This is a genomic window from Zhongshania marina (assembly GCF_002915595.1).
GTDB lineage: Bacteria > Pseudomonadota > Gammaproteobacteria > Pseudomonadales > Spongiibacteraceae > Spongiibacter > Spongiibacter marinus_B.
In genome coordinates this window covers 170,818-286,160 of the sequence record NZ_PQGG01000031.1, presented here as the reverse complement: position 1 = coordinate 286,160, position 115,343 = coordinate 170,818, and the positions used below count along the sequence as shown (strand labels likewise).

At 50.0% G+C, this 115,343-nt stretch carries 111 protein-coding genes (2 of these 111 only partly in view); 49 read left to right on the top strand and 62 right to left on the bottom strand.

Annotated elements, in window-relative coordinates; genetic code table 11:
• Positions 1-85 carry the end of a DUF484 family protein gene (locus tag C0068_RS14420; RefSeq protein ID WP_103685176.1) on the top strand. Its footprint begins 620 nt before the window's first position, so 85 of the gene's 705 nt are visible here — the last part of the coding sequence; the start codon falls outside the window, past its left edge; its stop codon occupies positions 83-85.
• Positions 86-187: 102 nt separating this feature from the next.
• On the opposite strand, the gene C0068_RS14415 is transcribed toward C0068_RS14420, so the two are convergent.
• The gene (locus tag C0068_RS14415; RefSeq protein ID WP_103685175.1) at positions 188-1,369 is read right to left on the bottom strand and encodes an alpha/beta hydrolase family protein; all 1,182 of its coding nucleotides are present in this window, start codon (positions 1,367-1,369) and stop codon (positions 188-190) included.
• Positions 1,370-1,575: 206 nt separating this feature from the next.
• Here C0068_RS14415 and C0068_RS14410 point away from each other — a divergent pair, with 206 nt between their 5' ends.
• Entirely contained in the window at positions 1,576-2,280 is a 705-nt protein-coding gene (locus C0068_RS14410; protein ID WP_103685174.1) for an HAD family hydrolase, read from the top strand.
• A gap of 25 nt (positions 2,281-2,305) precedes the next feature.
• Here C0068_RS14410 and C0068_RS14405 read toward each other — a convergent pair whose 3' ends face one another.
• The 20 genes from C0068_RS14405 to C0068_RS14310 all read right to left on the bottom strand — a co-directional run bounded on the left by C0068_RS14405 (position 2,306) and on the right by C0068_RS14310 (position 21,726).
• A complete protein-coding gene (locus C0068_RS14405; RefSeq protein WP_103685173.1) occupies positions 2,306-2,509 on the bottom strand; it encodes a hypothetical protein in 204 nt (67 codons plus the stop codon).
• 198 nt (positions 2,510-2,707) lie between these two features.
• Entirely contained in the window at positions 2,708-3,046 is a 339-nt protein-coding gene (gene glnK / locus C0068_RS14400) for a P-II family nitrogen regulator (protein WP_103685172.1), read from the bottom strand.
• 280 nt (positions 3,047-3,326) lie between these two features.
• On the bottom strand, positions 3,327-4,571 hold the full coding sequence (locus C0068_RS14395; RefSeq protein WP_103685171.1) for an ammonium transporter: 1,245 nt from the start codon (positions 4,569-4,571) through the stop codon (positions 3,327-3,329).
• Positions 4,572-4,641: 70 nt separating this feature from the next.
• Positions 4,642-4,980 carry a P-II family nitrogen regulator gene (glnK, locus tag C0068_RS14390; RefSeq protein WP_103685170.1) on the bottom strand — a complete coding sequence of 113 codons (339 nt, stop codon included), beginning with the start codon at positions 4,978-4,980 and terminating at the stop codon, positions 4,642-4,644.
• An 88-nt stretch (positions 4,981-5,068) separates the two neighbouring features.
• Complete coding sequence (locus C0068_RS14385) at positions 5,069-5,731, bottom strand: TorF family putative porin (RefSeq protein WP_103685169.1); 663 nt, start codon at positions 5,729-5,731, stop codon at positions 5,069-5,071.
• A 543-nt stretch (positions 5,732-6,274) separates the two neighbouring features.
• Positions 6,275-8,677: a CaiB/BaiF CoA transferase family protein gene (locus C0068_RS14380; RefSeq protein WP_103685168.1), complete on the bottom strand. Its 2,403-nt coding sequence runs from the start codon at positions 8,675-8,677 to the stop codon at positions 6,275-6,277.
• 372 nt (positions 8,678-9,049) lie between these two features.
• Positions 9,050-9,949 carry a hypothetical protein gene (locus tag C0068_RS14375; protein ID WP_103685167.1) on the bottom strand — a complete coding sequence of 300 codons (900 nt, stop codon included), beginning with the start codon at positions 9,947-9,949 and terminating at the stop codon, positions 9,050-9,052.
• 64 nt (positions 9,950-10,013) lie between these two features.
• Complete coding sequence (gene urtE / locus C0068_RS14370) at positions 10,014-10,709, bottom strand: urea ABC transporter ATP-binding subunit UrtE (RefSeq protein WP_103685166.1); 696 nt, start codon at positions 10,707-10,709, stop codon at positions 10,014-10,016.
• A 1-nt stretch (position 10,710) separates the two neighbouring features.
• Entirely contained in the window at positions 10,711-11,490 is a 780-nt protein-coding gene (gene urtD / locus C0068_RS14365; protein WP_199176185.1) for an urea ABC transporter ATP-binding protein UrtD, read from the bottom strand.
• Complete coding sequence (gene urtC, locus C0068_RS14360) at positions 11,487-12,647, bottom strand: urea ABC transporter permease subunit UrtC (protein WP_103685165.1); 1,161 nt, start codon at positions 12,645-12,647, stop codon at positions 11,487-11,489. The genes urtD and urtC overlap by 4 nt, the downstream gene beginning before the upstream one ends.
• Before the next feature lie 6 nt (positions 12,648-12,653).
• A complete protein-coding gene (gene urtB / locus C0068_RS14355) occupies positions 12,654-14,306 on the bottom strand; it encodes an urea ABC transporter permease subunit UrtB (protein WP_103685212.1) in 1,653 nt (550 codons plus the stop codon).
• A gap of 91 nt (positions 14,307-14,397) precedes the next feature.
• Positions 14,398-15,714 carry an urea ABC transporter substrate-binding protein gene (urtA, locus tag C0068_RS14350; RefSeq protein ID WP_199176184.1) on the bottom strand — a complete coding sequence of 439 codons (1,317 nt, stop codon included), beginning with the start codon at positions 15,712-15,714 and terminating at the stop codon, positions 14,398-14,400.
• 251 nt (positions 15,715-15,965) lie between these two features.
• On the bottom strand, positions 15,966-16,586 hold the full coding sequence (locus C0068_RS14345) for a HoxN/HupN/NixA family nickel/cobalt transporter (RefSeq protein WP_103685164.1): 621 nt from the start codon (positions 16,584-16,586) through the stop codon (positions 15,966-15,968).
• A 26-nt stretch (positions 16,587-16,612) separates the two neighbouring features.
• A complete protein-coding gene (gene ureG / locus C0068_RS14340) occupies positions 16,613-17,224 on the bottom strand; it encodes an urease accessory protein UreG (protein WP_103685163.1) in 612 nt (203 codons plus the stop codon).
• A 49-nt stretch (positions 17,225-17,273) separates the two neighbouring features.
• Complete coding sequence (locus tag C0068_RS14335; RefSeq protein ID WP_103685162.1) at positions 17,274-17,942, bottom strand: urease accessory protein UreF; 669 nt, start codon at positions 17,940-17,942, stop codon at positions 17,274-17,276.
• Positions 17,935-18,408, bottom strand: a complete 474-nt coding sequence (gene ureE / locus C0068_RS14330) for an urease accessory protein UreE (RefSeq protein ID WP_103685161.1) — start codon at positions 18,406-18,408, stop codon at positions 17,935-17,937. The genes C0068_RS14335 and ureE overlap by 8 nt, the downstream gene beginning before the upstream one ends.
• Positions 18,409-18,434: 26 nt before the next feature.
• Entirely contained in the window at positions 18,435-20,138 is a 1,704-nt protein-coding gene (gene ureC, locus C0068_RS14325; RefSeq protein ID WP_103685160.1) for an urease subunit alpha, read from the bottom strand.
• Positions 20,135-20,467 (bottom strand): urease subunit beta, encoded by a 333-nt coding sequence (locus tag C0068_RS14320; protein WP_103685159.1) that lies wholly within the window; start codon positions 20,465-20,467, stop codon positions 20,135-20,137. The genes ureC and C0068_RS14320 overlap by 4 nt, the downstream gene beginning before the upstream one ends.
• Positions 20,468-20,505: 38 nt before the next feature.
• A complete protein-coding gene (gene ureA / locus C0068_RS14315) occupies positions 20,506-20,808 on the bottom strand; it encodes an urease subunit gamma (protein WP_103685158.1) in 303 nt (100 codons plus the stop codon).
• Between the two features lie 48 nt (positions 20,809-20,856).
• A complete protein-coding gene (locus tag C0068_RS14310; RefSeq protein WP_233208827.1) occupies positions 20,857-21,726 on the bottom strand; it encodes an urease accessory protein UreD in 870 nt (289 codons plus the stop codon).
• 389 nt (positions 21,727-22,115) lie between these two features.
• Between C0068_RS14310 and C0068_RS14305 the strand changes: the two genes are divergently transcribed.
• From C0068_RS14305 to rep, 3 genes are all read left to right on the top strand, one after another.
• Entirely contained in the window at positions 22,116-22,379 is a 264-nt protein-coding gene (locus C0068_RS14305; RefSeq protein WP_103685157.1) for an accessory factor UbiK family protein, read from the top strand.
• A gap of 42 nt (positions 22,380-22,421) precedes the next feature.
• Positions 22,422-23,903: a YifB family Mg chelatase-like AAA ATPase gene (locus C0068_RS14300; RefSeq protein WP_103685156.1), complete on the top strand. Its 1,482-nt coding sequence runs from the start codon at positions 22,422-22,424 to the stop codon at positions 23,901-23,903.
• Positions 23,904-23,997: 94 nt separating this feature from the next.
• Positions 23,998-26,004, top strand: coding sequence for a DNA helicase Rep (rep, locus tag C0068_RS14295; protein ID WP_103685155.1), 2,007 nt, complete (start codon positions 23,998-24,000; stop codon positions 26,002-26,004).
• Positions 26,005-26,016: 12 nt separating this feature from the next.
• Here rep and C0068_RS14290 read toward each other — a convergent pair whose 3' ends face one another.
• The 8 genes from C0068_RS14290 to C0068_RS14255 form a co-directional block, all read right to left on the bottom strand.
• Positions 26,017-26,952 carry a trypsin-like peptidase domain-containing protein gene (locus C0068_RS14290; RefSeq protein WP_146047905.1) on the bottom strand — a complete coding sequence of 312 codons (936 nt, stop codon included), beginning with the start codon at positions 26,950-26,952 and terminating at the stop codon, positions 26,017-26,019.
• Positions 26,953-27,133: 181 nt separating this feature from the next.
• Positions 27,134-27,568, bottom strand: a complete 435-nt coding sequence (locus C0068_RS14285) for a c-type cytochrome (protein WP_233208826.1) — start codon at positions 27,566-27,568, stop codon at positions 27,134-27,136.
• Between the two features lie 186 nt (positions 27,569-27,754).
• Positions 27,755-28,393: an NAD(P)-dependent oxidoreductase gene (locus C0068_RS14280; protein WP_103685153.1), complete on the bottom strand. Its 639-nt coding sequence runs from the start codon at positions 28,391-28,393 to the stop codon at positions 27,755-27,757.
• A gap of 137 nt (positions 28,394-28,530) precedes the next feature.
• Complete coding sequence (locus C0068_RS14275; RefSeq protein ID WP_103685152.1) at positions 28,531-28,911, bottom strand: VOC family protein; 381 nt, start codon at positions 28,909-28,911, stop codon at positions 28,531-28,533.
• A 134-nt stretch (positions 28,912-29,045) separates the two neighbouring features.
• On the bottom strand, positions 29,046-30,935 hold the full coding sequence (gene parE / locus C0068_RS14270) for a DNA topoisomerase IV subunit B (protein WP_103685151.1): 1,890 nt from the start codon (positions 30,933-30,935) through the stop codon (positions 29,046-29,048).
• A 99-nt stretch (positions 30,936-31,034) separates the two neighbouring features.
• Positions 31,035-31,628 carry a YqiA/YcfP family alpha/beta fold hydrolase gene (locus tag C0068_RS14265; RefSeq protein ID WP_103685150.1) on the bottom strand — a complete coding sequence of 198 codons (594 nt, stop codon included), beginning with the start codon at positions 31,626-31,628 and terminating at the stop codon, positions 31,035-31,037.
• Positions 31,625-32,431 carry a metallophosphoesterase gene (locus tag C0068_RS14260; RefSeq protein ID WP_103685149.1) on the bottom strand — a complete coding sequence of 269 codons (807 nt, stop codon included), beginning with the start codon at positions 32,429-32,431 and terminating at the stop codon, positions 31,625-31,627. Before C0068_RS14260 ends, C0068_RS14265 begins: the two co-directional genes overlap by 4 nt.
• A gap of 76 nt (positions 32,432-32,507) precedes the next feature.
• Positions 32,508-32,951 carry a DUF1249 domain-containing protein gene (locus tag C0068_RS14255; RefSeq protein WP_233208825.1) on the bottom strand — a complete coding sequence of 148 codons (444 nt, stop codon included), beginning with the start codon at positions 32,949-32,951 and terminating at the stop codon, positions 32,508-32,510.
• Positions 32,952-33,071: 120 nt separating this feature from the next.
• Between C0068_RS14255 and C0068_RS14250 the strand changes: the two genes are divergently transcribed.
• On the top strand, positions 33,072-34,487 hold the full coding sequence (locus C0068_RS14250; protein ID WP_103685147.1) for a TolC family outer membrane protein: 1,416 nt from the start codon (positions 33,072-33,074) through the stop codon (positions 34,485-34,487).
• Between the two features lie 5 nt (positions 34,488-34,492).
• On the opposite strand, the gene waaA is transcribed toward C0068_RS14250, so the two are convergent.
• The 3 genes from waaA to C0068_RS14235 all read right to left on the bottom strand — a co-directional run bounded on the left by waaA (position 34,493) and on the right by C0068_RS14235 (position 37,481).
• Positions 34,493-35,770, bottom strand: coding sequence for a lipid IV(A) 3-deoxy-D-manno-octulosonic acid transferase (gene waaA, locus C0068_RS14245; RefSeq protein WP_103685146.1), 1,278 nt, complete (start codon positions 35,768-35,770; stop codon positions 34,493-34,495).
• Positions 35,771-35,865: 95 nt separating this feature from the next.
• Complete coding sequence (elbB, locus tag C0068_RS14240; protein ID WP_103685145.1) at positions 35,866-36,519, bottom strand: isoprenoid biosynthesis glyoxalase ElbB; 654 nt, start codon at positions 36,517-36,519, stop codon at positions 35,866-35,868.
• Complete coding sequence (locus C0068_RS14235) at positions 36,516-37,481, bottom strand: Ppx/GppA phosphatase family protein (RefSeq protein WP_103685144.1); 966 nt, start codon at positions 37,479-37,481, stop codon at positions 36,516-36,518. The genes elbB and C0068_RS14235 overlap by 4 nt, the downstream gene beginning before the upstream one ends.
• Before the next feature lie 84 nt (positions 37,482-37,565).
• Between C0068_RS14235 and trxA the strand changes: the two genes are divergently transcribed.
• The 7 genes from trxA (at position 37,566) to hemW (ending at position 47,303) form a co-directional block, all read left to right on the top strand.
• A complete protein-coding gene (gene trxA / locus C0068_RS14230; RefSeq protein ID WP_103685143.1) occupies positions 37,566-37,892 on the top strand; it encodes a thioredoxin TrxA in 327 nt (108 codons plus the stop codon).
• A 224-nt stretch (positions 37,893-38,116) separates the two neighbouring features.
• A complete protein-coding gene (gene rho / locus C0068_RS14225; protein ID WP_103685142.1) occupies positions 38,117-39,385 on the top strand; it encodes a transcription termination factor Rho in 1,269 nt (422 codons plus the stop codon).
• Positions 39,386-39,516: 131 nt separating this feature from the next.
• Entirely contained in the window at positions 39,517-40,980 is a 1,464-nt protein-coding gene (gene ubiD, locus C0068_RS14220) for a 4-hydroxy-3-polyprenylbenzoate decarboxylase (protein WP_103685141.1), read from the top strand.
• A 1,161-nt stretch (positions 40,981-42,141) separates the two neighbouring features.
• Complete coding sequence (locus C0068_RS14215; protein ID WP_103685140.1) at positions 42,142-44,241, top strand: TonB-dependent receptor; 2,100 nt, start codon at positions 42,142-42,144, stop codon at positions 44,239-44,241.
• 18 nt (positions 44,242-44,259) lie between these two features.
• Positions 44,260-45,393, top strand: a complete 1,134-nt coding sequence (locus tag C0068_RS14210) for a PepSY-associated TM helix domain-containing protein (RefSeq protein WP_103685139.1) — start codon at positions 44,260-44,262, stop codon at positions 45,391-45,393.
• Between the two features lie 173 nt (positions 45,394-45,566).
• Entirely contained in the window at positions 45,567-46,028 is a 462-nt protein-coding gene (locus C0068_RS19675) for a septal ring lytic transglycosylase RlpA family protein (protein ID WP_233208824.1), read from the top strand.
• A 126-nt stretch (positions 46,029-46,154) separates the two neighbouring features.
• Entirely contained in the window at positions 46,155-47,303 is a 1,149-nt protein-coding gene (gene hemW, locus C0068_RS14200; RefSeq protein ID WP_103685138.1) for a radical SAM family heme chaperone HemW, read from the top strand.
• A gap of 9 nt (positions 47,304-47,312) precedes the next feature.
• Here the strand turns inward: hemW and C0068_RS14195 are convergent, their stop codons facing one another.
• Positions 47,313-48,101 carry an SDR family NAD(P)-dependent oxidoreductase gene (locus C0068_RS14195; RefSeq protein WP_103685137.1) on the bottom strand — a complete coding sequence of 263 codons (789 nt, stop codon included), beginning with the start codon at positions 48,099-48,101 and terminating at the stop codon, positions 47,313-47,315.
• Positions 48,102-48,236: 135 nt separating this feature from the next.
• Here C0068_RS14195 and C0068_RS14190 point away from each other — a divergent pair, with 135 nt between their 5' ends.
• On the top strand, positions 48,237-48,716 hold the full coding sequence (locus C0068_RS14190; protein ID WP_103685136.1) for an NUDIX domain-containing protein: 480 nt from the start codon (positions 48,237-48,239) through the stop codon (positions 48,714-48,716).
• 59 nt (positions 48,717-48,775) lie between these two features.
• On the opposite strand, the gene C0068_RS14185 is transcribed toward C0068_RS14190, so the two are convergent.
• Complete coding sequence (locus tag C0068_RS14185) at positions 48,776-49,891, bottom strand: mechanosensitive ion channel domain-containing protein (protein ID WP_103685135.1); 1,116 nt, start codon at positions 49,889-49,891, stop codon at positions 48,776-48,778.
• 227 nt (positions 49,892-50,118) lie between these two features.
• Between C0068_RS14185 and ilvD the strand changes: the two genes are divergently transcribed.
• Entirely contained in the window at positions 50,119-51,960 is a 1,842-nt protein-coding gene (gene ilvD, locus C0068_RS14180; protein WP_103685134.1) for a dihydroxy-acid dehydratase, read from the top strand.
• Positions 51,961-52,163: 203 nt separating this feature from the next.
• Here ilvD and C0068_RS14175 read toward each other — a convergent pair whose 3' ends face one another.
• Together C0068_RS14175 and C0068_RS14170 are read right to left on the bottom strand one after the other, a co-directional pair.
• Positions 52,164-52,463, bottom strand: coding sequence for a putative signal transducing protein (locus C0068_RS14175; RefSeq protein ID WP_103685133.1), 300 nt, complete (start codon positions 52,461-52,463; stop codon positions 52,164-52,166).
• A gap of 15 nt (positions 52,464-52,478) precedes the next feature.
• Complete coding sequence (locus tag C0068_RS14170) at positions 52,479-54,920, bottom strand: acyl-CoA dehydrogenase (protein ID WP_103685132.1); 2,442 nt, start codon at positions 54,918-54,920, stop codon at positions 52,479-52,481.
• Between the two features lie 531 nt (positions 54,921-55,451).
• Between C0068_RS14170 and C0068_RS14160 the strand changes: the two genes are divergently transcribed.
• Positions 55,452-56,576 carry a beta-ketoacyl-ACP synthase III gene (locus tag C0068_RS14160; RefSeq protein ID WP_103685130.1) on the top strand — a complete coding sequence of 375 codons (1,125 nt, stop codon included), beginning with the start codon at positions 55,452-55,454 and terminating at the stop codon, positions 56,574-56,576.
• A gap of 57 nt (positions 56,577-56,633) precedes the next feature.
• Here the strand turns inward: C0068_RS14160 and C0068_RS14155 are convergent, their stop codons facing one another.
• Positions 56,634-57,182 carry a chalcone isomerase family protein gene (locus tag C0068_RS14155; protein WP_103685129.1) on the bottom strand — a complete coding sequence of 183 codons (549 nt, stop codon included), beginning with the start codon at positions 57,180-57,182 and terminating at the stop codon, positions 56,634-56,636.
• Entirely contained in the window at positions 57,175-58,410 is a 1,236-nt protein-coding gene (locus C0068_RS14150) for an MFS transporter (protein WP_103685128.1), read from the bottom strand. The genes C0068_RS14155 and C0068_RS14150 overlap by 8 nt, the downstream gene beginning before the upstream one ends.
• A 104-nt stretch (positions 58,411-58,514) precedes the next feature.
• On the opposite strand from C0068_RS14150, the gene C0068_RS14145 reads away from it, so the two are divergent.
• From C0068_RS14145 to C0068_RS14135, 3 genes are read left to right on the top strand one after another with little or no spacing between them, the layout of a single operon-like run.
• The gene (locus tag C0068_RS14145; protein WP_103685127.1) at positions 58,515-59,864 is read left to right on the top strand and encodes an NAD(P)/FAD-dependent oxidoreductase; all 1,350 of its coding nucleotides are present in this window, start codon (positions 58,515-58,517) and stop codon (positions 59,862-59,864) included.
• Complete coding sequence (locus C0068_RS14140; RefSeq protein ID WP_103685126.1) at positions 59,861-60,649, top strand: DUF1365 domain-containing protein; 789 nt, start codon at positions 59,861-59,863, stop codon at positions 60,647-60,649. The genes C0068_RS14145 and C0068_RS14140 overlap by 4 nt, the downstream gene beginning before the upstream one ends.
• A gap of 28 nt (positions 60,650-60,677) precedes the next feature.
• Positions 60,678-61,922, top strand: coding sequence for an SAM-dependent methyltransferase (locus tag C0068_RS14135; RefSeq protein ID WP_103685125.1), 1,245 nt, complete (start codon positions 60,678-60,680; stop codon positions 61,920-61,922).
• 60 nt (positions 61,923-61,982) lie between these two features.
• Here the strand turns inward: C0068_RS14135 and C0068_RS14130 are convergent, their stop codons facing one another.
• The gene (locus tag C0068_RS14130; protein ID WP_199176182.1) at positions 61,983-63,134 is read right to left on the bottom strand and encodes a ketoacyl-ACP synthase III; all 1,152 of its coding nucleotides are present in this window, start codon (positions 63,132-63,134) and stop codon (positions 61,983-61,985) included.
• A 140-nt stretch (positions 63,135-63,274) separates the two neighbouring features.
• On the opposite strand from C0068_RS14130, the gene C0068_RS14125 reads away from it, so the two are divergent.
• The 9 genes from C0068_RS14125 to C0068_RS14085 all read left to right on the top strand — a co-directional run bounded on the left by C0068_RS14125 (position 63,275) and on the right by C0068_RS14085 (position 71,796).
• The gene (locus C0068_RS14125; protein ID WP_103685124.1) at positions 63,275-63,853 is read left to right on the top strand and encodes a TetR/AcrR family transcriptional regulator; all 579 of its coding nucleotides are present in this window, start codon (positions 63,275-63,277) and stop codon (positions 63,851-63,853) included.
• 140 nt (positions 63,854-63,993) lie between these two features.
• The gene (locus C0068_RS14120) at positions 63,994-65,088 is read left to right on the top strand and encodes an acyl-CoA dehydrogenase family protein (protein WP_103685123.1); all 1,095 of its coding nucleotides are present in this window, start codon (positions 63,994-63,996) and stop codon (positions 65,086-65,088) included.
• 29 nt (positions 65,089-65,117) lie between these two features.
• Complete coding sequence (locus tag C0068_RS14115) at positions 65,118-66,344, top strand: acyl-CoA dehydrogenase family protein (RefSeq protein WP_103685122.1); 1,227 nt, start codon at positions 65,118-65,120, stop codon at positions 66,342-66,344.
• A 205-nt stretch (positions 66,345-66,549) separates the two neighbouring features.
• A complete protein-coding gene (locus C0068_RS14110; protein ID WP_103685121.1) occupies positions 66,550-66,729 on the top strand; it encodes a hypothetical protein in 180 nt (59 codons plus the stop codon).
• A gap of 26 nt (positions 66,730-66,755) precedes the next feature.
• Positions 66,756-67,424, top strand: coding sequence for a GMP/IMP nucleotidase (gene yrfG / locus C0068_RS14105; protein WP_103685120.1), 669 nt, complete (start codon positions 66,756-66,758; stop codon positions 67,422-67,424).
• A 14-nt stretch (positions 67,425-67,438) separates the two neighbouring features.
• Positions 67,439-67,846 carry an RNA-binding S4 domain-containing protein gene (locus C0068_RS14100; RefSeq protein WP_103685119.1) on the top strand — a complete coding sequence of 136 codons (408 nt, stop codon included), beginning with the start codon at positions 67,439-67,441 and terminating at the stop codon, positions 67,844-67,846.
• A gap of 56 nt (positions 67,847-67,902) precedes the next feature.
• Complete coding sequence (hslO, locus tag C0068_RS14095; RefSeq protein ID WP_103685118.1) at positions 67,903-68,754, top strand: Hsp33 family molecular chaperone HslO; 852 nt, start codon at positions 67,903-67,905, stop codon at positions 68,752-68,754.
• 69 nt (positions 68,755-68,823) lie between these two features.
• Complete coding sequence (locus C0068_RS14090; RefSeq protein WP_269844902.1) at positions 68,824-70,476, top strand: phosphoenolpyruvate carboxykinase; 1,653 nt, start codon at positions 68,824-68,826, stop codon at positions 70,474-70,476.
• Between the two features lie 117 nt (positions 70,477-70,593).
• A complete protein-coding gene (locus tag C0068_RS14085) occupies positions 70,594-71,796 on the top strand; it encodes a class I SAM-dependent methyltransferase (RefSeq protein WP_103685116.1) in 1,203 nt (400 codons plus the stop codon).
• A gap of 17 nt (positions 71,797-71,813) precedes the next feature.
• Here the strand turns inward: C0068_RS14085 and C0068_RS14080 are convergent, their stop codons facing one another.
• Positions 71,814-72,620 (bottom strand): PGAP1-like alpha/beta domain-containing protein, encoded by an 807-nt coding sequence (locus C0068_RS14080; protein WP_103685115.1) that lies wholly within the window; start codon positions 72,618-72,620, stop codon positions 71,814-71,816.
• A 309-nt stretch (positions 72,621-72,929) separates the two neighbouring features.
• Here C0068_RS14080 and C0068_RS14075 point away from each other — a divergent pair, with 309 nt between their 5' ends.
• From C0068_RS14075 to C0068_RS14060, 4 genes are all read left to right on the top strand, one after another.
• A complete protein-coding gene (locus C0068_RS14075) occupies positions 72,930-73,397 on the top strand; it encodes a hypothetical protein (protein WP_103685114.1) in 468 nt (155 codons plus the stop codon).
• Positions 73,398-73,577: 180 nt separating this feature from the next.
• A complete protein-coding gene (locus C0068_RS14070) occupies positions 73,578-74,060 on the top strand; it encodes a phasin family protein (RefSeq protein ID WP_103685113.1) in 483 nt (160 codons plus the stop codon).
• Between the two features lie 142 nt (positions 74,061-74,202).
• Positions 74,203-74,883, top strand: coding sequence for a TetR/AcrR family transcriptional regulator (locus C0068_RS14065; RefSeq protein ID WP_103685112.1), 681 nt, complete (start codon positions 74,203-74,205; stop codon positions 74,881-74,883).
• Positions 74,884-74,967: 84 nt separating this feature from the next.
• Complete coding sequence (locus tag C0068_RS14060; protein ID WP_103685111.1) at positions 74,968-77,283, top strand: Tex family protein; 2,316 nt, start codon at positions 74,968-74,970, stop codon at positions 77,281-77,283.
• Positions 77,284-77,375: 92 nt separating this feature from the next.
• Here the strand turns inward: C0068_RS14060 and C0068_RS14055 are convergent, their stop codons facing one another.
• The 4 genes from C0068_RS14055 to C0068_RS14040 form a co-directional block, all read right to left on the bottom strand.
• Positions 77,376-78,248: a PA2778 family cysteine peptidase gene (locus C0068_RS14055; protein ID WP_158250000.1), complete on the bottom strand. Its 873-nt coding sequence runs from the start codon at positions 78,246-78,248 to the stop codon at positions 77,376-77,378.
• Between the two features lie 67 nt (positions 78,249-78,315).
• Positions 78,316-78,717 carry a PA2779 family protein gene (locus C0068_RS14050; RefSeq protein ID WP_103685109.1) on the bottom strand — a complete coding sequence of 134 codons (402 nt, stop codon included), beginning with the start codon at positions 78,715-78,717 and terminating at the stop codon, positions 78,316-78,318.
• Positions 78,718-78,797: 80 nt separating this feature from the next.
• Positions 78,798-79,352: a glycine zipper 2TM domain-containing protein gene (locus C0068_RS14045; protein WP_103685108.1), complete on the bottom strand. Its 555-nt coding sequence runs from the start codon at positions 79,350-79,352 to the stop codon at positions 78,798-78,800.
• Positions 79,353-79,479: 127 nt separating this feature from the next.
• Positions 79,480-80,244 carry an adenosylcobinamide-GDP ribazoletransferase gene (locus tag C0068_RS14040; protein WP_199176181.1) on the bottom strand — a complete coding sequence of 255 codons (765 nt, stop codon included), beginning with the start codon at positions 80,242-80,244 and terminating at the stop codon, positions 79,480-79,482.
• A gap of 173 nt (positions 80,245-80,417) precedes the next feature.
• Between C0068_RS14040 and C0068_RS14035 the strand changes: the two genes are divergently transcribed.
• Positions 80,418-80,897: a peroxiredoxin gene (locus C0068_RS14035; protein ID WP_103685107.1), complete on the top strand. Its 480-nt coding sequence runs from the start codon at positions 80,418-80,420 to the stop codon at positions 80,895-80,897.
• A gap of 23 nt (positions 80,898-80,920) precedes the next feature.
• Positions 80,921-81,706, top strand: a complete 786-nt coding sequence (murI, locus tag C0068_RS14030; protein ID WP_158249999.1) for a glutamate racemase — start codon at positions 80,921-80,923, stop codon at positions 81,704-81,706.
• Here the strand turns inward: murI and C0068_RS14025 are convergent.
• From C0068_RS14025 to C0068_RS14015, 3 genes are all read right to left on the bottom strand, one after another.
• The gene (locus tag C0068_RS14025) at positions 81,693-82,031 is read right to left on the bottom strand and encodes a hypothetical protein (RefSeq protein ID WP_103685105.1); all 339 of its coding nucleotides are present in this window, start codon (positions 82,029-82,031) and stop codon (positions 81,693-81,695) included. The two genes, murI and C0068_RS14025, sit on opposite strands and share 14 nt — an antisense overlap.
• A gap of 116 nt (positions 82,032-82,147) precedes the next feature.
• On the bottom strand, positions 82,148-83,155 hold the full coding sequence (locus C0068_RS14020; protein ID WP_103685104.1) for an aromatic ring-hydroxylating oxygenase subunit alpha: 1,008 nt from the start codon (positions 83,153-83,155) through the stop codon (positions 82,148-82,150).
• Positions 83,156-83,384: 229 nt separating this feature from the next.
• On the bottom strand, positions 83,385-84,035 hold the full coding sequence (locus C0068_RS14015; protein WP_103685103.1) for a hypothetical protein: 651 nt from the start codon (positions 84,033-84,035) through the stop codon (positions 83,385-83,387).
• A gap of 122 nt (positions 84,036-84,157) precedes the next feature.
• On the opposite strand from C0068_RS14015, the gene moaA reads away from it, so the two are divergent.
• The 6 genes from moaA (at position 84,158) to C0068_RS13985 (ending at position 90,215) form a co-directional block, all read left to right on the top strand.
• A complete protein-coding gene (moaA, locus tag C0068_RS14010) occupies positions 84,158-85,159 on the top strand; it encodes a GTP 3',8-cyclase MoaA (RefSeq protein ID WP_434061423.1) in 1,002 nt (333 codons plus the stop codon).
• 11 nt (positions 85,160-85,170) lie between these two features.
• Entirely contained in the window at positions 85,171-85,659 is a 489-nt protein-coding gene (locus tag C0068_RS14005; RefSeq protein ID WP_103685101.1) for a cupin domain-containing protein, read from the top strand.
• A gap of 16 nt (positions 85,660-85,675) precedes the next feature.
• Positions 85,676-86,608 (top strand): AAA family ATPase, encoded by a 933-nt coding sequence (locus tag C0068_RS14000; protein ID WP_103685100.1) that lies wholly within the window; start codon positions 85,676-85,678, stop codon positions 86,606-86,608.
• 5 nt (positions 86,609-86,613) lie between these two features.
• Positions 86,614-87,990 (top strand): VWA domain-containing protein, encoded by a 1,377-nt coding sequence (locus C0068_RS13995; protein WP_103685099.1) that lies wholly within the window; start codon positions 86,614-86,616, stop codon positions 87,988-87,990.
• 91 nt (positions 87,991-88,081) lie between these two features.
• Complete coding sequence (locus C0068_RS13990) at positions 88,082-88,705, top strand: DUF502 domain-containing protein (RefSeq protein ID WP_103685098.1); 624 nt, start codon at positions 88,082-88,084, stop codon at positions 88,703-88,705.
• 49 nt (positions 88,706-88,754) lie between these two features.
• Positions 88,755-90,215, top strand: a complete 1,461-nt coding sequence (locus C0068_RS13985) for a TrkH family potassium uptake protein (RefSeq protein WP_103685097.1) — start codon at positions 88,755-88,757, stop codon at positions 90,213-90,215.
• Between the two features lie 19 nt (positions 90,216-90,234).
• Here C0068_RS13985 and C0068_RS13980 read toward each other — a convergent pair whose 3' ends face one another.
• From C0068_RS13980 to C0068_RS13965, 4 genes are read right to left on the bottom strand one after another with little or no spacing between them, the layout of a single operon-like run.
• A complete protein-coding gene (locus tag C0068_RS13980; RefSeq protein WP_146047904.1) occupies positions 90,235-91,101 on the bottom strand; it encodes a dienelactone hydrolase family protein in 867 nt (288 codons plus the stop codon).
• Between the two features lie 29 nt (positions 91,102-91,130).
• Positions 91,131-91,790: an alpha/beta hydrolase gene (locus C0068_RS13975; protein ID WP_103685095.1), complete on the bottom strand. Its 660-nt coding sequence runs from the start codon at positions 91,788-91,790 to the stop codon at positions 91,131-91,133.
• Between the two features lie 51 nt (positions 91,791-91,841).
• Positions 91,842-92,186, bottom strand: a complete 345-nt coding sequence (locus C0068_RS13970; protein WP_103685094.1) for a DUF4112 domain-containing protein — start codon at positions 92,184-92,186, stop codon at positions 91,842-91,844.
• Positions 92,183-92,341 carry a YqaE/Pmp3 family membrane protein gene (locus C0068_RS13965; RefSeq protein ID WP_103685093.1) on the bottom strand — a complete coding sequence of 53 codons (159 nt, stop codon included), beginning with the start codon at positions 92,339-92,341 and terminating at the stop codon, positions 92,183-92,185. Before C0068_RS13965 ends, C0068_RS13970 begins: the two co-directional genes overlap by 4 nt.
• Before the next feature lie 172 nt (positions 92,342-92,513).
• Between C0068_RS13965 and C0068_RS13960 the strand changes: the two genes are divergently transcribed.
• Complete coding sequence (locus C0068_RS13960; RefSeq protein WP_103685092.1) at positions 92,514-93,377, top strand: acyl-CoA thioesterase; 864 nt, start codon at positions 92,514-92,516, stop codon at positions 93,375-93,377.
• Between the two features lie 15 nt (positions 93,378-93,392).
• Here C0068_RS13960 and C0068_RS13955 read toward each other — a convergent pair whose 3' ends face one another.
• The 4 genes from C0068_RS13955 to C0068_RS13940 form a co-directional block, all read right to left on the bottom strand.
• A complete protein-coding gene (locus tag C0068_RS13955; RefSeq protein ID WP_103685091.1) occupies positions 93,393-93,668 on the bottom strand; it encodes a YidH family protein in 276 nt (91 codons plus the stop codon).
• 180 nt (positions 93,669-93,848) lie between these two features.
• A complete protein-coding gene (locus C0068_RS13950) occupies positions 93,849-94,055 on the bottom strand; it encodes a hypothetical protein (protein ID WP_103685090.1) in 207 nt (68 codons plus the stop codon).
• Positions 94,056-94,210: 155 nt separating this feature from the next.
• Positions 94,211-96,322, bottom strand: a complete 2,112-nt coding sequence (locus C0068_RS13945) for a PQQ-dependent dehydrogenase, methanol/ethanol family (protein ID WP_103685089.1) — start codon at positions 96,320-96,322, stop codon at positions 94,211-94,213.
• Positions 96,323-96,524: 202 nt separating this feature from the next.
• Positions 96,525-97,421 (bottom strand): Dyp-type peroxidase, encoded by an 897-nt coding sequence (locus C0068_RS13940; protein WP_103685088.1) that lies wholly within the window; start codon positions 97,419-97,421, stop codon positions 96,525-96,527.
• A 136-nt stretch (positions 97,422-97,557) separates the two neighbouring features.
• Between C0068_RS13940 and gshA the strand changes: the two genes are divergently transcribed.
• From gshA to C0068_RS13915, 5 genes are all read left to right on the top strand, one after another.
• Complete coding sequence (gshA, locus tag C0068_RS13935) at positions 97,558-99,126, top strand: glutamate--cysteine ligase (protein WP_103685087.1); 1,569 nt, start codon at positions 97,558-97,560, stop codon at positions 99,124-99,126.
• On the top strand, positions 99,123-99,740 hold the full coding sequence (locus tag C0068_RS13930; RefSeq protein ID WP_103685086.1) for an acyl carrier protein phosphodiesterase: 618 nt from the start codon (positions 99,123-99,125) through the stop codon (positions 99,738-99,740). Before gshA ends, C0068_RS13930 begins: the two co-directional genes overlap by 4 nt.
• 99 nt (positions 99,741-99,839) lie before the next feature.
• Positions 99,840-100,334, top strand: coding sequence for a disulfide bond formation protein B (locus tag C0068_RS13925; RefSeq protein WP_103685085.1), 495 nt, complete (start codon positions 99,840-99,842; stop codon positions 100,332-100,334).
• Entirely contained in the window at positions 100,334-100,681 is a 348-nt protein-coding gene (locus C0068_RS13920; RefSeq protein ID WP_103685084.1) for a CidA/LrgA family protein, read from the top strand. The genes C0068_RS13925 and C0068_RS13920 overlap by 1 nt, the downstream gene beginning before the upstream one ends.
• Positions 100,678-101,373: an LrgB family protein gene (locus C0068_RS13915; RefSeq protein ID WP_103685083.1), complete on the top strand. Its 696-nt coding sequence runs from the start codon at positions 100,678-100,680 to the stop codon at positions 101,371-101,373. Before C0068_RS13920 ends, C0068_RS13915 begins: the two co-directional genes overlap by 4 nt.
• Positions 101,374-101,436: 63 nt before the next feature.
• Here C0068_RS13915 and C0068_RS13910 read toward each other — a convergent pair whose 3' ends face one another.
• On the bottom strand, positions 101,437-102,894 hold the full coding sequence (locus C0068_RS13910; protein ID WP_103685082.1) for an NAD-dependent succinate-semialdehyde dehydrogenase: 1,458 nt from the start codon (positions 102,892-102,894) through the stop codon (positions 101,437-101,439).
• An 85-nt stretch (positions 102,895-102,979) separates the two neighbouring features.
• Positions 102,980-103,849: a CPBP family intramembrane glutamic endopeptidase gene (locus tag C0068_RS13905; RefSeq protein ID WP_103685081.1), complete on the bottom strand. Its 870-nt coding sequence runs from the start codon at positions 103,847-103,849 to the stop codon at positions 102,980-102,982.
• Between the two features lie 166 nt (positions 103,850-104,015).
• Here C0068_RS13905 and C0068_RS13900 point away from each other — a divergent pair, with 166 nt between their 5' ends.
• Positions 104,016-104,759, top strand: a complete 744-nt coding sequence (locus C0068_RS13900; protein ID WP_103685080.1) for a lipoprotein intramolecular transacylase Lit — start codon at positions 104,016-104,018, stop codon at positions 104,757-104,759.
• On the opposite strand, the gene C0068_RS13895 is transcribed toward C0068_RS13900, so the two are convergent.
• The 4 genes from C0068_RS13895 to C0068_RS13880 all read right to left on the bottom strand — a co-directional run bounded on the left by C0068_RS13895 (position 104,756) and on the right by C0068_RS13880 (position 110,461).
• Complete coding sequence (locus C0068_RS13895; RefSeq protein ID WP_146047903.1) at positions 104,756-105,379, bottom strand: TetR/AcrR family transcriptional regulator; 624 nt, start codon at positions 105,377-105,379, stop codon at positions 104,756-104,758. The two genes, C0068_RS13900 and C0068_RS13895, sit on opposite strands and share 4 nt — an antisense overlap.
• Before the next feature lie 130 nt (positions 105,380-105,509).
• On the bottom strand, positions 105,510-106,502 hold the full coding sequence (locus tag C0068_RS13890) for a DUF7064 domain-containing protein (protein ID WP_103685078.1): 993 nt from the start codon (positions 106,500-106,502) through the stop codon (positions 105,510-105,512).
• 33 nt (positions 106,503-106,535) lie between these two features.
• A complete protein-coding gene (locus C0068_RS13885) occupies positions 106,536-107,996 on the bottom strand; it encodes a phosphotransferase family protein (RefSeq protein ID WP_103685077.1) in 1,461 nt (486 codons plus the stop codon).
• Positions 107,997-108,025: 29 nt separating this feature from the next.
• Entirely contained in the window at positions 108,026-110,461 is a 2,436-nt protein-coding gene (locus tag C0068_RS13880) for a TonB-dependent receptor (RefSeq protein WP_103685076.1), read from the bottom strand.
• A 440-nt stretch (positions 110,462-110,901) separates the two neighbouring features.
• Between C0068_RS13880 and C0068_RS13875 the strand changes: the two genes are divergently transcribed.
• Complete coding sequence (locus tag C0068_RS13875; protein WP_103685075.1) at positions 110,902-112,395, top strand: flavin-containing monooxygenase; 1,494 nt, start codon at positions 110,902-110,904, stop codon at positions 112,393-112,395.
• A 129-nt stretch (positions 112,396-112,524) separates the two neighbouring features.
• Here C0068_RS13875 and C0068_RS13870 read toward each other — a convergent pair whose 3' ends face one another.
• Positions 112,525-113,550: an AraC family transcriptional regulator gene (locus tag C0068_RS13870; RefSeq protein ID WP_103685074.1), complete on the bottom strand. Its 1,026-nt coding sequence runs from the start codon at positions 113,548-113,550 to the stop codon at positions 112,525-112,527.
• A gap of 300 nt (positions 113,551-113,850) precedes the next feature.
• Between C0068_RS13870 and C0068_RS13865 the strand changes: the two genes are divergently transcribed.
• Positions 113,851-115,343 carry the 5' portion of a TonB-dependent receptor gene (locus C0068_RS13865; RefSeq protein WP_103685073.1) on the top strand. The gene runs 952 nt beyond the window's last position, so 1,493 of the gene's 2,445 nt are visible here — the first part of the coding sequence; its start codon is at positions 113,851-113,853; its stop codon lies off the right edge, out of view.

Sequence of the window (115,343 nt, the reverse complement as noted above, 5' to 3'; positions counted from 1 at the left end):
GAGCATGGGGACGATATTTTTGGAATATATCGCCGATGTTGTGAATAGAACCTTACCGCGCTTGATGAAAGGGCCATTTCTATAACGAGTCGGACGTCTGAGGTCGGACGCGGGTTATGCCCGACGTCCAACCTGTTTTTAGCTTTTGACTTGTCGTCCGACATCAGACTTCCGACTTCCGACCTGTTTAAACCCCCTGACAATGACTATCCATAAACCGCCGCATTAACTTCAAATACTCACGCTGGCCGATATGAACAAGGTGGTTGCCGGGAAACCAGTGCAGATGTGATTCTGGCCAATGGGCGTGTAGCAGGCGAACGAAGCGTGGTGGCGTGAAGCGATCGCCGGCACCACCGATAATCATGACTCGATCAGGGTCTAGTTTTGGCTGGTAACTGAGGGGGCTGTGTATGGCTAGCCCCCGCCGTAAGTCTAGCGGGCTTAGTCCAGTGCGCTTGCAGACCAAATCCATCATGCTGCCCGTTGGTGCCCATCCACGCATGGTGTCTACCGGTGCGACGAGCGGCGAGTTGGGTATACAAAACGCCAAGCGCGGTTCTACTACCGCCATCACCGAGCTTATATAGCCGCCCAGACTCAAACCGCTAATCCCCACATGGGGGGCGCCGCGCTGTATTAGGTGATTTACGATAACCCGTATGTCTGAAACGGCCTGCAACATGCCTTCATTGAGCTGCGAGAACCCGCCAGAAAATAAGCCGTAGCCGCTAAATGGATGGCAACGCTCTGCTCTGTCGCCATGAAATGGCTGGGTCATGAGCACGATGTCGTAGCCATTGTCATAAAACCATCTGAGCGAGAAAAATAGGCTATTAAATCCGTACCAGCTCTCGACAACTCCGTGGACAAAAATCAGGGTGGGACGCGGGCCATCTGGGTGAGCCCAATATTGCGCTCTGGCGGTACGGTTGCGGCTGTAGCTTAAGTAGCTGTCGGTAAGCTCTGGATTCAGTGGCGTGAATGGACTTTCGAATTGCAGCTCGACGGCTGGTATATCTTTCGGCTTATAGCCAAACGCGCCTATTTTATGTTCGGTAATGTCGACTGCGGGCGGGGCTATGAACACCTGTTCAACGTCACGCTGTTCTGCCAGATTGGCATAAAAATCCATCCATTTGCGCTCGCGGGCCAAACCATTGCCCTTTAGCAGTTGTGGCAATAAAGTTCCAGAAATCATCAGCGACAAACCTGTGCGCATGATTCTGTCCATCACTGCGGTGCCGTAAACCTGCAGTGGGTACTCACTGTCTAGCTCGGTGCCATCAGACTGGCAGTAAAAGTCATCCGGCAGGGTTCGCCACCAAGGTGGCGATTTTTTTACCGGCTGCAGTGCGGTTTGTGCCATAACTTAAGTCTCTAGCGTATATATGAATATTGTTATTAGTGAACACATACTGTTTTACCACATTTCATAATCTAACATCATTAAACAGCGGTTAATTTATCGGCCTCTTTTGCCTTGCCCTCGAATAAAAACCTATACTGCGTCGACCAAACGATGCCCACAACATCAATGCCTGCACCGAGCCGCAGCCCTTACGAAGCCTATTCATGAAGAAAATTAAACTGTTGTGTTTTGATTTAGACGACACCCTGTGGCTTAGCAAGCCGGTAATCCAGCGCGCTGAGCAGGTTTTTTACACCTATTTAACAAGCGCTGCACCGGCACTGGTGGAACGCTTTAGCCCAGAAGCTCTGCGTGCTCACCGCTTAGACTTCCTTAAACGTCACCCCACATTTGCACATCAAATTTCACAGTGGCGCATTGCCAGTCTCAGCGACGCTTTAACACTTTGCGGGTATAAAACGCAAAGCACTGTCATCGCCCAAGAGGCCTTTGCGCAATTCATTGCCGCGCGCCAACAGGTCACGCTGTTTCCACACTGTGAGGAGGTGATCCGCCAACTCAGTAAAACCTATACGCTCATTAGCCTGACTAATGGCAATGCGGATCTTAGCCAACAGCCTGTTGGCCAATATTTCCACGCGAATTATCAAGCGGAGCATGTAAATGCCGCCAAACCTGAGCCAGCGCTGTTTTTAAAAGCGCTAGAAATTGCGGGGTGCAAACCCGAGGAAGCAATTCATATTGGGGATCATGCCATTGACGACATTCGCGGCGCTAACGCTGTTGGGCTTTTAACTATTCAAGCGTGTCTAAAAGCTGATTCACCGGAGCCTGACGCACTCGCCGATGAGCGGTTTAATGATTGGAGGGAGCTACCAATAAAGATAGAGCAGCTAGTGCAAGGCTAGCTGCTCAGGAATATCGCAACGCTGATCAGTAGCTATCTGATTCGGTGTCGATATCGCTTAGATTACTGCGCATATGTGGATCTAGATGCTTAATCTCACCGCCATGGGCAAGAAAAGCCTCTACATCTTTTGCGAGTTGCTCGCGCATACGATCATGCACTGTCTGTGCTGATGCGTAGCGCTGAGGGCTTGAAGTTTGAGTTTCTTCACTACGATTACGCGATCCCATAAAACGTCCTCCCGGAAAAAAGAATCCCGCGTTTACGAGGCGATTTATACTTGTATACAAGGCTTTCTGACAAGTGCTGGATTAGGCTATTTAGTTATTAGGCCCAAATATCTTCATCACTTTTCGAGCTAATGACAAAAACTCGCGCAAATAAAAAGGGCGGCAAAAGCCGCCCTCATTTACATCCTTTTTCCGCTGCTAAATAGCATCTTCGCCGGTTTCACCGGTACGGATTCGAATAACCTGCTCAAGCGAGGTAACAAAGATTTTGCCATCGCCGATTTTGCCGGTATTCGCCGCTTTAGTAACGGTATCGATCACTTTTTCTAGCAAGCTGTCTGCAACAGCGATCTCTAATTTTACCTTCGGTAAAAAGTCTACGACGTATTCCGCGCCTCGGTATAACTCGGTATGCCCCTTCTGACGACCAAAGCCTTTGACTTCGGTTACCGTCACACCCTGCACTCCAATCTCTGACAATGCGGCACGGACATCATCTAATTTAAACGGTTTGATCACCGCACTGACTAATTTCATCGCCGACGTTTCCTCTTACTTTTATGATAAGGATTGCTTCCTGCCGTTAAGTTAGCTCAGGCAATGAGGACTTTGCAAGGTGATCGCAGCATTTTTCGGTTTTACGCTGGACGGGAGACGCCTTTTCGGCATTACGCTGGACGGGAGACGGGAAACGCTAATATAAAAGCGCGCTTGACGTCGAAGGTCAGACGTCGGAAGTTAAAGCCGACTTCCGTCAAGCATCCTGCAAAAAAAAAGGGCGCTCAATGAGCGCCCTAAAATCACCAAACGGGGGAGATTACTTGTTGGTGAATTCTGGATAAGCTTCCATACCACATTCTGAGAGGTCGACACCTTCGTACTCTTCCTCGTCAGATACGCGTATACCCATGACTGCTTTCAAGATCGCCCAAACCACAAGGCTTGCTACGAAGGTCCAAGCAAAGATCACGAATGCACCGTAGATCTGATTACCGAAAGTTGCGTCGCTGTTGTTGAATGGCACAGCCATTACACCCCAAAGACCAACTACACCGTGGACAGAGATCGCACCGACTGGATCGTCAATTTTCAGCTTGTCTAGGCCAAGGATGGCGAATACAACTAGCACACCACCAACAGCACCGATCAGGGTAGAAATAACTGGATCTGGAGACAGTGGGTCTGCAGTGATCGCTACCAAACCAGCCAAGGCGCCGTTAAGTACCATTGTTAAGTCAGCTTTGCCGAACAACAAGCGGGCAACGATCAGCGCGGCAATCAAACCACCACTTGCTGCAGCATTGGTGTTAACAAATACTTGCGCAGTTGCATTCGCTTCTTCGATGTTAGACACCATCAGCTCTGAACCGCCGTTGAAGCCGAACCAACCCATCCACAGAATGAACGTACCCAATGTTGCCAATGGGAGGTTTGCACCGGGAATCGCATTCACTTGACCGCTATCGCCGTATTTGCCTTTACGAGCGCCCAACATCAATACACCTGCCAGTGCCGCAGAAGCACCACACATATGCACAATACCTGAGCCAGCAAAGTCAGAGAAACCGGCTTCTGACAAGAAACCACCGCCCCAGCTCCAAGAACCTTGTAGCGGGTAGATAACGCCTGTCATCACAATAGCGAAGGCCAAGAAAGCCCATAGCTTCATACGCTCTGCAACCGCACCCGATACGATAGACATAGCGGTTGCTACGAATACCACTTGGAAGAAGAAGTCAGATGAACCTGAGTAGTAGGTGTCGCCGTTTGACGCTAGCACTTCTTCAACTGATGCGTCAGCAATTGAGTTGCCGAACCATGCATCTGGCAGAATGCCACCTTCTGAACCACCGTACATGATTGTGTAGCCACACAATAAGTACATGGTACAAGCCACCGCAAACAAGGCGATGTTTTTAGTTAAAATTTCTGTGGTGTTTTTTGCACGAACCAAACCGGCTTCGAGCATGGCAAAACCTGCTGCCATCCACATTACGAACGCGCCCATAACCAGGAAGTAAAATGTGTCCAGGGCGTACTTGACCTGTATGATGTCTTCCATCACATGCCCTCCAAAGGGAAAGAGATAAGTCTTTTAATTTAATTAGTTAAAATAAACCGCTGCAGTATGACTAGATGGCTTCTTCGCCGGTCTCACCAGTACGGATTCGAATAACTTGTTCAAGAGCAGTAACAAAAATTTTGCCATCACCAATTTTGCCGGTGTTTGCAGATTTGCTAATTGCCTCAATGGTCGGCTCAACCGAGTCATCTGCGACAGCGACTTCAATCTTCACCTTAGGCAAAAAGTCGACAACATACTCGGCACCACGATACAGCTCGGTGTGACCTTTCTGACGACCAAAACCTTTTACTTCGGTGACAGTTATGCCCTGTACGCCGATGTCTGACAGCGCTTCGCGCACATCATCAAGTTTGAATGGCTTAATAACAGCCGTAATCAATTTCATCGGATATCTCCTGTCAATGTACGCTTAGCGCACATGAGGACTAAGTTAAAAAAATAGCCGATGGCAACGCTGCCACCGGCCGAGGGTTTTACATTGAAATTGGCAAGCTATAAGAAACGATAAACTTAGGATCAGTATCGACACCTAATACCTCATCGCCATCTTGCTGGCTGACGATAAACGACAAGTTGTCGTTATAAGCGTATGCCAAGTCAACGTGATAGGTGTTGTCGCCATTAATATCCTCTGAACCCCACGTCATAGAAAACGCGCCAAGCGAACCACTTACAGTGTAGTAGTTGTACTCGGTGTAACCAGAAGGACCAGCAACTGGCTCATAATATGAAACGCTGATTGGGCCATAACCCACAGTCAACACAACATCTGTGTGCTCAAAGAAATCGGTTTCTTCAGTACCTAGGTAACCAGCACCTGATGGGTAGTTGTAGTTGTAAGCGGTAATGTCAAAGCTGAAGTCGCCTGCAGACACACCGTAACCAACATATAAGTCATACTCGGTGCCGGCAGAGGTATCACCAGACGAGCCCCAAATACCAGCGGTAAAACCACCGGCACTGTAGTTAATGTCACCAGATACTGCTGGAGTACCACTACCTAAATCGTAGCCGCGCCACAGATAAGTGCTCGCAATTCCGACGCTTGCAGATACATCTGCTGAAGCTGGAGCAGCAATCATGGTCATTGAAGCAGCTGCAACGCTTGCAGCTAATAAAGTTTTCATTGTTTTCATGTCTTTAGTCTCCACTAAGGTATAAGAAAGTGATCAAGCACTGTCCTGCCCTAGCTTTAGCATTTTCGGTGCCAACTTCATTTTTATTCTTTTAAAACAAAAACTTAGAGACAAAAACTCAGCACAAAGCAATTGTGATGGTTAAGACTAGGTTACAAGCCCTTCGCGTGGAGATTAGATATGCGCAAAAATAGCGCGTTTTTAATTGTGTTCTAATTTAAATGCTTCAATAACATGCACAACTAGGGTGCCAAATGAATCAAGCCCATCAAATATCTTCTGCTAAAAATTCGCTAAATAATTAAAAAATATAGAGTTTTATTAATATTAACGTCACAAAAAAATACAGCGTGCATTACCCCAGCACGCAACGCACCATTTCGGTGCCAGCGCACTATATTCCAGCGAACGCGTGCTTTAAGGCGCCAAAAAATGAAAAGGGATGCTCCTTGGCATCCCTTAAAATAAAATATTTGTTCAGTAATTTCCGCAGGCCTGCACTACCAAGCCGCTAACAAAAGATCAGCGATTATCCGCCACATACTATGAGGCCATCACCTCAAGGTCGCCCGATTCAATTAGCGACTCTATCGTCGCCTCATCTAGCTGAAGAATATCCCGCATCAGCTCTCGGGTGTGTTCGGCGACAAATGGCGCAGGACGGATCTCCGGCTCCGGTAAGTAGCTTTTCCCAGCGGGGCCATTCTCGGTTAGTAAAGGCGCATCTAAACCCGGCTGCATATTAATTCTGAAGAAATCCCGCGCTTTTAAATGCGGATTATCGGGCAGCTCATTAATTCGCGCCATCGCTGCAGCGGCTATACCAGCAGCCTGTAATGTTTCCACTATTTGCTGGGGCGTGAGCCCTAGCGTCCACTTAGACAGCTCTTGCTCCACGTAATCACGCATCGCAAGCCTGCCGCTGGCAGCGTTAAGATGCTGATCCTCTGCAAGGTCTTGACGCCCCATTGCGCTGCAAAGCCGCAGCCACTGTTCGTCACCCTCAATATCAATCACGCACCACTCATCATCACCTGCACAGCTAAACAGGTTTGAGGGCGTGTCAAATCGACCGCGATTCCCGCAGGGTGCCAACCAGCCCCCCTGCAGAGATTCACTCAGCAATTCAGTGGACAGGGTCATTAATATGGTTTCTGCCTGAGACAGGCTGACGGTGCCGCCTACGCCGGTTTTTTCACGCTCTATTAGCAGCGCAAGAATCGCCACCGCAGACACTCTAGCCGCTAAATGGTCCGGGAATATAGTTAGAGCATCGCCAAAGCCAGACTCGTCATCTGGGTAGCGCCACAAGCCGGTAAGGCCACTGCTCGCGCGTACCAGCGGGCCGTAACCCATGCTATTACTCATTGGCCCACTGCCACCGAGGGCACTGCTTTCAGAGACGATAATGCGCGGGTTGATGGCTTTGAGTTCGCCGTAGCCAAAACCCAGCGAGTCCATCGTTCCTGGTTTGAAGTTAGACAAAACCACATCAGACTTTGCCACCAGCTCTTTAAATACCTGCTTGCCCTTTTCACTGCGCAAATTAAGTCCCAAAGATTTTTTACCCCGCGATCCCTGAGCAAAGGATTCAGTGATGGGCTGATTTTGCAGTGACTGGCGCAATCCATCTGGAAAGGCTTTGTTTTCTACCTTAATCACCTCCGCGCCTTGATCTGCAAACAGTCTTCCCAATTCTGCGCCGGCTACAATCACGCCGAGATCGAGTACACGAATGCCCTCAAGCGGGCGGCGAGTTGACTGGGCTGGACTAGCGCTACGTAGCGCTAATCGATCAGTACTAAAACTCGGCTGATGTTCGTTTAATGCAGGCGCTGGGGTGCGAATACCCGCCCGCTGCCCATTAATTTTCAGATAGCCCGCGGGTGCCTTGCCCTGCAGTCCGGCGGCGAGATCGATGTCTGTAAACGCCCCCCTTGCCAGGAAGTGATCATCTTTTAATACCTGTTGAGGTGTCGCAACTGCAGCAATGGGGACGCCACGACGCTGCCCCTCTGCAACAAGATCCGCACTTTTTTCCTTTGCGAATAGTGCTTCGATTAATAGATTAATCTCGCGCATATACTTGAAACGCTTGGCCATATTTGCGTATGCAGGGTCGGTATAGGGATGATCATCGCCAAGCCAAGCGCTCATAGCCTGCCACTGGCGCGGGTTTAAAACACAGATCCGTACAAAGCCGTCTGCACAGGGGAAAAAGGGATACATTTTCCCCTCTGGCGGCCGGCCTCTCGGAGCCAATTTGGTCGCACTCTGGCCGCCGGCGGCACTGCCGGTCACTCCCAATGCGGGGTCTAATATCTGGCAACTCGCCTCAAATACCGAAAAATCAATACTGCCGCTCCGATGGGTATGGGCACTTTGCCAATAGGCGACTAGCACCACCCACGCCGCCTGTATTGCCGCAGCCTCATAGCATAATTGACCCGGCGGGAGCAGCGGCTCCCGATCTTTAAGGCCAGAACGCGCCGTGATGCCTGCCATCGCCATATGCACCGCATTACTGCCGGCGTAGTCCGCATAGGGACCACTGTCACCGAAGTCTGATATGGCAAGGCAAATCAAATGACTTTCGTCCGACTCCACCAGCGCTGTGATTTCATTGAGCCACTGCAGCGCGCTCTCTGAGCGTGAGTGGATCAAAATATCTGCCTGCTGCGCTAAGGCATAAAATGCTGTCCGATCATCTTCTTGCGTAACATCGAGCACCACGCTCTTTTTATTTGCTGCATGGGTCGCAAAATACAAGCTATGCCCCTCTACCACAGGGGCCGCACGCCGAGCGGGGCTGCCCTGGCGTGGCTCAATCAACATCACCTCAGCACCTAAATCAGCTAAATAGCGACCGCAACTATCACCCTTGCCCTCGCAAAGGTCGAGAATACGTAGGCCCCTTAAGGGTTGATTGCTTTTATTGCTCTTCATCGAATTACTGCCTCATAGAGAACACGCCCATAACATGGCCGTGCCAGTGATCGCGGATAGACATCAGCACGCGACCTATTATCGCTGTTGATCATTATTGCGGGTGTATGCGTGAATTAGACTCAGTCCTGAAAACGCTGTAAAGCAGGCTCACGACCAATTATTGTTTGCACGCGACATAAACACACCCACTAAATCTAATCACAATAGTTTAATGGTCGTCAATTTTCTAGCAAAAACCGCTGCCCAGAAAGAATAGATATTTAGGAGGGAGGGTCGGCCAATTCAAATGGGCAATAGCCAAAAACAAGAAACCCCAGAAAACTGGGGCTCTTGTACCAAATAGATGCTAATTACACAGCGACACTAAAACTACTCTGCGTCCTTTTCATCTAATTTTTCCACTCGCGCACGAAGATGCTCAATTTGGCGCTGTAGCTCTGAAATCATTGCTGCGGAAGACTTGGCTTCAACCGGTTGCTCTGAGGACAAAATTAACTGATCAAGCAATTTACGCCCAGGGTTTCCTGCAGAACCAGCCAAACCAGGACTGCCAGCTAAACCACCGTCACTGCCAGCTACCCAAGCGCGATTACCCGTCAAACTTCTCTTATGTACAAAACGGCCACTCGTTCCTGCGCCGCCAGAACCAGCGTCACCGCCGTTGCCACCAGCGCCACCCTCATTACTAATAAGAATGCGCTGAATCAGATCATCACCAGAAACACCTTTGGCGAGCACTTGATACAAAACAGTAACGTCACCGCCTCGGCCACCTTCACCGCCTTCGCCACCGTCACCGCCGTTACCAGTAAAGTCTCCCTCACACGCTGCGCCGGCGTCTGCGCCGTCGCCACCGGCACCGCCATCTCCGCCGTTACCACCATTAGCCAAAATCTGCATATCGCCCAGTGATTCAATACCGAGCTGCAGGCGAATCTCTACACCATCGCTGCCGCCACCACCGTGCTCACCCGCCATACCGTCAGAACATGTAGAGGCATTTTCACCCGCTTCACCCGCCGCTCCTGCACTGCCACTACCCTCGATGACAACGCCCTTGCCAATATAGGCATGCCTAGCCTGAACGCGCCAACCGGCTACAGCAGAAGAGAAGGTAATGCGGGCGCCATCGCCAATACGTAGGTTTTCGAGCACAAGCTCTTGTTGGTCGATACCAACAACATAGGTTTTACCGGCGGGTATGCTTAGACTGGCTGCCAGCCCCGCTAGCGGGGTCAACGCTAGCGCTAATATGGCAAGGTACTTCATGAACATTTTTTCCTTATACTAGTGCGTAAGAAAGACAAAACTCGCACTAGTATAAACCCTGAGCTTACACCGTCATATGGCGACGCACGTCTTCTTCGATCATTTCGTCACCGCGACCCGATAAGATAACTTCACCGCGATCCATAACCGCATAGTTATCGGCAAGCGCCCGCGCAAAATCAAAATACTGCTCAACCAGCACAATCGCCATTTCGCCCTGCTGGCGCAGAATAGTGATGACGTTTTGTATGTCTTTAATAATCGACGGCTGAATACCCTCCGTGGGCTCGTCCAGCACTAATAAGCGCGGCCGCGTGATTAAGGCCCGTGCGATTGCCAATTGCTGCTGCTGGCCGCCGGACAAGTCGCCACCACGTCGGCGCAACATGCTTTTTAGCACTGGAAACAAATCGAAAATTTCTGGGCTAATACTGCGCTGACTGCGTTTTAGCGGCGCGTAACCGGTATACAAATTCTCTTGCACAGTGAGCTGGGAAAATACTTCGCGGCCCTGTGGCACATAGGCAATTCCCGCCCGCGCGCGATCCGCCGGCCCCATTGTGCTGATATTTTTGTCTTCCCACATAATATTGCCGCCGCGTATCGGGTGACGTCCGGCAATGGCCCGCGCCAAACTCGATTTACCCACCCCATTGCGACCTAATATGCAGGTGACCTTGCCCTTCTCTGCCACAATATCGACTTTTCTCAAGGCCTGACTAGCACCGTAGTAGAGATCAATTTCATTCACGACCAACATATCAACGCCCCAAATACACTTCGATAACACGCGGATTAGCAGACACCACTTCAAGCCGACCTTCTGCCAGCACGCTGCCTTCGTGAAGTACCGTCACTTTGCTGTCCAGTGCCTTAATAAAATCCATATCGTGCTCTACCACTACCACGGTATGATCTTTATTTATTTCTTTTAGCAAGGCAGCGGTTTCCATTGTTTCGTGGTCAGTCATACCCGCCGCTGGTTCATCTACCAACAGTAATTCTGGGCCCTGCACAATCAACATACCAATCTCTAACCACTGCTTTTGGCCGTGGGAAAGGCTGCCAGCTAAATCATTTGTTTTGACTTTTAAACCAACTAACTTGATCACCTCGTCAATTTTGTCCGCTTGCTCGCTACTCAATTTGTGCAGCAGTGCCCGCAGCACACTGCGCGTACCCGCCAAGGCAAGCTCAACGTTTTCCCACACCGTTAGCGTTTCAATTACCGTCGGCTTTTGAAACTTGCGACCAATGCCAAGATTGGCGATGTCCGCCTCGTCGTACTGGGTGAGATCGATGCTATCTCGGAATTTTACTTCGCCAGAATCTGGCCGCGTTTTACCGGTAATAATATCCATCATGGTACTTTTGCCAGCGCCATTGGGGCCGATAATTGCCCGCAGTTCGCCGGGCGAAATGTCTAGCGATAAATTATTTATTGCCTTAAATCCGTCGAAGCTTTTCGTTACACCATTGAGGTACAACATGCTTTGCATTTCCGCACTGTGAAAGCCCGGACTCTTTACGACTGCACTCATGACTGTGCTCCTTGCTCTGGTGTCGAGGTCGCGTCTCGCTCTGCACGGCGCTCACGCATTTGATTAACCACGCCAACAATTCCTTTCGGTAAATACAAGGTGCTGATCACAAACAAGGCGCCGAGCATGAACAACCACACCTCAGGGAAAGCACCAGTAAAATAGGTTTTTGCATAATTCACCGCTATCGCACCAATCACCGCACCAAACAAAGTGCCGCGACCACCGATAGCAACCCAAATAACAATTTCTATAGAATTAATTGGGCCAAATTCACCGGGGTTAATAATGCCAACCTGTGGCACATATAAAGCGCCTGCAATACCCGCAAGAATCGCCGACACCACAAACACAAATAATTTAAAATGCTCGACACGATAACCCATAAAACGCGTTCGACTTTCCGCGTCGCGAATTGCCACCAGCACTCGACCGTATTTGCTGCTAACAATCGCGCGACACAAAATATAAGCTAAGGCGACACTCAAGGCTGACAGGGCAAACAACACACAACGGGTGACATCTGACTGCAAACTAAAACCGAGAATGTCTTTAAAATCTGTAAGACCATTATTGCCACCAAAGCCCATATCGTTACGGAAAAAGGCGAGCAACAACGCGTAGGTCATGGCTTGCGTAATGATCGACAAATACACACCCGTTACCCGCGAGCGGAAGGCTAGCCAACCAAACACAAATGCTAAGGCCGCCGGCACCAAGGCAACCATAAACATGGCAAAGAAAAAATTATCAAAGCCATACCAATACCAAGGCAATTCAGTCCAATTTAAAAACACCATAAAATCGGGAAGTTCGGCATTGCCATACACACCGCGCTCACCAATCTGCCGCATCAGGTGCATGCCCATAGCGTAGCCGCCTAAGGCAAAAAATGCGCCGTGGCCCAAACTCAAAATACCGCAGTAGCCCCACACCAAATCTAAAGCCAGTGCCAAGAGGGCGTAACATAAATACTTACCCAGCAGCACCACAATATAGGTAGGAATATGCAAAAAACTTCCGGCAGGCATAAGTAAATTACACAGCGGCACCACTACCATTACCGCGAGTAAACCCGTAATCAAATACCGGCCGGCCTTGTCAGCCAACAATAATCTGCCAACTGCACTGCGCTCAAATATTGCTTTATTTATCATCGCTGATTAATCCTCTACCGAACGGCCCTTGAGAGCGAACAAGCCCCTAGGTCGCCACTGAATAAATAGAATGATGAAAACCAGCACAAATATTTTTGCCAGTACTGCACCCGCAAAAGGTTCCAAAAATTTATTGGCAACACCAAGACTCATCGCCGCAAAGAAGGTACCAAATAAATTACCCACCCCGCCAAACACCACCACCATAAACGAGTCGATGATGTAAGACTGACCAAGGTTGGGGCCAACATTGGTTAACTGACTAAGTGCTACGCCGGCAATACCGGCAATGCCTGAACCAAGGCCAAAGGTGAGTGCATCTACCCAACCCGTGCGAATACCCATCGAGTTCGCCATTGCGCGGTTTTGCGTTACAGCTCGCATCTGCAAACCGACAAAGGTTTTCTTTAATAGGAACACCAATAGCAACAAAACAATCAGGCTAAAAATAATGATGTATAGGCGATTGTAAGTAAGGGATAAAGCGCCATTGATTTCCCAAGAACCACTCAGCCAACTCGGCGAACTTACTGATTTATTTAAGGGCGAGAAAATACTGCGCACCGCCTGCTGCAGAATCAAACTCACACCGAAGGTGGCTAGTAAGGTTTCTAAGGGACGACCATATAAATGGCGAATAATGCCACGCTCAATAACAATACCCACTAAGCCAGACACAATGAATGCTGCAGGAATCGCGACGATAATTGAGTAATCGATATAATTCGGCATGATTAATTGAATAACGTAGGTGGTGTATGCGCCCAGCATCATCATTTCGCCGTGGGCCATATTGATAACCCCCATTACCCCAAAGGTAATGGCCAAACCTACTGCGGTAAGCAATAAGACTGAGCCTAGACTCAAGCCAAAAAATGCATTTTCTAATAATTTATAAATCTTCGCCTTGCCGCGCATTTCACTCAATACCGCCGCGGAGGACTCTCTTACCAATTCATCTTTTTCTAAATAATTGCCATCGCTGTCTTTTAATTGCATGGCCGCGAGTATCGACATCGCATCGCTGTCCAAGGTGCCGCGAAAGGCCTCAATGGCCTCAAGGCGAAACACCTGCTGATCTGACTTTAAATTGATCATCGCCATAGCGATGTTCAAGGATTCTAAAACCTTGTCATTGTTCTCTATTGCTTTAGCCCGCTCGATGGCCGCAAGAAATTCCGGTGCGGGACTGCGAATTAAATCCTTGGCCGCCGCTAGGCGTTCTGCCGCATCTTCGCTGCGCAATGCTAACTCTGCCAACACCCCGCGTAAAACGGTGCGCAGTTCATTATTAATACTAATTTTTCTTACTTTTCGGCTCCCTACCACACCCAAATCTTCACCACTGACAACGGCGCGAATTTCGTAGCCATCGGGATGAGTCTTGGCATATACCAACTGTTCATCTGCCTTGGTGTAATACAAATCACCGTCTTGCATGGCCGTTAATACCCGCGTTCGCTGGGGTAAATTTGAGCCGGCAATAAGGCTGATGAGGTCTTTCTTATCTGATGTTGATTTTACCGACACCAATTGATTCAACAGCAGTGCGCTGTCAGCTTCGCTTTCTAAAGGCGTAATTTGCTCGGCTTGTACGATCTGCAATTGAAACAAAACCAGAAAGGAAAAAAACACCGAAAAAATATGATTGAGCTTCATTGAAACATCCATTTACGATCATTACTCCGTCACCTTGCGATGACGGAGTAGCGTTGATAAAAGCATTTCGGCTGAAACGCTTTTTATTGGACTAGTAGTTTTGACCTGAACACTTTTTAGTTTCAGTGTTGTAGTTACCACACATAATTTTCGGGTCTTGCCAGTCTGCTGTTAGCTTGGCGCTTTCTGGTAAGAAGTCTGTCCAGGCATCACCAGGAACAGCGGTTTCTGTTTGCCACACAATATCAAACTGGCCATTCTCTTGGATCTCACCAATAAGCACGGGCTTGGTCAGGTGATGGTTAGGTAGCATCGTTGCAACACCACCCGTTAAGTTCGGCACGCTAATACCAATCAAAGCGGAAGAGACTTTATCAACATCGGTGGTTTTCGCTTTTTCTACCGCTTTCACCCACATATTAAAGCCAATGTAAGTTGCTTCCATTGGGTCATTGGTAACGCGCTTTTCATCACCAATGTAGGCAATCCACTTGTCGATAAACTCGTCGTTAACTTCAGCATCAGCGCTCATGAAGTAGTTCCATGCGGCAAGATGTCCGACCAGTGGGCCAGTATCAAAGCCACTTAGCTCTTCTTCACCTACCGAGAAAGCCACAACTGGAATATCTTCAGCAGACATGCCTTGGTTGGCTAACTCTTTGTAGAAGGGGACGTTAGCGTCGCCATTGATGGTCGATACCACAGCGGTTTTCTTACCCTGTGAACCGAATTTTTTAATGTCAGACACGATGGTTTGCCAATCGGAATGGCCGAAGGGCGTGTAGTTAATCATGATGTCTTTTTCAGGAACGCCTTTGCTTTTCAAATAGGCTTCTAGAATTTTGTTGGTAGTACGGGGGTAAACATAATCTGTTCCCGCCAATACCCAGCGTTTTACAGAACCACCCGCTTCACTCATTAGGTAATCAACTGCGGGAATAGCTTGCTGATTCGGCGCGGCGCCGGTATAGAAAACATTTTTAGAAGACTCTTCACCCTCGTACTGAACGGGGTAAAACATTAAACCGTTGAGTTCTTCAATTACCGGTAGAACAGATTTACGAGAAACTGAGGTCCAGCAACCGAAGATGACATCAACCTTGTCTTTGTCTAATAACTCTTTGGCTTTCTCGGCAAACAATGGCCAGTTAGAGGCAGGATCAACGACAACAGCTTCTAGCTTCTTACCTAAAATACCGCCTTTTTTGTTTTGATCTTCAATCAACATCAACACGGTGTCTTTTAATGTGGTTTCACTGATCGCCATAGTGCCCGACAGCGAATGCAGTACACCGACTTTAATTGTGTCTGCGGCTTGTGCGATTGAGGCGCTTAATGACAGCGTCGCAGCCGCCAGCACAATGCTGCCCTGCTTGGCCAAAGCCTTAATAGATTTACGACTTTTCATGCTTAGCTCCATACTCTTTTTTTAATTATCGCTAATCAACATCGCTGCGATTAACGAACCTTGGTAAATCTCCAAGCGGTATTAGCAGAATTGGTGCCAATCAATGTTTTGCATGCCAGAAAGCAGGCGCTAGATGACGATCAGAAGGATATTGAGCCAAGAAGGGGAAATTAATGCCGGTTCTATACTTATAAAAGTGCAGTGCGGCGCACAATTATTGTGCGCCTGCACCAAAATAAATTATCGGCCAATTAATGAGCAGATAATAAAAAAACACCAAGACCAGTGGCGAAGGCTGCTAAAGCGGATTGCAATGACAGTTGCAGCGCCCGATGATAACGACCAGCAGCATACAAACCGCGACGCAACAGGGCGCCAACCCCCGCCATCGCCATAATCAAGCCGGCATTAAATAACAGGACATGCAGCATGCCCAGCGCCGGACTCGCCATACCCGCTGCGGGAATGACGGCCAGTAAAGGCGCTGATCCTGCACTACCGTGGACCAAGCCAACCAGTGTTGCGTTATAGCTGTGTGGTCTACTTCTGTGCACATTGTGCTGGTGCTGGCGCCACAAATGTAAAAAGGTCATCACCCCAATCGCAATTAACATCCACGCGACTGCCGCCTCAGCATAAGCGCTAAAACCTGTTGGAATCGCGGTGCCAGCCACTAACACCATCGTTGCCACGGCGATGACCGCCAAGCCGTGCCCAAACCCCCAGTGCAAGGCAAAGCGAAAACTATGACGCCCGCCATCTTGACCACCAATACCGCTGACAGCGGCAATATGATCGGCGTCGAAGGCGTGTATTACACCGGCAGAAAAACCCAGTACTAAAAAACTTAATAGCGGCAGCATATCTGTCATCAATCTCTACTCCTCAGTGGATCGCCTCAGCGACCCAGCATTCCCTGCTCAACAATAAAGTTCACAATGTCAGCTACGCCACTACCGTCTTTTAAATTGCTAAAAATAAAAGGTTTGTCGCCGCGCATTTTTTTAGCGTCTCTGTCCATGACCCCAAGGTCAGCACCCACCAACGGCGCTAAGTCGGTCTTATTGATAATCAATAAATCTGATCGCGTAATACCAGGGCCGCCTTTACGGGGAATTTTATCCCCCGCCGACACGTCGATAACGTAGATAGTGAGGTCTGATAACTCAGGACTAAAGGTAGCCGCTAAATTGTCGCCACCGCTTTCTATCATAATTAATTCGAGGTCAGGGAATCGGCCACTTAACTCCGCAACCGCAGACAGGTTCATCGAGGCATCTTCCCTAATTGCAGTGTGGGGACAGCCGCCGGTTTCTACACCTAATATGCGATCCTGCGACAGCACCTCATGGCGCAGTAAAAACTCCGCATCTTCGCGGGTATAAATATCATTGGTGATAACCGCAATATCAAAACGCTCACGCAGCTCCGCACATAGGGTTTTAACTAAGGCTGTTTTACCAGAACCAACAGGGCCACCAATACCGAGCCGCAAGGCAGGCTTTTTCATAATTCAAACTCCAATTCTTTTTAAACATTTATTTTTACTCTCGCGCTTATTAAGAGCGGAATAATCTCGAATACTGGGTTTCGTGCTGCATAGATGCCATTGCTAAACCTGGCAAGCCCGTACCAATCTCATCGTCGCTACGTAAATACGCATTCGCCACCGCCTGCTCTACACTAGGCATTAGGCTCATTAGCAAACGCTGGCCGTCGGTCTGCCCAAGCGGAACTAATTTAATTGCCGCCGCCGCTTGGTTCTCTAACCAACTCCATGCAAGCCCGTTTAATGCATCGTCGTCACTTATGTCAAAATGCTGTGCAGCCATTGCAAACGCGGTGACAAAACTTACCTCTTCACCCTGTGGCCACTGCAGCGCGTGTGGAAGTTCGAGTGATACCAATAATCGCAGCAAAGCCTGCCCCATTTGCACGTCTTCTAGTAATAGCTCCCGCGACTCTCTTGCTGCCTGCAGAGTTTGATTCCAGCGTTTAACCGCGCACCAATCGCTCTGCTGCCAAGACTTTAATAGACGCAGCAATACCGGCAAATCTAAACCACCTACGCTGTGATTCAACACCTCGCCAATCCAATCCTCCGCGCTCGCCATATCATTCACCCAGCGCTTTTCAACTGCGTATTCCAAGCCCTGGGAGTAAGCGTAAGCACCCACCGGCAGCGCCGGACTCACCAGCTGCATTAAATGCAGTAAGGGCCTAGCCATGATGATGGTCGTGCTCGGTATGGCTGTGGGAATGGCCGTGATGGCCGCCGCTATTATGATAAGCGCCATTTTCTGGATGAAAACTTTTGTCGGTTACCAACACCGTAAGGCCAAGCCCGCGCAGCATATCGTCTAGAACATGGTCGTGTTGATAGCGCAATTCACCGGCGTCGATTTGCAGTGGCACATGACGATTACCTAAATGATAAGCCGCCTTTGCCAACAATAAAGGATCGTCGCTGCGCACTTCGGATACGGTTTCTTCCGCCGCAATAATGGCTATTTTTTCGCCACTTTTTGCGACTAAAATTTCACCGTCGGCCAAGACTTTGCCGCGTTCGACAAACCACGCAACATCTAAACCGCAAAGGGTTTTTGCGCGGTAGCGGCTGCGTTGGCGCTCCTGATAATTTAATACTAGGCGGATATCACTCCTGCCCTCGCCCAGCTCGTAACATTCCAACATATTGAATCCTTATTCTCTCTGCACCGCTAAAACAAGCAATACAATTGTGCCAAGGGCAATTCGCTAGCGGGTTCGCAAATCAGCAATTGACCATCTGCCCGCACTTCATAGGTATCGGGATCAACTTCCATCACCGGCTGATAATTGTTTAACACCATGTCGGCCTTGGTGACGCTGCGGCAATTTTTTACTGCGACCAGCGGCCGCTCCAACCCGAGGCCCGTTGCGATATCGGCGTTTATCGCCGCCTGACTGACAAAGCTAACCGAGGTCTGCACACAGGCTTTACCAAAGGCGCCAAACATCATGCGGTAATGTACTGGCTGCGGCGTGGGGATTGATGCATTTGGGTCGCCCATTGGCGCCGCGGCAATCGCGCCACCCTTAATAATCATGGACGGCTTAATCCCAAAAAACGCCGGTTTCCAAAGCACTAAGTCCGCCAGCTTACCTACTTCGATTGACCCCACCTCATGGGAAATGCCGTGGGCAATTGCGGGGTTGATAGTGTATTTAGAAATATAACGACGGGCGCGGAAGTTATCGCTACCGCTGCTGTCTTCGGCAAGCGGGCCGCGCTGCACTTTCATTTTGTGGGCGGTCTGCCAGGTTCTGCACACCACTTCACCAACCCGCCCCATCGCCTGTGAGTCTGACGAGATCATCGAAAACGCGCCGAGATCGTGAAGAATATCTTCCGCTGCAATGGTCTCTTTGCGAATCCGCGAATCCGCAAAGGCCACGTCTTCTGGAATATTTGGGTCAAGATGATGACAAACCATCAACATATCTAAATGCTCGTCCACCGTGTTCACGGTGTAGGGCCGTGTTGGATTGGTCGACGACGGCAATACATTGGCAGAGCCACAGGCCTTTATAATGTCCGGCGCGTGACCACCGCCCGCACCTTCGGTGTGGTAGGTGTGAATGGTTCTGCCCTTAAACGCATCGAGGGTGTCTTCCACAAAACCCGACTCATTGAGGGTGTCGGTATGGATTGCCACCTGCACATCGTATTTTTCAGCCACGCTCAAACAGCAATCGATTGAGGCAGGTGTGGTGCCCCAGTCTTCATGAAGTTTTAAACCCATGGCACCGGCTTGTATTTGCTCCTCCAAGGCCCCCGGCAAACTCGCGTTGCCCTTGCCGAGAAAGCCCAAATTCATCGGAAAACTTTCTGCCGCTTGTAGCATTTTGCCGATATGCCAAGCTCCCGGTGTGCAAGTAGTGGCATTGGTGCCGGTTGCGGGGCCGGTGCCGCCACCGATCATGGTCGTCACGCCGCTCATCAGCGCTTCTTCAATTTGCTGGGGGCAAATAAAGTGGATGTGGGCGTCGATAGCCCCCGCCGTTAAGATCTGACCTTCGCCAGCAATCACTTCGGTGCATGGGCCGATAATAATGTCGACGTCTGGCTGGATGTCTGGGTTACCCGCCTTGCCAATGGCCACAATGCGACCGGCTTTAATGGCGACATCGGCTTTCACCACACCCCAGTGATCCAAAATTAGCGCATTGGTGATCACGGTATCTGGAGTAAATTCGCGCCCTAATTGGCTCTGGCCCATACCGTCGCGGATTACTTTACCGCCGCCAAACTTCACTTCTTCACCGTAGGTGGTGAAGTCCTTTTCTACTTCTATCCACAACTCTGTATCGGCCAATCGAACCCGATCACCCACCGTGGGGCCGTACATATCCGCATAGGCGCGGCGGTCAATTGTGCTCATGACTTTGCTCCTGTCGCCAGCGCATCTAGGGCGCCCATCACATCACCACGAAAGCCATACACTTCACGCTTGCCCGCCATCGCCACCAATTCAACTTCGCGACTTTGCCCCGGCTCAAAACGCACTGCTGTGCCCGCCGCAATATTTAAACGAAATCCTCGGCTCGCTTCGCGATCAAATATTAGGGCCAGATTCGTCTCAAAAAAATGATAGTGGGAGCCGACTTGAATTGGTCTGTCGCCACTATTCGCAACGTCGATGGTGCATGTTTCTCGCCCTGCATTCAGAACGATATCACCCTGTGCAATTTGCATTTCACCCGGAATCATAGAGCCTCCATTCTTGCAGCCAATCACTGCTAATCGCCTTAAACAATAGGATTGTGTACCGTCACGAGTTTGGTACCGTCGGGAAAGGTAGCCTCTACCTGCACCTCGTGAATCATCTCGGCGACGCCATCCATCACATCGCCGCGGCCGAGTACTTCGCGGCCCGCACTCATCATCTCAGCCACGGTGCGCCCCTCACGCGCGCCCTCCATGACTTCAGCAGAAATGAGCGCAATCGCCTCTGGATAATTCAGTTTTAAACCCTTGGCCTTGCGACGCTCGGCGAGCAATGCTGCGGTAAAAATTAATAATTTATCTTTGTCTCTCGGACTCAGTTCCATCGCCTTCACTTCCCATCTTTATCTATTTTGTGATCATTTATTGGCACTTTAGGTATTCCAAATTCGCGGCGGGCAGGCAGCTCGCCCGTTTAATAAGGGCCGCAATTGCGACCACAGCCAAATAAACCCTTTGCGACACTGCTCAGGTGAATTACCTAAATATCGTGCTAGAAAAATATCGCGCTTTTGTGACAGCCCCCACTCGGCGGGTAACCAGCCTCGGCTGGCAATCAGTTCAGCCAGTCCCTCTCGCAAACTATCCATCCTGTCTTGGTCGCATTGCAGCGTAGCAAATAGGGTGCCGCTTACCGACATGCCGTTCATGCCCCAAGGGGCATCCAACATCGCGCTGCCACCCAGCCACTCCGTGCGCTCATGTAGTAGCGGAATACCATCGCGACTGATTTCAATTTTCTGCAGACAGCGGCCCTTGCTAAACCCTTCGCCACTGGCGCGACGCCCCAAGACCACAATATCCCAGGCACACAGCGACGCATCGCCTTGTAAATCAAATCGATTGCTTAATTCAGCCTCGGCGCCCTCATACACAATGGTTTCCTGCGGCAGCCATTCCAAGCAGGTGCCTGTCAGCAGTTCTGCGGATATACCCTGTGATTGAGCCGTCTTCGCTAAATCGCTGCGATACACCCTGCCCGCCGATGGCGTGGTTAACAGCGCCTGCGCGCCATGACTTAAGCCCAGGGCCACTCGTAAATCATCCCCCGGCACCATGCCACCCGGCGGATGTAATAAATAGAGGTGACAGCAATCCCCCTCAGGATAAAACGCCCGCTGCACCCGCAACGGCCCTTTATGCCGAGAGCGCACCAAATCTGTGCGTCCAGCCCGTGCTTCAAACATCAACTCAATCGACGCCCGCCACGACTTGCTAGGCACCCCGTCAGGCGCCGGTATCACTGTTATATCCTTACTTGAGAGCTGAGCCGTCAACGGCAAATCCTTATCTTTATGACATATTAAACACGCACTGGACCGAGCATAGGCCCAAATTAGACAGATACAAAAGCAATATCTGGGCCATCGTTGTGCACAGAAAAAGCACACTGCGCCAAATCGGTACTCGAATCAGCGAGTGTCGCACCATTTGAAAGCAGAACGCTAGACGGGAGACGGGAGACGGGAGACGGGAGACGGGAGACGGGAGACGGGAGACGGGAGACGGGAGACGGGAGACGGGAGACGGTTTTAGCGTCCGGCGTCAGACCTCCGACGTCAAGCTAATCCCTTACACCTCCCACGCGAGCTCAATAAACGCTACACTTAGCGCAATAGCGAGGTAACAACACATGGCAAAACCCGATTTTATTTCTCAGCTGGCACAGCAGGCCGGCAAGCTAATCAATAGCGGCCCAGAAATTCAGAGCGATATTGAAGAAAAAGTACAGGTCTTATTACAGGGCGGCTTTAGCCGTTTAAATATGGTTTCTCGGGATGAGTTTGATGCCCAAGTGGCGGTGCTAAACCGTACTCGCAGCAAACTTGAGGCGCTAGAAAAGCAACTTGCTGAACTCACCGCACAAATAGAAAGCCAAAGCGCCGACAAAATCTAAGCTGAAACTTCAGACATTTACGCAGCCTTCAAGGATGAAGACATGCCACTTGCTACTGTTTATAGCCGCGCCAAGCTCGGCGTGAATGCCCCACTGGTCACGGTTGAAGTACATTTATCTGGCGGCTTGCCCGCGTTTAACATCGTTGGTTTACCGGAAGCGACGGTACGTGAAAGTCGCGACCGAGTGCGCTCTGCCCTGATTAACTCCCGCTTTGAATTTCCCGTCAGTCGCATAACCGTCAACTTGGCACCTGCCGATTTACCCAAGGAAGGCGGCCGGTTCGATCTACCCATCGCCATCGGGATTCTATTAGCATCAGGCCAAGTGCCCGCCGCACCGCTAGAACATATAGAGCTCATAGGCGAGCTCGGTTTAAGCGGCGAACTCCGCGCGGTAGACGCAGCCCTGCCCGCCGCCATTCAAGCCAGCGCGGCCGGCCATATATTAATTCTACCCAGCGCCAACACCGGCCTCGCCTCGATTGTTGACGACACTGGCGTGCGCGAAGCGGAGTCCTTGCTCGCGGTCGCCGCCCATCTGCACGGCCAACAAGCCCTGCCCTTTGCAGGTGCCAGTGTTGAACCCATTGATGAAAATAACTACCCAGACCTCAGCGATGTTAAAGGCCAAGCCGGTGCCAAGCGCGCCCTAGAAATAGCCGCAGCTGGGGGCCATAGCCTGCTATTAAGCGGGCCACCCGGTACGGGCAAGACCCTACTCGCAAATCGTTTACCTGGGATTTTGCCACCCCTAACTGAAGCAGAGCGATTAGATATTGCGACCGTGCAATCTGTCGCCGGCCAACCATTACGACTACACCGACCGTTTCGCTCGCCACATCACACCGCTTCAGCAGCAGCCTTAGTCGGAGGCGGCAGCTATCCTCGGCCTGGCGAAATTTCATTAGCCCACAATGGAATTTTATTTTTAGATGAGCTACCCGAATATCCACGCAAAGTATTGGAAGTACTGCGCGAGCCGATGGAATCTGGCGAGGTAATTATCTCCCGCGCCGCCCAGCAATTGACCTTCCCGGCAAAATTTCAATTGGTAGCGGCAATGAACCCATGCCCCTGCGGCTACGACGGCGACGAAAATAAAGACTGCCGCTGCACGCCTGACCAAATTCAACGCTATCGCAGCAAATTATCTGGCCCGCTATTAGATCGCATCGATTTGCGCATCACCGTGCCTAGACTACCGCCCGGTGTATTACAGGAGTCGGCAAAGGCCGAATCCAGCGCCGTCGTCCGCGAGCGAGTATGCGCAGCGCGAGATCGCCAAGAGCGCCGCAGCCCAAACATCAACGCCAGACTCAGCGCCGATGAAGTCGCAACCTTCTGCGGGCTCGATACGGCAAGCAAACAATTCATGCTCCGCGCTGAACAAAAATTAGGACTGAGCGCCCGCGCACACCACCGCCTAGTCAAAATTGCACGAACGATTGCAGACTTAGCGGGCGACAAAGACATCAGCCTTGGGCATTTACAGGAGGCGATGATTTATCGGGGAGAGCTTTAAAACCAATCCACATATCCAAGAACGGTTCTTGTCCGGCGCCACCACTGCTACAATGCCCAGCCTTTTTTAACCGCCAGCAGGACACCACATCCGCGTGAGCAAACTCAACGACAGACAGCGCGAAGCGGTGCTTTATATCGACGGGCCAATTTTGGTTTTGGCTGGCGCCGGCAGTGGTAAGACCAGCGTTATAACCCGCAAGATGGCGTATTTAATTGAGAAGTGCGGCATGCCCGCTCGCCACATTGCGGCGGTGACCTTTACCAATAAAGCCGCCCGCGAAATGAAGGAGCGGGTGTCGCAGCTTGTTAAAGGCAAAGAATCGCGCGGCTTAACGGTGTCGACCTTCCATAACTTGGGTATGAATATATTACGCAGCGAGTACAAGGCACTGCAGTATAAATCTGGCTTTTCGATATTTGACAGCCAAGACGCCCAAACCCTCATCCGCGATTTACTGATGCAGGATCATGGCGCAGAAAGCGATAACGCGGATCGCATTCAGCACCGTATCTCGCAGTGGAAAAACGAATTCATTACCCCAGAACAAGCCATTGCCAGTGCCGAAGGCCCTGCCGATATTCTTTGTTCGCAGGCCTATTTGCGCTACCAAAACGCGTTAAAAGCCTACAACGCCTTAGATTTTGACGATCTGATTATGCTGCCTGCGCTGCTATTTGATCAGCAGCCAGCCATTCTAGAAAAGTGGCAGCAAAAAATTCGCTATATGCTGGTGGACGAATATCAAGACACCAACGGCTCCCAATACCACCTTGTAAAACAATTGGTAGGTGATCGTGGCGGGCTGACGGTGGTGGGCGATGACGACCAGTCGATCTACGCGTGGCGAGGTGCCAAACCCGAAAACTTAAGCCTGCTCGGTAAAGATTACCCGCATTTGAAGGTGGTCAAGTTGGAGCAAAATTACCGCTCCACCGCGCGCATTCTCAAAGCGGCAAACACAGTTATCGCCAACAACCCCCATGAACTCAATAAGGCCCTGTGGTCGGAATTGGGCCACGGCGAGCATATTCGGATTATTCGCTGCCGCAATGACGACGCCGAGTGTGAGCGGGTCGTGACCGAGATTCTCGATCACAAACTGCGCACCCAAGGCCGCTTTGGTAATTACGCGGTGTTGTATCGGGGCAATCACCAGTCACGCCTATTGGAATTAAAGCTGCAGGTTCATCAAATTCCCTACAAACTCAGCGGCGGCACCTCGTTTTTTGCCCGCAATGAAATAAAAGACATCATGGCCTACCTGCGCCTGATCATTAACCCAGGGGACGACAACGCCTTTTTGCGAATTGTAAATGTGCCCCGCCGCAAGATTGGCACCTCGACCTTAGAAAACCTCGGGCGCTATGCCACCGAGCGCGAAATTAGCATGTACGATGCCTGTGACGAGATGGGCTTAAGCCAGCACCTGCCAGAAGCGGCGGTAAAGCGACTGCGGGAATTTACCGGCTGGCTAAATAATTTGCGCCGCAAATGTTATGAAGATGAACCCGTCGCCAGTGTGCGCCAGCTAGTGAGTGACATCGATTATCTCGATTGGTTAATTCAAAACAGCTCGTCGGTCGCTATCGCCGAACGGCGCATGGCCAACGTTCATACCCTGATTAACTCCCTTGAAAAATCGATAAAAGATGATGAAAGCGACAATGCCATTGAGGGTGCGATAAGCCGTTTGGTGCTGAGAGATTTGATGGAGCGCCAGGAAGACGAAAAGGAAAGTGACGACCAAGTTCAGCTCATGACACTTCACGCCGCCAAGGGCTTGGAATTTCCCCATGTGTTTATGATCGGCTTAGAAGAAGGCATTTTACCCCATCAAAACAGTATCGATGACGGCATGATCGAAGAAGAACGCCGCCTTTGCTATGTGGGCATCACCCGCGCCCAGCGCACCCTCACCATGAGTTACTGCGCCAAGCGCAAAAGCTTTGGGGAATTTACCAGCTGTGAACCCAGCCGATTTTTAGCAGAATTGCCGCAAGAGGATTTGGAATGGGAGGGTCGCGGTGACAGCGACCCCGCCCAAAACCAAAAGCGTGGCGGCGAAACCTTAGCCAGCTTAAGAGATATTCTCGGCTAGCCCATTGCCTGATTAAAAATTACCGCTGGAATAAAAATCAGGCCACGCTATTAGCTTGGTACTGGCATTTATAAAACCGCCGTCAATTGCATATTGCAGAGCGCGGTCCAAATTGGTCACGCCGTTACTGACTGGCGCTGCGCCAAGGCCGAGACTCAGGGTCAAAACACTAGTCACCGCTAAGGCTTGGCCATTCGGTCCAAAAATAGGCCCGCCGCTATCGCCGGGGATGCTAGCCTTGTCTGTGACAATTTGGTATGCCCAGCCATTCCCTAAAACAGCCGTAATATCGCCGGATTTCGCCTCTAATAAACGCAAGCCAAAATGATAGGGTGAGCGCCCGTAGGCGTATACCGCATCACCTACCGATGCTAATCCAGTGAATAACGAAACTGGCCCACCAAAGGCAAAACTCGCAGGATGAATATTAGCCACGTCGTCGGAATGAATTTTAACTAGAGCAAAGTCGTTATAAGTGCAGGCATTCGAGCCCGGTGCTTCGCCGGATTCTTGCATCGCGCGCCAGCTAGAGTAGACAATTTCTCCTGGCTGGGTCGCGTTTTCAATCACCACCTGATTAAAGCCAATGGGCAAATTATTGCTTTCGCAGGGGTCAATGTCATCATTGCTATCGAGACTGAAGCAGTGTGCCGCCACCCCGATATAAACCGTCTGGGAATTGGGTGAAAACAAGAAATTACCCGTGCAGCCGCTGCCATTGGCGCTTATTTCAACGCCAGGACGAATTTGGGTGGCCGTAGGTACACCATAGGAAACTGGCGTTTCCGGCGGTGAATTATCTTCACCATCAGTTACCGGCGGCGTAGTGATCTCTCCGCCGTCTGAGCCTCCGTCATTATTAGCCCCCCCATTTGAGGAACCTGAATTAGACGAACCGCCACAGGCTGACAATAAACCTACCAACGCAATCACTAGCCATCGATTCATTACAACACGACCCACTGGACAATTATTAGTTATAGAGTAGCGCAAAATGCAGCTAATGTTCCGCGTTTTTATCTATCACTCTGGAATAGTACCTGACTCTATTACGCTAAAAACGAGTCAATAGATTTACAGCAGGCAAAAAAAAGCCGCGCATTGCGCGGCTTTCAGAGCTATTAGGCAATTACTTGCTGTTTTCTAGTATGTAATCAACAGCAGCCATGACTTCTTCGTCAGAACAGCTCATGCACAAACCTTTAGCAGGCATCATGCCGATGTCAGTGAAACCTTCAATAGCATGTTTATGCAGCGTGTCTACACCTTTCTCGGCACGTTTCGCCCAGTCAGCCGCATCGCCAAGCTTTGGCGCGCCGCCCGCACCCGATGCATGGCAACCCTGACAGCTGCCCTTATAAACCTCTTCGCCAGACTTGGGCGCGCCACCTACAGAGGCTACCGCTGCACCGCAGCTATTATCGCCTTGCAAACACACTTTACCGGCTGGCTGAATGCGGCTTTCAACTTCCGCTATTTGCTTGTCCGTCAACGCCCAAGCAGAGACACATACCATCACCAAACCAAAGGCAGCGGCCAATTTCTTCAATATTGCACTATTCACCGTTAACGTCCTCTTTGCGTACAAGGCACAGCAGCCCCGCATTATAATCTGGCGCGCATTATAACGGCATGGTCGCGATTACTCCAATAGCGCGACCAGCTAATGACCCAAGGGAGTAAATTCACTGCAACCAAAGTAGTAAACTTCGCTGCTCATCAACCAACAAAATAGCCCCTTAAGTTCAGGCTAATACTGAACAATCGGCGCTTTATGCAGCCAAGTGTCATCTTGCAATAAGCCCAACATCGCATGGGCGCAATCGGCGAAACTAATCGCCGAAAAACCATTAAAGTGGTCGAAACCCATGCGATATTGCCCCCGCAACTCCCCTTTTCGCATTTGCAATGGCCGTACCCCTAGCCACTGCACGTCTGGATACTGCATTAATAGCTGATACTGATGCTCTTTATCTTCATGTCGCAGACTCATAAAGAGCGCCGCAAACTTCCGAACAAATCTCGCCCCTAGGCTAATGCGGTCCTCTGGCACAAAGGTGCTGCCACCCCCGCACCAAATGAAACGAATTCTGGGCTCGCCCCGCAAAGCATCCAAAATATGACGACTAATCTCGGTGCATAAATCTGGCAGTGAGTGTTTATCAACACCTATCGCAAACATGACGGCATCGGTTTCTTCACCTATAACACGCCACACGTCGTCGACGTTCAGCGCATCACCCTCCACCACCGAAATTCGGTCCCGCAGGTCCGCTGGTAATTTTGCCGCTGATCTCACCAAAACGGTGACATCATGCCCCGCCAGCACAGCTTGGCGCAGACACTCACTGCCTAGCGATCCGGTGGCGCCAAACAAGGTAATTTTCATCGTGAAGATCCTAATTTTTATTATCGATTTAATATAGAACACTACACACAGCGGCAAAGTTACTACGCCAAATCAAAAAAGGCGAGACAGGAATACTATTTAATATTCATGTCTCGCCTTGGGTCTTCTAACGGCTATCAGCCCATACGGTGCAGAGCACAAATTTTATTGCCCGAGGGATCACGCAAATAAGCGAGATACAGCTTCCCTAAACCACTTTCGCGAACACCCGGTGCGTCTTCACAGCTCGTGCCGCCATTTGCCAAACCTGCTGCATGCCAAGCGTCTGCTTGAGCGGGGTCTTTTGCAGCAAAACCAATTGTGCTCCCATTCCCATGGGTCGCCGGATTACCATCAATTGGCGTGGTAAGGGCAAAAATGCCACTTTCAGTAAAGTAAAAGCAGCGGCCTTTTTCATCAAAAACGCCAGGCTCGTGACCCATCGCGCCTAACACCGCATCATAAAATACTTTTGATGCCTGAATGTCGTTTGCGCCAACCATGATATGACTGTACATTTTTTATTCTCCTTGAGGATTAATAATTTAAAAACGTCTTACGCTAAAAGGAATAAATCTGTTTTTCAAAAAATAAAAAGGCCCTATGAAGAGCCTTGCTATTGCGGATATTTACACGACATTATTCAAAATAATCACAGCAAAACCTCAGCCTCATCGCCGCTGGCCTCTAGCCAAGTTTTACGATCTGGTGCGCGTTTTTTAGACAGTAACATATCCATCAAACTATCCGTTTCGTCGCCGTCGTCAATCGCTAAGCGCACTAAACGGCGGGTATTGGGGTCCATAACGGTTTCGCGCAGTTGCAGCGGGTTCATTTCGCCCAGACCTTTAAAACGCGTAACTGAAATTTTTCCGCGCTTATTTTCTGCTTCTAAGCGATCCATAATGCCCTGCTTTTCGCCATTATCTAAGGCGTAGTACACCTCTTTGCCAATGTCGATGCGATACAGCGGCGGCATGGCAATATAAACATGACCCTGCTCAACCAATGGACGGAAGTGCCGTAAAAATAAGGCACATAACAAGGTCGCGATATGCAGACCGTCGGAGTCCGCATCCGCCAACACACATATTTTGCCGTAGCGCAGCCCACTTAGATCATCTGAATCGGGGTCGATACCCATTGCCACCGAAATATCGTGAACTTCTTGCGAGGCTAAAATTTGCTGGGCGTCTACTTCCCAGGTGTTCAAGATTTTACCGCGCAGGGGCAGTATGGCCTGAAACTGACGGTCGCGCGCCTGCTTGGCGGAACCACCCGCAGAATCACCCTCTACTAAAAATAGCTCGGAACGCTCGGAGTCTGCACCGGAGCAATCTGCCAATTTACCCGGGAGTGCCGGCCCCGCAGATACTTTTTTGCGCACCACTTTTTTCGCTTTACGAAGCCGTGTTTGCGCATTGTTAATACATAACTCAGCGAGCTTTTCTGCATCTTCGGTGTGCTGATTTAGCCATAGGCTAAAGGCATCTTTAGCAACACCTGCAACAAAGGCTGAGGCTTCGCGGGAACTGAGGCGCTCTTTGGTCTGACCAGAAAATTGCGGGTCAGCCAATTTAGACGACAGCACGTAGCTGCATCGCTCCCAAATATCATCCGGCGCTAATTTTACGCCGCGGGGGATCAGGCTGCGGAATTCACAGAATTCGCGCATGGCGTCGAGCAGACCGCTGCGTAAGCCGTTGACGTGGGTACCGCCCTGCGCGGTAGGGATGAGGTTTACATAAGACTCAGCTAATGGCTCGCCGCCCTCCGGCAGCCATTGCACTGCCCAATCGACGGCCTCGCTGCGGCCGCTAAAATGGCCAATAAAGGGTTCGGCGGGCAGAGTTTCATATTCGCGAGTATGGCCCGCGAGGTAATCGCGCAGACCGTCTTCGTAATACCACTCTTCACTTTCTGTGCCGGTTTCATCAACAAAGCTGACCCTCAGACCAGGGCACAAAACCGCCTTGGCTCGCAGCACGTGCTTTAAACGCCGCACCGAGAATTTTGCAGAATCAAAATACTTAGGATTGGGCGTAAAGCGGATATAGGTTCCGGTATTGCGCTTGCCGCAACTGTCGATAACCGCTAGTTCAGTGGCCTTGTCGCCATCGGCAAAAAACATTTGATGCACTTGGCCATCGCGTTTTATGACGATCTCTAGCGAGCTAGACAGGGCGTTCACCACCGACACACCCACACCGTGTAAACCACCCGAGAACTGATAATTGTCGTTAGAAAATTTACCGCCCGCGTGCAAGGTGCAAAGAATCACCTCAACCCCTGGCAAGCCCTGCTCGGGATGGATGTCTACCGGCATACCCCGACCATCATCGGAACAGGCCAGCGAGCCATCAGCAAATAAGGTGACAACAATTTCGCTAGCGTGCCCAGCGAGGGCTTCGTCGACGCTATTGTCGATTACTTCCTGCGCCAAATGGTTGGGACGGGTGGTGTCGGTATACATGCCGGGGCGCTTGCGCACCGGCTCTAAACCGGTAAGAACTTCTATGGATTGCGAGGTATATTGTGACATCTAAAACCATTGTTAGCGGCCGCGCCGCATTGACTAATTTAGCTAAAAATCTAGCCCCGTAGGTGGCCAGAATCCGTATTATTTTTTAGGGACGCGTGGCTATTCCGCCGGTGTCGATAATTGCAGAAATTCAACAATCGCCGCTAAATGGCGGTCAAAATTCTGAAAGCTGTGATCGCCCCCCGCTTCCACCGTCATCTGCACGCCGTTGTAAAATTCGACCGCATCGCGATAGTCCAAGGTTTCGTCCTGCTCTTGAACCATGACCCAGTAACGTCCGGTGTTCGGTTTTACCACCAAAGACTGCAGCACATCAATATCGGCCTGCGCCAAGCTAAAGTCCACACCCGTGTAGGGGTTGTGGTGGGCGCCGATAAAATGCTCGCCAAACGTATGGGGTTGCACCGCAGGGTTTACCAACACCGCAGCTAGCCGGTAGCGCTCAGCTAGAGCGGTGGCAAAAAAGCCCCCCATCGAGCTGCCCACCAAGCCCAAGGGCCCCGTGTTATTTTGCAAGTAATCTTGTACTAATTGATCTAACTCTCGAAACGCCTCCGCCGGCGTATTTGACAAAGACGGCACCATATAATGGATATCTGAATGGTGCTCTGCAACATAATGCCCCAATAGCTGTGCTTTTAAAGATTGGGGAGAAGAGATAAATCCGTGAATATAAATAAGCCCTGCTGTCATTCGTAACCACTTGCCAGATTGTCGACGGCGAATGTTACACCTTTTACCCGCGACACTCTTGTTTGAAATTGGCCATTTGGCGCCAAGTAAAACACCCGATAGCCGGGGTTGCAGTCATCCAAAGCAAAATTGTCGCTGCCTGGGGCAAACTGGATACAGGTCGATGGCGTCGTCAATAACCCCATGTTCTGATACAACATTTCAGATTGCTGGTGAACATGGCCAGATACAAACGCCTTAATATTCGATGAATCTTTGACGATGGCAAATGCCTCATCGGCATTTTTTACCCGCTGCTCGTCCAACCACGCGCAACCCAAGGCGCGTAAATGGTGATGCAAAAACACCAAACTGGGACGCTCAGACTCAGCAATACCAGCGAGCACAGCAAGCTGGTCAGCTGCCAACGACCCGCCCACTTCACCGCAAACCGCAGAATTCATAAAACCCAGACGCCAAGTTCCCACATCCAACGTGGCGGGCATAACTTGATCACCCACTATACTGCACATCAAGTTAGCGTCATCGTGATTCCCGGGTAGCCACACCATTTGCGCGGCAACGCCATCAAGTCGGGCATACAAGCGACGATAAGACTCCGCATCGCCGTGGGCTGCCAAATCGCCAGACACCACCAGCAAATCAATATGCGGGCACTCGTCTGCAATCGTTGTCAACACGGCTTCTAGGCTATTGTCGGTGTCCATGCCCAATAGGCTATCACCCAGCTCAGCGCCGAGATGACAATCGCTAATTTGCACCACCGTTAGTGGCGCTGTATTTGTTTGAGCAGCCAAATTCACCGAACAACCCCATTATTGCTTGCTTGTTTTATACGGGATGCCCCAGGCTTCCGCCAGTAAAATTACGCGAACAATGTCATATTTCGAGAATATTCAGGGGATTTTCTAAGGATCGGCCATGACTAAGACACAGACTCAGCCATTCGCCAAGATAACGATTTTGCTGAGCTTTTTCGTCGCGCTGATACATGGCGGTATTGGGATACTGATAACGCGGCTTAACAGGGCGCAAACCTCGCGCCCCCATCACCTCCGCCAAACTGGCGTCGTGATAAATTCGAACCTGCAATGCCGGCACCGGCAACTCTGCAAACAGAGGTTTTGCTAGGCGCAGCTCTAACATCGTGGTGTAGGGCGCGCGCTCTTTAATATGCAGCTCTACCGCATTCGCGGCCACACCAAAACGCAGGCAATCGCCAGCCTCCACTTCCGACGGCAACAGCTTTTGCAAACGGCGAAAATTCATTTCGCAATCCGCAAGATGACCATTGAGGTCTATTCGGTACTGATGGTTATTCACATCACTCCCAATGAAATGCCCGTACATTCCATAACTTTAGTTAATATTCATATCCAATGGGTATTTGTTTGGTACACTTTGGGGCTTTCCTCCCGCCCTCTTTGGAGACAGGTTACCTCTATGATTGCCAAACGTCATCTACTCAGTATCTCCATTGCTGCACTGTTAAGCAGCCAACTCGTCAATGCTGACACCTTACTAGATGTTTACGAACTTGCTGTTAAAAATGATCCCCAGCTAAAAGCTGCTGAAGCCAGCTACCGCGCCAACATCGAAACTGAGAATTTAAGCCGCGCCGGACTGCTTCCACAAATTACCGCACAAGCCTACTACCAAGACGCAGAGAGCGACTCGCAAAGAGAAGGAATTAGCAGCAGTTCGTCAACAGCACTGCAGAACGTCAACACGAACACCGAATCCGAATTCTATTCTGTATCACTGAGTCAGCCACTTTTTGATCTACCTGCGTGGTTCAGCTTTCAAGCCGGCAAAAAGGTTTCTGAACAAGCCGAAGCGCAACTGGCATACGAACAGCAGCAATTGATCGTACGCACTGCAGAAGCCTACTTCAATGTATTACGCGGCAGTGAAAACCTAGACGCATCTAAAGCAGAGGAGCGTGCAGCCAAGCGCCAACTGGAGCAAACTCAACAGCGGTTTGACGTCGGCTTAATTGCCATTACCGACGTACACGAAGCCCGCGCGGTTTTCGACAGCACCGTCGCCCAGCGCTACGGTTTTGAAGGCACACTAGCAATCGCCAGAGAAAATCTCAGCAATTTGACTGGCCAAGAACACAATAATCTGTGGTCACTAAAAACCGACTTTCCCATCACCATGCCCGAACCTGCCAGCCGTGCAGAGTGGGTAGACTTTGCACTGGCAAATAACAAATTGCTGCAGGTGTCTAACGCTGGTGCTAGCTCGGCCTATGAAACAGCCCAGTCGAAAAAAATGGAGCACTTGCCTAAAATTGTCGGCAGTTTTACCAAAAGCAAAGACGATGTAGACGGCACCTCCCGCTACAGACCAACAAATAGCTTTGCAACGCAGCCAGACTCATACACCGAAAGCGATGCACTGCGCGTAACATTGACCATGCCCCTATTTGCAGGTGGCGCTGTTAGTGCCGGTAGACGTCAAGCCTATGAGCAATACAATGCCGCAAACTACAATGCACAAACCACTCAGCGCCAGGTAATTTCTGGCACCCGCGCCCAGCACATTGCGGTTTACACCGACGTACAAACCGTAAATGCACGTCATCAAAATATTATTTCTACCCGCAGCGCCTTAGACGCAACCGAGGCAGGTTATGAGGTGGGAACAAGAAATATTGTTGACGTATTAGACGCCCAACGCCGCCTCTACGGCGCAATGCGCGACTACACCAATGCCCGTTACGACTACGTTATTGATGTGCTAAAACTGAAATTGAATGCCGGCACACTAAGCCCGGCAGACATTATTGCGCTTAATAAATGGTTACAACTACCTGAGCCGGTGTCGTTAAAAGAAAGCGACGCGAGAAAATAATATAGCTAGCTCTGCTGCAGTGCTTGCTCAATACAGGAGAGCAAGCGCTGCAAAGCCCCCCGATTATTATCAACCACCTGCTTTGCAGCCGCACCCTGCTGCTGGGCCCGCTTAGGGTCTGCCATTAAATTGTGTAGCGCTGACGCCAATTCTTCTGCGTTTGAAAGCTGTAGCAATGCCCCCTCGTCATGCAAAAGAGCGCTAATCTCCGAAAAATTGTAGTCGCTAGGCCCCGTCAAAACCGGCAGCCCCCACGCCGCTGGTTCCAGCGTATTATGGCCGCCGCGTTCCACTAAGCTACCGCCAACAAAGGCAATATCCGCGCAACCTAGCAGCAGCAATAATTCGCCCATTGTATCGCCCAAAATAACCTGGACATCGGCGGCGCTAAGCCCTTGCTGAAATTCGCTGCGGCGTTGAAAGCTAAAGCCCTCTGCCACAATTAATTCCGCTACCTTAGCAAAGCGCTCAGGATGTCTCGGCACCAATAACAGCAAGGCATCTGGCTGCTGTTGACGTAATATTTTATGGGCGGCTAATAGTATCTCGTCTTCACCGGCATGGGTGCTCGCCGCGATCCACACCGGCCGCGCCCCAAACCACTGCTCACGCAATGTACGTGCCTGCTCACGGAGAGCGGGCGGGACGGCAACATCAAATTTAATGCTGCCGGAAATAACTAACTTTTCCTCCGGCACTCCTAGCGCCAAAAACCGCGCGCCATCTTCGGTAGATTGCGCAATCACTTTTGAAAATGTTGAAAACACCGTCTGGGGTAATTTTGCCACTCGCCCATATTCGTGGGCGGAATGCGCTGATAATCGTGCATTCGCCAAAAGCACGGGAATACCTCTGGCGGCGGTTTGGCAAACCATATTTGGCCAAACCTCGGTTTCCATAATGACGGCGACCCGCGGCTGCACACGATCCAAAAACCGGCTCACCGCATCCGGCAAATCATAGGGCGCATAAACATGGAAAACTCGCTTGCCAAACATCGCACGCACACGTTCAGATCCGGTTGGCGTCATGGTGGTAACGAGCACAGGTAATTCTGGGTGATGATCTAAAAAATGCTCAATGATCGGAGCCGCCGCGATACTTTCACCAACAGAAACCGCGTGAATCCACAAACCATGCGTCTGTGCGGGTGCATTGAAGAAGCCAAAGCGTTCGGCAATACGGTGCCGATACGCCGGCGCTCGCCAAGCACGCCAAAGCAAATGCAATAGAACCAGCGGCAAAAGCAGATAAGAAAATACACTATATAAAAATCGGGGCATGTCGCGAATGCGTTCCCATACTCAAGCAAGTGCGGCAAGCATAACGGCCAACACAGATTCAGGCCAGCCGTATGCTCAAAACCCCACAAATGCCCTTAGGCCATATTTAATACTTCTCGCACACAGCGATTAATACCCTTGGCGGCCTCGGCAATACTACCTGCCAACATATAGGCTGGGGTAGTCACCAATTTCATAGCCTCATCTATACACACTTCATCAACCAAACAGGTTTGATGAAGCGCTCCCATATTATTAATAGCTGTAGCGACATCGGCGTCATTACCCACGGTGCATTTTACGCCATCACCAAAAATTCGGGCCGCCATCGTCGGTGCTATACAAATTAAGCCGGTGGGCTTACCCGCCTTGTGCATGGCTTGAACAAATTGCAGCACGTCTTTTTGCACACTCATCTGCGCACCGTTTACTGCGAAGTCAGACAAATTCTTAGCTGCGCCAAAACCACCGGGCACAATCACCGCGTCAAAATCCGCTGCCTGCGCTTGGGCCAAATCCTTCACCTCACCACGGGCTAAGCGCGCCGATTCAACCAACACATTGCGGCTTTCACCCTCTGCCACTTCGCCGGCCAAATGGTTAATAACATGGAGTTGCTCAATATTGGGGGCAAAACACTGGTAGCTCGCGCCATGATTTTCTAATGACAACATGGTCAGTACCGATTCATATATTTCGGAACCGTCATAAACACCACAACCGGATAATATCAGTGCGACTTTTTTCATTGTTGCTGTCCTCCTTGCTGGAATGCCAGCTCGCCATGCGCGAGCCGATTTTCGATAATACCTTCACGTAGTCCGCGCGGCGAAAGCTGCATAGTATCAATATTCAATACGTCAAACAGCGCCAAAGCGATCGCGACGCCCGATGCGAAAATTGACCGCCTATCTTCTGCCAAGCCCTGATAGCGCACTTCACCCACGGAGCTAAATAAGGCGAGATTCTCAGCCAAGCTCCGCAGCTCATTCAATTTAATTCCGCCATCTGTCCGCCCAGATTTTGCCAACAGCACTTGCTCTACTGCCAACAAAGTACCCGAGCACCCAATAACAGACGGGGGTGATTCCCAAAAAGACTGGGGAAATCCATCCAGCGCCTGCGTAAACATCGCCTTTGCCGCCCCTACCGCTGCCTTAAAATATTCTTGGCGCAACTCACCCTCTGGAAAGTAACGTAAATAGCGTAGGCACCCGACCTCGGTACTCACACCCACCTTCATATGAGCATCGCAACCCCAGGCAAGTTCAGTGCTACCGCCGCCAATATCAACCACCAAGCAAGATCGCCCAGCATTCTCGTCCGGCAATCCGGCACAAACGCCGAGATATACCAACTCCGCTTCACACTCACCGCTGATAATCTCAGGCCGCACACCGAGTAAATCTTCCACCGCAGATAAAAAAGGAGCGGCATTCTTAACACCCCGCAGCGACGCCGTGGCCACGACGTGTAGTTCAGTAATGTGGTACTTCGCTAACTCCTTCTTAAAATCCGCCAAACACGCTAGGGCACGCTGCTGCGCATCGCTCTGCAAAACGCCAGCTTCGCTACCTGCCGCCAACTGCACCTTGCGCTCATCGGTATAAATGGCCCGCCAAGCCTGGGAGTGCACCTGGGCAATAAGCAAATGAAAGCTGTTAGACCCCATATCGATAGCCGCTAAATATGCACCAACGGTTAAATTCACACTGTTACCTCTTTTCACATCGTCATAATTCCTGTGCTATCATCGCACATCCTTAATTTTGTGATGTTTATTCGGAGAACTAACATGAGCGACAACATCGTTCACGTCACCGACAGCAGCTTTGAAGAAGACGTGCTGAAGTCTGACTTGCCTGTGCTGGTTGATTTCTGGGCTGAGTGGTGTGGCCCATGTAAAATGATTGCCCCTATTCTTGACGAAATTTCTAGCGAATTTGCCGGCAAAGTGAAGATCTGCAAAATCGACGTTGATGCCAACAGCGACACGCCTGCAAAATTTAGCGTTCGCGGCATTCCAACGCTGATGATTTTCAAAGGCGGTAATGCAGAGGCCACTAAAGTTGGCGCATTGTCTAAAACTCAGCTGCTAGATTTCGTAAATTCAGCACTGTAAGCCTTAGTAGCCCGTTCAGAATTTTACTGCACGGGCTCGCTCGAAAAGCTAGACGCCCTAGCCTTTCGATGATAGAGTGCGCAAGATCCTTCAAAGAACACCCAATAATTAACCTTATATTCGCTTCAGCTTAACTCGTCGAGTTCGTTCCGGCTTCCCTATTTCTGCCGATCCCACGTCTCGCTTATATCCTGTCTAATTGATACCACTAAACCCATATACCTATGAATCTTACCGATCTAAAAACAAAATCAGCTCAAGAATTACTCGACATTGCCAAAGAAGGCGGCCTAGACAACATCGCCCGCTCTCGTAAACAAGACATAATCTTCTCCATACTTAAGCGCCACGCCAAAAGCGGTGAAGACATTCACGGCGACGGCGTATTAGAAATACTGCAAGACGGCTTTGGCTTCTTGCGCTCGGCTGATTGTTCATACCTCGCCGGCCCCGACGACATCTACGTATCTCCAAGCCAGATCAGACGCTTTAACCTGCGCACTGGTGACAGCATTGCCGGTAAGATTCGACCGCCCAAAGAGGGCGAACGCTATTTTGCCCTGCTAAAAGTCGATGAAGTTAACTTTACCCGCCCCGAACAATCCAAGAACAAAGTTCTGTTCGAAAACCTTACCCCCCTGTTTCCTAATGAGCGCCTGACGCTTGAAATGGGAACCGGCTCCACCGAAGATTTAACCGGTCGTATCATCGACTTGGCGGCGCCAATCGGTAAAGGCCAGCGCGGCTTGATCGTCGCACCGCCGAAAGCGGGTAAAACCTTAATGTTGCAGAATATTGCCTCGAGCATCATTCGCAACAACCCAGAATGTTACGTCATCGTATTATTGATCGACGAGCGCCCAGAAGAAGTAACCGAAATGCAGCGCTCGGTAGGTGTACGCGGCGCAGAAGTTGTGGCCTCGACCTTCGACGAGCCACCGGCGCGTCACGTCCAAGTGGCAGAAATGGTTATCGAAAAAGCCAAACGCCTAGTTGAGCATAAGCGCGACGTCGTTATCCTACTCGACTCTATTACCCGTCTAGCCCGCGCTTACAACACCATCATCCCTAGCTCCGGCAAAGTATTAACTGGTGGTGTAGACGCCCACGCCCTAGAGCGACCAAAGCGCTTCTTTGGCGCGGCGCGTAATATAGAAGAAGGCGGCAGCTTATCCATTATCGCAACGGCATTGATTGATACCGGCTCGAAAATGGACGAAGTTATCTACGAAGAATTCAAAGGTACTGGCAACAACGAACTACACCTCGACCGCAAAATTGCCGAGAAACGTGTTTACCCCGCCATCAATATTCGTCGCTCCGGCACCCGCCGCGAAGAGCTGCTGACCGGTGAAGAAGAACTGGCCAGAATGTGGATACTGCGTAAATTACTTCACGGCATGGAAGACACCGCAGCTATCGAATTCTTAATCGACAAACTCAAAGACACCAAAACCAATGCGGACTTCTTTGACTCAATGAAAAGGAAGTGAGTCTGACGTCGGAGGCCTGACGTCAGACATAAAAGCCCTGAAGCTAAACCGCAATTTAAGTTTGATAGTATGAATCTGAGGCCGCACCTTGTAGCCTCAGACTTCCGACTCCCGACGTCAGACCCTCTTTTATGTATAAAGACCTCAGAGAATTCATCCGGCACTTAGAAAAACTAGGCGAGCTAAAACGTATTAGCCACCCAGTTGATCCCAATCTGGAAATGACCGAGATCTGCGACCGTGTTTTGCGCGCGGGCGGCCCCGCCCTGTTATTTGAAAACCCTATTGGCTACGACATTCCGGTTTTGGCGAATTTATTCGGTACCGAAAAGCGTGTCGCTATGGGTATGGGCAAAGACGACATAAAAGCGCTGCACGATGTCGGTGAACTGCTCGCATTTCTACGCCAACCCGATCCACCTAAAGGCCTGCGCGACGCGTGGAGCAAATTGCCAGTATTCAAACAAGTCTTGAATATGGGGCCTAAAATGGTGAACAACGCGCCCTGCCAGGAGTGCGTTATTCAAGGCGACGCGGTAGATTTAAACACATTGCCCATTCAAACCTGCTGGCCCGACGACGCCGCGCCGCTCATCACCTGGCCGCTGGTTATTACTCGCGGACCCAATAAAGAACGGCAAAACCTCGGCATTTACCGCATGCAATTAATCGGCAAAAACAAGCTGATTATGCGCTGGCTGTCCCATCGTGGTGGTGCACTAGACTTCCAAGAATTTAAAGCCAACAATCCCGGCGAGAAATTTCCCGTATCCGTTGCGCTTGGCGCAGACCCTGCTACTACCCTCGGCGCGGTAACGCCAGTTCCTGATTCTCTAAGCGAATACGCCTTCGCCGGTCTATTGCGAGGCAGCAAAACCGAACTCACCACCAGCCTTAGCAATGATCTACAAGTACCCGCCAGTGCCGAATTTATTTTAGAAGGCTATATCGACCCAGAAGAAATGGCTGACGAAGGCCCCTACGGCGATCACACCGGTTACTACAATGAAGTAGATAGCTTTCCGGTTTTCACCGTCACCCACATCAGCCATCGCAAAAAGCCCATTTATCACAGCACCTATACCGGCCGGCCGCCGGATGAACCCGCTGTATTAGGCGTAGCGCTGAACGAAGTTTTGGTGCCATTACTGCAAAGACAATTTCCGGAAATTGTAGATTTTTATCTACCACCGGAAGGTTGTTCCTACCGCATGGCGGTCGTCACCATTAAGAAGCAATATCCCGGTCACGCCAAGCGTGTCATGTTTGGCGTGTGGTCGTTTCTGCGTCAGTTTATGTACACCAAGTTTGTTATTGTGTGCGACGACGACGTCAACGCCCGCGACTGGAACGACGTCATCTGGGCCATCACCACCCGCATGGACCCAGCCCGCGACACCGTTCTAGTTGAAAACACCCCCATCGACTACCTAGACTTCGCCTCACCGGTTTCAGGCCTCGGCTCCAAAATGGGAATGGACGCCACTAATAAAATGGGCGGTGAAACCACCCGTGAATGGGGTAGACCCATAGTGAAGGATCCTGCTGTTATTCAGAAAATAGATGATATCTGGAACGAGTTGGGGCTGGGCTAAGCTCGGCGTTTAGCCTTCGCCTCATAGCCCCGCATTCATTTTCCGTGGAATGGCTTGTGAAGTTATTTCTAGCGAATTACGACTTAGACAAGTCCGCGTGGCCGCCGCATTGCTCGGCTATTTGAGCCGACATGAGTTTATGCGCTAGATCAACTAGCGTGAATCCATAAATGATGGGGTTATGCAGAAAATAGTTACGAAGTTAATTCTTTGATTTTAAAAGTAGAATAATAAATTCATACTTGAAAACCTTCCCGTATAGCGGTGTCACAGCTATCTGTGAGTTATTATTTCGCCCTCGCCGAGCGACTTACTTCTTTTTATGAAAAAAGAAGTAAGCAAGAAATTCGCCCGCTATCACTCACCCTACGGGTACCCTGCGCTTACAAAAATCCAATGGGATCGCTGCGGAACTCGCCTTCGGCTCAGACAGTCCTCGCTAAAAGCATCCCATTGAATTTCTGCAATGCTCGGTGAGTTCAAAAGCGGGGTTAAATACCATGTCGGATGTCTAACGACTGACGCTTAAAAGCATTCACTACCGCTCACCTGAAGCCCCAATCCGAGTAGAGCATGACAAATAAAAATTTTCATCTTACGGATGAGATAGTTTTTAGCAAAGGCTACCAGCGACCACCAGCCCTTCAGCACCGCTGAGCACTGCAGCAAGTAACGGGTTAAGCGGGAAACTGTTTGAGCCGAAGGCGAGTTTTTCCCGCGCCGTTACTTGCGAAGCGCGGAAGGGATCGATGGCGCTTTTCGCCATCGACGGTGATGCAGGGTGCCTTTTTTCTTTGCTTACTTTCTTTTTGGGCATGCAAAAAGAAAGTAAGTCGTCCAGAAGGACGAAAAAATTGCTATCAGTTAAACACCAAAATTGAGTAATGCCTTTGGCATTAGAAGTTAAAAAAATACCAAGCTTGAAAATTATTATCGCGGCGTGCTGCGAATCCTTGTTTCACCCTCGCTGGGCGACTTAGTTATTCGGCACTACGTGCCTCAACCCAGCGCTCACATATCCCTGCTTCGTGAATATGACGAAATCCACAAGAAGCGCCGTAGTGCTCATAAGCCCCCAATATTGATAATGATTCTCATAAGCCATACAATTCACGACTTTCAAAATACCCACAACGCGGCAACGCCGTGCATGAGGCTTCTATGAGCAATTTCAAGCAATCATTATCTTTGACGACACTGGCGCTAATCGCCGCTAGCGGCAGCGCTACCGCCAAAGAGTTCACCGAGGAAATGGTTGTTACTGCCAGCCGCTCAGAGCGCCCACTCAGCACTATTGCCAATACCGTCACGGTTATTAACGAACAAGAGCTAATCAAGCAAATGGGCGTTACCAGTGACATGTCTACCATCCTTGGTAATCTGATTCCCAGCTTTGCACCAAGCCGCCAAAAAATGACCAATTCCGGCGAAAGTCTGCGCGGCCGTAAGCCTTTATATCTAGTCGACGGCGTACCACAATCCAATCCTTTGCGGGACGGCGGTCGCGATGCTCACACCATCGACCCGCTAATGCTTGAACGAGTTGAAGTTATACACGGCGCCAATGCGATTCACGGCTTGGGGGCGTCGGGCGGGATTATCAATCTGATCACCAAGCGCCCCAGCGACACCACAGAGCAAAGCATTCGCATAGAGTCCTTCTTCCAAGAAGAAGATTTCGGTGAAAGCTTGGGCTACGGTGTAAATTACAGCGCATCAGGTAGCTGGGATAATTTTGATGGTTTGGCAAGTATTGGTTACCGTGAGAGCGGCATAGGCTATGACGCCAATGGCGACATCATCGGTTTTGATAATGCGCAGGGCGACACGCTAGACTCTGAGATGGCCAATGTCTTTTTAAAGCTGGGTTACAACTGGGCCGAGCAGCGTCTTGAGATGACTGTGAATCACTACGATATTTCAGGAAACAATGATTGGGTTGGGGTCGACGGCGACATCGATGCCGGCGTGCCTACCACCGCAGAAAAAGGCAATGTGCAGGGCGACCCAGTTAGCAATGAAGTCACGCTATTTAGCTTTAGCTATAGCAACGAAGAATTTTTTGGCCACAAGCTCCGCGCCCACGCCTTCACCCAAGAGTTTGCCGCAACCTATGGCGGCAGCACTGCAGCTACTTTTCAGGACCCTGCGCTTGGCGCGTCGGTATTTGATCAATCGCAAAATAACTCCGAAAAACAAGGCATTAAAATTACCTTGATCAAAGATGAGGTCGCTGGCCTGCCCGTGAACTTAGTTTATGGTATAGATATTTTCACTGACACTACTTATCAAAAATTAATTACCACTGGCCGCTACTGGGTGCCAAAAACCGAATACGAAAATTACGCGCCCTACTTACAAGTAGAATATGTCGGCGTCCAAGACCTCACACTCACCGCCGGTGTTCGCCAAGAAAACTCAGAATTAGCAGTCGGCGATTTCACCACCCTAGCGTCGTATAACGGCGGCCAATTTGTAAAGGGCGGCAAACCTGAATTTGACGACACCCTATTCAATGTCGGCGCCACCTACAAAATCACCGATAATTGGCGTTTATTTGGTAATGCCTCCGAGGGCTTTTCAATGGCCGATGTCGGCCGAGTGCTGCGGGGAATAAACACAGCAAATCAAAGTGTCGAAACATTCCTAGACCTAGAACCTATCATTACTGACAACACAGAAATTGGCGCGGAATACACCAATCGCAACTTTCAAGTGCAACTAAGCTATTACCAGTCAGATTCAGATTTTGGGCAGCGCTTAGAAGCCAACGCCGATGGAATTTATACTGTTAAGCGTGAAAAAACAGAAATCAGCGGCATTGAATTCCGAAGCACTTGGTTTGCCAGTGAGGTAGACACCTTAAACCTTCGCGTTGCTCGACAAGAGGGTGAATACGATTCAGACGCCGACGGTAAAGTAGACACCGATATGGCGGGCGCCAATATCGGCCCCAACAGAATCAATCTGAGCTGGGATCGTGAATGGACCGACAAACTCAACTCTCGCCTGCAACTTAGCCATGTTCAAGACCGCAATTTTAAAAATAGCAGCGGCCAGACGACAACTAAATTCAAAGGCTATACCACCATAGACACCAATATCGATTACGCCGCCAGCTTTGGCACAATCAGCCTAGGCGTGCAAAACCTTAGCAACGAAGACTATTTCACTTACTATTCGCAAACCACAGGTTCAGATGCTCGCAACTTTAAAGGTATAGGACGCAATGTTAGCGTGTCCTTTGCAAAACAATTTTAATTGTCGCCAGCGTCGCTAATGCGCAGAGTCCTGCTAAAGCTGCATAAGTACGCAGGCCTAACATTTGGCCTGCTGCTCAGCCTTATTGGTATTAGCGGCAGCTTGCTCGTTTTCGATCACGCTATTGATGAAACACTAACACCTGCTCTACGCAGTGATCCAAACGCAAAACTTGCCAGCTTCGATGCGGTCATTGCTGCAGCGAAGGCCGCCGCCCCCAGCGATGCCACCATCAACCGACTTTATATATCCCGCGCACCGGGCAGTCCTCACACGGCAAGATTTCCCAACGCAGCGGGCGATGGCAAAACCGTAGAGGTTAGCATCTCGCCAGATACTGCGGAGGCAGTCGCGGTGCGTGTTTGGGGCGAGTACCCCATGACTTGGCTCTACAGTTTTCACCACGATCTTACCGCTGGCCAAACGGGTAAATACATTGTGGGAGCCATGGGTATTGCACTACTTTTCTTTAGCCTTAGCGGGATTGTTATTTGGTGGCCCCGCCGCGGGCAATGGCGCAATGCCTTGCGTGTAAACCGTCATCAAGGACCAATCCGACTAAACTACGACCTTCACAAATTCATTGGCATCGTATTCTCAATATTACTTGGCATGTCTGCATTTACCGGTATCAGTCTAATTTTTCACGGCCCAATGAAAGCGGCAGTGAATTTTATTAGCCCCGTAATCGAATTGCCGTCGCCCGAATCTACTTTCAAAAATACCGCCGAATCACCAGTAATTAGTGCGGATACCGCTGTCAAAAACGCGAAGTCTGTTTTCCCCGATGCGGTATTAAAAAGAATATATCTACCCACCAGTGCCACCGCCAGCTACCAATTGCTCTTTGCCCAAGCTGGCGAGGCTTGGACAAATTATGGCGCCAGCAAAGTTTGGGTCGATCAATATAGTGGCGAAATACTAGCAAGCTGGAACCCATTAACCGCACCCAGCGGCAATAGCTTTCTGATTTGGCAATTCCCCCTCCACAGCGGCGACGCTTTAGGTCTTGGCGGACGCTGGCTGTTAGTATTCTCAGGTCTTAGCCCCGCTATCCTATTTGGCAGCGGCTTCTATCTTTGGTGGAAAAAGCGCCAACGCCGAATCAATAATCAACGCCGCAATGCGGAAAAAAATTTGGGGTCAGTGTAATAACTCAGTATTATTACAGCGCAACATCCGCACACCGTCTACACTACAAGGCTGAGCACCCCAGATTCCTAGTTTTTACACTGACCCCAAATATACCTACATCGGAACTATTTCTCATTGCCGAGATCGATTAGAGCGCGTGTATTCACACTAAATGCCTTTTGGGGGTGTTCTTGTCAAAAATATTAACTTTCCGCTTTCGCCGGCGCGCCGCGAATAGCTGCATCGCTTTAATTACCATCGCCATACTGTTCTCGCTGACAGGCTGTTCGTCTGTGCAACAGATAAATGAAAACACGATTGAAGAAGCGCCGGCCCCAGTCACCGCAGAGGCCCCCGTTGAAATCATGGAGTCTGGACTAGCCTCCTTCTACGATGATAAATACCACAATCGAAAGACCGCCAGCGGTGAGCGCTATCGACACGATCTATACACAGCCGCCCACAGAACCCTAGCCTTTGGCAGTCGTGTTAAAGTAAGGAATAAGAAAACCGGTGCTAGTGTGGTGGTTACAATCAATGACCGTGGACCATTTATTCGGGGCCGTGTAATCGACCTATCTAAGGCGGCCTTTGCTGCAATTGGCGATATCTCTTCCGGTTTGATCAAGGTTGATATCGAACTCATTGAATAGGTAGATATTTAGGGTCAGTGTAAAAACTCTTCACCTAGGCGCAGCGAAAACGTCAACTTATAGAATACCTTGAGCTCCTATGCGTCCTATAATCCATAGTTTTTACACTGACCCCAAATTTTGCTTATGACTGACTCCACCCAGCTGCCCTTATCGCTTTACGTCCATATTCCTTGGTGCGTGCGAAAATGCCCTTACTGCGACTTTAATTCCCATGAGCAGAAGAGCGAATTACCTGAGCAAGCTTATATCGCGGCGATGCTAGAGGATCTCGATCAGGATGTGGGGTTTATTCAAAACCGAGAATTACAAAGTATTTTTATCGGCGGCGGCACACCAAGTTTATTTTCTCCGAGCGCCTACCAAACATTGTTTGCCGAATTGCGTAAGCGACTTAAATTCGCTGACGATATAGAGATTACCTTAGAAGCCAACCCCGGCACTGTTGAGCAAGCTCGCTTTAACGCATATCGGCAGGTGGGTATAAACCGGCTTTCTATTGGTGTGCAGAGTTTTGATCCCGCGCAGCTTAAAAAGCTCGGTAGAATACACAATAGTGACGACGCCTTGCGCGCCATCGCCTGTGCGCAAAATGCAGGCTTCGATAATTTTAATGTTGATCTAATGCATGGGCTAAACGATCAAAGCAAAGAAGATGCATTACGTGATTTAGAGATTGCCATAGATGCAGGCGCGCCTCATATAAGCTGGTATCAACTCACCATAGAACCCAATACCGAATTTTTTAAACGCCCGCCAACTCTGCCCATAGAAACCGAAATGCACCGTATTCAAAGTGCGGGCTTTGAAACCCTCAGCGCCGCCAATTTTTCGCGCTATGAGGTATCCGCTTTTGCCAAGCCCAATCATCAATCGCGGCATAATCTTAATTACTGGCAATTCGGCGACTACCTCGCTATTGGCGCAGGTGCTCACGGCAAAATTACCCAAGCCGACGGCGGGATTATTCGCTACCAAAAAACCCGCAAGCCAGAGGATTATTTAAGCCGTGCACCATCGCGTACGAGTAAATCTGAAGACATTACCCTTAGCGATTTACCCTTAGAATTTTTAATGAATGCACTGCGCCTACGGCAGGGATTTTCCAGCGCACTATTTGAAGCCCGCACGGGGCTGGCATGGTCAAGTATTGCGCCGCGCATAGAAGATTTAATCAGCGATGGGCTGCTACAAAAACAGCAAGCAGCCTACTCACCCACCGAGCGCGGCTACGACATGCTAGACAGCGTGTTGGCAGAGTTTTTACCCGACTAAATCTTCACCTTAGACATAGCAAACAGCACCGCCGTCGATGCGAATATTTTGACCATTTATAAATCCAGCTAGGTCACTGCATATAAACGCGACCAAATCTGCCACTTCCTGCCGCTCGGCTATACGCCCGCTAGGATTGGGGTATTCCGTTTCGACGATTTTTTTCACTATCTCATTCCAGTCATCGCCCCACCCTTTTTTCTCAGCGCGACGACGAAAACTCGCCTCTAGCTCTGCGGTTCGAATATATCCAGGCGAGATAGTATTCACAGTAATGCCGGAGTGAGAAAGCTCCTTCGCTAAACTCACACTCATGGTCGCCAAGGCCCCTTTAGAGGCGTAGTAATGGGGCATAATATTATTGGGTTGATGACTGCCAATAGTGCCAAGTTGCACAATACGCCCCCAAGCCCGTGCCTTCATGGCCGGTGCCACACCTTGAATTAAACGCGCCGCAGACAACACATTTTTCTGATACATATCCAGCCAGTCATCGCTAGCGCTCGTGCCCCACTTACCTGCCGTTGCGGTGCCATAATTGTTTACCAAAATATCGACATCGCCCACCGCATTTTTAGTTTGTGCAAGAACCTGTTCACAACCTGCGTCAGTCGCAATATCACCCCACACCGCGTGTGCGGACTCTGTGCTGGCAGCTAGCTCCACCGCTGCGCCCTCTTCATTGCTATGAAAAACGACAATAGCGCCCTCCCTCGCCAGAGTCTTGGCGATAAGTTCACCGGTACCGCGATGACTTCCCGTCACCAAGGCCGTCTTATTTTGCAGTTTCAAATCCATAGCAAGACACTCGTTCTACTTGTTATATAAATTAGCTTCGTTGTAAACATGGTCGCACACCGGCTATCTGTGGCAAAATCCCAAGATTAGCTATTTTACGCAACCATCACGCAATAATAACCACGAGGCCCAACCATGAATTTTTGTCCGCAATGCGCCAGCCCAATCGCCGAAATATTAATAGATGGCGAAATTCGCAAAGGCTGCCCAGACACTGCCTGCGGATTTGTACTTTGGAATAACCCTGTGCCAGTGGTTGCCATGATTGTTGAGGTCGAGGACGGCGTAGTAATGGCCCACAACGTAAGCTGGCCAAAAAGCTTCTATTCCATTATTACTGGCTTTTTAGAAGCCGGCGAAGACCCTGAAGAATGTGCACGCCGAGAAACAATGGAAGAACTCAATCTCCACGCACTTGAAACCACTTTGGTTGGCGTTTACCCCTTTGCCCAACAAAATCAAGTCATCATTGCCTACCATGTAAAAGCGGCGGGCGAAGTAAAACTCAATCACGAATTAGACGACTATAAAATTGTTCCCCCCGAAGAAATTAAACCTTGGCCAATGGGCACTGGGCTGGCACTAACAGATTGGATTAAAACAAAATTAGGCTAATCAAATGGCTTCGCCAAGTGGCCGCCATATAGCCACTTGGCAAAATATATGGGCGGAATTTATTTTTCTTGATCCGTCTCTTCTGCCTCATCATCCTTGCCATGACGATCTCTAGCCGCCTCTTCTTTGGCATTTTCTCTGGCTTGTTCAAGCTCTTCCGTTAAGGCACTTAACTCTTCTTTTATAGCATCGCGGTCTATATCCTCAGCGCCCTCTTCAGGCTCAAGTTTTAATTTTTCTTTTAATTTCTTAATCTTGCCTTCGAGATTCTCTACCGCACTGGCGACTTCAGCCTTGCTGAACAAAATCTCTTCGGCATGTCCGTTTTTATCCTCTTCCGCCCGCATTATTTTTTTACGTTCGGGGATAAACTTCTGCTCCGGCGGCAAAGGTCGCTGATTCATAAACGACGGCGACACAATCTCAATTCCGGCATCATGCAGTGCATCTAACATCTTGCCCCGTAAACGCGAGCGCGCACTCACTAATAGCCCCGCCTCCTTTAACCAACCGCTGGCGCGGTAATTAACCGAGAAATCACCCAAATTGCGAATTTGCACAAAGCCGTCACCCAACTCCGCCCCCTCAATCGCTTTAAGTAGCGCGGTTTCAATATCGCGGCGATCGACGTCATAGCCCAAGGACACCTCCGCCGACACCACCGTGCCGGATGACCGCACCACGTTATAAGGCTCTTGCACTAACAGTAAATTGGGAACCGTCACCAGCTCGCTAGTTTCATTTTGAAACTCGACATGTAATAAGCCACGCTGCGACACGCGGCCCAACTCATTGCGAAACTCAATATAGTCACCGGCACGAAAACTATTTACCGTGCGCAGCATAAAGCCCGCCATTAAATTACCCATTACCGAAGTAGACGACAGTGCAATCGCCGCACTGAGTAATAAGCCAACCAAGCTCAATAATTGGCCGCGCAGCTCGCTGTCCATCGGGAAAGTGGTGATACCCAGCAATAATCCGCTGAGTCGAAATGCCAGTTTAGTGCCCTGTTCCCGGTAGCGAATATCGGTGCCGTGGTCTTTTTGGACGGCGAAAATTTTTCGGGTGAACATCCAAACACCGAATAAAATCACCATGAGTACCGCAAACGGCCCCCATTCACCTAACCAGTCCGGTGCGACGCTATTCACCGCGCCCAAGGCTTCATCCATTATTAAACTCCACAGCTAATCTGGCTTTATGTAATGCCTGCGATCACTCGCAGAATTGACCCCTGTTCAAACAAGGTAGATCATTTACTTACTATACGCAGATTAGCGCATTAGCGACGTAAATTCCCCGCGTTTTACATCATGCGGGCCTACCGCACGCTGTGTTAAACTGGCGCACTTTACACCATAGCAAGACTAGGCTTGGCGACTGCCTACGAGGATTATTTATGCCTGTTTATCGTTCTAAAACCACCACTGCTGGCCGTAATATGGCGGGCGCCCGCGCTCTGTGGCGCGCCACAGGCATGAAAGACGGTGACTTTGAAAAGCCGATTGTGGCGGTGGTTAACTCCTTTACCCAATTCGTTCCCGGCCACGTCCACCTTAAAGACATGGGCCAATTAGTCGCCCGCGAAATCGAAGAAGCCGGCGGCGTCGCCAAAGAATTCAATACCATTGCGGTCGACGACGGTATCGCCATGGGCCACGACGGTATGCTTTACAGCCTGCCGAGCCGCGACATCATCGCCGACTCTGTGGAATACATGGTCAACGCCCACTGCGCCGACGCGATGGTGTGTATCTCTAACTGCGACAAAATCACCCCAGGTATGTTGATGGCGGCGCTCCGCCTTAATATCCCCGTGGTATTTGTATCTGGCGGGCCAATGGAGGCCGGTAAAACCAAGCTGTCTGAGCACAAGCTCGACTTAGTAGATGCGATGGTAATCGCCGTAGACGACGCCGCATCAGACGAAAAAGTCGCAGAATACGAGCGCTCTGCCTGCCCAACCTGTGGTTCTTGTTCAGGCATGTTCACCGCCAACTCCATGAACTGCCTAACCGAAGCCCTCGGCCTGTCACTGCCAGGCAACGGCTCGATGTTAGCGACCCACGCTGACCGCAAAAAGCTGTTCTTAGAAGCGGGTCGCCGCATAGTTGAGCTCGCCAAACGCTACTACGAAGAAGACGACGCCAGCGTGCTGCCACGGAATATCGCCTCGTATAGCGCCTTTAAAAACGCAATGGCTCTGGATATCGCGATGGGCGGGTCAACCAATACCATTTTGCATTTATTGGCCGCCGCCCAAGAAGCGGAGCTAAATTTTACCCTGAAAGATATCGACAAGCTGTCTCGTGAAATACCCCAGCTGTGCAAAGTAGCCCCGAACACGCCGCTCTACCATATGGAAGACGTGCATCGCGCCGGTGGTGTTTTTGCCATTCTCGGCGAACTCGATCGCGCCGGCTTGCTTGAAACCGACATCCCTACAGTACATGCCAGCACGATGGGCGCAGCAGTTGCCCAGTGGGACATCATGAACACCGATAACGACGCGGTGAAGAATTTCTTCAAAGCTGGCCCCGCCGGTATTCCAACCCAAACGGCCTTTAGCCAAGACACCCGTTGGGGCTCACTCGACGCCGATCGCGAAAATGGCTGTATCCGCAATATAGAGCACGCCTTTTCTTTGGAAGGTGGCCTTGCGGTTCTCTACGGCAATATCGCGGAAGACGGCTGCGTGGTAAAAACCTCCGGCGTAGACGAGAGCATTCTGGTGTTTGAAGGCCCAGCGTATATTTGCGAGAGTCAAGAAGGCGCAGTAGACGATATTCTCAACGACCGCGTTAAGGCTGGCGACGTCGTTATTGTACGTTACGAAGGCCCCAAAGGTGGCCCGGGCATGCAAGAGATGCTTTACCCAACCAGCTATATCAAATCCAAAGGCTTGGGCAAAGCCTGTGCGCTGCTCACTGATGGCCGCTTCTCTGGCGGCACATCAGGTTTATCTATTGGCCACGCCTCGCCAGAAGCTGCTGCCGGTGGCGCAATTGGTTTGGTAGAGCAGGGCGACATTATCCGCATCGATATCCCCAACCGCAGTATTAATGTACTGGTTGACGAGGGCGAACTGAATAAACGCCGTAAAGTGATGGATGCCAAGGGCGCCGACGGCTGGAAGCCGGAGAAAGAACGTCCGCGGAAAGTATCTGCGGCTCTAAAAGCCTATGCCAAAATGGTTACCAGTGCCGACACCGGCGCGGTGCGAGATATAAGCCAGCTCTAATCGACTGGTTTAGACACAAAAAAGGGGCCGCAAGGCCCCTTCAACTTTGGCATAGTCTTCACGCAACAGAAGACGGTACCTGTCCCAACAATCTTTTTGCGCTCTAAACAAAAAGATCTGTAGTAACAATATAGTCCAATCTCAGCTTTGCGTAGATAGGCAATTACCCTTAATGTTTATAATGGTATTTGGGTCTCAAAAACTCAAGGTGACGGCTCGCCACACTGCCAGCAAAAATCGAAACTGCTGGGGTTTTCCTCCACACAGCTTGCACAAATCCAAGCTTGCTCAGGCTGCTGACTCAGCGCTGACAATACGGCGCTTGCCCGCGCCACATCCCGCTTTGCAATCCATAACTCTGGCCATACTTCAGTGAACGCCAAGCTGCCAGAGGCGCCACTTGCGTAGGTATTGCGAAGTTCGCCAAGTATGCCTTCAGCCGCAAGCAGATTTTGTACATTCACAACCAACATTAAATTCTGATCGGTAAATATTTTTTCCACCCACCACTCCGTTCGCTATGGCCGGACTGGACGTACATCGACGTCGTGTAAATTGGCGTCAAAGGCATCTGTGAGTAAGCAGTCATAACGGCGCTCATCGTATTCCGCAATACGCGCAGCAAAGGCTTCGCTCACCAAGCCTTTGCTGACCGCGGAGTTTAGTTTTTCTGCAAAGTCTTCACCGTCCAAACGACCGCGCTGATCATTTTCTAGAAACACATCGTATTCGCTTTCGATCTCTGTCAATAAATCGAAGGCGCGGTGAATACGCCCCTGCGCGTCTTGATCATCGTCGCTGATGTGCACCGCCGCCGCTAATTGCGCCCGCACTGGATTGGGGGTCATGATCATGTCGCCCAAGCTTCGAATTTCATTGTCCGACACATCGAAGTTCGGTACGCCCCAGGGAAAGAAAACCACTTTTAATACACAGCCCATCCAGCGCTGGGGCATATTTTGGTAAAAACCCAGCAAGGCCTTATTTATCGCCGCAAAGCTGCGTTTTAATGCAAATTCGGCGTGGGCGGTGTTGGCCTCGCTCGCGGTTTGCGAGTCGTGATATTTGAGGATGGCGCAGGCGATCACGAGCTGGCTATGAACATCGCCCAAGCGCGCCGACAGCAATTCACGGCGCTTTAGATCACCGCCCAGTAATAGCAAGGCAAAGTCTGCTGTTGCTGCAAATACCGCACTGTATCTATCAATACGAGGATACCAGCGCTCGGCAAGCGCACTGTTTCCGCAGTCTGGTTTGGATAATTTACCGGCGCTTAATCCCGCGATGAATCCGCGACTAAACACCCCAGCCGTATGGGCTAAATGCGCGCTCAGCAATTTATCAAAGCGCGCAATGGCACCGTCGGTTTCGTCGCTAAGTGCCTCTAGCTCGTCGGCCAAATACGGGTGGCAGCGCATGGCACCCTGCCCAAAAATAATCATAGAGCGGGTGAGAATATTGGCACCCTCTACCGTAATCGCGATGGGAATAGTCTGGTATACCAGCGCCATAAAGTTTCGCGGCCCCATTTGAATAGCCCGCCCGCCTAGAATATCCATGCTGTGATTTATCAGACCGCGCATGGTTTCCGTCGCGTGGTATTTCGCCATCGCGGTTAACACCGACGGCGCCCCATCGGCGAGTGCACGAGTTACTAAAGCGCGATAGGCTTCAAGCATATAGGCGCCGGCTGCTATATCAGCACTGGCCTCCTGCACCCCTTCAAACTTACCAACGGGAATACCAAACTGACGGCGAATCCGCGCGAAAGCACCCACCATCAAATAACTCATCTCGCCGCCGGCGGTAGACAGAGCAGGTAGTGAAATACCACGGCCCGCGCCCAAGCACTCCACCAGCATCATCCAGCCTTGGCCTATATATTCCTGCCCGCCAATCAACATCGACATGGGAATGAATACATCTACCCCGGTAATCGGGCCATTCATAAATGCCGAGCCAGGATAGTGACGGCGACCAATTTCCACCCCCGCCAAATCCGCTGGCACAAGTGCACAGCTAATGCCGCGCTCAACTTCATCGCCAATTAAGCCATCTGGATCGCTCAATCTAAATGCCAAACCAACCACCGTGGCAATCGGCGCAAGGGTAATCCAACGTTTTGAAAAATTGAGCTTTACGCCCAAGACTTTCTCGCCTTTATATTCTTGTTCGCAGACAACGCCGGTATCTGGGATAGCGCCAGCATCTGAGCCCGCCTCCGGACTGGTCAAACCAAAACACGGTATTTCTTCGCCCTTAGCCAAGCGCGCAAGCCAAAAATCCTTTTGCTCTGCGGTGCCGTATTTCATCAGCAATTCGCCGGGGCCCAAGGAGTTGGGCACCATGACGCTCACCGCCGCAACCGTTGAACGACTCGCAATTTTACTGACCACACGGCTTTGTGCGTAGGGAGTAAATTCAAGGCCGCCGTATTCGCGGGGAATGATTAGGCCTAGAAAGCCCTTTTCCTTGATAAACTGCCAAACAGGGGGCGAGAGATCTTTGTCGTGGTGATGAATTTGCCATTCGTCGAGCATTCCGCACAGCTCGGCGGTTTCATTGTCGAGAAAAGCTTGCTCGGCATCACTGAGGCTAGACAACTGAATTCGCTCAAACTTAGCCCAGTCCGGCTGCCCCGAAAACACATCCTTTTCCCACCAAGTTGTGCCCGCGTCTAAGGCTTCGCGCTCGGTGCTGCTCATCGCTGGCATCATCTTTTTCAGCGCATTTCTTGCCGGTGCGCTAACAAACTTAATACGCAGACTATCGACAAGAATCACCGCCAATACCGCCAGCACCACTAGCAGCGCGAGGGGGTGAACAAAAAATTCGCTACAGGTTCCGGCTAGTAACCACGCAGCAACAAACACCGCACAGCCGCTACGACGAGACAAATGAAAATAAAAGATAAACGCGGTGACAATAATTATTGCAAGAAATGCTAGTAGGCCAATCATAGTACCCTCTCTGAGCTGTTGTCGTTTGCGAGGCAAACACTAGATCAGTGAATGTGGCTCATCATGCTACGCCCTAGCTGCGACGATTGCATTACCGTATCTAAGTAGCCAAGCAAAATACTTAAGGAGCCTCTGCACAACCGGTTGATACCTCAGGCTTTGACTTAAAGCGCTCAGCAAGGCGGCGTTATGCAGGAAGGCTGGTTGCCTTTCAAGTAACGTCAACGCAGCTGAGCGCTTTAAGGCAAAGCCCCAGAGGGCAGGCCTTTGTGGCGCACTGGACGGCGTTGCCGCACTCATCAAGGACAACCAGCCTTGATCCTCGCGCGTCGCCTTGCCAGTACGCCACAAAGACTCCGCTGAGATATTACCCGGTTGTGCTGAGGCTCCTTAAGAACGTTCTTACATGGACACCGCCACTGGCGATAATCTTCAATTTTGCTTTTGTTATTTCAATATGTGGACTGAATGGGCGATGTCGGCCACACTCTCTGTTTATATCTAATTTGAAATAATATCGGGATTACTGACATGAACTCCTCAGTCGTTATTAGCGGGGTGGGCCTATGGACTCCAGAAAATAGCATTAGCAACGAAGAACTCGTCACAAGCTACAATGCTTGGGCTGAACATTTTAACCAGCAAAACCACGCGGCTATTGAGGCCGGAGAGCTGGAGGCAAAGCCACTATCGAGCCCTGAGTTTATTGAAAAGGCATCTGGCATTAAAAATCGCTACGCCTATTCAAAGGAGGGTGTTTTAGATATTCATCGCATGCGCCCCCTGCTTGACATCCGCGATGACGAGCAGGTTTCACATCAGGCAGAAATGGCCATTGCCGCCGCCAAAAAAGCTCTGAGTGCTGCCAATAAAACCGCCGCTGATATTGATATGGTGATTGTGTCCTGCGCCTATACTCAGCGCGCTTACCCCGCCATTGCGATTGAAGTGCAAATGGCCTTAGGCATCAACGGATTTGGTTTTGATATGCTTGTTGCCTGCTCCGCCGCCACCTTTGGCTTAGAGCGGGCAGTTGATGCAGTTAAGTGCGGCACCTCCAAAGGTGTATTAGTCATTAACCCTGAGCTTACCTCACCGCAGGTAAATTACACGGATAGAGATTCACACTTTATCTTTGGTGATGTTGCCACAGCGGTCGTCGTCGAGAGCGGAGACACTTGCCAATCTGCCCACGCATTTGATGTTTTAAGCACAAAATGCGTGACCTCCTACTCCAATAATATTCGTTCGAATTTTGGCTACACCACGCGGACAACCGACGAAGACCCTTATTCCGCAGATAAGCTCTTTCACCAAAATGGTCGCAAGGTATTTAAAGAAGTTTGCCCTATGGCAGCCGAGCACATTGAAAGCCATTTGCGCAGCGAAGGGATTGAGGTCGCTGATTTAAAACGCTGGTGGCTGCATCAGGCCAACATCAATATGAATCTTTTAATCAGTAAACGATTATTAGGCCGCGACGCGACGCTGGAAGAAGCACCAATTGTGCTCGACGAATACGCCAATACTGCTTCAGCGGGTTCAATTATTGCCTTTGCTAAATACCATGAGGATTTAGCCAGCGGCGATATCGGCGTGATTTGTTCGTTTGGGGCCGGTTACTCGATCGGCAGTCTGATACTTAAAAAGCGCTAGCCATTTTCATGACCCTCCGAAGGGAGGGTCATCCGCCGCACATCTCAAGCACGGTTATCACTTGTTATTTGCCAATGCTTTTCGCCAAGCAGCAAGCATTGTGTCTCGCTGACCTTCGCTAACCGCCGCCCGCCCCAGCCATACGCTCAAAATTAAGGCGGCCGACTCTGACGAGCTAATTGTGCCGAGTTCAGCATCGTTCATCGCCAACGTAAGGCCCTCTTTCGGCAACCACGTTAATTGGTAGCGGTCGCCCTTTTCAACGGCAATATACCAGGTGCAAAACCTAGCAATATCCTCCGCCGCCGCAGCTAACTCTTCAGCGCTGAAGGCATCCTCCAGTGCTTTATTGGTCATTTTACGAAAGCGCTCCGCCGACACCCCAACCTTGTATTCAATCAGGATCTGCTTGGCGTAAGTCGGATCTAATATGTCGCCGCTTTGGGGCAATGTTTGCTTGGGATCAACCTTGAGCTGTGTGTAGGTCAGATCTTTCCACAACAGGGTATAAGTCTCGCTGCTCACCGTGCGCCAATCTGCGGCAAACACCAAGGATTGGCCAAGCAGCAAGGCCGCCGTCACAAGAACTGTTATGCGCTTATTCATAAACGGGCTTTTCTCCTTGGTAGGCTAGTGGTGATCGCCCCAGCATAAAAAACACCAACAATTTCAACACCACGGGCGCTACAACATAAACGGCGGTGATGGCCCATACTGGCGGCACGCTCATTTCTGCCTGACTGCCCAACCACAAAAACGACACCCCCACCGCCAAGCCCATTGCCGCCTTACTCAGCATACTCCACAGGGCAAACATACGCGCACCAATGGCCGCGCCGTTGTGTTCTTTAGACAATTCTTGGGCGAGACCTGTTTGCATGGCCGATGGCAGTGCTTGGTCAGCTCCCAGCGCCAAACCCGTACCGACACTAATCGCGATAAACCACATCACGTCGCCTTCACCGAGCAAGGCCGCAAAACTGAATAAAATAGCCGAGCTACACAGCCCTATTCGCCAAGAGCGCACATCGCCAAGCTTCTTCGCTAAGAAATACCAAAATGGCACACCGATTAAGCCCGCTAAAAAATAGCTCAGTAAAGCGAGCGGCACGGCGTCTTCCGCATTCAATACCTCTCGCATAAAGAGCAGCAACACCGTGCCGGGAATCGCATTGGCCAGCATGTTCACAAACCACGGCAGGGCCAATCGCCTCACCCGCGCATCGCCTAATAGCACTTTAAAACTCAGGCTCTGACTGGCCGGCGCTGCGGCCTGACCACCCTGTAAAACAACCGCAATAAATAGCAGCAATAGCAAAACCAGCAGCGCCGAAGGCAGCATCGCGGGTGCCAAAATCGCCGGCGCCAACATGGCTAAAAGCGTGCCGAATAACAACATCCCCTCGCGACTGCTGTTATAACGTAATCGATCAATATTGTTGCGCGACAAGTTCACAGGCAAGGCTAACCAAGGTACAGTTAGGCCAGTCCAGCCCAACATAAGCAGCACAATAGCCAAAGCCAGTGCCGCAGCGGGCCAAGGGTGTGGCAGTGCGATCAATGCCACCGCGCTGGCGGCGATCAATAACCATGAACCTAGCCACAGCATGCGATGACTACCGCGATTGTCTACCCATGCACCAACGGGTAAATCGCTAGCAACATCGCTGATACGCGCTAAGAAAAAAATGGCGCCAACTAAGGTGTAGCCGTAACCACCCTGTTCGGCCAGCCACAGCGGCGCGTAAATATAAAAAGGAAGACCCAATGCGGCAAGAGGTAGACCGGGCAAGGCATAACGAAAATAACGCCAATACTGAGATGAGCTCCGCATTCTAACTCCCTTACAGTCATGGATAGGCAATACAGCCCCACCGACTGTGATCTGAATAATAATGCTGTACGTAATAACAAGACTGTGAGATCACTGATAATTCTATGCAAAATACATCGAAAACTAATGCGCTCAATATCGCTGTCATCGGCTCGGGGATTTCCGGCCTTAGCAGCGCATGGCTGCTAAATAAACATCACAAGGTCACCCTGTTCGAGCAAGACTCGCGCTTGGGTGGCCACACTAACACGGTCGACATTAAAACCAGCGCCGGTACCATTGCCGTCGACACGGGGTTTATTGTCTTTAATGAACGCTGTTATCCCAATTTGGTCGGCCTGTTTAAAGAGCTTGGGGTGGCCTACCAAGGCACGGATATGTCCTTCGGTGTCTCATTAGACGAAGGCCGCTTGGAATACAGCGGCTCAGATTCCATATCTACCCTATTTGCCCAGAAGCGCAACCTGCTCCGACCGCGTTTTTGGGGCATGATCCGCGACCTGCTGCGCTTTTATAAACAAAGTGCAGGCTGGCTGCAGACCCTGCCTGACGATATGTCATTGGGCGAATTACTGAGCCGCGAGAACTTCGGCGCGGGCTTTCGCGAAGATCACCTGCTACCTATGGGGGCCGCAATTTGGTCAACACCGGTAGAGAAGTTTATGGCCTACCCCGCCAAAACCTTTCTGCGCTTTTGCGACAATCACGGCTTACTGCAGGTTAATGAGCGTCCCCAGTGGCAAACGGTGGTCGGGGGGGCGCGGGAGTATATAAAGCAAATTACCCACACTTTCGACGGCGATATCCGTCTAAACTGCGGAGTCAGCAAGGTTCACCGCTTCGCAGATCACGTTATGATCACCGACCACCAAGGTGAAAATCATCGCTTTGATCACGTCGTCATGGCCAGCCATGCGGACCAAAGCCTTGCCATGCTCGACGATGCCAATGCCGAAGAAAAACGCTTGCTCGGTGCATTTGCCTACGAAAAAAATGAAGCAGTGCTTCATCGAGATGAAAAGCTGATGCCGGTTTTAGGACAGGTGTGGTCGAGCTGGAACTACCTCTCCGACAGCAAACAGCAAGATGGCAAGGTCTCGGTAAGTTACTGGATGAATTCACTCCAGCACCTGCCCTGCTCAGAGCAGATTATCGTCACCCTTAACCCGCTGCGCGCGCCACGCAAAGATTTGGTCTACCAGCAATTTAGCTATCAACATCCGGTCTTTGACGACGCCGCGCTAAACGCGCAAAAGCAGCTGTGGAGCCTGCAGGGCAAGCAACGCACATGGTTCTGCGGTAGCTATTTTGGCTACGGTTTCCACGAAGACGGTATTCAGTCTGGTTTGGCGGTTGCCGAGCAGCTCGGTGGTAGCACGCGGCCGTGGACTAGCGACAAAGCTAGCGATCGCATTTACCTAAGCCTAAGCAAGAGTCTTGACGCAGCCGCATGACAAATAATGGCGATGACACAGCAATTTACTGCGGCGAGGTAATGCATCACCGCTTTTACCCCCGCAAACATCGCTTTGTTTATCGCATGAGCAGCTTTTTATTTGATCTAGACAAACTCAACGACACCGCGCAGCGCTGCAAGCTGTTTTCAGTTAATAAATTCAATATTTTTAGCTTTTATCATCGCGACATCGGCGACGGCAGCGGCGAAGCGCCCCGCCAATATTTGGAGCGCATCCTGCAGGAACACGGTGTGCATGAGCACCTCAGCTCCGCCAGCCTACTGTGCTATCCACGTATTCTCGGTTACACCTTTAATCCGCTGAGCGTTTACTACTGCTACAAGGATAATAAACAACTCTTTGCCATTCTCTACGAAGTCAGCAATACCTTTAAGCAGCGACACAGTTATTTGATTCCGGTGTCGGCCAGCGATCAAGACAAGGGTATTATTCGCCAGCAGTGCGATAAAAATTTTTATGTGTCGCCGTTTATCCCTATGGATGCACGCTACCATTTCCGTATGCACCTTCCCAAACAGCGTATTGGCCTAGCTATTCGCGAAACCGAAAACGGCAAAGCCCTACTCCATGCGGTATTTCGCGGCGAACACCGGCCATTTAGCGACACCGAACTTCTCAAAAACCTTATCAGCTTGCCATTTATGACGATCAAGGCTGTACTAGGTATACACTGGGAAGCGTTGAAGCTTTTTATCAAGGGCGTAAAAATTGTACCCCGCCCCGCTGAACCAAAATCTGCAATCTCACGTATTGACCAGTAACTGTGTGACAAATACTTAAGGGTCAACTATGAAGACAGCCACTGCTACTCTCGAAAATAATATAGGTTCTGGCTGGTGGGCTAAGCGCCAACAACAGATGGTCGCAAAAGTTCTGGCGCCATTATCCAATGCGGCGCGGGGAGTTCTGCGGCTTACCCTGCCCAATGGCAATAGCATCGAATTTGGCGATCACCCCTGCGAACACTTCAATCCAGTGATTGTGCTCCACAACTGGAAGGCCGTGCGCAAAGCCTTTACCGGTGGTTCAGTAGGTTGGAGCGAAGCCTATATGGACGGCGATTGGGACAGCCCCGACCTCGCCATGCTAGTCGAATGGATCGTCATCAACGAAGAACATTTTGGCGGCATGTTAGACAGCGGCAAAATCGAAGGCGCATTTCAAAAATGGCGCCATCAGCGCAATGCCAATAGCAAACGCGGCAGCCGCCGCAATATCTCCTACCACTACGACCTTGGCAATGAGTTTTACCAGCAGTGGTTAGACCCCAGCATGACTTACTCCGCCGCCTACTACAGCAGCGAGCATCAAACGCTGGCGGAAGCACAATACGCGAAGTACCAACGTATTATTGATCTTCTCGACATTAAAGACGGCGATACCATTTTAGAAATCGGCTGTGGCTGGGGTGGCTTTGCTGAACAGCTATGCAGTCAGAAAAAGGTTAAATTGCACGGCATTACCCTGTCTGAACGTCAGCTTGAATTTGCCCAACAGCGTTTAGCCAAGGCCGAAACCTTAGGCGACGCAGAATTCAGCCTCACCGATTACCGCGACACTGTTGGCCAATACGACCATATTGTGTCGATAGAAATGCTTGAGGCAGTCGGTGAAAAATACTGGCCGACCTATTTTGAAACCGTTCAAAAACGCCTCAAACCCGGTGGCCGCGCCGCGATTCAAATCATTACCATTGAAGACAAACGCTTTGAGCAATACCGCAGCAATCCTGACTTTATTCAGACCTATATTTTCCCCGGTGGCATGCTGCCCACCCCAGATAAATTTAAAGAACAAGCCGTAGGCGCCGGCCTAACCGTAAGCGACGAAGAGGCCTTTGGCCTAGGCTATGCCCGCACACTACGCGAATGGGGAAGTAAATTTCATCAACGCTGGGAAGATATCGCGCCGCTAGGATTTGATAAACGCTTTCAAAGAATGTGGCACTATTATTTAACCTACTGCGAGGGTGGCTTTCGCGGCAATTCCATCGACGTTTATCAATTTGTGTTGGAAAAACCCACTGCGCAATAAAGTTAGCTACGCCATATAAAAGGGTCGCATTGCGCGACCCTTTTCAATCCAATATTCAATTTATTCGGCTTTTTTAGCTGCCGCTTCTTGGCAGCCTTTAACCCACGGCATCAATATATCTAGAGCGGTTTTATCACTTTTCGGCAGCTCTTCTGTGCACTCCCCCACAGGCGTAGTCCGCGGCCCCCACTTAATCACTGCAGCGCCCCAAGTTAGTCCAGCGCCAAAGGCGGCGGTTAAAATTTTATCGCCGGCCTTAATGCGGCCTTCTTCTAAAGCCTCACACAATGCAATCGGCACTGTGGCGGCGGAGGTATTGCCGTATTTTTCTATATTCACAACGACTTTTTCGGGCGGCGCTTTCATACGCTTTGCCAAAGTGTCGATAATTCTGACATTGGCCTGATGGGGTATTAAAAGATCGATTTGCTCGGGCTCTAATTCTAACTTTTCGAGCACACCCGTTATTGCCTGGCCCATACCGCGAACAGCGCGCTTGAAGATTTCTTGGCCTTCAAAATTCACATCAAAATAGCCATCCACAGCTGCGAAGCGCTCCCGCGCCGTACCGGAATCTCGGGCGGCCAAAATATCCCGCGCTTCGCCGTCACAGCCCAACCTCTCCGCTATTAAGCCGCACTCTTCATCACAGGCTTCTAACACAACAGCCCCTGCACCGTCGCCAAATAATACAGAAACATCCCGTTGGCTATAGTCTAGGAAGTAGGGAATACGGTCTGCGCCAATCACCAATACTTTTTTCATGGCGCCGCTGCGTATCATGCCGGTGCCAATACTTAGGCCGTAAACAAAACCAGTACACGCCGCGTTAAGGTCAAACACTGCCGCATTTACCGCACCAATATTTGCCTGCACAAGAGAAGCAGAATTAGGTATGAGGGTATCTGGGCAGGCAGTGCCTAAAATCACCATATCTAATTCTGCCGCATCTAAACCAGCAGCAGCCAAGGCACGCTTGGCGGCTAAGCTGGCAAGTGTGGCGGTGGATACATGGGAAATCCGTCGTTCTTTAATTCCCGTGCGGGTAGAAATCCATTCATCGGAGGTGTCTAAAAATGTCGCCAAATCCTCGTTGCTAAGCACTGCGGGCGGCAAGCATTTTCCCCAACCAGTAATATTTGCGTATTGCATGACAAGCTCGATATCGCTGTTATTGGCCAACATTATGCCGAGCAATGTTAGCACTGTCACCAATGTAGCCGCTTAGATACGAGCAAAATTCACAGGCAAAGTACGTACAATCCCCTATGAAATAAGCCGTTTTGAGACGTAAACACAAGATTACAACATGCTAAGATGGTGACAATGCAAATTTAGCAAGGTGCACTAGTATGAAAACAAATAAACGCTGGGGAAACGGAGCCAGAGTTGACGACCTCGATACGGGGAAAAAAATTCTCCTCAAATCAGCCGTAGATTGCTTCATCACTAAAGGCATCAAATCCACCACCATCGAAGATGTCGCCAAGGTCGCCAACGTCACTCGGCGCACGGTGTATCGCTACTTTAACGGCAAGTCTGACATTATTGCCGCGCTAATAGATATAGAGCGCGATCGCATGTTCATGAAGGTTCATGAGATTGCCAAGCTTTACGACAATAATTTCCCCTTGATGCTCGAAGAATGCATTTGGTTTGCCGCGAGCTATAAGCCACCCGAGGCTGGAAAACTCGATCTTGTGTCTGGCGCGAACGCCTCTGAGGCGGCCCCGCATATCGACAACGACGAATCAGACGAGCACTGGCGAGAGCTTTTAGAAGAGCCCCTAAGCGCCTATAACGAGCGCAATAATCGCAAGGTCAATCTAGATGATCTCATCAAAATAGTGGGTCGCTTGGTACTGTCCTACCGGCAATTGCCCGCCACCAAAGAGCAGTTCAAAGCCAGCCTAAAAGCGCTGGCGCTATAAGCCAGGCGGGCCGTTCGCCCGCTGGCCCCATCCGGTATTCGCTTGGTCAGTTTTGCCATTGTGCCGCACCTAGCACCCGCCTAAGCTTCAAAGCATCGTCATTCCGCGCCACATCGCGGTGAGATGCTTAGGAGCAAAAAATGAATTTCGACTTTTCTGAAGACCAAAAAAACATCCAAGAACAAGCGCGTTCAATGCTAGCCAAAGAATGCAGCAGCGCCAGCGTTCGCCACATTATCGACGGTGACCAGTATTTTGACGCCGCGCTGTGGCAGCAGGTTGTTGCTCTGGGCTGGCCCGCCATCACCATCGCCGAGAAACACGGCGGTCTAGGATTAAGCTATTTAGAGCTCTGCGTTATCGCCACCGAACTCGGTCGCTCACTGGCTCCCATTCCGTTTATTGCATCGGTATATCTTGGCACCGAATTAATCAAAGCCGCAGCCTCGCCAGCGCAGCAACAGGAGTGGCTGCCAGCCCTTGCTAGCGGCGACATTATTAGCACCGTTGCCATCAGCGAAGGCAAGACCAATCACGTCGATTGCCTTGTCAGTGACAACCAACTCAGTGGCCGTAAATCCGCTGTGTTACATGGCATGATCGCCAACACAGCGATTGTATCCGCCAAAAATGAGAACGGTGAACTCGGGCTCTACTTTGCTGAGCTGAGCGATAGTAGTGTTAGCCGTGCGCCGCAAGACAGTCTTGACCCCAGCTTACCCCGCGCTGAACTGATTTTTGATAAAACGCCGGTAATTCAATTAGCAGGCCAAACTCCAGCCGCTTCTGCACTTCACACCCTGTTCGACCGCGCTGCGGTATTGCTAGCGTTTGAGCAGGTCGGCGGCTGCGAAGCAGTTATCGACATGGCCAAGGCCTACACCACTGATCGCTATGCATTTGGTCGGCAGGTTGCCTCATTCCAAGCCATTAAGCATAAATTGGCGGATATGTTTGTCGCCAAGGAACTCGCAAAATCCAATGCCTATTACGGTGCCTGGGCTCTTGCCGCCGACGCGCCAGAACTACCCCTCGCCGCCGCCACCGCCCGTGTCAGCGCCATTGATGCCTACTATCTATGCAGCAAAGAAAATATTCAGGCCCACGGTGGCATGGGTTTCACATGGGAATTTGACTGCCACCTTTACTATCGGCGCGCACAGAATTTATCGACCTTGCTAGGCGGCAATCCCTATTGGAAGGGTCTTTTAGTCGACCGCCTACTCGCCGCGTAATTAGCACACCAATTTGCCAAGGAATCGTTATGGACTTTAAAGACTCAGCAGAACAGTCCGCTTTTCGCGCCGAAATACGCGACTGGCTAAGCAAAAACGCGACACCAAAGTCAGCAGCCGGCGGCCGCAAAGATCAATCTGAAGCCTATCAAGACGCCAAAATTTGGTACAAAAAAGTAGCCGACGCCGGCTACGCCTGCTTGAACTGGCCCAAACAATACGGCGGCGCCGGACTCAGTGATATACACAAGGTTATCTGGTCGCAGGAGGTCGCAAACTACGCCGAGCCCGATGGCTACTTTGTGATTGGCATTGGCAATTGCGGCCCAGCCATCATGCATTTCGCCACCGAAGAACAAAAGAAAACCTTATTACCGCCGATGGCAAGCGCAGAAACCGTGTGGTGCCAAATGTTCTCTGAACCCAGCGCGGGCTCAGACGTAGCCGGCCTGCGCACCAGTGCGGTAGCAGATGGCGACAACTGGATTATCAATGGCCAAAAAATCTGGACCTCCGGCGCCCAGCATTCCGACTACGGCGTAATACTGTGCCGCACCGACCCCACTATTTCTAAATACCGTGGTATGACCATGTTCTTTATCGACATGAATCAGGCTGGTGTGGAAGTAAAACCCATTAAACAAATGGATGGCGGCGCTCATTTTAACGAGGTATTTTTCAATAATGCAGTCATTCCCGACGCCTACCGCCTAGGCGAGGTAGGAGGCGGTTGGGGCGCCGCACTGCTGGTATTGATGAATGAACGCTTGGCAATTGCCGGCGTTCAACCTGACGGCTTTCCGGAGTTTCTAAAGCTCGTCAAAACCCTGCATATCGACGGCGAGCCAATAAGCGCCAACCCCGCTGTACGAGAGCATTTAGCCGAGTGGTATTACAAACATGCGGGCATAAAGGCCTCGACCAACCGTATGCTCACCGCAGTCGCCAAAGGGGGGATGCCCGGCGCCGAAGCCGCCCTGGGTAAATTAGTTGGCGCGGTCATGAACCAAGACATCGCCAACTACGCCATTCAGCTAATGGGTGATGCCGCTGCAATTTGCGACCCCGCCTTTGCTGAGCAACAGGCACACTTTCAAAAAACCGTATTGTTTTCGCCCGGTATACGACTGGCTGGCGGCACCGACGAGGTCATGCGCAATGTGATTGCAGAGCAGGTTCTCGGCCTACCCCAAGAACCACGAGCAGACAAAGGTCTGGCGTTTAACGAAATTCCAAGCGGCAACCAAAGCAGGTAATACCGACCAGCGACAGCCGATTTTGCCCGCGAGGAATAACATTGGCTGTCGCTGTGACACACTAAAATCAAACCCTGTTCACAGTTTTAACACGCAGGTTCACCCAATAGGTGGTTTTCCCTATACTTCAAACACCGCCCTCTCAGTACTTTGACCACTCAGTAAGCAAATTCTACCGGGTCATTGGAGCACGAGGGTTTTAACAATGAATGGTTCAGGCAAGCAAGACAGCGTAATATTCCAAGAAATACGTCGCAACCTAAACGCGATAAGCCAGTTCGGCAGCAAACGCGCCGAGTGGTGGTTAAACGTAAACTACGCTGAAGTTATCGATATGCGCGATGCCGTCAGCATGAAATTGAATCCGGCACGGGTCTCTAATTAAGCCAGTGCCATACACTATGGCACCTTATGATTAACTGGCAAGCGATAGACACCGTCCTCCTCGATATGGATGGCACGCTACTAGACCTGCACTACGACAACTACTTTTGGACCCAACACCTTCCGCTCCGCTATGCGCAAATACATGGCGGCAATCCAGAAACCGTTAGCGAACAGCTAATGAAGCAAATTATGGCGGAAAAGGGCTCGCTAAACTGGTACTGCTTAGACTATTGGTCAACGCAACTTAAGGTCGATATTGTTGCACTTAAGCGCGAGGTAGCCCATCTAATCGCCCCGCACCCCAGCACCAAAGATTTTCTGAATGCTCTCAACACCAGTCACTGTGAAACATGGCTGGTCACCAATGCTCATCAAGGCAGTCTAAATCTCAAGCTCGAACACACCGACCTCCGCCAGCACATTAGCAAAATCATTACTTCTCACGAGTTTGGCAAACCTAAAGAAGACCCAGATTTTTGGCGCCAGCTACAGCAACATTGGCATTTTGATCCCGCGCGCACGCTGTTGGTCGACGACACCGCCACAGTATTAGATGCGGCGGCCAATTTTGGTATCCAACATTTGCTTACACTGCGCCAACCCGACAGCCGGCAAGCCGTGCGCGATGCCTTGGACTATCCTGCAGTACTAAGTTTCGCAGAAGTGTTACCAATCCCACCTCGAACTCCCTAACGCATAAAATTGATATGGCACAAACACCTTCAACAAGCGGTATCCGTCTCGACAAATGGCTATGGGCCGCACGTTTCTACAAAACCCGCAGCCTAGCCAAACAAGCCATCGAAGGTGGCAAGGTTCAATACAATGGCGACCGCTGCAAAGTCAGCAAAGAAGTGCAAATCGGCGCCGAATTAAGCCTTAAAGTCGGCTTCGATACCAAGGTCGTTACGATCATTGCGCTGTCCGACCAGCGGCGCGGCGCACCGGAGGCGGCACTGCTCTATGAAGAAACCCCAGAAAGTATTGAGCAAAGAGCTCAGCAAGCCGCAGAGCGCAAAGCTCTGGGCTCTGCATTCGCTCACCCCGAGCGACCAAACAAAAAGCAGCGCCGGCAGATTCACCGCTTTCAACGAATAGTAGCCGACACAGACTAATCGGGGCGAAAACGGTATAATTGCGCGCCCATTCAGTTACGGAATTCCAAACGCCCATGAGCGACACGATCAGCCGCTTTATTTTTGATAAAACCGACGTTCGCGGTGAACACGTCCGCCTAGAAAAAAGCTATCAGGACATCCTCAATATTCACCACTACCCGCCCGGTGTGGCGAATTTGCTAGGCGAGTTTCTGGCCGCCGCCAGCCTGCTCAGCGCAACCATAAAATTTGAAGGGGCCTTGATATTGCAGGTGCGTGGCGACGGCGAAGTGCCGCTTATCATGGCCGAGGCAAATTCTGAGCGTGAGCTGCGCGCCATTGCCCGCGATGCAAACCAAGCCATGAGCCTCGACTTTAAAACCCTAATCGGCAATGGTCAGCTCGCCATGACGATAGACCCCAAACACGGTAAGCGCTATCAGGGCATCGTCAGCCTAGATGGCGAAAGTTTGGCACATTGCCTAGAAAGCTACTTTGAACAGAGCGAGCAACTATCTACTCGTATATGGCTCGACGCTGATGGCAAATGCGCCTCTGGGCTAATGCTGCAAGAACTACCCAGCAAAACCCCAGACAAAGACCGCTGGCAACACCTCACCACCATCGCCGACACCATCAAAAGCGAAGAACTCCTTTCGCTAGATGCAGATGCCCTTTTATACAGGCTATATCACCAAGACGCAGTGCGTTTATTTGAAGCCAAGCCCCTTATTGCGCGCTGCCAATGTAATCGCGAGCGGGTAGAAAAGGCGCTGTTGTCCATTGGGCAGAGTGAACTAAACGACATCGTTCTTGAGCAGGGTTTAGTAGAAACCAACTGTGAATTCTGCAACCGCCTATATCAATTTAGCGCCGCTGATATCGCGGCAATGTTTAACGAAAACACCGACATCGTTCGCCATTAATACCGCAAAATTACCCAAACGAAGATTTATCTCAGCAAAGGTTAGCGCTGCTATGGGTTTTTTGTAATAATGGCGCCCCAAATTACCAGCCATCATGGGGGTTCTCCTTGCTCTCCGACCCCGCTGCTAGACCTAGGCTGCTCTCAGGATTACGTGACAGGAAAACAGAGAATGAGTGCTGAAACAACGATTTACAAAGATTTAACCCCCGCCCAACTGATTGAACAAGCCCTAAGTCGTGGCGAAGGTCAACTCGCAGACACCGGCGCTTTAGTGGTAACCACCGGCAAGCGCACCGGCCGTTCACCTGGCGACCGTTACATCGTCCAAGAGCCATCTACTTCTGACTCTATCGACTGGACCAGCGTAAACCGCCCCTTCGACGCCGCTAAATTTGATGCCTTATGGGATCGCGTAGAAGACTACCTTGCAGATCACGACAGCTTTGTTTCCAACCTTCACGTTGGCGCCCACGAAGATCACTACATTCCCGTTGTTGTTAACACTCAAACTGCATGGCAAGGCCTGTTTGGCCGCAATATGTTTGTGCGCCCGAGCAAGTACAACCCCAAAGGCAAAGAAGAGTGGACAATCCTCAACTGCGCGGGTTTTGTTTGCGAGCCAGAGCGTGACGGCACCAACTCTGACGGTTGTGTCATCATCAATTTCGCACAGCGCAAAGTGCTCCTAGCCGGCATGCGTTACGCTGGTGAAATGAAAAAAGCGATGTTCTCTGTGCAGAACTTCCTGCTGCCAGAAAAAGACGTTATGCCAATGCACTGCTCGGCGAATGTTGACGAAGCTGGCAATACCACCCTGTTCTTCGGTCTTTCTGGCACCGGTAAAACCACCTTGTCTGCGGACCCAAGCTGCTATTTGATTGGCGACGACGAGCACGGCTGGGCGAAGGGCTCTGTTTTCAATATTGAAGGCGGCTGCTACGCAAAAACCATCAATCTTAGCCAAAAGAATGAGCCTATTATTTGGGATGCCATCCGCTTTGGCTCAATCGTAGAGAACGTCGTGATTGGTGAAAACACCCGCCACGCAGACTACGACGATACCAGCCTGACCGAAAACGGCCGCTGCTGCTATCCTCTAGAAAATGTTGAAAAGCGCGTTATTGAAAATGCCGCTGGCGAGCCAAAGACCGTTATCTTCCTTACCTGCGACGTATCTGGCGTTATCCCGCCAATTTCTATTCTGTCTAAAGAAGCCGCTGCATTCCACTTCCTAAGTGGTTACACCGCACGGGTTGGCTCTACCGAGCTTGGTGCAGAAGCAGGTATTCACCCAACATTCTCTACCTGTTTTGGCGCGCCCTTCATGCCTCGCCCAGCTGGCGAATACGCTGAGTTGTTAATGAAGCGCATCGAAGACTTCGACTCACAAGTTTACCTAATTAACACCGGTTGGACTGGTGGTTCTGGCGCCGCAGGCGGCACCGGTTCGCGCTTCCCAATTCCCGTTACCCGCGCGGTGGTTGCCGCTGCACAAAACGGCGTATTAATTGGTGCAGAAACCGAGACTTTAGAAGCGCTAAACCTGACGATTCCTAAGTCTATTCCTGGTGTCGACGACAAATACATCAACCCACGTAAAGCCTGGGGCGATGCTGACGCTTACGATGCAGAGGCAAGCAAACTTGCTAGGTTGTTCCAAGAGAACATCAAGAAGTTTGATGTTTCTGAGGCGATTATCGCGGCTGGCCCAAAAGCCTAAGCAACGCAGCGACACTAAAAGGGCAGCTCGACTGCCCTTTTTTTCGTCTGAACAAAAGCACACTATACTGTTGAATCGTGGCTCTAAGCCCTATAGCAAAACATCTTTGGGAAGCACATGCCGGTTACTCATACCTCTGAAGAGGTCCAATATTTTCTTGATCAATACCGACAGGCATTCAATAGCTCGCTTTTGCAGCGCCTAGTGCTTTCAAAATACCAAGGCGATGAAGCCGATTTAAAACGCATCAGCGTGCGGCCAGTGCTGATTAAAAATCAGCTCCAATTGTCTTTTTTATACGAATACCAAACCAATCACATCACCAAAAACATTGGCCTCAACGAATCGCTAAACATACTCGCGAAAAGCCTAGGCAGCGATTTTAAAAATGCCCACCTCGTCAGCGAATCTGCGGAAATTCAATTGCGTTTCAGTAAAAAAGGCAAAGCGCTACTCAGTGAACATCGCTCAACTGCGACTAAAACATCCTCGGATGCCACGACAAACTTAAGCCACAACCGAGAAAAAAATCGCTTTGTTCAACAGGATCGTCCCTATTTAGCCGCACTGGGTGTCACCGACGGCAGGGGTCAAATTATTCCCGCCATGTCCCGCAAGTGGAAACAGATTAATAAATTTATTGAGATCCTATCTGGCGCTATTGAAAGCACCGGCCTAGCGGACCAGCAGGAAGTCCATATCGCCGATTTCGGTTCAGGCAAAGCCTACCTGACCTTCGCTGTTCACGACTATTTACACAACAAGCTTGCCATCAAACCACAGGTCACTGGCGTAGAACTGCGACAGGGCCTTGTCGATTTATGCAATCAAACCGCAGCTAATTTAGAACTGGAAGGTATTAAATTTGAACAGGGTGATGTGCAGCATTTCGCGGCGCAAAACATCAATATTATGATCGCCCTGCACGCCTGTGACACCGCCACCGACTACGCGATTAATATGGGAATTCGCAGCGATGCCGACATCATCATGTGCTCGCCCTGCTGCCACAAACAAATTCGCCCCCAGCTAAAAAGCCCCTCAATTCTTGCTCCCTTACTGCAGCACGGCATTCATCTAGGGCAAGAAGCAGAGATGCTCACCGACGGCTTGCGCGCCCTATTGCTAGAGGCCAACGGTTACGACACTCAGGTTTTTGAGTTTATCTCGCTGGAACATACCAACAAAAACAAGATGATTTTGGCCCAAAAGCGCCAGCAGCCCCGCGATAACAGCGGGGTACTAACGCAAATCGCAGAATTAAAACGCTTTTACGGTATACAAGAGCACTGCCTAGAACAGCTACTGCAAGCGCCCTAGATTTTAGGCTTATAACACTAAGCTAGTGCGGCAGGGGTACGGCCGTAAACGCGGCCTCTTATTCCACTTAAATCAAAGGGGCGCCAATGCCCTTCACGCTGAGCCAAACGCTCCGCAACCGCGTACATTACCGCCAAATTGTGGGTTAGGCCGACGTGACTGCCCGGCACTCGCAGGTTTTCGGTATGGGCCGCCAAGTCCTTATCAACACACAGATTCCAATCGACAATACCGTCACCCTCACTGTAGATCGCCGTTGATGGAACCTTAGGGGTATCGCGCCAGCAATCCCCCCATTCCAACATTGGGTCCGTCATCGCGCCGGGGTTTAGCATTTCATACAGCTTCAGTACTGGGCCGGTCACACCGCTCATATCGGGAATATGGATCGGCGAACCGAGGGTAATGATTTGACGAATATAATCTGGATTTTTATTTGCCACCGTTCGGGCATAAACCCCGCCCAAACTCCAACCTACTACGCTTACTTTTTTACCGTAGCGCGCAGCCAAATCTTTGATGTGGCGCTCAAAGTTGAGGTATACCTGCTCACGCAAACCCGTATTTCGACCCTGCTCCCAACCATAAGCTGCAAATCCGGCGCGCCGCAGATAGGTACGCAGCGCGGCGGTTCCGCCGTCGCCGGTCATAAACGAGGGCGCGACAACAACAGGGTGCCCGTCACCACACTTAATACTGTTCAAACGCGACCGAAATGAGGCCATAGCCAACATCTCAAAAATAACCCGCAATTCTTTGGCGGTATTTAATATGCTCGGCGCACTGACGCTAGTCACACCTTCAAAGTTGTTCTTATTATTCATTTTATCCCCTCAAACGATCGAAGCGGCGGCGCGCTTAATACAGCTGGGGTAAACCTCAATCAACAAGGTCCACGGAAAGTAACAACTATATAACCGCAATATGGGCAGCGGTGCAATCTGGATTTATCGAGTAATGACAGTAACGAAGAGTAAACAATGAAGGGAATAAGGAGATTCACGGAGCAAAATTGATTTTTAGTATGCGGTTTCTAATTTTTATCCGTAACCTTGTCTTCAATCAGCGAGTTTATGTAGTCCTAGCTGAATTGGATTTTTCATAAACCCCTAATTTTTAACGAGGACATCAGTATGACCGAAGCAAGCAAAATCGAAAAAGCCAATGCGCTAGCAAAAGAAGTATTTCTAGCGAACCTTGGTTTGGCGGGCAAAGTTTTTGAACAAAGCCAAGATCTGCTAAAGCAAACTGAAGCCAAGCTTAAAGAAACTGAAAGCAAATGCAAAGACGCTTACAGCAAGCGCAACGAATTTTTCGACAGCTTGGTAGTTCGCGGCGAGAAAGTACAAAGCGACACGCTTTCTAAATTTGAAGAAAGCAAAATTCAGCTGACTAGCAAAATTGAAGACGGCAAATCACAGGTCGTCAGCAAGTTTAAAGACACTAAAGCACAGGCCATTGCTAAGTTTGAAGAACTGAAAAGCGAAAGCAATGCCGCTGTTGAGGGTCAAATCAAAACACTCCGCGAAGGCTTTGAGAAAGTAAAAAGCAAAGTTTCTCGCACTGCCGATGAAGCTGTAGCAGAAGCTAGCGCATCGTAAGCATTCGGTGCCTGCCTTAAGGCACCCAATCCTAGGTCTGTATCTCACCTATGCTTTTGCACGATGCGCCGATTGGCCATCGTGCTTTTTTCATACTCGAGCGCAGAACAGTTTCAGATTGGTAGCTAACAACGATTAACTACCGCTCTATTCAGTGACCCATTTGCAATGGAGAAAACCATGAGCAAAGACAGCAAAAAAAGCCTGCAAGATCTTAAAGATGTAACCAATCAGGCAAGTGAACTGGCAAAAAGCATTTGGCTTGCCGGTCTTGGCGCCTACGGCAGAGCCTACGATGAAGCTCACGACCGCTATGAGAAAGCCAGCAAAGAAACACCACGCTTGTTCACCGACTTGGTAGACAAAGGCAGCCGCCTTGAAAGCCAAGCGCGCGAGAAGCTAGGCGAAGTAACCAGCATTGGCAAAACCGTGTCGATTGAAGAACGCATCAGTAAAATGCGTGCCAGCCTCGGCTTTGGCCACACAGCTAGCGCAGATGACTTACAGCGTTTAGAAAAAAAGCTCGACGCTTTAAGTAAGAAAGTTGATGCATTAGCTAAAGCAAGCAAGCCCGCAGCACCTGCGGCCGCTAAAGCCGCTGCACCTAAAGCGAAAGCCCCTCGCAAAGCACCTGCAAAAAAAGCAGCGGCTAAAGCAGAGTAAGGCCGGCGCAGTCATTTCTGCCCGAACTTAAAATAGCCCCTTACCTATTTCACTAGGTAAGGGGCTATTTTTGTTCTGGAATTATAATTCTGCTCTAAAAGCCAAGCATTGGCAGCTCAAACCTAGACAGCATCTTCTCTTCATGGCACCTTGTGGCCTCGTTTACGAGAGTTCTGCTACACGGATGAAGACCCGCGACAAAATACTATTAACCAGCCTCAGCTTATTCAATGCAGAAGGTGAGCCCAATGTGACAACCGTTGACGTTGCAAATGAGCTGAACATCAGCCCTGGAAATTTGTACTACCATTTCCACGGCAAAGAAGAAATTATTCAAGAACTGTTTGCCGCCTTCGAGGTAGAACTCAACGATATTTTAAGCGCGCCAATAGAAAAAACCCTCGGCGCCAAAGATGCGTGGTTTTATTTATATATTGTGTTTGAACACATATTTAATCACCGCTACTTGTATCGCAATCTCAACGACATACTGCAGCGCTATCCGCAAATTGCTAAGCGATTTTCAAAATTATTAGAATTAAAAGTGCAGGCGGTTCGCGCCGTCGCCCTAGAGTTACGCGCCCAAAACTTTATTGATCTAGACGATGCCCTGCTTGAACGCCTTTGCGACAACGTCGCAATGTCACTCACCTTCTGGCTCAATTACAACCAGCTCCGCGAACGCAATACCAGCAATGAAATTATGATTCACCAAGGTGTTTTTCAAGTCATGTCATTGGTGTCGCAACACCTTCGCCCCGAGTATCGCTATTTTTACGACGAATGCTGCGCCCTGTTTGAAGCCTTAGCGATTTCAGAATAGACCGAAATCAAAGCTGTCAAGGCTCGCACCCGCCCCATAGATTTTGCATAATGTCCGGCTACGTAAACCGGACAAGAAAGACTTATGAATTCCATTCCCAGCCGTATCGCCCAAGAATTAGGTGTAAATGAAGCTCAAGTAAGCGCCGCCGTAGCACTACTCGATGAGGGCGCCACCGTCCCCTTTATTTCTCGTTACCGGAAAGAAGTCACTGGGGGTCTCGATGACACCCAGATGCGGGATTTAGAAACCCGACTAGCTTATCTGCGGGAACTGGAAGACCGTCGTACAAGCATTCTTAACAGCATAAAAGAGCAAGAAAAGCTCACCCCCGAATTAGAACGAGATATTCTCGCCGCCGACACCAAAAACCGGCTTGAAGACCTTTACCTTCCTTACAAGCCCAAGCGCCGTACCAAGGGACAAATTGCAATCGAAGCGGGACTCTTGCCGCTGGCAGATACCTTGTTTGATGATCCAAACCAAGACCCAGCGGTATTAGCCCTTGAGTACATCAACGCCGAGCTTGGCGTCGCCGACGTAAAAGCCGCCCTCGACGGTGCCAAATACATCCTTATGGAGCGTCTGAGCGAAAACGCCGACCTACTCGCCCAACTGCGTAATTTCCTTTGGAATGAAGGCCTCCTGAGCAGCACCGTTATGAGCGGCAAAGAAACTGAGGGCGAGAAATTCCGTGACTACTTTGCCCACAGCGAAGCCTTAAAAACCACACCGTCGCATCGCGCACTTGCCATGTTCCGTGGTCGAAACGAAGGTATTCTGAGCCTCGCCATAAAATTTAGCGAAGAAGAAGGCAGTGTTCATCCCTGCGAAATCATGGTGGCCAAACACTGGAATGTCGCGGATGAAGGCCGTCCCGCGGATAACTGGCTCAAAGAAGTTATTCGCTGGACGTGGCGTATTAAGTTATACACCCACCTAGAAACTGATTTACTAGGGCAGCTGCGGGAACTTGCGGATACCGCCGCGATAGACGTGTTCGCCCAAAACCTAAAGGATTTGCTCTTGGCCGCCCCCGCCGGCCAGCGCGCGACTATTGGCCTAGACCCGGGCATGCGCACCGGTGTCAAAGTCGCCGCCATTGACGCCACCGGCAAGGTGCTGGATCACTGCGCTATTTATCCAACCCCGCCTCAAAACAAAATTGCGGAGTCGGCGGCGATACTGCTGGCAATGATCAAAAAGCACAACGTCGAGCTGATCGCGATTGGCAACGGCACCGCCAGCCGTGAAACAGAGCGCTTTGTAAAAGATCTGCTATCAGCGCACCCCGAACTTGGCTGCACCAGTGTGATGGTCAACGAATCTGGCGCCTCTATTTACTCGGCCTCCGAATACGCTGCGCGGGAGTTTCCAAACCTCGACGTAACCATTCGCGGCGCCATCTCAATCGCCCGCCGCCTGCAAGACCCGCTGGCGGAACTGGTGAAAATCGACCCCAAATCCATCGGTGTGGGTCAGTACCAACACGACGTTTCTCAAACAGCATTATCACGCACCCTAGAAACCGTCGTTGAAGACTGTGTAAACGCCGTAGGTGTCGATGTGAACACCGCCTCACCCGCCTTGCTCGCGCGGGTTTCCGGTTTAAACCAAAGTATTTCAGCCAATATTGTTGAATACCGCGATCAACACGGCGCCTTTAAAAACCGTGCGCAATTAATGGAAGTCAGCCGCTTTGGCGCCAAAACATTTGAGCAAGCTGCAGGCTTTTTGCGCGTGATGGGCGGCGACAACCCGCTTGACGGCTCAGCCGTGCATCCAGAATCCTATAGCGTGGTAGAAAAAATAGTGAAGCGCTGCGGCCGCGCCGTGAACGATGTTATTGGCGACAGCAGCTTCCTCAAAACCATCAAACCTAGCGAATACGCCGATGAGCGTTTTGGTATTCCCACCATTACCGACATCGTCGCCGAACTCGACAAACCAGGCCGCGATCCGCGCCCCGATTTTAAAACCGCGAGCTTCAAAGACGGCATCGAAAAGATTTCAGACCTCGAACCCGACATGATCTTGGAGGGCGTAGTCACCAACGTCACCAACTTTGGCGCTTTTGTGGATATCGGTGTTCACCAAGACGGATTGGTACATATCTCCGCGCTGGCAAACCAATTCGTTAAAGATCCTCGCACCGTCGTCAAAGCTGGCGACATCGTTAAAGTAAAAGTCATGGAAGTGGATGCCCAGCGCAAGCGCATTGCACTGTCTATGCGCCTAGATGACAAAGCCAGCGAGCAGGAATCTAGCAATAACGGCGGTGATCGTCGCGGCAGCCGAAAAGCATCAGCCATGCCCAAACAAACACCACAAAAAGACCCCAACTCGACCATGGCCGCGCTATTTGCTCAAGCTAAGCAAAACAAAAGCGGGCGTTTATAAAGCAAAACTCACCGCCATAAGTATGCATAGACAATGCTTGTGGCGGTGATTACTCAATTCTCGAAAGTGCTCTCTCGTTTTGTGCATTTCCGTCATTCACGCGGCTTTACTACAACCGTACACTTCTGATCTTGACGGGGCTCGCTAGCGAGGATTTCCTCTCGGCTTTGCTGATACGGCGTTTTGTTCTCTGCCAAACTCACCGCCTTGGTGATTGCAGCCAAGGCCTTGTCGTGGCAGCTTTCATTTAACAGCGCGAAGGCGTAGTTATTCCACAGCGCGGGATCATCTGGGTGGCTCTGCAGTATTTTTTCAAACAGCTCTACCGCTAATCTGGCATCGCCCTGCGTTAAAGCCGCGTTCGCCAATGCCGTTAGCACCGGCTTCGAATTGGGCCACTGCTCAGCGGCCAAGGTATAGAACGACATCGCACGATCTAGGTCGCCTAGCTGTTCAAATTCGTTAGCGCTAGCAATGTATTGGGCAGGTTTAGCGGTATCTGGCAGACGACTACTATCTGTTAACACCCTCGCCCAGTAATTTGTTCGCCCCCATGTCGCCATAAATGTTCTAAACGGGAGCTGATAATCTTGGCGGCTTCCAGAGTGCAAAATTAGCACTTCTTCACTCAGGTCGTAACCCACCACTACCGCGTAATGCCATTGTGGCCACCAAGAAAAGCCGAGGTTTTGAAACACCAACACTGGGTTGCCAGCATTGACCTCACTAAGTATCGCAGACAAATTTTTAGAAAGTGGATAAGGCAATAGGCCAAGCTGACGCCCCGCTGCTTGCATCTCAATCGCTAAAGAGCCCTTTTTTCCGGGAATAAAGAGTTGCTTAGCCAAGGATTGCTGATCAACCGTCAAACCCCAAAACTGGGCTATTTCTGCGAGTGCTGCAGGGCCGCAATAATATTCTTGCTGCGCAATAAAAGGGACGTCTAATTGCCGCTGTGGGGGCAATGAATGAGCGGCATCATTTAGGGGAATGGATGCGCATGCCTGTAGCAACAGGCATGCGAAAAGAACGCTAGTTAGCCGCATTCACAAAGGGGAATATATCGGTAATACCCAAAATATCAGTAATGAAGAAGATCAATACTACTAGGGCTAGCAGGCCAACGGCGCCAGCACCGGCGGGCAATTGATCCATTTTTTCCTGCAACATCGCCAATTCTGTTGGCGTTAGCGCATCGATACGCGCCTCAACGTCGGCGGGTGACACACCCAATTCAATTAGGCGATCACGGACATTGTCTTGTGATAGCGCAGCTTTCATCTCCGCACGGTTTTCATCAATGGCGTACTCCGCGACCATACGGTCAGTGCTAATAACGCCAGCCGATGCGGTGGTCGCCATTACCCCTGTCCAAACCATGAATCCGCTCATCACAACTGCCGTGGCGCTGCGTTTGAATGTTGTCTTAGCCATAATTTACTTCCTTTTTCCGCAGTGGTTAATTGTATGGCCAGCGCCTGCCAGCCATACGATTTTTCGCGTACTCGTTAAACTTATAACTCTTGTGTCTGTGGCTTATTCAACACCAACTGACCATCCTGAACTGGGATGGTATTTCCTGGCTCGTGATCCATCATCACGGTGCCGGTTTCACCATTTAATGTGTAGGTTACGCTGTAGCCAGTCACGCGCTGCTGTGGGTCTTGAACAGTGTTACAGCGGCGCTCGGTGGTGGTGTAAACGTCTTTCTGCTGCATATTGCCCTGCACTTTATTACCCGCGTAACCGCCGGCTGCAGCCCCTGCTACAGTCGCAAGTTTCTTGCCATTGCCACCACCAACTTGCTTACCTATGACACCGCCAATCACCGCGCCAATGATGGTACCGGCCACTTTATTCTGGTCTTTCACTTCAGCTTGGTGCTGAACAACCTCGTCGTAACACTCTTCGCGATTGGTGTAATACGTCTCAGTCACCGCTTTAGACTCAACAACCTCAGCAAAAGTCGGCTTTTTTGTTTCTACATAGCTGTTGTAACCCGCATAGCTGCCCGCCGCTGTTACAGCAACCGCGCCAAAAATCCCGCCAATCAATAAATTCGTATTCATGTCTGTATCCTCAATTCCTGTGTCTCAGACTTTATTTCGTTGTAACACTATGACCTATGCTATTCAGCAGAGTGCCGATGATCTCCTAAGAAAAGTAGTGAAGTATTCACACTCTAGAGTGATGAAATCAGGCCAAAAATGACAAATATATAATAATTTCAACAACTTGCTGCGCCGCACCCAGCGCATCGCCGGTATAACCACCGATGCGACGACGTAAATAAGCTGCAAACGCAAAGCGAAACGCCAGTAAAACAAGGCACAAAGGCAGCAACGCCGGCACATCGGTAAATATAAACAAGATCAATACCGGCAGACCCGACCACAGCCAATGCGATAAGGGCATAGTCGTTGCCAGCGGCTTAGACTTGCCTTCGCCGCGCACATAGTTCAAGTCCAGCAAATAAGATGTCGCCAACCAACGACTCACAATATGCGCCCAAAGTAAGGCACTTACCACAAGTCCCGTCGACGGCATCGCAGACAAGGCCGCCGCCTTTAAGCCCAGCACCAAGACCAGGGCCACTGTGCCATAGCTACCGATGCGCGAATCTTTCATAATCCGCAGCACATCTTCTGCTCGCCAGCCGCCGCCAAAACCGTCGCAGCTATCGGCAAAGCCGTCTTCATGAAACGCGCCGGTCAGCAATATCGACGACGTCATAGAGAGCAACACAGCAATAAGAGAGTTATTAAATATCGCGACCGCCGCAACAAATACCAGCGCCGCTACACAGGCCACCAAAAGCCCTACCGCCGGAAAATAGCGCGATGCGCCATTTAATTTTTCTTCGCTAAAGTCTGGGTCAGCAGGAATCGGGATGCGGGTTAAAAAGCCCACCGCCAGTAGAAACACCTGCCATTCTCGCTGTAAATATTGACGTGATAGCACCGACAAACTCCGCTTTGACCAGAAACTTTATCTATAAATAGCGAACCATTGTACGCTAAGTCGTCTAACAGGCTGCGGTATTCATGTGCTGGCGTTTTAGCGCGTTACCACAAGCCCGCAGCTCTGCTAAACTTAGCAGCTTCCACATTCGCTAAACATAAAAGGGTTCCATTATGAGTATTCAGACCGGCGACAAAATCCCCGCAGTTACACTCAAGGTTATGGGTGAAAAAGGCCCACAGGACATTACGAGCGAAGAAATATTTGCTGGCAAAAAAGTGGTATTGTTCGCCGTTCCCGGCGCCTTTACGCCAGGTTGCACCATGACGCATTTACCTGGCTATATCGTGAATGCCGACAAAATCAAAGCCAAGGGCGTAGACACCATCGCCTGTATTTCTGTTAACGATGCCTTTGTTATGGACGCTTGGGGCAAAAGCCAAAACGCCGAAGAATTGCTGATGCTAGCAGATGGCAATGGCACGTTTACCGAGGCCCTAGGCTTAGTCATGGACGGCTCAGGCTTTGGCCTTGGCAATCGCTCACGTCGCTACGCCATGATCGTAGAGGACGGCACAGTGAGTCATTTAGCGCTAGAGCCCACTGGCGCAGTGGATGTGAGTGCGGCAGAAAAAATCCTCGCCCTGCTGTGATCCCCAAGGTGCACGCGCCACGCGTGCTCATTTTTGACTCCGGCGTCGGCTCTCTGAGCATCGGCGCCGCAATTCATCAGCTCATTCCCCAAGCAAACCTGCTTTACGCAATGGACCACGGCGGCTTTCCCTATGGAGAATGGCAGGAAAGCGCGCTAGTTGAGCACATTTGTCAGGCTGTGAGCGCCCTGCTGCAAAGGCACAGCGCCGACATTCTGGTGATGGCCTGCAATTCAGCCAGCACCGCGGTATTACCCGCACTGCGAAATTCATTAAGCATACCGGTGGTCGGTGTAGTGCCGGCAATAAAACCCGCCGCACAGCGCAGCCACAGCAAAGTGATCGGCTTACTTGCCACCCCCGGCACCATTGCCCGCGCCTATACCGCCCAATTAATCAATGACTTCGCCTCCGACTGCTGCATCATCCCCGTCGGCAGCCGTGTTCTCGCACCCGCGATTGAGTCACTATTTTGGCAAGAAAACCCGATAGACGCCGTATTGGAACAAATTAAGGCCGAACTCTACAGCCATCCCCGCGCCGCAGAAATGGATACCGTGGTATTGGCCTGCACCCACTTCCCATTGCTACAAAAGCCGCTGGCAGACTTAATGCCAAACTTAGAATGGATAGATTCTGGCGAAGCAATTGCGCGCCGAGTGCTGCACGTTTTAAATGAATTAAATTTGCCGTTAAATCTAAATGGCAGCACCGCTAAACGAGAAGTGGTAATTCTGGGGGAGGAACCGGCAACACCGATATTAATACAAGGCTTAGAAAATATGGGGCTAAGCCTTATCGATTATTAAACTGCCGAACATTTTCTTCATACTCACTAATCACCGTCGCCGCATTCTCCATAGCGAGGTTATAGTTATTTATTCTTGCCCTGCGACGCTCTTCATTATCGCGCCCCGTACCTACCGCTGTTTTATCCATGGTATCTAAACATTTTACAAAGCGCCGACTATCTTCGAGATAGCGCTCTACTCGGCGCTTGGCAAACTTCATTGCTTCCGCGTCGGCGCTTGCGCCATCAGGTATATGTTGTGGTGGCTGCGGCAGAACACAGGCAGCCTGCACAAGAGGTGCACACAGCGCTAACAAAATAAAACTGCTTCTAAAAATACGCATTACACTATCCGGCGATTTTACTGTTTGCCAGAGTATACAGAAAATCCGGCAGGACACAGCCCAACCGGATCACAACACGAAAACAGAATTAAAAAATAATCAAAGAATTAAGCCGCTTATAAGGCTCGCGGATCAAACCCTTCAGCATAAAACTGACTATACCATTTGCGGAATTTAGCAATCGGGCCATCGCCATCGCAAAGAATCGGCAGCGGGCGATAAATTTTATGCTCCCAAATTGGCTTGTCTTCTTCTAACTGCCCAACAATATTGGCGATGATTGCGGCGTTAACACCGCCTTTTTTCACTTCGCCATTTATCTTCGGCTGAATAAACGCAAAGCGCACCTGCACCTTGTGTTCATCAATTGGCGTGGTTAAACCAAGTAAAAAGGTATCGGCAATTCCTTCAAACTTGGTAAACCCCTGACCAGGACCTGCGCTGCCGGTGCGAATAGAGCCCTTCACTTCGCCACGGGGGGTTGGCATATTTGCTACTTGCAAACCGCGCACAAAATAGCCGTCATAGGTCGTTTCCCACTCGGGAAAAGACGCGGTGCCATGCACATATTTAAAATGCGCTGGGTCAGCGGCGTTCTCTGCCATTTCCTGCGGATGGGTATGAATAATCCACTCGTAACGATCCTGCGGCGACCAATCATCGCTATTGGCTTCATCATGGCTGATCACCTCCCACAAGGGCGCAACGCCATCGGGGTGATACCACGCCCAAATAACCTGATTGGTTTCGCGAATCGGAAAGCTTTTAAGGCATTTTTTACCGGCAACCTTGGGCGGCATATTTTTCGCGTAGGGCACTTCTACACATTCGCCTTCAGGGTTAAATTTCCATGAATGGAAGGGGCAAACAATATTATTCCCCTCAATACGGCCACCACCGGTTCCTGAACGCTCGTGAATGCCGTGGCCCAAATGCGCGCCCAAATGCGGGCAGTAGGCCTCCATCAACACCGCTTTGCCGGCCTCAGTGCGAAACAACACCAGCTCTTGACCAAAATAATGCACCGCGCGGGACTCGCTCGGCGCTAATTCGTCAGAATAGGAAACCGCAAACCAGCCAAATGGCATTGGCATGGGATAGCGTTTAATGGTGTCGGTACTCATATTCTTATCCTCAGCTGAATCGGCCCCGCGCCGCTGCGCGATCTGAGCTCAGTACGGTGTGTAGCGGGTTCACGTATAGAACCCCACAATTGCCCCACACTTTACTCTTTGAAGCCGGAGAGACAATGACAAAATGAGACATGGAACTGGCAAAAAACGCCATTTGCGAGGGAAGAGCTCGTTTTATTATATGTAGGCGGCCATCGCGATGATCGCCGCCCTTTATGGATTACTTCCAGTTTTTGTAGCGCTCCATCATCACATCCGCACCCATGCGAATCAGAGATTCATTCGCTGAACCAGGCTGCACACCGGTGCGCAAAATAGCCTGTTGAACCGCAATTTCTTTCGCGACTTCTTCCATTGTTTCGCCGTCTACTTCGTCACCCTCTGCGGTTTCATCTTCCCCACCGGCGGCAGCGCGAATAATTGCCTCGCGCTCAGAACCGGGCTCGGCACCACTGCGACGAATCACCTCTTCAATGGCCAGCTCTTCAGCCGCCTGCTTGCTGCTAATACGATTACCTTGGGCGTCGTAAATACCATCAAATGGTTCATAAGCGGTTTCTGGTGATTGCCCCGCACCAATGCGAATCATCGCTGCCTCAGTGGAGTCTGGCGCCACGCCCGCCTTTTTCACCGCAGCCTCAGCGGCCCGCGCCTTACCCACCTGCATTGCGGTTACGGGCTGGCCATGACGGTTATATATCGCACCGCTCTGCACGTTTGCGTTTGCGTTTGCACTAGCCTCAGTCTGCGCAGCTGAACTTTGCTGAGCCGGTGCAGCCCCCGAATTACTGGCGTTAGCTGCGCTCCCCGCGGCATATGCAGGCAGTGCTGCACAAACTGAAATTAACGCTAATGTATTGAAAACTTTCATGTATTGCCCCTGATTTAAATTCAAATATCCCTTATCGCTATATTAAGCGCCAATAAATTACCGAACGGCCTATATTGGCAACGCAGTCAGCATTCATCACATGTGCTAACATCCAAGCCATGATGAACGCGAATACCCCACTACAAGATCGCTTTGGCCGCGGAGTTGAATACCTGCGCCTATCGGTCACCGATCGCTGCGATTTCCGTTGCGTTTATTGCATGTCGGAAGATATGACCTTTTTGCCCCGCAAGCAAATTCTTAGTTTGGAGCAGCTATACGATATCGCCAGCAGCTTTGTGCAGCTTGGAGTTAAAAAAATACGCCTAACCGGTGGCGAGCCTTTAGTCCGTAACAACGTAATGTCGCTGGTTGAACGCCTTGGGCGGTTAGAGCAACTAGAACAGCTACACCTCACCACCAACGGTGCCCAGCTCGACAAATTCGCCGCCCCCCTAAAAGCCGCAGGGCTAACTGGGATTAATATCAGCATAGACAGCTTGCGAGCCGACCGTTTTAAGGAGTTAACCCGTTTCGGCGAACTCAAAAAAGTGCTGAACGGCATAGACGCAGCCCGCGACGCGGGTTTTCAGCGCCTTAAATTAAATGCAGTGATTCTCAAGGGCCGCAACGACGACGAAATTCTAGATTTGGTCGACTTCGCCCGCGACAAACACGTAGATATTAGCTTTATAGAAGAAATGCCGCTGGGCAATATTAGCGAACACGATCGCGCCCTTAGCTTTATCAGTAGCGAGCAAATTCGCAGCACCATAGAAACCCGCTACGGCCTCACCCCCACCACCGAAAATACCGGCGGGCCATCACGCTATTACCGCATGGCAGACAGTCGCTCTCGGATTGGCTTTATCTCTCCCCATAGCCACAATTTCTGTCATTTATGTAACCGCGTAAGGCTCACCGTAGAAGGCCGCCTACTGCTGTGCCTTGGCAATGAACACTCAGTCAGCCTTAAAGAAATTGTCGACGAGCACCCAGGCGACCATGAAAAACTACGCGAGGCCATCATTAGCGCAATGGATCTCAAACCCGAGCGCCATCACTTTTCACTAGACGATGACGAACCCCAAATTGTTCGGTTTATGAACACCACCGGCGGCTAAGCCAGCAAGCTATGACTTCAAGCACCAGCAGCGAGCTGATAAAACACCTTAATTTAGAGCCCCACCTTGAGGGCGGTTACTTCTGCCGCACCTTTACCTCCAGCCATACCGTAAATGGCCGTGCAGCGCTGTCGTCGATTTACTACCTGCTAAGCAATGCCAGCCCCATCGGCCACTTACACCGCAACCGATCTGACATACTGCATTTTTGGCAACAGGGCAGCCCCATTCATTACACCTTAATCGCGCCAGACGGCAATATGAGCGAAGTTGTAATGGGGCCAGATTTAGCGGCCGGTCAGCAATTGCAAATGCTGGTGCCCGGCGGATTTTGGAAGGCCTCCGAGCTGCGCTGTGGCGAGCATGGTTTAATATCCGAGGCCGTATGCCCCGGCTTTGATTTTGGCGATCACGAACTCGCCACTGCCGAACAAATTCAGCGGGATTTTCCCCAACATTGGCCGGCCCTGATGCCGCTCGTCTCTCGCCAAATTAAATAATATATCGGAACACCTTATGACCGACGCCCGCAAAGATATAGACCAGCTCATCGCCAATCTCGCCAAACAAGGCTATATCGCCAGCTCTGCTATTGCGACCACGCTTTATCTTGCACAGCAGCTAGAACGCCCCATTCTTATTGAGGGGCCACCGGGGGTGGGGAAAACCGAGCTCGCCAATGCCACCGCCGCCATGCTGGCCAAGCCTTTATTCCGGCTGCAGTGTTACGAGGGCCTAGACGAAAGCAAAGCGCTCTACGACTGGAAATACAGCAAGCAACTTCTGTACGTGCAGGTGCTGAAGGAACAACTCCACGATATTCTCGACGGAACCGATAACTTAGCGAATGCGGTTGAGCGTCTGCATAATTTTGACGATATCTTTTATTCCGAGCGCTTTTTAGAACCGCGGCCTTTACTCAAGTCGCTACAGAGTGACGACGGAGCGGTATTGCTCATCGACGAAATCGACAAGGCCGATTACGAATTTGAGTCTCTGCTGCTAGAAATTCTCGCTGACTTTAGTGTGACGCTGCCAGAGATTGGCACCCTAAAAGCCAAACATAAACCGCTGGTTATTCTAACCAGTAACAACACCCGCGATCTCAGCGATGCCCTCAAACGTCGCTGCCTGCATTTATACATCCCCTTTCCAGAGGCAAAACTGGAAAGCCGCATTGTGCAAAGTCGCGTTCCCGCTGTGCCAGACGAGTTACGTCGGCAATTGGTCAACTTTGTTCACGGCGTTCGCAAGCTCGATTTAAAAAAGCAGCCCGCCATCAGCGAGACCATCGACTGGGCCCGCAGCCTATTACTGCTCCATTGCAATAGCCTGTCGCGGGAGTTGGTCGAAGATACTCTTAACGTGCTGCTCAAATACGAAGAAGATATCAATATGGTCAGTCCGGAATTACACGGTCTGATCAAACGCGCCGATAGCAATCTGTAAACACCGTGGACGAAACCCTACTGCAATTCATTCGCCACCTGAGACATCACGGCTTGGCGATATCAACCGCAGAAACACTAGACGCAATGCGTGTAGTGGCCACTATTGGCTATAGTGACCCCTCACTTCTGCGGGACGGCCTCGCCAGCTGCCTAGCCAAAACCGTCGAAGATCACAGCCATTTTGAGGAATGCTTTGCGCGGTTTTTTCAGTCGCAGCTTGGCAGCAAGACAGATGAACACAGCAGTGATGCTGCTACAAATGAAAATCCGAGCAGTGAAAACCAAGGCGATGGCGCTGCCAGTGGAGAAGGCGAAGGTGCTGGAAATGGCCAAGGCTCTGGTGGAAGCGGCAGCAGCCAGCGGGACAGCGCGACGCTAAACGAAGTCATCCGCGCGGCGGCGGAAGCAGAACTAGAAAACATTCAATATCGCACCCAGCGGGGAGTTTATCGACGTAAAATTTTAAATGCCCTCAATGACGAGCAAACACTAAGTGACATCCAAAAACTCTTAGATGCCGGCGATGACGAACAAGCCCATTTGCTAGAGCAAGCTCGCCAGCAGCAACTGGCAACGGTCAAAGAGCTCATTGAACGGCAACTATTATTAAACAACGATGCCGCCGGCAAACAGCTTCGCGACGCCACATTAAAAGACTCTTCGCTGTCAGCAATGGAGCACTATCACCGCGAACGTCTGCCACCACTTATCCGCAAGCTCGCTAAAAAAATGGCGTCAAGGCACCGCCAACGCCACAAGCGCGCACGTCGCGGCAAACTCGATTTAGGAAAAACGCTGCGCCGCAATATGGCCTACGGCGGTATTCCCTTTCACCGTTTTTGGAAAACCACCCGCAAAGACAAAAGCGAGATTTTTGTGCTCTGCGACATAAGCGGCTCAGTCAGCGCGTGGTCGCGGGTATTGCTGCTTTTTGTCGAGGCGTTAAGTGATGTACTGCCAAATACCCGCAGCTTTGTGTTTTGCGGCCAAAGCATTGAAGTTACCGACTTGTTTAAGCAGTATCCCGCCGACGAGGCGATGGCAATAATTCAGCAGCGACACGGCCTAGGCGGGAGCGATTACGGCTTGGCGCTGAATAGTTTTTGGAATCAAATAGAAGACAAACTCAATCGACGCAGCTGTGTGATCATTCTTGGTGACGGACGTGGCAATGGCGGCGACACTGGCATAGAAGCACTGCGCAGTATTTATCACCGAGCCAAATTGGTGCTGTGGTTTAACCCAGAATCACATTACAGCTGGAATACCGGAGACTCGGAAATACGCCGCTACCAAAGCGCAAGTCACTACGTTGCCGAATGCGGCTCGCTGCGTAAACTCGAGCGCCTGCTCGATCAATTACTTAGCCTGCTACGATAATGAACAGTAGCACTACATTCACCACAAATGCGGTATCCTTGTCACACAACATCGCTACTATGGCGGTAAATCTCGCGTAGCTCGGGCCATCATGAATAGAATCAAACATTTCATCAGTCAGTCATTTATCGGTGGCGTCTTAGTTATCGCACCCGTCATTATTCTGCTGCTCGGTCTGCGTTGGGCGGTTAATGGCGTGCAATCTTTAATTGCGCCCATGACGGCTCCTTTAGTTCGCCTTACCGGCGCACCGCCGCTTGCGATAGACATACTGGTTGTCGCACTGATCTTGCTTAGCTGCTTTATTGTTGGCACCATCGTAGCTACCAGCGCTGGGCGCTGGATTCAAAATTTTATAGACGCCCATTTAGCTCGCTTCGCTCCGGGCTACCGCCTTATTCGCGACATCATTCAGCAAATGTTCGGCGCCAATAGCAATTCCCCCTTCACCAAGGGCGAAGCCGCCGTGGTGCAACTGTACGGCACTCAAAGTCCCGCACGGGCCACCGCGATTATTACCAGCCGCCACAGCAACGGCTGGTACACGGTATTTGTGCCCACCGGCCCTAACCCAACCTCTGGCTTTGTCTACCATCTGCCACCAGAGTGCGTAGAGCCAAGACCCGATATAAAACTGGACGCAGCATTTAAATCAATTATTTCCTGCGGGGCGGGTTCGTCAGAACTCGAAATTATTCGATCAGCTGCCGAATAATTTTTCAGTTACTGCAGGGGCATAAAACGACAATGACAGCGGCGCAACAATGACCCAGTTCACTCTCATCAGACCTGTTCTAAAAGTCTGCAGTTTAATACTGCTGGTCTTTGGCCTAATGATGACAGTGCCGCTATTAATGGCGATTATTTACCACACTGGGAATACCGCCGCATTCAGCAACGCTATCGCCTTAACCGTAGGGCTAGCCGCCGGAGGCTGGTTGTTATCACGATCCCATCGCATCAATCTACTTACTCCACGGCAAATGTTTTTAATCACCACCACGTCGTGGGTATTAATCTCACTCACCGGCGCGCTGCCATTTTTATTAATTCCCGGCTTTTGCGATATTAGCGACGCTGTTTTTGAATCTGTGTCTGGGCTTACCACCACGGGCTCAACCGTACTCACCGGCTTAGACACAATGGCCCACGACATTTTGGTATGGCGCTCTATTTTGCAATGGGTGGGTGGACTCGGCGTTATCGGTATGGCCGTAGCGATTCTGCCCTTTTTAAAGGTCGGTGGTATGCGCTTATTCCAAACCGAATCCTCAGACTGGTCAGACAAAGCCATGCCGCGCTCACGCACCATGGTTACGATGATTATCTACGTGTACATCATCCTCACCTTCCTTTGTACACTCGCCTTTATGTTCACAGGCATGGACAGTTTTCACGCGGTTAATCACGCCATGACCACCATTTCCACCGGCGGCTATTCCACCTCAGACAGTTCCTTCGCACAATTCGCTGATCTAGGCAGTCACTGGGTCGCCATCACCTTTATGATCTTAGGCGCACTGCCCTTTGCTATCTATGTTCACTTTCTAGTTAAACGTAATTGGCGAGTGTTTAACGACCAACAAATTCGCGGATTTTTACTTACTATTTTAATTATTAGTATTATCGTAACCCTGCACCTCATGTCCGATGCCGGCATCGATTTACTACATGCATTTACCTATGCCACATTTAATTTAGTTTCCGTCATTACCACCACCGGATTTGCCAGCGGCGATTACTCGCAGTGGGGCAATCTTGCAGTAGCTGCCTTTTTCTTTGCCATGTTTATTGGCGGCTGCTCAGGTTCAACCAGCGGCGGCATTAAAATATTTCGTTTTCAATTATTATTTATGATGATGCAAGAAAGCATTGTCCGCGCAGTACACCCCCGCGCTATGATCCGGCGCTATTACAACGGCCGCGCAGTAGACGACAGCATTGTTTTATCTGCCGTAACCTTTGTATTTATTATGCTGCTATCACTGGTAATTATTACCCTACTGCTTGCATTTACAGGCTTAGACCTCACCACCAGCCTCACCGGCGCAGCAACCGCACTCATGAACGTGGGCCCAGGGCTTGGCGACACCATTGGTCCCGCCGGCAATTTTTCAACACTGCCAGACAGCAGCAAGTGGATTTTGAGTGTAGGGATGCTATTAGGCCGACTGGAATTTATGACTGTTATTTTGGTGCTTACACCGACCTACTGGAAAAGTTAATTTTTACCCGCCAACAGGATCAACTGCTAGCCGGCACTGAGCAAAGCTGTTTTTTAAACAAGGCCAATACTTTTTGAAATGCCTGATATGTTGGATGATCCTTGTCGTCTACGTAATCGCGGGTCAAAACAGAGTGCGCCGTAGACTTAATATTATGTGGGTTCCCGCTAGAGGAATCGATGCTTATACCAACAAACTTATCGCCAAAGGTCTCAGCTAAATATTTAAATCGCGTTCCCGGCACCAATTTATCGTCGCTAAATCTAAGGCCAATAAGACAAATATCATCCCGCTCCATACGCGCTTTAATCTTAGGAATATCGCTGGCGTTCACATCAATATCACGGCGTAATTTTTTGCTGATGGTTAAGGGCATAGAAGGCTGAGATAAGACCGGCGCAATCACCGACTCATCCGCCATCATCGCCAAGGCAAAACCACCGCTAAAACACATACCAATGGCGCCCACACCCGACCCACCACAACTGCGGTGCGCATCACGCGCTAGGGCTCTTAACCACTCAGCAATCGGCGCTTCTTCCCGAAATGCAAAGCGATTAAATTCCTTGGAGATACACAACTTAGTCATCGACTTAAGCAGATTCCCTGTCGTGTAAGGCATACCCGGAGAACCCAGCAAAGACGGCAAATACGTCGTGAAGCCCTCCTTGTTTAAACGGCGAGCAAAATTCCACACCTCGTCGTATATCCCCGGCACTTCATGAATCACAATTATTGCTGGGCCTGTACCAGATTTATAAACAGGCCGAGACACACCGTTAAAAGTATAATTTCCCGGCTCGAAATCAGAGTAATCCTCAACAATAGGCGCAGCTTTAGAAGCGCCGGCTCTCCATACGGGGGTTTCTAAATTGTGCTTAGACATTAATATTTTTTTACCTAGTTGATTGGCGCCTAATTTAGCTTTAACCACTCTTTCAAACTATTCCCAATATCGCTGATTTCTTCTGCACACACTTCATGCTGCATTGGGTAGCTGCGGTATTGAGGCTTGAAGCCCATGCTCTGCAAAATTTGATTGGCGGTATGGCCCATGCTTTCTTGCACCATGGGATCTTGGCTGCCATGGAAAATATGGATGGGTAAGGATTTGTTTGCCGCATTGAGCTTTACTTCTTTAGCAGTGGCAAAGTAGGTGGACATGGTTAATAAGCCTGCCAGCGGCTTCGTAAAAGAAAGTGCTGCGTGGTAAACCACAGCGCCACCTTGACTGAAACCAGCAAGCACAATGCGTTCACTGCTTATTCCAGCATCTAATTCGCGCTGGATTAATTCCCGTACGGCAGCAGCAGAGGATTCAATCTGCACTAGATCGATTTCGCGCTCTATCGACATTGCAAGTATGTCGTACCACGCCGGCATGACCATGCCACCGTTGATGGTAATAGGAATCTCTGGGGCATGGGGAAAGACAAAACGGATACCGTGGCCATCTGGTAAACCAAGATGCGGCACAACCGGAACAAAGTCGTGGCCACTGGCACCAAGGCCGTGCAGCCAAATAACGGCAGCATCTGCGGTGCCTTTTGGTTCTATAATTTCACAATTAAGCAAGGTCGCGCTCCTAGGAGTTTTAAATCTTGGTGTTTTATAAAAACTAGAAATTTACTTTTTAAGCCAGGCCTCCAGCAGGTCGGTGTTACGTATATTTTTCCGATACGCAACATCAGCGATGTCGCCGATAATGGGGATGCTGCCTAGCAAGAAGTCGAGGCCGATATTGGCTAGCATTCTCAATTTTAATGTTCGCGGTGCACCAAGCTTATGAGCCTGCCAAACGATACTTAAACCCAACAGCGCGCTCACTAAATCTCCGGCGACTGGCAATAGGCCAAGTAGAGCGTCTACCCCGAAGCGCCATGGGGTATGTGGTATACCCCAAGCGCCATCCAGTAAATTAGCAATTTTGCGGCTGCGTTTCAGCCGCTGATCTGCATCTTGCGATATCATTTTTTAGCGATGATATAGACCGCATGAATAATGCCGGGCAAGTAGCCGCAAAGGGTCAAAATAATATTTAGCCAAAAATGCTTACCTAGGCCTACTTGTAAAAACACACCCAATGGCGGTAGTAAGATCGCGAAGATGATACGAATAATATCCATAGTACTTTTCTCGCTCTGTTTGTTTATTTGGTTATGCCACCCATAAGGTAGCACATAATCGCATTTTCCAAATTACTCAAATGCATTCTGTAAATGAATACCGTCTGTTGATCTGACTACTGATGTTACCTATGCTCTACGCCCGAAACCTATTATAGCGAGCAAAATTAGCGTGAATATCACTGCAAGCAATCGATATATTCCCAACGCCACCGAAATGCTTCAGTTTGATGTCATTGAAGACGATTTGTTTCGTGCTCGTCACAATCTCGACAATATGGCCGGCGTTACCTTTGGCGGGCAAGCCCTCGGCCAGTCATTGGCTGCCGCAACACTCACTGTAAATGACTGGCATTGCCACAGTATCAGTGGCTTTTTCATGCGTGGCGGGATTATTGACGACGCCATCGATTACCGTGTTGAACGCTTGAGCGACAGCCGCCGTTTTGCGACTCGCCGAGTTAGCGCCATTCAAGGCGGGCGAGTTATATTTGAATTATTGTGCTCATTCCATGAAGGCGAAGACGGCGTACATCATCAATTTGCAGACTTGGGTAATCCGCCGACACCAGAGTCACTGATAGATCTACAAGTATTTGCTCAGGAAAATAAGCATCGCCTACCTGAGAATATCTTCGCCCTGCTATCGAAACCCTATATCTTTGAATTGCGCATGCTAGATCTGGAAACCTATTTTGAAACGCCGGACATGGCATTTAGAGACTATTGGCTTCGCATACCGTCTGCCGCAGATATTAATGATCCCCGCGATCATCATTCACTGCTGGCTTTGCTATCGGATTACTGGCTACCTGGCACAATAGCGATACCCCACGGCCGCAATGCCGGCGTAAAATTACTCGCGTCCTTAAATCATTCACTGTGGATTCATGCGCCCGTCAAGGTTGATCAATGGTTGCTATACCGAACCGAAAGTCATTGGGCAGGGAACGGCAGAGGACTCGCTACAGGAAAAATATTTTCCCAAACTGGCCAGCTTATCGCGTCTGTTACACAGGAAGCGGTATTGCGTTAAGACAATATGCGCTTATTAGTTTCTGTCTTGAGAAAGATGTCGGCGCTTGTTTAAGGTCGCGCGAACTTGCATAAAGCGATAAGTACCAAATAGTAAAACCAACACCGCGCAAACCACTAAAACCCAGCCAGCTGCAACATAAGAATCTATTGAAGCAAAAAACTGAAACAATACCGCGCCGCCCGCTAGCATAGACAATCCCGTTCGAATATACGCAAGAAAGGTTCGCTCATTCGCCAAACGTGTACGCTCTAGGGCAAGCATATCTCTTATTTCTGAGTCCTTATCCATTTGGCATTCCTAAGTGTTCCTACAATCTCAAGGCAGTATGACAACACAATGTGCGCTTAACCAATAAAATTTTTATTTGGATGTGGAATACAAAGAGGGGGAGAATTTTTACAGATATATTTTTAGTGCAAAAAAGCCGCCGCAAAAATTGTATTTCACGGCGGCTTATTATTCATCACATTATTTTTTGTCACCATCGGCATCAACAGAAACCGAGGTATTTTCACCCTCACCGTCACTTTTAAATGAGAATGAGCCTTCACCGGTATCGATACTTACCGCGGTCGATCCCTTCTCTGGCGCTGGCGCAGCAGCTTTGTCATCGGAGCAGGCTATCAAAAAGCCACTCATAATGAGTAATAAACTTACGATCAGTGTATGTTTCATAATTTATCCATAAAGTATCAGAGAATGTACCTCGGCTTAGACTCTGCCTTAGCAACACAGTTCAATAGTAAGTTTTTAGCAACAACACTTTTGAAAATGCTGATGTTTTCCGGCGAAAATCGACCTATCTTATTTATGCTATTCAAAAAAATAATTTATTTTTCTATCTCTAACTTTGCTTCCAAACCATCATTCGCAGCGGAAATAATATAGGCACGCAAAAGCCCCACATCCTCTTTACTCAGCAAGGCTTTAAATGCGGGCATACCTCGGGAGCTTAATGCACCGTCTAGTACGACCGCCTGCATCGCCTCTGCCGTTGCAAGTAGTGGAGACCAGCGCAGGTCGGGTATAAGTCCGCTAGAGATAACATGATCGCCGTGACACACCACGCAGTTGCTATCGTAAAGTTGCTTGCCCTCGGCTACAGTTATAGCGTCTGCTGTCGATGGCGGTGGTGTAGGTTTTTGGATACTTGCTTTCGATAGCTCAGACAATTTAGCGCTGCCACCCAACTTAAACACCATCAATCGACCCACACCGGGATCGCTCGCGGCGGGCATTAAACCGCCATAGACCAACGCAAAAACACCACCCCAACCAGAAGCCACGGCAATATATTGCTCGCCGTCTAATTCATAGCTAATAGGTGGTGCAACAATGCCGGTCTGAGCGAAAAAGTCCCACAAGCGCTCGCCATTATCCGCGCGGTAGGCAACCAGCTTGGCATCAGCATTGCCTTGGAATACCACGCCGCCGGCTGTAGAAAGTACGCCGCCATTCCAAGGACTATTATGCTCTACCTGCCAAACAGGGCCTTGTCTCACTGGGTCCCACGCTAATAAGCGACCTTTAACCGCGGCTTTTACCGCTTTAAATTGCGCGAGGTCACTCGGTAGAGATCCCATTGCGCTATCTGATCCTGTATTCCAACGGCCTTCTTTATAACTGAACTCTTCGTCGTTCGCGTATATATACGGGGTTTCCAACACCGGAATGTAAACCAAGCCCGACGCTGGGTTGAATGACATGGGATGCCAGTTATGCCCACCCATTGGACCAGGCAACTGCAAATACGGTGCCTTACTACCCCAGCGCGCTTCAGGTATTTCAACCGGTCTGCCGGTTTCTGAATCTATATGGCTTGCCCAATTGACCGGCACGTAATTTTTAGCTGACAGCAATTCACCGGTCGCTCTATCTATAACATAGAAGAAGCCATTTTTAGGTGCCTGCATAATGACCTTGCGGGGCTCGCCGTCGATATCAAGCTCAGCCAAAATCATGTGCTGGGTCGCGGTATAGTCCCAAGTTTCACCGGGTGTGGTTTGATAGTGCCAAACGTATTCACCGGTATCTGGCCGCAGCGCGACAATGGAAGAAAGGTAGAGATTGTCGCCGCCACCGGGGCTGCGAATACTTTGATTCCACGGTGAACCATTGCCGACACCCACGTAGAGCAAATCTAGCTCGGGGTCGTAGGCCATGGAATCCCAAGCGGTGCCACCCCCGCCGTATTTCCACCATTCGCCCTTCCAGGTTTCAGCGGCCTTGGCCATAGCCGCATTTTCAAAGCCATTCTCAGGATTGCCGGGCACCGTGTAAAAACGCCACAGCATCTCGCCATTATTTATGTCGTAGGCCGACACATAACCGCGCACGCCGTATTCCGCGCCGCCATTGCCGATAATCGCCTTGCCGTTCACAATCCGCGGTGCACCGGTAATTGTGTAGGGCTTGCTCTGATCAACGGTGATTACATCCCATAATTTAGTGCCGGTTTTAGCATCGACGGCGACTAAACGACCATCAATCGTGCCGGTAATAATTTTGCCGTCAGAATAGGCCACTCCGCGATTCACGGCGTCGCAGCACAGATCCGCGCCCTTGCTACGATCAACTTGAGGATCAAACTGCCAGCGCAGTGCGCCGGTTTTGGCATCCAGCGCAAACACCTTATTCCATGTTGCGGTCACGTAAATCACACCATCAACCACCAATGGTGTTGCCTCTATGCCGCGACTTACACCTAGATCAAAGGCCCAAGCCAAACCCAATTTGTCGACGTTTTCAGGGGTAATTTGCCTTAAAGGTGAAAAGCGCTGCTCCGCATCACCGCCGCCGTGCTTGCTCCACTCCTGAGTTGCCGTGTCCGCTGAGACGTCGCTGGCTTTAGACGGAGTGGGTGTCTTATCGCACGCCACTAAAAGCAGAGATGCACAAAACAAACCAGCAGCCCGCAGGGCAAATTGTCGCTTATTATTCATTATTATCCCCATGTATTAGGTGATTACTTTCAGCGAACAAACAATGCCAAGCAAATTTGCAGGAGTAAAGCCTTTCCTGTTTTGCTCAGCGGATTGCTATTGGGCTTAATTCGTTTATTACGGCGGGATTTACAAATCGCAGGCAAAAAAAGAGCGCTCATATGAGCGCTCAAATATACCTAGAGTAGGAGACTTCAAATGATTAGAGGGAGCCTATTGCAGAAAGTTCAGCTGCAGATGGCGCAAACCAGTAATTTCCACTCACAGGTGTTGAAAAATCCGTCAAATGGTCGTAAATCCCATCACCACTAACCCCAAACATGCTCTGTAAAATACGGTCAAATCGACGAATATCGCAGCTAAATGCTAGAAAATACAAGCCATGTTCTAACACCCCGCCATAGGGAACACTGCGTCGATATAATTTTTGCGCAACCCCATCTATTTTCACATCACTGCGGCTAACATGGGAATTTTCGGGCATTAGCTCATCTTCTAGCTCAATACTATCTGGCTTTGTGCGACCGATAACCCCCTCCTGCTCGCTCTGACTCAAGGCGTGAAAAGAAGCCAGATTGTGCACCCACTGCTGACTCATCACATAGCTACCACCTGCACCGGCCTCACCTTCTGGAATCAGCGCCACAAGCTGCTGGCCACGTCCTTTGGGGTTTTCGGTTCCGTCGATGAATCCTGACAAGTCCCGCGAGTCCTTGTACAAAAAGCCTATTTTCTCAAGCTGCAATACGGCAACTGAAGCCAGCGCCGTGGTCGCCGCCATGGCCGCGTCAAAATTCGCGCTATGATTATCGCCGTGCAACCACAGAAAAATACCCTGTTGGGTGGCTGGCGCAACGCGCTTGCCTTCGCCAATCGCTGCAAAAGGCTTTAAATCTGCCGGACAGGCCGCAGGCGCAATGCTGCGCCAACAATCTGAGCCAAAACTCCACACCCGATTAACACCTGCATCACTTAATACGACGGCCTTCGCCAACACATCCTTTAACTGCGCAGCACTAACGCCCTCAATCAATTTATATTCAAGAAAAAAATGGGAAGTACTACCTTCAACAAAAATACCAGCCTGTGGTTCAGACATTATCATTCTCCTTTTCCAGTGCATTGTTTTATCAGCACTTTATGAACATGACAATCCCGTCACCTACAATGCTTGTTCACAACCGAGCACGGATTTACACTTAGCGGCCTTTTCAAGCTCCGCTGAGGAAGCCATTTTGGCCACATCGCTAGAACAAAGACTGGCATTTTTTGCAGCTGCTCCACGACAACATCTTCTACGGCAGATCCAACGCGGTATTGAGAAAGAAAGCCTGAGAGCAGACCAAGAGGGCATACTTGCACAAACCGGCCACCCCGAGGCCTTTGGCTCAGCGCTGACCCATCCCTCGATCACCACCGACTTCTCTGAAGCACTGCTGGAGTTCATTACCCCAGTCAGCGACTCAATTGACGACACCCTCAATGAGCTAGACGCCATCCACCGTTTTGCGGTGAGTGAACTGGGCGATGAAACCATTTGGAATGCGAGTATGCCCTGCCGCTTGGGCGAAACCGACGACGCCATTCCCGTCGCCCGCTTTGGCAGCAGCAACACCGCCACCATGAAAACCCGCTACCGCCTAGGCCTAGGCCATCGCTACGGCCGCAAAATGCAAACCATTGCCGGTATTCATTACAATTTCTCGCTGCCAAAATCGGTGTGGGAAGAGCTTCACGCCGCCGAAAATAGCGAGCTGCCGCTAAAAACCTACATCACCAATAATTACTTTGGTTTGATTCGCAACTTCCGTCGCTACGCATGGCTGCTTATTTATTTATTTGGCGCGGCACCCGCGGTATCCCGCTGCTTTTTAAACGGCAAACCGCATCAGCTTCAGCCGCTTGGTAAGTACACACTTTACGGCCCGCACGCGACCTCTCTGCGTATGGGCGATCTGGGCTACCAAAGCGACGCCCAGAAAAACCTGCATATTTGCTACAACCATTTAGACTTCTATGTAGAAACCTTAAAAGGCGCCATCACCACCTCTCATGGCGATTACGAAAAAATCCCCGCTGGCGAACAACTGTCGTCTGGCCTGCTGCAAATAGAAAACGAATTTTACAGCCCCATTCGCCCCAAGCGCGTCACCGAAAGTGGCGAAATTCCCTTGGGTGCGCTGCGCCGTGGCGGTGTGGAATACATCGAAGTGCGCTGTATTGATGTAAATCCCATGCTGCCCTTGGGCATCAACGCTGAGCAAATTCGCTTTATAGACGCTTTCTTGTTGTATTGCCTCTACAAAGACAGCCCGCCATGCGACGACGACCATAACGCCGAAATCAGCAGTAATTTACTAAGTGTTGTAAACAAAGGCCGCGAACCTAAGCTTGAGTTAACGCAAGACGGCAGCCCTCGGGAACTGGCCGCCTGGGCCGAAGAATTAATCGGCGACATTGGCCGTATTGCTGACCAGCTTGATACGGCTCATGGCGGCGAGGCTTACCAGCAAAGCTGCCAGGCACAACTTGCCAAGGTTCACGACATTAGCCTAACGCCGTCAGCACAAATTGTGGCGGCGCTAGAGCAAGGCGGCGACGGCTACTATCACTATGCAATGAAGCAATCACTGCAACACGCCGAAACCTTCCGTGAACGCGGCCTTAGTTCAGACGAAAGCCAGCGCTTCACCGCCATGCGCGAGGCCTCCGTGGCTGCCCAAGCAAGTGTCGAGGCGGAGCAACAAGATGAAAGCTTCGAGGACTATCTCCACCGCTTTTATTTGCAATATCAGGATCTGTGAACTATTTAGCCCACTTTCATTTAGCCCAGCAGCTCGCAAGCCACAGTGGCTTAGATCGGCAGGGCTTACTCATCGGTGGGCTGCTTGGCGACTTTGTTAAGGGCCCGCTGCGTGGTGATTATCCCGCCGCTTGGGAAGTCGGCATTCGCCTTCATCGGCGAATCGATGCCCTCACCGACAGCCATCCCCGTGTCACAGAATGCTTGGATGCGCTGCCCACAAACTTTCGTCGCTACGGCGGCATTATGTTAGACGTATGCTTTGACCACTGTTTAAGTCTACGCTGGGATGAGCTCCATCCAAGCCCCTTGACTCACTTCACCCAAGATTGCTATCAGCATGTTCTACCGAATAAAGACCAATACCCCCGCGCAGCCGCACGGCAAATTGGTTTTTTAGCGGACTACGATGTGCTCAGTAAGATGGGCGACTGGGACAATATCGAAGGTATGCTGGCGCGAATTGCCAAACGCATACCAAGAGAAAGCCCATTAAGTTATTGCGGGCCGGAGCTCGCTCGACAGCTACCCTATATCGAACAGCAGTTCCTCGCCCTGTATCCGGCATTGCAAGAACAGCTATTCACAGAATTTAATGGGAATGGCCCAAGCTAAAGTTCATGGAAATGGGCACCAACGGCAGCGACTAAGGTCGTACTTGTCAGCATTTACACAATCCCCTACTGTATGGCGCTTACGAAGAGAGAAAACACTATGTCACTGACGCCCCGATGGATTTACGCCTTTATTGTTGCCTGCTGTTGCGGCCTTTTGGGCTATGCACTTTACACCCAATACTTTGAGGGCCTGCACCCCTGCCCGCTTTGTATTACCCAACGCGCCTTCTTTGTGCTCACCGCCCTCACCGCCTTAATCGCGCTCATCGTCAATCCCCAGCAAACCGGCCGCTATATTGCCAGCGGCCTCATGTTAGTCAGCACCATTGCCGGTGGCTCCGTGGCCTACCGTCAGGTTTGGCTGCAAGGCCTGCCGCCAGATCAAGTTCCTGCCTGCGGCCCCAGCCTAGAATATATGTTTAGCAATCTGCCCTTTGGCGAGGCGTTCAGCACCCTCATGTTGGGCGACGGCAACTGTGCCGAAATTGTGTGGACACTGTTTGGCCTTAGCATGCCCAATTGGTCAATGTTTGCCTTTATCGGCCTAGCCTTGGCGGCCATTGCCAGCGCCCTACCCATGATAAAACGCTAATGCTTGCCGGTTTTCTGACCTTAATTGGCTGCCAATTATTGGGCGAGTTCATCCAGCGCGCCCTAGACCTGCCGCTACCCGGCCCAGTAATCGGTATGCTGCTTTTATTTGTTGGCCTGTGTATTCACGGCAATGTGCCAAAGGATTTAGAAACCGGAAGTCAGCGGCTGATAGAACTACTTCCCCTGCTGTTAATGGCACCCGCTGCGGGAGTCTTTTTTTTAGGTGCGGGTTTTGCCAACCAGTGGCCAGCGTTTATCGCCGCTGTCACCCTTGGCACTCTGAGTACACTGGTGTTTTGCGGCTTACTGATTCGCTTTTTGCACAATCGGAATAAGCGCACATGAGCGAGCTTATGCACGGCCCCTTATTTGCCATCACCCTGACCTTACTCGCCTACCAAGGTGCGATGTTCCTGTATACCCGCAGTGCTCGCGCCGCCATGTTGCACCCCACCATTAGTGGCGCCACCTTAATTGCACTGGCCTTAATGCTGCTGCAACAGGACTACTACACCTATTACCAAAATATAAATTGGCTCACCTTTTTACTCGGTCCCGCCACCGTAGCCTTAGCTGTGCCACTTTATCGACAACTGCATTTATTAAGAAATATGGCTGGACCGCTACTCATCACCGTCACCGTCGGCGCAATATTCGCATCGGCCTCGGCGTTGATCATTGCCTGGTTGTTCGGAGCAAACCACGACACCTTATTGTCGCTAACAACTAAATCCATTACGACGCCAATTGCCATCACCGTCACCCAAGACCTCGGCGGCATCACCACCATTGCCGTGGCCTCGGTCATTTTGACCGGCGTGGTGGGCATCACAACAATAAGCTGGTTATTTAATAAATTAGATATTCAAGACGACAGGCTGTGGGGATTTTGTCTCGGCCTTGCAGCACATGCCATTGGCACATCGAGAGCATTTGAGCGCAGCGCGGTAGCGGGCGCATTCTCAAGTTTGGCGCTGTGCTTAACAGGGGCATTTACCGCGATATTCGTACCCTTTGCGGCGCGGTGGTTTTTATAAAATTGCAAATCCAAGCAAATAGATTTCCAATGCTTTATCGCTAAAAAATTCGTAAGCGCACTCTTAGCCAAGCCCACCCATACACATATATTTCACGACTTGATATTCATCAATGCCGTAGTGCGAACCTTCGCGACCAAAGCCAGATTGTTTTACCCCGCCAAAAGGTGCTACTTCATTTGAGATAAGGCCAGTGTTAATACCTACCATGCCGTATTCCAGTGCCTCGGCGACTTTCCACACACGGCCAATATCGCGGCTGTAAAAATAACTCGCCAAACCAAACTCAGTATCATTCGCTAATTGGATAACTTCATCGTCGCTGTGAAAGCGCAGTACCGGTGCAACCGGCCCAAAGGTTTCTTCATGGGCGATACACATTTCTTGGGTCACATTAGCCAACACCGTTGGCTCAAAGAAATTACCGCCCAAACTGTGGCGCTTCCCGCCGCTCAATACCTTGGCCCCCAAGCCGACGGCGTTATCAATGTGCTGCTCTACTTTTAATACCGCGCCTTGATCGATTAGCGGGCCCTGCGCTACTCCCTCATCGACACCGTTACCGACTTTTAAGGCATCGACAGCCTTCGCAAGTTTTTCGGTAAACACATCATAGACCTTGTCGTGAACATAGAGGCGGTTGGTACAAACGCAGGTCTGTCCTGTGTTACGAAATTTAGACGCCATAGCGCCATCAACTGCGGCATCAATATCTGCATCTTCAAATACAATAAACGGCGCGTTGCCGCCCAATTCCAAAGACAATTTTTTCAGTGTGGGCGCACACTGCTCCATTAATTTGCGGCCCACTTCCGTTGAGCCTGTGAACGATAACTTTCGCACTTTCGTGCTAGACGTTAGCTCCGCACCAATTACTCGCGACTTGCCGGTAAGAATATTAAAAACACCCTTTGGAATTCCCGCCTCTTCTGCAAGCACTGCTAATGCCAGCGCCGTGAACGGTGTCGCATCTGCGGGCCGAACTAACATCGTGCAGCCCGCCGCCAATGCCGGCGCAGCCTTGCGGGTGATCATCGCAGCAGGGAAATTCCACGGCGTTATTGCCGCACACACCCCTACAGGTTCTTTCACAACAATCAAACGCTTGTCATTGGCTGGACTAGGAATAACATCGCCGTAGCTGCGTTTAGCTTCTTCAGCAAACCACTCAATGAACGACGCCGCGTACTGAACTTCACCACGCGCTTCGCTAAGGGGCTTGCCCTGCTCCGCCGTCATTATTTGCGCAATGTCTTCAGCATTGTCTTGAATCAAATTAAACCAACGACGCAAATAGGCGCTGCGCTCCTTAGCCGGTAGTTTGCGCCACGGCCCCCACGCCAGGTCCGCAGCGTCAATTGCCGCGCGGGTTTCTTCTTCGTTAAGGCACGGGATAGTACCCAGCAACTCACCATTGGCGGGATTGGTAACCGAAGTGGTTTCTCCGGAACCTGCATTAATCCATTGGCCATTGATATAGGCTTGCTGTCGAAATAATTCAGGTCTTTTTAGGGATAACATGATTTTCATCCGTATAGAAACTTAGGTAAAAAGTGTGGTGATTTTATTTTCTATTTCATATCGACAATAACACAGAACGATCGTTCTAAAATGGCCAAAACACCTTTGGTATTCTTCCCTGCTGAAGCAAAGAAGCGACATCCATACCCACCGCCACCCCAGCATGCACGAAAAAGCCGCCCCATATTGACCGTGAACGCAGCGCTAAAATACCGAGGAATAATCCAAATGAAATTGCCCCAAACGCTTCAGGCCACAATTTGGGGAAGTGAATCATCAAATACGGCACACACATAATCCACACCGCATTAGCACCTACCGCTGGCCGCAATGCCTGTAGAAAAAATCCCCGAAAGAAAAATTCCAAACAAATAAATTGCGTTAAATACAGGGCTTCCCAGGCAATAAAATCAAACCAGCTCCGACCAGCTTGTTTATAAAAAGGATAATGGGCTAAAAAATCTCTATTAAAGGAAGCAATCACAATGAATACTAAAATAGGCGACAATAGCAGCGCATAAGCTCGCCAGTGTTGCGAAGTACTATTCCAGCGCCAGCCGAAATTAACTAATTTATCGCGCAATAAATATTTAATTAGTAATGCGGGAATAAGCACATAGCCCACAATATGCCAGGCTGTCCACCAAGCGTAACTAGCTAACTCTAAGAAGCCCGTTTGGCGGATTTTTAAATAAAAGTAGTTTGGGGCTTTGTCCAGCATCACGCTAAGCATTTTTAGCGATTCTAAAAATACACTCGAATACTTTAGATAATGAATAAGCAATAAGCAGAATGACACACAAGCCAGTACTGAAAACACCCGCCGCAATGCCTGCGGTCTATTTAGGGAATAGCTCAGCGATGACGCATCAATGTCATCTAATATCTGCATAATTCGTCTTGGATGCAGCCCCTGAATTAGGCCAACGCTCGTGGAATGTATTGGTTTTTCCATCAGCTACTCAATATAAATGACATGGTTAAGCATGAATCTTAAAGCTTGGTTATTACATATTCCCCCTTCGCCGAAAACCGAGAATAGGACAAAGACGGGTATTTTCTATGATGCTATAGTTAGCACCAACATCCTATAGGCAGAATAGTTTAATAAGCGATGGCCAATGCCCACTAAAATATTAATTCCTTTTCGACATCTTATTTACAGCAGCCTGAGTCTCATTCTGTGCCTATATTTAAGCTGGCATGCCTTGCTGAGCGTTAATTTTTTCTATGGCTTTTGGCACGACAACATCGGCATTGCCGAGACCATCGCCGAAACTGGGCCTCAAAATCGCTATCGCAGCGGCTTTGAAAATACCGATCGCGCACAAAGAATAATGCTTTTTCAAGAGATATGTCATGCCATCACTCATCAGGGCGAGGGTCTACGACATATTCGCTACTCCCCCGAAGCCGATGTTCACATTCCCTTGCTACATCATGCGGAAATAGTCCACCTGCAAGACGTCGCAAACTTAATTAGCCTTACCCAAAAGCTAGAGCCCTATATATTAGTAATGTGGTGCATGCTGATCGCCTTGTTTGCAATGCGCTCTTGGCCGCTGCCCAATTACAAACAAATACTCGCTGTGAATTCGGTGCTAATCGTGGGTTTAATCGCCGCAGTATTAGCTGTGGGCTGGGTTGAGGTGTTTTACGCAGCGCATCGCTGGATTTTTCCAGAAGATCATCAATGGTTCTTTTTCTATCAAGAATCACTGATGTCGACCATGATGCAAGCACCAGATTTGTTTTTATATATTGGTATTAGCATGGCTATATTGGCGCTGCTTGCCTTTATATTACTTCATAGTGGGCTTGTTTTTATTCAAAACAATATTGGCCATGAATTAAGCCACCATTAAACGCCCAACACCCTCAGCACCGATTCTTGCAGTGCGGCAATGCGCGCCTCATCAGACTCACCCGGTAGTTTTTCACCACCTTCGTTCACCAAGTGGTAGAACTCTGCATAACCGAGCAACATCGCATTAATGGTAAATACCGTGTGGGCATCTGCTTCATGGCCTAAAACCTCAGAGGCCAAGTCTCGAATAAAGCGCATAAAGTAGATGTGCTGGCGGCGACAAAGAAATTGTCCTTGACTGGAGGCTACTTGGGCAATGTCGCGCTGAACTAATAATAAGAGTGAACGCTCTTGGGTAAACAGATCAAAAAAGCCCGCCACCAATTGCTTAAGACGGTCGCGAGCGGACATATCATCAGACATACGTCCTCGGATAATGTCGATGGCGTCTTCTATCCTATTTGCAAAAGCCTCGTTATAAAGTGTTTGTTTATTAGAAAAATGATAATAAATGATGGGCAAGCTACAGCCGCAGGCCTTAGCGATTTCACGGGTGCTTACGCCATCAAATCCATGATCTGCAAACAGGTTTGCCGCCGTATTCAACACATGGTCTATATCAATAGCAGGGCCGCGATTTGCACTCTTGCTTGAGCTAAATTCATCTTGCTTTGTCATGCTTAAAACCAAATTGAAAAGAATATTATTTTTCACTGAGAGTAGTGTTTAGCTAAACACTATAAACCACATTCTTTACTAGGACGAGAGCATAAAATGTGGGGCACAAAGACCCCACAGAAAGGAAGTATCAAGGCTTTTCTATGGCTTGATAGCCATCATGACAAACACCGTTCACAAAAGTAGTCGGCATACGTTTGCCGCACTGGATATTTGCCGTTGATTCAAAATCACAGAAGCCACGCATATCGCCACAGCTAATTTCGCACAAAGTATCAACACAACATACACCGTGATGAGTGGAAATGAACGCTTTCTCTGCCGCACGGTGGCATTCAATATCAAAGACTTCACCAGTGGTGAGTTCAAAGCGTACACTACCGCCGCGATTGACCATACCGTCAACTTCAACATGAGTCAGAATATCCACACGCTTTGCGTAGGTTACCGTGTCACCACGAACTACCCAGCCAAAGCTGGCGATATCCTCTTCTGATGAATACCAAGACAGAGCCAGAAAACTAAACTCTTCACCAAAGGTGCCCGCCACCCAGCGATGCGCTAATAATGACTCCCACTCACGGCGACCCCAACCGCGATCTCTAAAGCTCAGGCCTTTTACTTGGTAAGATTTACCACCGATGCTTAAGTCTCCGGTCACTAGGCCAGGGATATCTGCGTGTACATTGGCAAATTCTTCCGACACCGTTGAATCCTTGGGGTAGCATTCAACCGAGGCATGAAAGTCCGAATGCGACAGCCGCGCGCTGACATCGCCGTCTGCTATCGTCCACACATGCTGGCCTTCCAAAAACTCGTAGCGACAGGTATCTCCCGCGCCAAAGCCACCATTATCTAAACGGTCGGCATCTCGCAGATCCATATATTCGTTTTTACGATAATTTCCGTCGGGAGAACACAAATGATTCCACAGTGCGATTTTAGGGCCATCCTTGTAGTTCGGCTCATGGCCAATGCGATGAAAGCCGCCCACCTTGTTTTCAGCGTCCCACCAAACCAGTACCACACTGTCTTGCCAATTATGCTCGGCACCAGCGGGCTGCCAATTGTTTACCTTATCGTCTAGCAATGGCAGTTCGCGCCCGTCACTTACTTTCATCATATTCGTCTCCTGGTTATTCGTATCGAAATGGATTTAACCTTTAGCACTGTTTAGCGCTAGATTCATAAACGATGGCGTAAAGCCAAGCTCAACCATGCTGTAACGCAAGTCGCGATTTCGACCCTGCTGTAAATTGAATGTTGCCTTATTTCCAGCGAGATTCGTTCGCAAGGCAGCGTAAACCATGCCGTAATTCATCATTGCTTCATCCGGCTCACGGCCACCATGAGCAAGGTAGTGATTTAAGAATTTCGTCCATTCAATATGTTGCGAAATATGTGGACGAATATAGGCAAGATCTTGCTCTGTGGCGCCAAAACCAGCGCACTCCCAATCTAAAATTGCGGAAATGCGACCTTCATTGACCAGCACGTTATGAATATTAAAATCGCCGTGTACTAATACCGGTGCACGGGTATCTTCTGGCAGGTTCGTCTCAAGCCAGTTCATTAACCAAATTAAATATGGCGACGGCAGATGCTCTTGTTCCTGAATATAGCCCGCCCACCCTGCAAGATTTGCTCGGTAGCTATCTGCAACAGTGCCCTGCAATATATTAGGTGCATCGTATTTTTCAGCGTAGTCGCTAAATGTGTTAAGTGGAACGCTGTGCAATTGTCCTAACATTTCTGCTAAATCAAGAAACACCTCCTCGGGCATTTCCTTATTCATACCGTGTAAAAATGCACCCGGCACTTCGCCAGCACTTCTGTCCATAATGTAAAAGTCACCATCGACATTTTGCCACTGTGCGGCGTAAGCAAGCGGCTTAGGGGCTGGATAATCCTTGGGTAAGGCACATAGCAAAGCGTGCTCATTGTCTAATAGGCAACTGCCGTGCAACATGATCGGCATGGGGTCAGACTTTCTTACCACTAACTCGCGTGTACTGCCGTCAGGCTTTTTATAACTACACAGAAATGTTTGCTTACCAAAGCCGCCCATTAAAGATTCGAACTTGTCGAGCTGTACGGGTGCACCAATATGCTCATCAAGACTATTTATAAAATCTTGCAAGGCTGATTTTGTTAGCGGTTGGCGTGGGTTCTCAAACTTTGGCGCCTCAGCAACTTTTAATGCCGCAGTATTGGTGTAATAACTTAATTCCCATTCGGCAACACGACGCAATAATCCAGCCACTTGATCTCCGCTATGCTCTGCGCGCAAGGTTTCGCTAACTGCATGCAACTGGCTGGTGAGCTGCTGATATTCTAGGAGCAGGCTGTCAAAATGCAGCTCATTTCCTATGTCTTTGAATATCGCTTGTGCCTCACCCGCACACAAAAGCATGTCTACTAAAATTTTGCGGCCTTCAACAATGCACGTTTTTATTACTACTGGTGCATCTGCATCTCTTTTGCGCAACTCATTCAAGGTCGTTTTCATCATTTCAACAGCGGTTTTTGCCGCAGCAGAATTCACTTCCGGCGCGATCAATTCATCAAGCGCCGTAATCACTAATGACAGATAATTTTCATTGCTATTAATATTCATTTATACGTTTCCAATTATAATAATTAGACTTAGTAAAATTTATAATCCAGACTAATGCCCCACGTTCTAGTCATGCCCACATAGCGCGCAATCGTATCGGCTCCGGTTTCAAACATACCACTGGTGTAGACTTCGTCAGTAATATTTCTCGCCCATATCGTTGCCTTCCAATCTCCGTTTACAGAACCGAGATGTAATCTGGCATTGGCAACGGTATAGGCATCGATCGTAAATAGCTCTTCACCGGTAATTACCGCATTGGTTTCGCTACTATAGCTAATATCTCCACCAACACCGATATCTAATGAATTAGTTAACGGCCAGGTATAATCAGCAATTAACGTCACTTCAATTTCAGGTGCAAAATTAAAATCATTTCCGGCTAGGTCGACTTCATTTCCTTCACGATCTAACGTGCTGCCTTTTTTAACTTCGGTTTGTAAAAAACTAGATGCTAAAGAAATAAATAAGCCGTCAATGGGATTGGTTTGAGCTTCAAACTCGACGCCATAAACTTCAGAATCCGGCACGTTCTCTAAAATTGGTAGAGGGCCAAATACTGGGTCATATGTGCGCCCCAGCAATTGCTTATCTTTATAGTCGTAGTAATAGGCGGCGACATTTACATTCAATGCGCGGTCATAAAAGCCAAACTTAGCTCCCACTTCAAAGGCATCTAAACGCTCCTGTGTTGCGGGCGAATATTGACGTTGATCCGACGAGGCAAGCACCGGAAAACTTCCAGATTTAAAACCTCGACTGTACGATGCGTAAAGTAAATCTGTATCCGTCATCTGCCAATCGGCCGCTAAGCGCCACGACACATTATCTTCTTCAAGCACGCCCTCAAATAAACCAGCATTCCTTACCGCTGGGCCGCCCGGGACCGGCGATGGCTCATCACCTAAAATTAAGCAGTCTCCTGCGCCAACACCACCACTTCCACCCGATGCCAAGCTAAGCGCATTGATCAAACTACCGTAGCCAATACCTGCAGAGTTTTCTGGGCTATCTATTGTGCAGCCGGCAAAATCACGTTTCTCATTGGTATAACGCAGGCCCGTGGTCAGTTTTACGCTATCGCTAAGCTGCCAATTCGCATTCATGAATATTGCCTGAGTATCCGCAACTTGCTCGCCATAGGTATCTACGCGGTTGCCAACGATAGGGCCGAGTAAGTTAAGATTTAATGGGTCAGGCGGTAAAAAAGATGAACTCGCTTCGTCAATATAGACCGACTGGTATTCGTAGACGTCGTCGTGGCTAAAGAACGCGCCAACTAACCAGTCCATATCATCACCCCAAATACCATCCAAACGTGTCTCTAATGACCATGCACTAGTATCTACGGTAATTTCTCGCTCAGCGTTATTCACCGACAAACCACTTTGCGGAATAAAGGAGTGATCGTTTTCAAAGTCAGAATATGAGGCAAGTACCGTCAATGTATTCGTGTCAGTAATGGCCCATTCATTGCGAAGAGACGCCATCATAAAGGTCTCATTAATTTGCCACGGCAAATCAGACCAATCCGCAACACGATTGTCCTCCGTATCGCGATCTACAATGGGATGGTTTCTAACACTATCAGGCAAACCTAATTCTGATGGAGCACCGGCCGCAGCTAAAATTTGTCCTGTAATCGCATTCTGTAATCGCAAGGCAATCGCTTGTGGTGCTTGTGGTTCTCCCCTATCAATCCAACCAGCTAAAGAGAAAGTGGTTTCCATATCATCAGCTGATTGCCATACCAAGGTGGCGCGGCCTGAAAATTTATCCACTTCACCCAAGCTATCACCAGGACGAGTTAAACTTTGCTGCCAGCCATCACCGGAATAAATCTGGCGCAACGCAATCCGTCCACCAACCGTGTCACTCATTGGGCCACTAACATAACCCTGCACATCGTAGGTGTTAAAGCGGCTATAGTCTGCCGTCACACCCGCTTCAAATTCTTCGCCAGGTTTCGCGGAAATATAATTAACAACGCCGCCGGTTGTATTGCGACCATAGAGCGTACCCTGCGGCCCCTTTAATACTTCAATTCGCTCTAGATCAAGATTCGCGCCCTTAGAGAATACGGGGAACGCGAGGCTTTGTTCATCAATGTAAACCCCAACCGTAGCGCTAGCGGTTTGGCTCGCCTCGTTAAAACCGACACCCCGTAATGAGTAAATAGGAACCGAATAGCCACTATCTGAATAGCTAAAGCCCGGCACCAAATTACCTAAATCGCGGGTATCGGTTAAACCTAAATCTTTAATGGTGTCACCCGAAAAAGCGCTAATTGATATAGGTACTTCATAAATGGATTCAGAGCGCTTTTGAGCTTTTACGAGAACTTCTTCTATCACGACGCCACGCGATCTACGGGCTGTCTCTGTAGAAGGCTCAACATCCTGAGCTCGTACTGTAGAACCGGCAGCAAGTGCCGCGGCAAGAATTGCGATTTTTTTAGACGTCATAACGTATCTCTTTTCCCGTTGTTATTTTTACGACTCAATTGAGCGTATTTTTAACAGGCTATAGCATCAGTAATAACGGTTTTGAACGCTTGTTCAGGAAATACTGCAAATGCCAATCTTTGTGTCATTCACACAGAATTTCTAAGTAAATGCCCTTATATAAAATCTGAAATATTCTATTTCCAACATATTCTCTGACTTATTATCTCGCCGCTTTTGTCATTAAAATTAAGCCAACATGATAATTATTAAGAAATACAGAGAATGAATTGAACTGTAGTTGTTAGCTCATTTATGAAATTACCTCGGCGCTCAAGCCCTCCAAGTATGTCCGAAATTCTACAGTGAGTGTCCGTCACCCACATATAACTCGGCGCATTTCCCCGTATGATTGCTACACTAAATGCACTTGGCGCTAACAAAAATAACAGGAACAACACATGGCCAATTCCAATACCGCTAACGAAGCAACTTACACCAATACAAGCATTCTTATCGTCGGTACCGGCTTTGCCGGTTTAGGTATGGCGATTAAATTGCTGGAGATGGGCATCAATGATTTCACCATCATTGAGCGCGCCAAAGATGTAGGTGGTACATGGCGAGATAATCGCTACCCCGGTGCCGCCTGTGATGTACCCTCGCATTTGTACTCCTTTTCATTTGCACCCAATGCGGAATGGTCACGGGTATATCCAATCCAGCCTGAGTTAGAGACCTATCTACAAAATGTTGCCGACAAATGGCAGCTACGAAAATACATACGCTTTAACCATACCCTGAAGGAAGCTCGCTTTGATGAAAGCAGTGCACGTTGGCTGATTCATACCAGCAGCGGTGATTTTAGAGCGCGCTTTGTCATCAGTGGCAACGGCGGGTTGGCTGAACCCAAACTACCCGATATTGCAGGTGTAGAAAATTTTGCCGGCCATCATTTTCACTCCGCAAATTGGGATCATAATTACCCTCTTGCTGGCAAACGAGTAGCGGTGATCGGTACCGGCGCGTCGGCAATTCAGTTTGTGCCTGAAATTGCCGGGGTCCCTGCAAAACTTTCTATTTTTCAACGCACGCCAAATTGGATAATTCCCAGAGGAGATCGTCCGTATAGCCGCTTTGAAAAATGGATTTTCAAACACATTCCCATTACTCGTAAAATTCTTAGGGCAAAAATTTACTGCCAAAATGAGACTCGGGTGCTAGGTATGGTCCTGCACCCTGCAATTATGAATTTATTCCGCTTCTCGGCGGTGAGGCATATTCAACGGCAGGTCGCCGATCCCGCTATGTGGCCAAAACTTACCCCTAATTTCCCAGTAGGCTGCAAGCGTATTCTCGTCTCTAACGATTGGTACCCCGCGCTACAAAAGCCCAATGTAGAACTCGTCACCAAGGGTATAAAAGAAATACGGGAACACAGCATTGTCACCAATGACAATGTAGAGCACGAGCTAGATTGTATTATTTTCGGAACAGGATTTTATGCCACCGACAATCCCATTGCCAGCATGATTTACGGTCGGGATGGTCGCCAACTATCGCAGGTTTGGAAGAACGGCGAAGAAGCCTATCTAGGCGCTACCGTACACGGCTTCCCAAATTTCTTCTTTATTGTTGGCCCCAACGTCACCCTTGGCCACAGTTCAATGGTGTATATGATCGAAACTCAAGTTCAAGCCATTAGCCGCATTCTATTAGAAGCTGATGCAAAGAATGCTGCTACGGTTGAAGTGAAGTTAGATGTACAACAAACATACAATGAAAAATTGCAAAAAATCTTAGGCGGGTCTGTTTGGGCAACAGGCTGTGATAGCTGGTATAAGCACCGCAGCGGAAAAATCACGCAGCTGTGGCCGGGCTTTACATTTACCTTTCGTCGTTGGAATAAGAAATTTAGCAGCGCTGATTATATTTTTAACGCTGCAAATAAATGAATTCGGCAATCGCAATTTCAGATAAATGCGCTGTCGATGTCATTATGATTGGCTGTAAATTTGGCGGCGCTAAATTTGCTTTCCACATAATGCATACATAGTGCCGCCACAGCTTCCTAGGGCGATCGTCTAAACACTAAGACTGCGGCCTTGCCTGCGCAATACGCCTGGTGTTTTGCCGCTCATGCGTTTAAAAGCCTGCGAAAAACTGGAGGCGTCTGCGTAAGAAAGTCGTTCTGCAATTTGCTCAACACTGAGCCGTGTTCCGCTTAACATTTCTTCAGCCAAGGTCATGCGGATTTCATCCACCAATTGCCGGAAAGAAGTGCCCTCGGAACTGAGCTTTCTGCGCAGCGTCCGCGAGGTCATACACAGCGCCTCTGCCACTAATTCCATTTCCATAGTCATTGGTCGTTGGCGTAGCAAAATATCCCGCACCTTACCGGAAACGCCTTTTCTCGCAGAGCGTTTGGCTATTAGTTCTGAGCACTGCTTGTCTAACAGACTCGCGGTAGCCGTATTGCCCACCACCCTTGGCTCGTCCAGTAGCGCACGCGGAAATATAAGCTCATTCTGAGGAGCAGAGAATTCCACTCTACCCCGGAAAAATTTTTCGTACAGCGCGGCGTGAGCCGGTCGCGGGTGCTGAAAACTTACCCACTCTGGCCCCAATGCCGACCCCAATAATTCGCGCATTATTAGCATGGCCGCATGAATTTCACGCTCAATTGAAAATAGCGCGATATCTGCAGGGGTGTCAGAATTATTAAACACCAAACGCGCGTAATCCCCTTCCTCTTTAACCGTGAAACCAGAAAAGACAAAGGTGAGCTCTTGGTAAGTCTGCGACAACTCCACCGCCTTGCGCGCCGTCGGGCTGCTCGCCAAGGCAAAGCCCCAAATGCCGTAAGCTGATAGGTGGTAGCGTTCACCAGCAAATAAACCTAGGCCATCTACCGTTGGTAGCTCGCGGAGTAAATTTCGCACCACTGCAATCTCGGTACTCGCCTCGACAATGGTTTCTGGGTTATTCAGGCTTTGCTGATCTAAACCTGTATCGCGGAGCAGGGCTGCCTCTTGCGCGCCGTACTCCACGCCTAAGGCCACCAAAATTTGCGCGCTGGTAACACTGCGACAAAAATCCCAACTTTTCATTATTATCCCCGCTGGCTTGCAGGTAAGGCCGTTCACTTAAGCAATATTGACACGTAATCAAGACCCCACCGGCATATGAAATTGTCCGTCAGCCGCCAGATTTGTCCGAATATCTACATAGCTTATCAATTACACTGCTACTCGTATAATACTTTGTGGCGCTCGGCACCCAAATCCGTCGCAGTGTCCTATGATAAGAATTAAATAATAAAACATCGTCCTGCGGCCCCTAGGTTTGCACTCTGACATAGCGTCAGATCTCTATAAGCGTCGTTGAGTCGGTCATTTGAGGAGTTAGCTGTGTCCGTTTCAAAACTCACCCGTCACTTGTTACTTAATACGACCCTCAGCAGCTTGGCGCTACTTACAGCCTCCCAAGCCATTGCAGCACCCGCCCTAGAGGAGGTGCTGGTAACCGCCCAAAAACGCAGCGAAAGCGCCCAAGACATTCCTATCGCCGTCACTGGTGTCACCGCCGATATGCTGGACAAACTCGGTTTTGAAAACGCCAACGACGTATCCGCCCAAGTACCCAATATGCAGGTCAGCGGGCCCTATGGCGATGTGCAGCCAATTTTTTCGATTCGTGGCGTCAGCATGTCTGATTACAGCTCCAACCAAGCGAGCCCTATAGGTGTATACGTGGACGAAGCCTATTTGGGTCCGGTATATAGCCACGGCGCAAACTTTTTTGATATCGAACGCCTAGAAGTACTGCGTGGCCCGCAGGGTACCCTATACGGTAAAAACACCACCGGCGGTGCAATAAATATTATTACCCGCACCCCCACCTTCGACGGGGAAACCAGCAGCTATGTAAAAGGCGGCATCGGCAGTTATAAGGCAACATCGCTAGAGGCTGGAACCGAGGCGGTGTTAATCGACGGCGTACTTGCCGCGAGAATTTCCGGCAGTTTGAAGCGTGATGAAGGCTATGTGGAGGTTGTCGGCCAAGATGCCAACGCCGCGCAAACTGACTTTCAAGGTGCCCGCCTGAGCCTAAATTGGATTATCAGCGAGCGACTCGATGCGGTATTAAAAATCACAAAATCCGGCAATGACTCCCTTAGCACGCCACCGCGCAATGAAGCCCGCACCGACTTGCGCGGCACCGGGCTAGAGGGCGACTCCAACGGCTTTATTGATTACACCGGTTATTCCCGTGGCAGCCGCAATCTCGATTTTCATGAAACCGAATCGAATGCCATTGGCGCGCTAATCACCAATACCGACCTTGCCGTGCTGACCATGAACTACAATGCCGACAACTTCACCATCACCTCGGTCAGCTCCTATATGGATGCCGACTACTATCAAATGGCCGACACCGATGGCAGCCCCAACGGCCTATTAGAAATACAGTGGTCGTCAGATTCCGTCAGCTTTAGTCAAGATATTCGCTTTACCTCAAATTTTGATGGCATGTTCAATATTATTGCCGGTGTATATTACGGCAGCGAAGATTTATACATGCAGAATATTTACGATATCTTCGACCAAATTCCCGATGTTCGCGTGGGCGTCGCCAAGCCCGATAATATTCCTATTTTTCCCTATCTGATCGACTTCGGCATGATCGACCAGCGTCTAGAAACCAAAAAAACCAGCGCCGCCATCTACACCCAAATGCGCTTCGATTTCAGCTCAGATTTTGGCATGGATGTCGGTCTGCGCTACACCCGCGACGAAAGCAGACTAAGCTACTTAAATATCTCGCGGCTGAGCAATTCTGGCCTGCCACTTGGTAGCTACGTTCCCGGCAACACCACGGGCGTCGACAACGCGTGGATCAC

Excerpts from the sequence above, each read along its gene's own strand:
- C0068_RS14080 (WP_103685115.1), bottom strand. The coding sequence starts at position 72,620 with ATGAATAATAAGAACAACTTTGAAGGTGTGACTAGCGTCAGTGCGCCG.
- urtC (WP_103685165.1), bottom strand. The coding sequence starts at position 12,647 with ATGATAAATAAAGCAATATTTGAGCGCAGTGCAGTTGGCAGATTATTG.
- C0068_RS13895 (WP_146047903.1), bottom strand. The coding sequence starts at position 105,379 with ATGACAAAGCAAGATGAATTTAGCTCAAGCAAGAGTGCAAATCGCGGC.
- ureG (WP_103685163.1), bottom strand. The coding sequence starts at position 17,224 with ATGAAAAAGCCTGCCTTGCGGCTCGGTATTGGTGGCCCTGTTGGTTCT.
- C0068_RS14185 (WP_103685135.1), bottom strand. The coding sequence starts at position 49,891 with ATGGATGAAGCCTTGGGCGCGGTGAATAGCGTCGCACCGGACTGGTTA.
- C0068_RS14135 (WP_103685125.1), top strand. The coding sequence starts at position 60,678 with ATGAAGACAGCCACTGCTACTCTCGAAAATAATATAGGTTCTGGCTGG.
- C0068_RS14170 (WP_103685132.1), bottom strand. The coding sequence starts at position 54,920 with ATGATTGGCCTACTAGCATTTCTTGCAATAATTATTGTCACCGCGTTT.
- C0068_RS14035 (WP_103685107.1), top strand. The coding sequence starts at position 80,418 with ATGAGTATTCAGACCGGCGACAAAATCCCCGCAGTTACACTCAAGGTT.
- C0068_RS13925 (WP_103685085.1), top strand. The coding sequence starts at position 99,840 with ATGTCACTGACGCCCCGATGGATTTACGCCTTTATTGTTGCCTGCTGT.
- C0068_RS13940 (WP_103685088.1), bottom strand. The coding sequence starts at position 97,421 with ATGTCTGAACCACAGGCTGGTATTTTTGTTGAAGGTAGTACTTCCCAT.
- C0068_RS13990 (WP_103685098.1), top strand. The coding sequence starts at position 88,082 with ATGAATAGAATCAAACATTTCATCAGTCAGTCATTTATCGGTGGCGTC.
- ureC (WP_103685160.1), bottom strand. The coding sequence starts at position 20,138 with ATGAGCACAATTGACCGCCGCGCCTATGCGGATATGTACGGCCCCACG.
- C0068_RS14120 (WP_103685123.1), top strand. The coding sequence starts at position 63,994 with ATGAATTTCGACTTTTCTGAAGACCAAAAAAACATCCAAGAACAAGCG.
- C0068_RS14000 (WP_103685100.1), top strand. The coding sequence starts at position 85,676 with ATGACCGACGCCCGCAAAGATATAGACCAGCTCATCGCCAATCTCGCC.
- C0068_RS14290 (WP_146047905.1), bottom strand. The coding sequence starts at position 26,952 with ATGAATCGATGGCTAGTGATTGCGTTGGTAGGTTTATTGTCAGCCTGT.
- C0068_RS14045 (WP_103685108.1), bottom strand. The coding sequence starts at position 79,352 with ATGAATACGAATTTATTGATTGGCGGGATTTTTGGCGCGGTTGCTGTA.
- C0068_RS14085 (WP_103685116.1), top strand. The coding sequence starts at position 70,594 with ATGCCGGTTACTCATACCTCTGAAGAGGTCCAATATTTTCTTGATCAA.
- C0068_RS14195 (WP_103685137.1), bottom strand. The coding sequence starts at position 48,101 with ATGGATTTGAAACTGCAAAATAAGACGGCCTTGGTGACGGGAAGTCAT.
- C0068_RS14015 (WP_103685103.1), bottom strand. The coding sequence starts at position 84,035 with ATGAAAGTTTTCAATACATTAGCGTTAATTTCAGTTTGTGCAGCACTG.
- C0068_RS14305 (WP_103685157.1), top strand. The coding sequence starts at position 22,116 with ATGGCAAAACCCGATTTTATTTCTCAGCTGGCACAGCAGGCCGGCAAG.
- C0068_RS14280 (WP_103685153.1), bottom strand. The coding sequence starts at position 28,393 with ATGAAAATTACCTTGTTTGGCGCCACCGGATCGCTAGGCAGTGAGTGT.
- C0068_RS13950 (WP_103685090.1), bottom strand. The coding sequence starts at position 94,055 with ATGAAACATACACTGATCGTAAGTTTATTACTCATTATGAGTGGCTTT.
- urtB (WP_103685212.1), bottom strand. The coding sequence starts at position 14,306 with ATGAAGCTCAATCATATTTTTTCGGTGTTTTTTTCCTTTCTGGTTTTG.
- C0068_RS13965 (WP_103685093.1), bottom strand. The coding sequence starts at position 92,341 with ATGGATATTATTCGTATCATCTTCGCGATCTTACTACCGCCATTGGGT.
- C0068_RS14345 (WP_103685164.1), bottom strand. The coding sequence starts at position 16,586 with ATGACAGATATGCTGCCGCTATTAAGTTTTTTAGTACTGGGTTTTTCT.
- C0068_RS13980 (WP_146047904.1), bottom strand. The coding sequence starts at position 91,101 with ATGTCTAAGCACAATTTAGAAACCCCCGTATGGAGAGCCGGCGCTTCT.
- elbB (WP_103685145.1), bottom strand. The coding sequence starts at position 36,519 with ATGAAAAAAGTCGCACTGATATTATCCGGTTGTGGTGTTTATGACGGT.
- C0068_RS14090 (WP_269844902.1), top strand. The coding sequence starts at position 68,824 with ATGGCGCCCCAAATTACCAGCCATCATGGGGGTTCTCCTTGCTCTCCG.
- C0068_RS13875 (WP_103685075.1), top strand. The coding sequence starts at position 110,902 with ATGGCCAATTCCAATACCGCTAACGAAGCAACTTACACCAATACAAGC.
- C0068_RS14060 (WP_103685111.1), top strand. The coding sequence starts at position 74,968 with ATGAATTCCATTCCCAGCCGTATCGCCCAAGAATTAGGTGTAAATGAA.
- C0068_RS14190 (WP_103685136.1), top strand. The coding sequence starts at position 48,237 with ATGAATTTTTGTCCGCAATGCGCCAGCCCAATCGCCGAAATATTAATA.
- C0068_RS13885 (WP_103685077.1), bottom strand. The coding sequence starts at position 107,996 with ATGAATATTAATAGCAATGAAAATTATCTGTCATTAGTGATTACGGCG.
- C0068_RS14160 (WP_103685130.1), top strand. The coding sequence starts at position 55,452 with ATGAACTCCTCAGTCGTTATTAGCGGGGTGGGCCTATGGACTCCAGAA.
- C0068_RS14025 (WP_103685105.1), bottom strand. The coding sequence starts at position 82,031 with ATGCGTATTTTTAGAAGCAGTTTTATTTTGTTAGCGCTGTGTGCACCT.
- C0068_RS13905 (WP_103685081.1), bottom strand. The coding sequence starts at position 103,849 with ATGGAAAAACCAATACATTCCACGAGCGTTGGCCTAATTCAGGGGCTG.
- C0068_RS14110 (WP_103685121.1), top strand. The coding sequence starts at position 66,550 with ATGAATGGTTCAGGCAAGCAAGACAGCGTAATATTCCAAGAAATACGT.
- C0068_RS13880 (WP_103685076.1), bottom strand. The coding sequence starts at position 110,461 with ATGACGTCTAAAAAAATCGCAATTCTTGCCGCGGCACTTGCTGCCGGT.
- C0068_RS14210 (WP_103685139.1), top strand. The coding sequence starts at position 44,260 with ATGCGCAGAGTCCTGCTAAAGCTGCATAAGTACGCAGGCCTAACATTT.
- C0068_RS14140 (WP_103685126.1), top strand. The coding sequence starts at position 59,861 with ATGACAAATAATGGCGATGACACAGCAATTTACTGCGGCGAGGTAATG.
- ilvD (WP_103685134.1), top strand. The coding sequence starts at position 50,119 with ATGCCTGTTTATCGTTCTAAAACCACCACTGCTGGCCGTAATATGGCG.
- C0068_RS14395 (WP_103685171.1), bottom strand. The coding sequence starts at position 4,571 with ATGGAAGACATCATACAGGTCAAGTACGCCCTGGACACATTTTACTTC.
- C0068_RS13985 (WP_103685097.1), top strand. The coding sequence starts at position 88,755 with ATGACCCAGTTCACTCTCATCAGACCTGTTCTAAAAGTCTGCAGTTTA.
- C0068_RS13900 (WP_103685080.1), top strand. The coding sequence starts at position 104,016 with ATGCCCACTAAAATATTAATTCCTTTTCGACATCTTATTTACAGCAGC.
- C0068_RS13945 (WP_103685089.1), bottom strand. The coding sequence starts at position 96,322 with ATGAATAATAAGCGACAATTTGCCCTGCGGGCTGCTGGTTTGTTTTGT.
- C0068_RS14150 (WP_103685128.1), bottom strand. The coding sequence starts at position 58,410 with ATGCGGAGCTCATCTCAGTATTGGCGTTATTTTCGTTATGCCTTGCCC.
- C0068_RS14075 (WP_103685114.1), top strand. The coding sequence starts at position 72,930 with ATGACCGAAGCAAGCAAAATCGAAAAAGCCAATGCGCTAGCAAAAGAA.
- C0068_RS13970 (WP_103685094.1), bottom strand. The coding sequence starts at position 92,186 with ATGATATCGCAAGATGCAGATCAGCGGCTGAAACGCAGCCGCAAAATT.
- C0068_RS14050 (WP_103685109.1), bottom strand. The coding sequence starts at position 78,717 with ATGGCTAAGACAACATTCAAACGCAGCGCCACGGCAGTTGTGATGAGC.
- C0068_RS13920 (WP_103685084.1), top strand. The coding sequence starts at position 100,334 with ATGCTTGCCGGTTTTCTGACCTTAATTGGCTGCCAATTATTGGGCGAG.
- ubiD (WP_103685141.1), top strand. The coding sequence starts at position 39,517 with ATGTATAAAGACCTCAGAGAATTCATCCGGCACTTAGAAAAACTAGGC.
- C0068_RS13955 (WP_103685091.1), bottom strand. The coding sequence starts at position 93,668 with ATGGATAAGGACTCAGAAATAAGAGATATGCTTGCCCTAGAGCGTACA.
- rho (WP_103685142.1), top strand. The coding sequence starts at position 38,117 with ATGAATCTTACCGATCTAAAAACAAAATCAGCTCAAGAATTACTCGAC.
- C0068_RS13915 (WP_103685083.1), top strand. The coding sequence starts at position 100,678 with ATGAGCGAGCTTATGCACGGCCCCTTATTTGCCATCACCCTGACCTTA.
- C0068_RS14100 (WP_103685119.1), top strand. The coding sequence starts at position 67,439 with ATGGCACAAACACCTTCAACAAGCGGTATCCGTCTCGACAAATGGCTA.
- C0068_RS14275 (WP_103685152.1), bottom strand. The coding sequence starts at position 28,911 with ATGTACAGTCATATCATGGTTGGCGCAAACGACATTCAGGCATCAAAA.
- C0068_RS14335 (WP_103685162.1), bottom strand. The coding sequence starts at position 17,942 with ATGGCTAGGCCCTTACTGCATTTAATGCAGCTGGTGAGTCCGGCGCTG.
- C0068_RS14020 (WP_103685104.1), bottom strand. The coding sequence starts at position 83,155 with ATGAGTACCGACACCATTAAACGCTATCCCATGCCAATGCCATTTGGC.
- C0068_RS14415 (WP_103685175.1), bottom strand. The coding sequence starts at position 1,369 with ATGGCACAAACCGCACTGCAGCCGGTAAAAAAATCGCCACCTTGGTGG.
- C0068_RS14405 (WP_103685173.1), bottom strand. The coding sequence starts at position 2,509 with ATGGGATCGCGTAATCGTAGTGAAGAAACTCAAACTTCAAGCCCTCAG.
- ureA (WP_103685158.1), bottom strand. The coding sequence starts at position 20,808 with ATGGAACTGAGTCCGAGAGACAAAGATAAATTATTAATTTTTACCGCA.
- C0068_RS14005 (WP_103685101.1), top strand. The coding sequence starts at position 85,171 with ATGACTTCAAGCACCAGCAGCGAGCTGATAAAACACCTTAATTTAGAG.
- hemW (WP_103685138.1), top strand. The coding sequence starts at position 46,155 with ATGACTGACTCCACCCAGCTGCCCTTATCGCTTTACGTCCATATTCCT.
- moaA (WP_434061423.1), top strand. The coding sequence starts at position 84,158 with ATGAACGCGAATACCCCACTACAAGATCGCTTTGGCCGCGGAGTTGAA.
- C0068_RS13910 (WP_103685082.1), bottom strand. The coding sequence starts at position 102,894 with ATGTTATCCCTAAAAAGACCTGAATTATTTCGACAGCAAGCCTATATC.
- parE (WP_103685151.1), bottom strand. The coding sequence starts at position 30,935 with ATGTCACAATATACCTCGCAATCCATAGAAGTTCTTACCGGTTTAGAG.
- C0068_RS14410 (WP_103685174.1), top strand. The coding sequence starts at position 1,576 with ATGAAGAAAATTAAACTGTTGTGTTTTGATTTAGACGACACCCTGTGG.
- ureE (WP_103685161.1), bottom strand. The coding sequence starts at position 18,408 with ATGTTGGAATGTTACGAGCTGGGCGAGGGCAGGAGTGATATCCGCCTA.
- urtE (WP_103685166.1), bottom strand. The coding sequence starts at position 10,709 with ATGTTGGTCGTGAATGAAATTGATCTCTACTACGGTGCTAGTCAGGCC.
- C0068_RS14215 (WP_103685140.1), top strand. The coding sequence starts at position 42,142 with ATGAGCAATTTCAAGCAATCATTATCTTTGACGACACTGGCGCTAATC.
- C0068_RS14115 (WP_103685122.1), top strand. The coding sequence starts at position 65,118 with ATGGACTTTAAAGACTCAGCAGAACAGTCCGCTTTTCGCGCCGAAATA.
- C0068_RS14250 (WP_103685147.1), top strand. The coding sequence starts at position 33,072 with ATGATTGCCAAACGTCATCTACTCAGTATCTCCATTGCTGCACTGTTA.
- urtA (WP_199176184.1), bottom strand. The coding sequence starts at position 15,714 with ATGAAAAGTCGTAAATCTATTAAGGCTTTGGCCAAGCAGGGCAGCATT.
- C0068_RS14155 (WP_103685129.1), bottom strand. The coding sequence starts at position 57,182 with ATGAATAAGCGCATAACAGTTCTTGTGACGGCGGCCTTGCTGCTTGGC.
- C0068_RS14145 (WP_103685127.1), top strand. The coding sequence starts at position 58,515 with ATGCAAAATACATCGAAAACTAATGCGCTCAATATCGCTGTCATCGGC.
- trxA (WP_103685143.1), top strand. The coding sequence starts at position 37,566 with ATGAGCGACAACATCGTTCACGTCACCGACAGCAGCTTTGAAGAAGAC.
- glnK (WP_103685170.1), bottom strand. The coding sequence starts at position 4,980 with ATGAAATTGATTACGGCTGTTATTAAGCCATTCAAACTTGATGATGTG.
- glnK (WP_103685172.1), bottom strand. The coding sequence starts at position 3,046 with ATGAAATTAGTCAGTGCGGTGATCAAACCGTTTAAATTAGATGATGTC.
- C0068_RS14320 (WP_103685159.1), bottom strand. The coding sequence starts at position 20,467 with ATGATTCCGGGTGAAATGCAAATTGCACAGGGTGATATCGTTCTGAAT.
- urtD (WP_199176185.1), bottom strand. The coding sequence starts at position 11,490 with ATGAGTGCAGTCGTAAAGAGTCCGGGCTTTCACAGTGCGGAAATGCAA.
- C0068_RS14125 (WP_103685124.1), top strand. The coding sequence starts at position 63,275 with ATGAAAACAAATAAACGCTGGGGAAACGGAGCCAGAGTTGACGACCTC.
- C0068_RS14385 (WP_103685169.1), bottom strand. The coding sequence starts at position 5,731 with ATGAAAACAATGAAAACTTTATTAGCTGCAAGCGTTGCAGCTGCTTCA.
- C0068_RS14380 (WP_103685168.1), bottom strand. The coding sequence starts at position 8,677 with ATGAAGAGCAATAAAAGCAATCAACCCTTAAGGGGCCTACGTATTCTC.
- C0068_RS14375 (WP_103685167.1), bottom strand. The coding sequence starts at position 9,949 with ATGAAGTACCTTGCCATATTAGCGCTAGCGTTGACCCCGCTAGCGGGG.
- waaA (WP_103685146.1), bottom strand. The coding sequence starts at position 35,770 with ATGCCCCGATTTTTATATAGTGTATTTTCTTATCTGCTTTTGCCGCTG.
- C0068_RS14065 (WP_103685112.1), top strand. The coding sequence starts at position 74,203 with ATGGCACCTTGTGGCCTCGTTTACGAGAGTTCTGCTACACGGATGAAG.
- hslO (WP_103685118.1), top strand. The coding sequence starts at position 67,903 with ATGAGCGACACGATCAGCCGCTTTATTTTTGATAAAACCGACGTTCGC.
- C0068_RS13890 (WP_103685078.1), bottom strand. The coding sequence starts at position 106,502 with ATGATGAAAGTAAGTGACGGGCGCGAACTGCCATTGCTAGACGATAAG.
- C0068_RS14070 (WP_103685113.1), top strand. The coding sequence starts at position 73,578 with ATGAGCAAAGACAGCAAAAAAAGCCTGCAAGATCTTAAAGATGTAACC.
- C0068_RS13870 (WP_103685074.1), bottom strand. The coding sequence starts at position 113,550 with ATGAAAAGTTGGGATTTTTGTCGCAGTGTTACCAGCGCGCAAATTTTG.
- yrfG (WP_103685120.1), top strand. The coding sequence starts at position 66,756 with ATGATTAACTGGCAAGCGATAGACACCGTCCTCCTCGATATGGATGGC.
- C0068_RS14300 (WP_103685156.1), top strand. The coding sequence starts at position 22,422 with ATGCCACTTGCTACTGTTTATAGCCGCGCCAAGCTCGGCGTGAATGCC.
- C0068_RS14265 (WP_103685150.1), bottom strand. The coding sequence starts at position 31,628 with ATGACAGCAGGGCTTATTTATATTCACGGATTTATCTCTTCTCCCCAA.